The sequence below is a fragment of the Paenibacillus sanguinis 2301083 = DSM 16941 genome (assembly GCF_000374825.1).
GTDB classification, from domain to species: Bacteria; Bacillota; Bacilli; order Paenibacillales; family Paenibacillaceae; genus Fontibacillus; species Fontibacillus sanguinis.
In genome coordinates this window covers 1-115343 of sequence record NZ_KB895387.1, presented here as the reverse complement: position 1 = coordinate 115343, position 115343 = coordinate 1, and the positions used below count along the sequence as shown (strand labels likewise).

99 protein-coding genes (1 of these 99 running past the window's edge) are annotated in these 115343 nt (G+C 50.1%); 78 read left to right on the top strand and 21 right to left on the bottom strand.

The features are described from left to right. From C557_RS0117540 to C557_RS0117500, 8 genes are all read left to right on the top strand, one after another. Positions 1-702: the end of a RelA/SpoT family protein gene (locus tag C557_RS0117540; protein ID WP_026263548.1), read on the top strand. The gene continues 1476 nt to the left of window position 1, outside the view; 702 of the gene's 2178 nt are visible here — the last part of the coding sequence; its start codon lies off the left edge, out of view; its stop codon occupies positions 700-702. A 25-nt stretch (positions 703-727) separates the two neighbouring features. Next, positions 728-1186 (top strand): D-aminoacyl-tRNA deacylase, encoded by a 459-nt coding sequence (gene dtd, locus C557_RS0117535; protein WP_018753195.1) that lies wholly within the window; start codon positions 728-730, stop codon positions 1184-1186. A 164-nt stretch (positions 1187-1350) separates the two neighbouring features. Continuing rightward, positions 1351-1518, top strand: coding sequence for a hypothetical protein (locus C557_RS25210; RefSeq protein ID WP_018753194.1), 168 nt, complete (start codon positions 1351-1353; stop codon positions 1516-1518). A gap of 243 nt (positions 1519-1761) precedes the next feature. Further along, positions 1762-2220: a hypothetical protein gene (locus C557_RS0117520; RefSeq protein ID WP_018753192.1), complete on the top strand. Its 459-nt coding sequence runs from the start codon at positions 1762-1764 to the stop codon at positions 2218-2220. Positions 2221-2819: 599 nt separating this feature from the next. After that, positions 2820-4064 (top strand): histidine--tRNA ligase, encoded by a 1245-nt coding sequence (gene hisS / locus C557_RS0117515; protein ID WP_018753191.1) that lies wholly within the window; start codon positions 2820-2822, stop codon positions 4062-4064. A gap of 25 nt (positions 4065-4089) precedes the next feature. Then, a complete protein-coding gene (gene aspS / locus C557_RS0117510) occupies positions 4090-5868 on the top strand; it encodes an aspartate--tRNA ligase (protein ID WP_018753190.1) in 1779 nt (592 codons plus the stop codon). Between the two features lie 26 nt (positions 5869-5894). Further along, positions 5895-6647 carry a tRNA threonylcarbamoyladenosine dehydratase gene (locus tag C557_RS0117505; protein WP_018753189.1) on the top strand — a complete coding sequence of 251 codons (753 nt, stop codon included), beginning with the start codon at positions 5895-5897 and terminating at the stop codon, positions 6645-6647. 251 nt (positions 6648-6898) lie between these two features. Beyond that, on the top strand, positions 6899-9013 hold the full coding sequence (locus C557_RS0117500; protein WP_018753188.1) for a HelD family protein: 2115 nt from the start codon (positions 6899-6901) through the stop codon (positions 9011-9013). On the opposite strand, the gene C557_RS25505 is transcribed toward C557_RS0117500, so the two are convergent. Next, positions 8998-9939: an HNH endonuclease gene (locus tag C557_RS25505; RefSeq protein ID WP_018753187.1), complete on the bottom strand. Its 942-nt coding sequence runs from the start codon at positions 9937-9939 to the stop codon at positions 8998-9000. The genes C557_RS0117500 and C557_RS25505 overlap by 16 nt on opposite strands. A 220-nt stretch (positions 9940-10159) precedes the next feature. Further along, positions 10160-10498, bottom strand: a complete 339-nt coding sequence (locus C557_RS0117485) for a CD3324 family protein (RefSeq protein WP_276202659.1) — start codon at positions 10496-10498, stop codon at positions 10160-10162. A gap of 400 nt (positions 10499-10898) precedes the next feature. On the opposite strand from C557_RS0117485, the gene C557_RS0117480 reads away from it, so the two are divergent. Beyond that, positions 10899-12209 (top strand): replication-associated recombination protein A, encoded by a 1311-nt coding sequence (locus C557_RS0117480; protein WP_018753185.1) that lies wholly within the window; start codon positions 10899-10901, stop codon positions 12207-12209. Positions 12210-12288: 79 nt separating this feature from the next. Here C557_RS0117480 and C557_RS0117475 read toward each other — a convergent pair whose 3' ends face one another. Both C557_RS0117475 and mnmA read right to left on the bottom strand, forming a co-directional pair. Beyond that, positions 12289-12615 carry a hypothetical protein gene (locus tag C557_RS0117475; protein ID WP_018753184.1) on the bottom strand — a complete coding sequence of 109 codons (327 nt, stop codon included), beginning with the start codon at positions 12613-12615 and terminating at the stop codon, positions 12289-12291. A gap of 67 nt (positions 12616-12682) precedes the next feature. Further along, positions 12683-13795: a tRNA 2-thiouridine(34) synthase MnmA gene (mnmA, locus tag C557_RS0117470; protein ID WP_018753183.1), complete on the bottom strand. Its 1113-nt coding sequence runs from the start codon at positions 13793-13795 to the stop codon at positions 12683-12685. Positions 13796-14034: 239 nt separating this feature from the next. On the opposite strand from mnmA, the gene cymR reads away from it, so the two are divergent. The 23 genes from cymR to C557_RS0117350 all read left to right on the top strand — a co-directional run bounded on the left by cymR (position 14035) and on the right by C557_RS0117350 (position 41441). Beyond that, entirely contained in the window at positions 14035-14454 is a 420-nt protein-coding gene (gene cymR, locus C557_RS0117465) for a cysteine metabolism transcriptional regulator CymR (RefSeq protein ID WP_018753182.1), read from the top strand. Between the two features lie 701 nt (positions 14455-15155). Next, positions 15156-16031, top strand: a complete 876-nt coding sequence (locus tag C557_RS0117455) for a cation diffusion facilitator family transporter (RefSeq protein WP_018753180.1) — start codon at positions 15156-15158, stop codon at positions 16029-16031. A gap of 92 nt (positions 16032-16123) precedes the next feature. Then, positions 16124-16711 (top strand): TetR/AcrR family transcriptional regulator, encoded by a 588-nt coding sequence (locus C557_RS0117450; protein WP_018753179.1) that lies wholly within the window; start codon positions 16124-16126, stop codon positions 16709-16711. A 125-nt stretch (positions 16712-16836) separates the two neighbouring features. Next, positions 16837-18066, top strand: a complete 1230-nt coding sequence (locus C557_RS0117445) for an MFS transporter (protein ID WP_018753178.1) — start codon at positions 16837-16839, stop codon at positions 18064-18066. Positions 18067-18420: 354 nt separating this feature from the next. Then, on the top strand, positions 18421-19572 hold the full coding sequence (locus C557_RS0117440) for a cysteine desulfurase family protein (protein ID WP_018753177.1): 1152 nt from the start codon (positions 18421-18423) through the stop codon (positions 19570-19572). 99 nt (positions 19573-19671) lie between these two features. Continuing rightward, positions 19672-20175 carry a PRC-barrel domain-containing protein gene (locus C557_RS0117435; protein ID WP_018753176.1) on the top strand — a complete coding sequence of 168 codons (504 nt, stop codon included), beginning with the start codon at positions 19672-19674 and terminating at the stop codon, positions 20173-20175. A gap of 31 nt (positions 20176-20206) precedes the next feature. Then, positions 20207-20416, top strand: coding sequence for a hypothetical protein (locus C557_RS0117430; RefSeq protein ID WP_026263546.1), 210 nt, complete (start codon positions 20207-20209; stop codon positions 20414-20416). A gap of 252 nt (positions 20417-20668) precedes the next feature. Beyond that, the gene (locus C557_RS0117425) at positions 20669-22105 is read left to right on the top strand and encodes a PTS mannitol transporter subunit IIBC (protein WP_018753175.1); all 1437 of its coding nucleotides are present in this window, start codon (positions 20669-20671) and stop codon (positions 22103-22105) included. Positions 22106-22186: 81 nt separating this feature from the next. Then, positions 22187-24295, top strand: a complete 2109-nt coding sequence (locus C557_RS0117420; protein WP_018753174.1) for a BglG family transcription antiterminator — start codon at positions 22187-22189, stop codon at positions 24293-24295. 102 nt (positions 24296-24397) lie between these two features. Further along, positions 24398-24835 (top strand): PTS mannitol transporter subunit IIA, encoded by a 438-nt coding sequence (locus C557_RS0117415; RefSeq protein ID WP_018753173.1) that lies wholly within the window; start codon positions 24398-24400, stop codon positions 24833-24835. Beyond that, positions 24832-26004 (top strand): mannitol-1-phosphate 5-dehydrogenase, encoded by a 1173-nt coding sequence (locus tag C557_RS0117410; protein ID WP_018753172.1) that lies wholly within the window; start codon positions 24832-24834, stop codon positions 26002-26004. Before C557_RS0117415 ends, C557_RS0117410 begins: the two co-directional genes overlap by 4 nt. Positions 26005-26402: 398 nt before the next feature. Beyond that, positions 26403-27479, top strand: coding sequence for an AI-2E family transporter (locus C557_RS0117405; RefSeq protein ID WP_018753171.1), 1077 nt, complete (start codon positions 26403-26405; stop codon positions 27477-27479). Between the two features lie 405 nt (positions 27480-27884). After that, positions 27885-30509 (top strand): alanine--tRNA ligase, encoded by a 2625-nt coding sequence (alaS, locus tag C557_RS0117400; RefSeq protein WP_026263545.1) that lies wholly within the window; start codon positions 27885-27887, stop codon positions 30507-30509. 131 nt (positions 30510-30640) lie between these two features. Continuing rightward, the gene (locus tag C557_RS0117395; protein WP_018753169.1) at positions 30641-30901 is read left to right on the top strand and encodes an IreB family regulatory phosphoprotein; all 261 of its coding nucleotides are present in this window, start codon (positions 30641-30643) and stop codon (positions 30899-30901) included. Positions 30902-30910: 9 nt separating this feature from the next. After that, positions 30911-31327, top strand: coding sequence for a Holliday junction resolvase RuvX (gene ruvX, locus C557_RS0117390; RefSeq protein ID WP_018753168.1), 417 nt, complete (start codon positions 30911-30913; stop codon positions 31325-31327). A 12-nt stretch (positions 31328-31339) separates the two neighbouring features. Continuing rightward, positions 31340-31663, top strand: a complete 324-nt coding sequence (locus tag C557_RS0117385; protein ID WP_018753167.1) for a DUF1292 domain-containing protein — start codon at positions 31340-31342, stop codon at positions 31661-31663. After that, positions 31656-31955 (top strand): DUF1292 domain-containing protein, encoded by a 300-nt coding sequence (locus tag C557_RS0117380; protein ID WP_018753166.1) that lies wholly within the window; start codon positions 31656-31658, stop codon positions 31953-31955. Before C557_RS0117385 ends, C557_RS0117380 begins: the two co-directional genes overlap by 8 nt. An 88-nt stretch (positions 31956-32043) precedes the next feature. Then, complete coding sequence (gene mltG, locus C557_RS0117375) at positions 32044-33099, top strand: endolytic transglycosylase MltG (RefSeq protein WP_018753165.1); 1056 nt, start codon at positions 32044-32046, stop codon at positions 33097-33099. A 15-nt stretch (positions 33100-33114) separates the two neighbouring features. Beyond that, positions 33115-34050: a peptidase U32 family protein gene (locus tag C557_RS0117370; RefSeq protein ID WP_018753164.1), complete on the top strand. Its 936-nt coding sequence runs from the start codon at positions 33115-33117 to the stop codon at positions 34048-34050. Positions 34051-34151: 101 nt separating this feature from the next. Next, positions 34152-35486 (top strand): peptidase U32 family protein, encoded by a 1335-nt coding sequence (locus tag C557_RS0117365; RefSeq protein ID WP_018753163.1) that lies wholly within the window; start codon positions 34152-34154, stop codon positions 35484-35486. Positions 35487-35726: 240 nt separating this feature from the next. After that, on the top strand, positions 35727-37904 hold the full coding sequence (locus tag C557_RS0117360) for a methyl-accepting chemotaxis protein (protein WP_018753162.1): 2178 nt from the start codon (positions 35727-35729) through the stop codon (positions 37902-37904). 152 nt (positions 37905-38056) lie between these two features. Next, positions 38057-39844 (top strand): peptidoglycan D,D-transpeptidase FtsI family protein, encoded by a 1788-nt coding sequence (locus tag C557_RS0117355; protein WP_018753161.1) that lies wholly within the window; start codon positions 38057-38059, stop codon positions 39842-39844. A 127-nt stretch (positions 39845-39971) separates the two neighbouring features. Beyond that, positions 39972-41441, top strand: coding sequence for a polysaccharide deacetylase family protein (locus C557_RS0117350; protein WP_018753160.1), 1470 nt, complete (start codon positions 39972-39974; stop codon positions 41439-41441). Between the two features lie 89 nt (positions 41442-41530). On the opposite strand, the gene ilvD is transcribed toward C557_RS0117350, so the two are convergent. Then, positions 41531-43216 (bottom strand): dihydroxy-acid dehydratase, encoded by a 1686-nt coding sequence (gene ilvD / locus C557_RS0117345; protein ID WP_018753159.1) that lies wholly within the window; start codon positions 43214-43216, stop codon positions 41531-41533. A gap of 193 nt (positions 43217-43409) precedes the next feature. Then, complete coding sequence (locus C557_RS0117340) at positions 43410-43664, bottom strand: KGG domain-containing protein (RefSeq protein ID WP_018753158.1); 255 nt, start codon at positions 43662-43664, stop codon at positions 43410-43412. A gap of 228 nt (positions 43665-43892) precedes the next feature. On the opposite strand from C557_RS0117340, the gene C557_RS0117335 reads away from it, so the two are divergent. After that, positions 43893-44669 (top strand): HAD family hydrolase, encoded by a 777-nt coding sequence (locus tag C557_RS0117335; protein ID WP_018753157.1) that lies wholly within the window; start codon positions 43893-43895, stop codon positions 44667-44669. 15 nt (positions 44670-44684) lie between these two features. Beyond that, positions 44685-45458 (top strand): NAD-dependent protein deacylase, encoded by a 774-nt coding sequence (locus tag C557_RS0117330; protein WP_018753156.1) that lies wholly within the window; start codon positions 44685-44687, stop codon positions 45456-45458. Positions 45459-45469: 11 nt separating this feature from the next. Here C557_RS0117330 and C557_RS0117325 read toward each other — a convergent pair whose 3' ends face one another. Then, the gene (locus C557_RS0117325) at positions 45470-46336 is read right to left on the bottom strand and encodes an AraC family transcriptional regulator (RefSeq protein WP_018753155.1); all 867 of its coding nucleotides are present in this window, start codon (positions 46334-46336) and stop codon (positions 45470-45472) included. Positions 46337-46514: 178 nt separating this feature from the next. Between C557_RS0117325 and C557_RS0117320 the strand changes: the two genes are divergently transcribed. The 10 genes from C557_RS0117320 (at position 46515) to C557_RS0117275 (ending at position 59116) form a co-directional block, all read left to right on the top strand. Further along, positions 46515-47693, top strand: coding sequence for a galactokinase (locus C557_RS0117320; RefSeq protein ID WP_018753154.1), 1179 nt, complete (start codon positions 46515-46517; stop codon positions 47691-47693). A 1-nt stretch (position 47694) separates the two neighbouring features. Further along, on the top strand, positions 47695-48681 hold the full coding sequence (gene galE / locus C557_RS0117315; RefSeq protein ID WP_018753153.1) for a UDP-glucose 4-epimerase GalE: 987 nt from the start codon (positions 47695-47697) through the stop codon (positions 48679-48681). A gap of 15 nt (positions 48682-48696) precedes the next feature. Then, positions 48697-50274, top strand: coding sequence for a UDP-glucose--hexose-1-phosphate uridylyltransferase (locus C557_RS0117310; protein WP_018753152.1), 1578 nt, complete (start codon positions 48697-48699; stop codon positions 50272-50274). Between the two features lie 190 nt (positions 50275-50464). After that, a complete protein-coding gene (locus C557_RS0117305) occupies positions 50465-51628 on the top strand; it encodes an iron-containing alcohol dehydrogenase (RefSeq protein WP_018753151.1) in 1164 nt (387 codons plus the stop codon). Between the two features lie 194 nt (positions 51629-51822). Continuing rightward, entirely contained in the window at positions 51823-52353 is a 531-nt protein-coding gene (locus tag C557_RS0117300; protein ID WP_018753150.1) for an NfeD family membrane protein, read from the top strand. A 47-nt stretch (positions 52354-52400) separates the two neighbouring features. After that, positions 52401-53987: a flotillin family protein gene (locus tag C557_RS0117295; protein ID WP_018753149.1), complete on the top strand. Its 1587-nt coding sequence runs from the start codon at positions 52401-52403 to the stop codon at positions 53985-53987. 248 nt (positions 53988-54235) lie between these two features. After that, the gene (gene glcT / locus C557_RS0117290; RefSeq protein ID WP_018753148.1) at positions 54236-55081 is read left to right on the top strand and encodes a glucose PTS transporter transcription antiterminator GlcT; all 846 of its coding nucleotides are present in this window, start codon (positions 54236-54238) and stop codon (positions 55079-55081) included. Positions 55082-55383: 302 nt separating this feature from the next. Next, a complete protein-coding gene (locus tag C557_RS0117285; protein WP_018753147.1) occupies positions 55384-55659 on the top strand; it encodes an HPr family phosphocarrier protein in 276 nt (91 codons plus the stop codon). Beyond that, a complete protein-coding gene (gene ptsP, locus C557_RS0117280) occupies positions 55652-57364 on the top strand; it encodes a phosphoenolpyruvate--protein phosphotransferase (protein WP_018753146.1) in 1713 nt (570 codons plus the stop codon). Before C557_RS0117285 ends, ptsP begins: the two co-directional genes overlap by 8 nt. 213 nt (positions 57365-57577) lie before the next feature. Next, positions 57578-59116: a Ppx/GppA phosphatase family protein gene (locus C557_RS0117275; protein ID WP_018753145.1), complete on the top strand. Its 1539-nt coding sequence runs from the start codon at positions 57578-57580 to the stop codon at positions 59114-59116. Here the strand turns inward: C557_RS0117275 and ppk1 are convergent. Further along, a complete protein-coding gene (gene ppk1 / locus C557_RS0117270) occupies positions 59082-61187 on the bottom strand; it encodes a polyphosphate kinase 1 (protein ID WP_018753144.1) in 2106 nt (701 codons plus the stop codon). The two genes, C557_RS0117275 and ppk1, sit on opposite strands and share 35 nt — an antisense overlap. Positions 61188-61441: 254 nt before the next feature. On the opposite strand from ppk1, the gene C557_RS0117265 reads away from it, so the two are divergent. From C557_RS0117265 to C557_RS0117245, 5 genes are all read left to right on the top strand, one after another. Then, positions 61442-62080: a 50S ribosomal protein L25 gene (locus tag C557_RS0117265; RefSeq protein WP_018753143.1), complete on the top strand. Its 639-nt coding sequence runs from the start codon at positions 61442-61444 to the stop codon at positions 62078-62080. 184 nt (positions 62081-62264) lie between these two features. Continuing rightward, a complete protein-coding gene (locus C557_RS0117260; RefSeq protein ID WP_018753142.1) occupies positions 62265-62972 on the top strand; it encodes a DsbA family protein in 708 nt (235 codons plus the stop codon). Positions 62973-62990: 18 nt separating this feature from the next. Then, positions 62991-63434, top strand: coding sequence for a disulfide oxidoreductase (locus C557_RS0117255; protein WP_018753141.1), 444 nt, complete (start codon positions 62991-62993; stop codon positions 63432-63434). 352 nt (positions 63435-63786) lie between these two features. Continuing rightward, positions 63787-65763: a glycoside hydrolase family 127 protein gene (locus C557_RS0117250; protein ID WP_018753140.1), complete on the top strand. Its 1977-nt coding sequence runs from the start codon at positions 63787-63789 to the stop codon at positions 65761-65763. Between the two features lie 69 nt (positions 65764-65832). Beyond that, positions 65833-68556: a WIAG-tail domain gene (locus C557_RS0117245; RefSeq protein ID WP_018753139.1), complete on the top strand. Its 2724-nt coding sequence runs from the start codon at positions 65833-65835 to the stop codon at positions 68554-68556. A 237-nt stretch (positions 68557-68793) separates the two neighbouring features. Here the strand turns inward: C557_RS0117245 and C557_RS0117240 are convergent, their stop codons facing one another. After that, on the bottom strand, positions 68794-70869 hold the full coding sequence (locus C557_RS0117240) for a methyl-accepting chemotaxis protein (protein ID WP_018753138.1): 2076 nt from the start codon (positions 70867-70869) through the stop codon (positions 68794-68796). Between the two features lie 153 nt (positions 70870-71022). Continuing rightward, complete coding sequence (locus tag C557_RS0117230; RefSeq protein WP_018753136.1) at positions 71023-71889, bottom strand: AraC family transcriptional regulator; 867 nt, start codon at positions 71887-71889, stop codon at positions 71023-71025. 176 nt (positions 71890-72065) lie between these two features. Between C557_RS0117230 and melA the strand changes: the two genes are divergently transcribed. The 8 genes from melA (at position 72066) to C557_RS0117190 (ending at position 81335) form a co-directional block, all read left to right on the top strand. Then, positions 72066-73364, top strand: a complete 1299-nt coding sequence (gene melA, locus C557_RS0117225; RefSeq protein ID WP_018753135.1) for an alpha-glucosidase/alpha-galactosidase — start codon at positions 72066-72068, stop codon at positions 73362-73364. Between the two features lie 119 nt (positions 73365-73483). Further along, positions 73484-73990: an SRPBCC domain-containing protein gene (locus C557_RS0117220; protein ID WP_018753134.1), complete on the top strand. Its 507-nt coding sequence runs from the start codon at positions 73484-73486 to the stop codon at positions 73988-73990. A gap of 254 nt (positions 73991-74244) precedes the next feature. Beyond that, positions 74245-75225, top strand: a complete 981-nt coding sequence (locus C557_RS0117215) for a BMP family lipoprotein (RefSeq protein WP_018753133.1) — start codon at positions 74245-74247, stop codon at positions 75223-75225. Between the two features lie 24 nt (positions 75226-75249). Then, positions 75250-77019, top strand: coding sequence for a methyl-accepting chemotaxis protein (locus C557_RS0117210; protein ID WP_018753132.1), 1770 nt, complete (start codon positions 75250-75252; stop codon positions 77017-77019). A gap of 220 nt (positions 77020-77239) precedes the next feature. Beyond that, positions 77240-78340, top strand: a complete 1101-nt coding sequence (locus C557_RS0117205; protein WP_018753131.1) for an ABC transporter permease — start codon at positions 77240-77242, stop codon at positions 78338-78340. Between the two features lie 5 nt (positions 78341-78345). Then, entirely contained in the window at positions 78346-79602 is a 1257-nt protein-coding gene (locus C557_RS0117200; protein ID WP_018753130.1) for an ABC transporter permease, read from the top strand. Beyond that, positions 79603-80277, top strand: a complete 675-nt coding sequence (locus tag C557_RS0117195) for an ABC transporter ATP-binding protein (protein ID WP_018753129.1) — start codon at positions 79603-79605, stop codon at positions 80275-80277. A 101-nt stretch (positions 80278-80378) separates the two neighbouring features. Further along, entirely contained in the window at positions 80379-81335 is a 957-nt protein-coding gene (locus tag C557_RS0117190; protein ID WP_018753128.1) for a 3'-5' exoribonuclease YhaM family protein, read from the top strand. A gap of 162 nt (positions 81336-81497) precedes the next feature. Here C557_RS0117190 and C557_RS0117185 read toward each other — a convergent pair whose 3' ends face one another. The 5 genes from C557_RS0117185 to C557_RS0117165 all read right to left on the bottom strand — a co-directional run bounded on the left by C557_RS0117185 (position 81498) and on the right by C557_RS0117165 (position 86905). Continuing rightward, positions 81498-81839: a cupin domain-containing protein gene (locus tag C557_RS0117185; RefSeq protein ID WP_018753127.1), complete on the bottom strand. Its 342-nt coding sequence runs from the start codon at positions 81837-81839 to the stop codon at positions 81498-81500. Between the two features lie 165 nt (positions 81840-82004). Then, positions 82005-82715 carry a rhamnogalacturonan acetylesterase gene (locus C557_RS23715; RefSeq protein WP_018753126.1) on the bottom strand — a complete coding sequence of 237 codons (711 nt, stop codon included), beginning with the start codon at positions 82713-82715 and terminating at the stop codon, positions 82005-82007. A gap of 54 nt (positions 82716-82769) precedes the next feature. Beyond that, positions 82770-84257 carry a UxaA family hydrolase gene (locus C557_RS0117175; RefSeq protein ID WP_026263544.1) on the bottom strand — a complete coding sequence of 496 codons (1488 nt, stop codon included), beginning with the start codon at positions 84255-84257 and terminating at the stop codon, positions 82770-82772. Continuing rightward, the gene (locus tag C557_RS0117170; RefSeq protein ID WP_018753124.1) at positions 84245-85675 is read right to left on the bottom strand and encodes a tagaturonate reductase; all 1431 of its coding nucleotides are present in this window, start codon (positions 85673-85675) and stop codon (positions 84245-84247) included. The genes C557_RS0117175 and C557_RS0117170 overlap by 13 nt, the downstream gene beginning before the upstream one ends. Before the next feature lie 213 nt (positions 85676-85888). Continuing rightward, positions 85889-86905, bottom strand: a complete 1017-nt coding sequence (locus C557_RS0117165) for a LacI family DNA-binding transcriptional regulator (protein WP_018753123.1) — start codon at positions 86903-86905, stop codon at positions 85889-85891. Between the two features lie 172 nt (positions 86906-87077). Between C557_RS0117165 and C557_RS0117160 the strand changes: the two genes are divergently transcribed. Further along, positions 87078-89330: an AraC family transcriptional regulator gene (locus C557_RS0117160; RefSeq protein WP_026263542.1), complete on the top strand. Its 2253-nt coding sequence runs from the start codon at positions 87078-87080 to the stop codon at positions 89328-89330. Between the two features lie 61 nt (positions 89331-89391). Here the strand turns inward: C557_RS0117160 and C557_RS0117155 are convergent, their stop codons facing one another. Next, on the bottom strand, positions 89392-90276 hold the full coding sequence (locus C557_RS0117155) for a carbohydrate ABC transporter permease (protein WP_018753121.1): 885 nt from the start codon (positions 90274-90276) through the stop codon (positions 89392-89394). 411 nt (positions 90277-90687) lie between these two features. Between C557_RS0117155 and C557_RS0117150 the strand changes: the two genes are divergently transcribed. The 11 genes from C557_RS0117150 (at position 90688) to C557_RS25030 (ending at position 103173) form a co-directional block, all read left to right on the top strand. Next, positions 90688-91545, top strand: a complete 858-nt coding sequence (locus C557_RS0117150; protein ID WP_240472979.1) for an ABC transporter permease — start codon at positions 90688-90690, stop codon at positions 91543-91545. A 274-nt stretch (positions 91546-91819) separates the two neighbouring features. Continuing rightward, complete coding sequence (locus tag C557_RS0117140) at positions 91820-93373, top strand: extracellular solute-binding protein (RefSeq protein ID WP_018753119.1); 1554 nt, start codon at positions 91820-91822, stop codon at positions 93371-93373. 2 nt (positions 93374-93375) lie between these two features. Then, positions 93376-94521, top strand: a complete 1146-nt coding sequence (locus C557_RS0117135; RefSeq protein ID WP_018753118.1) for a glycoside hydrolase family 88/105 protein — start codon at positions 93376-93378, stop codon at positions 94519-94521. Beyond that, positions 94514-95872: a glycoside hydrolase family 28 protein gene (locus tag C557_RS0117130; RefSeq protein ID WP_018753117.1), complete on the top strand. Its 1359-nt coding sequence runs from the start codon at positions 94514-94516 to the stop codon at positions 95870-95872. The genes C557_RS0117135 and C557_RS0117130 overlap by 8 nt, the downstream gene beginning before the upstream one ends. 12 nt (positions 95873-95884) lie before the next feature. Beyond that, on the top strand, positions 95885-96871 hold the full coding sequence (locus tag C557_RS0117125; protein ID WP_018753116.1) for a dienelactone hydrolase family protein: 987 nt from the start codon (positions 95885-95887) through the stop codon (positions 96869-96871). Positions 96872-96916: 45 nt separating this feature from the next. Further along, positions 96917-97963, top strand: coding sequence for a pectinesterase family protein (locus tag C557_RS0117120; protein WP_018753115.1), 1047 nt, complete (start codon positions 96917-96919; stop codon positions 97961-97963). Further along, entirely contained in the window at positions 97932-99572 is a 1641-nt protein-coding gene (locus tag C557_RS0117115) for a glycoside hydrolase family 43 protein (RefSeq protein ID WP_018753114.1), read from the top strand. The genes C557_RS0117120 and C557_RS0117115 overlap by 32 nt, the downstream gene beginning before the upstream one ends. A gap of 195 nt (positions 99573-99767) precedes the next feature. Then, positions 99768-100205 (top strand): MarR family winged helix-turn-helix transcriptional regulator, encoded by a 438-nt coding sequence (locus C557_RS0117110; RefSeq protein ID WP_018753113.1) that lies wholly within the window; start codon positions 99768-99770, stop codon positions 100203-100205. 17 nt (positions 100206-100222) lie between these two features. Then, positions 100223-101857, top strand: a complete 1635-nt coding sequence (locus tag C557_RS0117105; protein WP_040677227.1) for an MDR family MFS transporter — start codon at positions 100223-100225, stop codon at positions 101855-101857. A gap of 223 nt (positions 101858-102080) precedes the next feature. Further along, a complete protein-coding gene (gene sigK / locus C557_RS0117100; RefSeq protein WP_018753111.1) occupies positions 102081-102779 on the top strand; it encodes an RNA polymerase sporulation sigma factor SigK in 699 nt (232 codons plus the stop codon). Between the two features lie 280 nt (positions 102780-103059). Continuing rightward, positions 103060-103173, top strand: a complete 114-nt coding sequence (locus C557_RS25030; RefSeq protein ID WP_018753110.1) for a putative holin-like toxin — start codon at positions 103060-103062, stop codon at positions 103171-103173. A 711-nt stretch (positions 103174-103884) separates the two neighbouring features. On the opposite strand, the gene C557_RS0117090 is transcribed toward C557_RS25030, so the two are convergent. Continuing rightward, the gene (locus C557_RS0117090; RefSeq protein ID WP_018753109.1) at positions 103885-105912 is read right to left on the bottom strand and encodes a DUF4832 domain-containing protein; all 2028 of its coding nucleotides are present in this window, start codon (positions 105910-105912) and stop codon (positions 103885-103887) included. A 390-nt stretch (positions 105913-106302) separates the two neighbouring features. On the opposite strand from C557_RS0117090, the gene C557_RS0117085 reads away from it, so the two are divergent. Further along, complete coding sequence (locus C557_RS0117085) at positions 106303-107526, top strand: oxalate decarboxylase family bicupin (RefSeq protein ID WP_018753108.1); 1224 nt, start codon at positions 106303-106305, stop codon at positions 107524-107526. Here C557_RS0117085 and C557_RS0117080 read toward each other — a convergent pair. The 3 genes from C557_RS0117080 to C557_RS0117070 form a co-directional block, all read right to left on the bottom strand. Continuing rightward, a complete protein-coding gene (locus tag C557_RS0117080) occupies positions 107477-107863 on the bottom strand; it encodes a hypothetical protein (RefSeq protein ID WP_018753107.1) in 387 nt (128 codons plus the stop codon). The two genes, C557_RS0117085 and C557_RS0117080, sit on opposite strands and share 50 nt — an antisense overlap. A gap of 2 nt (positions 107864-107865) precedes the next feature. Next, complete coding sequence (locus C557_RS0117075; RefSeq protein ID WP_018753106.1) at positions 107866-108456, bottom strand: ImmA/IrrE family metallo-endopeptidase; 591 nt, start codon at positions 108454-108456, stop codon at positions 107866-107868. A gap of 88 nt (positions 108457-108544) precedes the next feature. After that, positions 108545-108898 carry a helix-turn-helix domain-containing protein gene (locus C557_RS0117070; protein ID WP_018753105.1) on the bottom strand — a complete coding sequence of 118 codons (354 nt, stop codon included), beginning with the start codon at positions 108896-108898 and terminating at the stop codon, positions 108545-108547. 373 nt (positions 108899-109271) lie between these two features. On the opposite strand from C557_RS0117070, the gene C557_RS0117065 reads away from it, so the two are divergent. The 8 genes from C557_RS0117065 to C557_RS0117030 all read left to right on the top strand — a co-directional run bounded on the left by C557_RS0117065 (position 109272) and on the right by C557_RS0117030 (position 114839). Next, on the top strand, positions 109272-109775 hold the full coding sequence (locus tag C557_RS0117065) for an ArpU family phage packaging/lysis transcriptional regulator (RefSeq protein ID WP_018753104.1): 504 nt from the start codon (positions 109272-109274) through the stop codon (positions 109773-109775). Positions 109776-110025: 250 nt separating this feature from the next. Beyond that, on the top strand, positions 110026-110571 hold the full coding sequence (locus C557_RS0117060) for a DNA topology modulation protein (RefSeq protein ID WP_018753103.1): 546 nt from the start codon (positions 110026-110028) through the stop codon (positions 110569-110571). 651 nt (positions 110572-111222) lie between these two features. Beyond that, on the top strand, positions 111223-111381 hold the full coding sequence (locus C557_RS25025; RefSeq protein ID WP_018753102.1) for a hypothetical protein: 159 nt from the start codon (positions 111223-111225) through the stop codon (positions 111379-111381). Further along, entirely contained in the window at positions 111378-111878 is a 501-nt protein-coding gene (locus tag C557_RS0117050) for a hypothetical protein (protein ID WP_018753101.1), read from the top strand. Before C557_RS25025 ends, C557_RS0117050 begins: the two co-directional genes overlap by 4 nt. Positions 111879-111884: 6 nt before the next feature. Further along, positions 111885-112139, top strand: coding sequence for a YqzN/YkzM domain-containing protein (locus tag C557_RS23710; RefSeq protein WP_018753100.1), 255 nt, complete (start codon positions 111885-111887; stop codon positions 112137-112139). A 2-nt stretch (positions 112140-112141) separates the two neighbouring features. Beyond that, the gene (locus tag C557_RS0117040; protein WP_018753099.1) at positions 112142-113599 is read left to right on the top strand and encodes a phage tail sheath family protein; all 1458 of its coding nucleotides are present in this window, start codon (positions 112142-112144) and stop codon (positions 113597-113599) included. A gap of 22 nt (positions 113600-113621) precedes the next feature. After that, on the top strand, positions 113622-114038 hold the full coding sequence (locus C557_RS0117035) for a phage tail tube protein (protein ID WP_018753098.1): 417 nt from the start codon (positions 113622-113624) through the stop codon (positions 114036-114038). Between the two features lie 327 nt (positions 114039-114365). Further along, positions 114366-114839: a phage tail assembly chaperone gene (locus C557_RS0117030; protein ID WP_018753097.1), complete on the top strand. Its 474-nt coding sequence runs from the start codon at positions 114366-114368 to the stop codon at positions 114837-114839. 265 nt (positions 114840-115104) lie between these two features. Here C557_RS0117030 and C557_RS23705 read toward each other — a convergent pair. Continuing rightward, positions 115105-115343: integrase core domain-containing protein (locus C557_RS23705; RefSeq protein WP_018749752.1), on the bottom strand; the 239-nt coding region annotated here is incomplete at its 5' end.

The window sequence follows — 115343 nt, the reverse complement described above, 5'->3', positions numbered from 1 at the left end:
AAGCGAGCCGGCATTGAGCCTTCGCAATGGATGTCAGAGGATAAGCTGCTGGACGCAGCCAAGAAGTTCACTTTTAACGATGTGGATGATATGTTGTCTGCGATTGGTTTCGGTGGTATTACGGCTGCTCAGATCGTCACCAAGCTGACAGAGAAGCTGCGTAAGGAGCAGGAGGAAGCAGCAGGGCATATTGAGCTTACTTCAGAGGTGAAGGAGGTCAAGAGCCAGCAGGAGGCACGGCGGCGCCCAACTAATGGCGTTGTGGTGAAGGGAATCGATAATCTGCTTGTGCGTTTTGCTAGATGCTGCAACCCGGTTCCAGGGGATGAGATCGTTGGCTACATTACTCGGGGGCGCGGGGTATCGGTCCATCGCAGTGACTGTACGAACATTCCGGGAATCCATGATGGCGAGGAAGCCGCACGGATTATAGATGTGGAATGGGAGAATGCGATTGAGGCGAATTACAGTGTGGATATCGAGATCACCGGTCATGAACGCCGCAACTTTTTGAATGAGGTGCTGCAAGCTGTAGCGGAGAGCAAGACCAATATTTCAGCCGTTTCCGGTCGACTGGACAAAAATAAAATGGCGTTGGTGCATATGACGATCCTGATCCGCAATACAGATCATTTGCAATCCGTCGTGGAGAAGATCAAGCGGGTGAAGGACGTGTACACAGTGCACCGGATTATGCAATAAGGTACGCGGAAAGGATTCAGGAACGATGAGAGTAATTGTGCAGCGTTGCCGGGAGGCCCGGGTGAACGTTTCGGGGCAAACTGTGGGCTCGATTGGCAAAGGACTGATGTTGCTTGTTGGCATTACTCATGAGGATACGGAACAGGACGCCGCTTATTTAGCCGATAAGGTGGCTAGCTTAAGGATTTTTGAGGATGAGAGTGGCAAGCTTAATTTCGGTGTGACTGAGATCGGTGGGGCTATCTTGTCTGTATCGCAGTTTACTTTGTACGCCGATAGCCGTAAGGGAAGAAGGCCTAACTTCATGGCTGCTGCCCGTCCGGAGCTTGCTGAGCCGCTGTACGAACGGTTTAACGATCTGCTTCGAGATAAGGGCTTAACCGTAGAAACGGGGATATTCGGTGCCGAAATGGATGTAGAGCTGACAAATTGGGGGCCAGTAACACTGATTATAGACAGCCCTTCATCCACTTTGCTGGTATGAGCAGAAGCAAGAATAGAAGATAGCATGTCGCATCTTTCATGGTGCAGCATGCTTTTTTGTATTGGGCAAGCATGGGAAGTTTTCCGAGACGAATAACCAAGCCTCTTTGGGGGCATGCTTAAGGCGAAGAAAAATCCAGAAGAAGCTGCGAAGGAGCTGGAGCTATGCACCAATCCGCCAAGTCCCAAGATTGGCAGGTTATTCCGCTTGTTCCTGCAGGAGGTTTGACCGAAGCACGGAGCCTGGCCCGCCTGGCTGCTCCGGAACAATTCGAGATGGTCCCGCGTGAGGTAAAGCCTTCCACGGAGTGGCTTCCACGTCCGGGAAGCTAATGCCTCGGTGCGTAGGGGCTCTTTATTTTGGACTGAAACATAAAAATTATCTTCAATCTGACATAAACTTCATCGTTTACAAGCGTGGTGATTGCCGGAAGGCCGATATGGAGCTGAAACAGCGAGTGTAAGCCCATATCGGCCATAGGCCCTTTATTGTTCACCTCATTTTTAGGGTAATAACAATTTAAGAGACCTAGGGTTTCTTTAGCGATGAATCTCAAATATAAAGGAGTGATTGGTATGACGAGGCATATTCAGGCATATTTCAGTACAGAAGATAAGGTGGAAGGTGCGCGTTTAAGCTTGCTCCCCTATGAGGTTGAGCAGGTGGAGACGGGGCATATCGAGGACGGTCTGACCGAGCGCGACAGAATTCGCTTTCCTTTTCTTCCAGTGAACACGGGAGGAGCTTCCGGGGCTACGGGCGCAAATATTGGCAATCAGGGTGCTGTTGCACTTCCGGGAACCATCCGCGATGGACAAGGTGCATTACCCGGTTTGGCTGTGGCGGGCTTAACCGTACATGAAACGGAGAATGAAGAACTCTCGGACAGGGACAACCGGGAAGCAGAGGAACCTCATGGAGATGTGGATCCCGATGATTTAAAATATGTGCTGAGTGCCAAGGTCAAGGAATATGAGTACGAGGAGATCGTGACAAAGCTGCGTGAGCAGGGAGCTTATATATCTGACCTGTAATATAACTGTAATATTAGATTCATGATCCTTTAACATTGCCTGTATATAATAACAGCATGACCCCCTTTTAAAATAGTATTTTTTGGACCTACACCCCGTTGGTGTGAGGTCTTTTTTCTGTAAGGGGGTGTTTTCGCCATATTTCGTCATACTATAGGCTTGACTTTAACGCGGTGGTTTCATACAATCATAAAATAACAGTTCATGTAACAGTAATAAGATGATTCGATGACGGGACAAAGTAATTCAACCCCACATCCACAGAGAGGAATCCCAGACCTTGGCAGATAGCTGCATAAGCAACGACACGATGCAAGCTGCAGGCATAAGGCAGGCTGGAAGGATTCCGGTGATGATTGAACGAAGGACCTCCCTGAGAACCGGCGGCGAAATAAGCAATTAGAGTAGACGCGCGGCGTAGGCGGGCGATAACCGCTTAAAGCGAATTTGTTTCCCCTAGGATTAGGGACAAATTCGGAATGTGGGTGGCACCACGGGTGAATCGTATAATCGGTCTCCCGTCCCTGTTTGGTTGAAACAAACAGGGACGGGAGTTTTTTTATTTTGCTAAGCTGATTAATGGATGGAGGATGAGGGAGATGGCTTTTCAAAAACCGACGGGTACCCAGGATCTACTCCCGGGTTTTGTGGAGAAATGGCAGTTTGCTGAGGAAAGGGCCAGAGATTTATGCCGCCGGTTTAATTACCGCGAGATTCGTACCCCGATCTTTGAGCAAACCTCGCTATTTGAACGCGGCGTAGGAGAAACGACGGATATTGTCGAGAAGGAAATGTATACCTTCCTGGATAAAGGTGAACGCAGTATGACGCTGCGTCCTGAAGGAACTGCGGGTGTGGTTCGTTCCTACGTGGAGAATAAGCTGTATGGGGAGCCAGACGTGAGCAAGCTGTATTATATCGGTCCTATGTTCCGGTATGAGCGGCCGCAAGCGGGACGACAACGGCAGTTCCATCAGTTCGGGGTTGAAGCCTTCGGAGCAACGGATCCCGCGATAGATGCAGAAGTGGTGGCGTTAGGCTACCAATATTGCCGTGAGTTGGGACTACAGGGCGTGAAGGTAGAGATCAACTCTGTTGGTAATCCGGAGAGCCGGGCGGCTTATCGGGAGAAGCTCTTGTCCTTCCTGCTGCCGATGAAGGACAGCTTGTGCAAGGACTGCCAGGCCCGGATGGAGCGCAATCCGCTGCGGGTGCTGGACTGCAAGGTTGATCAGGACAAGTTCGCGGATGCTCCTTCGATACTGGAAAGTCTGGACGAGGAGTGTACAGCTCATTTTGCCAGAGTACAGGAATTGCTGAGCGCTATGGAAGTGGATTATGTCATAAATCCTAGGCTGGTGCGCGGCTTGGACTATTACACGCACACTGCGTTTGAATACAAAGCCCAGGGTATCGGTGCTATCGATACGATAGGTGGTGGTGGCCGCTACAATGGACTGGTGGCTGAGGTAGGCGGTCCCGATCAGCCAGGTATCGGGATGGCGCTTGGCTTGGAGCGGATCGCCCTCATTCTGGAGAAGCAGGAAATTGCGCTTGGCGAAGCGAAGCCGCTGGATGTGTACCTGATCGCTTTGGGTGAAGCGGCGGACAAAGAGATTACGACATGGCTCTTCCGATTGCGGCAAGCGGGTATCTCCGCCGAGCGGGATTACTTGGGACGTAAGATGAAGGCGCAAATGAAATCTGCTGATCGGATGCAAGCTCGCTATACAGCGATTCTTGGTGACGATGAATTAGCTCGTGGAGAAATTGCCCTTAAGTCGATGGAAAGCGGCGAACAGCGCACTGTGAAGCTGGCTGACCTGGTTAATGAATTGAACTAAACTATTCACATAAAGGAGAATTTACATGAAAAGAACGCATCAATGCGGCGTGCTCAGCACCGCGAACATCGGAGAAACGGTTACATTAAACGGCTGGGTGCAGACAAGACGCGATTTGGGCGGCGTATTGTTTATCGATTTGCGCGATCGCAGCGGTATTGTACAAATCGTCTTCAACCCGGCGTACTCGGGCGAAGCGCTGCAGGTTGCTGACAAAGTACGGAGCGAGTATGTGCTGGCTGTAACGGGCAAAGTGGTTGAACGGGATGCAGAAACCGTGAACCCGAATTTGCCGACAGGACAAATTGAAGTACAAATTACGGAGATTGAAGTGCTGAATGCAGCCAAGACTCCGCCGTTCTTCATTGAAGACGGTGTGGAAGTCGATGAATCATTGCGTCTGAAATACCGTTACCTGGACTTGCGCCGGCCGGAAATGCAACAAACGTTGCGGCTCCGTTCCAAGGCAGCCAAGGTGTTCCGTGATTTCCTTGATGAAGAAGGATTTGTCGAGGTAGAGACTCCGATTCTGACGAAGAGCTCGCCGGAAGGAGCGCGTGACTACTTGGTGCCAAGCCGCGTGCATCCGGGAGAATTCTTCGCGCTTCCGCAATCTCCGCAATTGTACAAGCAATTGCTGATGGTCAGCGGAGTGGAGCGTTATTATCAGATCGCTCGTTGCTTCCGGGATGAGGATTTGCGGGCAGACCGCCAGCCGGAGTTCACCCAGGTTGACATTGAAACTTCATTCCTATCACGTGATGAGTTGCTGGATATGATGGAGAAATTGGTTGTCCGTCTCTTCAAAGAAACCAAGGGGATTGAGATCGAGACACCGTTCCAACGGTTGAGCTACGCTGATGCGATTGGCAAATACGGCTCCGACAAGCCGGACCTGCGTTTTGGCCTGGAACTGGTGAATGTCAGTGATCTGGTTGCCGGAAGCGGAGTTAAGGTGTTTGCTTCTGTCGTTGAAAAAGGCGGAGAGGTTAAAGTGCTTAATGCCAAAGGCTGTGGTACATGGAGCCGGAAGGACATCGATGATCTTGGCCCTTATGCCGCTCGTTATGGGGCCAAGGGACTGGCCTGGATTCAAGTGAAGGAAGGCGAATTCCGCGGTCCGATCGTGAAGTTCTTCACGGAAGAAGAAATAGCGGCTATCAAGGAACGTACCGGAGCGGCAGAAGGCGACTTGCTGTTGTTCTCCGCCGATAACAAAAAGGTCGTTGCCGATGTGCTGGGAGCCTTGCGCCTGAAAATCGGCCGTCAGCTTGGCTTGATCGATGACAATGTGTATAAATTCGCCTGGGTGGTGGACTTCCCGCTACTGGGCTGGGATGAAGAGCAAAAGCGTTATGTGGCAGAGCATCATCCGTTTACCCGCCCGCGTGAGGAAGATCTGGCGTTGTTTGACACCGATCCGGGGAAAATTCTTGCTCAAGCCTATGACCTCGTACTGAACGGCTACGAAGTAGGCGGCGGTTCGATGCGGATTTACAAACGTGAGGTACAGGAGCAAATGTTCAAGGCTATTGGCCTTTCACCTGAAGAAGCCCAGGATAAATTTGGCTATTTGCTGGATGCCTTTGAATACGGCACGCCGCCGCACGGGGGGATTGCCTTCGGCTTTGACCGTCTTGTGATGCTGCTTACCGGCCGCTCCAACCTGCGTGAAACGATTGCGTTCCCGAAAACAGCCAGCGCTACGGACTTGCTTATGAACGCTCCTTCCGAGGTGGATACGCGGCAGCTGGAGCAATTGCATATCAAGCTTGCGGCTATACCGGCTGAAGCCACGAAATAACGATTTCTCAGGAGGTGCGATAGAATATGCTTCATCAATTTTCACGGACCGAACTTGCCATTGGCGTTGAGGGCTTGGAGGTTTTGAAGAAGAGCACGGTAGCTGTCCTGGGGATCGGCGGCGTAGGTGCGATGGCCGTCGAAGGCTTGGCCCGTACCGGAATCGGCCGCATCATCCTGATTGACAAGGATGTTGTGGATATTACGAACATTAACCGGCAAATTCATGCATTGACCACGACGGTGGGCCAGAAGAAAGCCGATTTGATGTGCGAACGAATCAAGCTGATCAATCCTGAATGCGAAACGATCGCCCTGAACATGTTCTATACGGAGGAGACTTACGAGGAACTGTTCAAGTACGATATCGATTATGTTCTGGATGCTTCCGACACAATTATTTACAAGGTTCATCTGATCAAGGAATGTCTGAGACGCAAGATTCCGATCTTGTCGAGCATGGGTGCGGCCAATAAGATGGACCCTACCAAGTTCGAGGTGACGGACATTTCCAAGACTCATATGGACCCCATGGCACGGGTCATCCGGCATAAGCTGCGGGAGCAGGGGATCAAGAAAGGAGTCAAGGTCGTCTTCTCGACCGAGACTCCAGTGAAACCTCGTGCGGACGTGACGGAGAAGATTGCCCCGGCAGGAGCCAAGATTCGTAAAGCGAAGCAGCCTCCAGCCAGCAACTCTTTTGTTCCCCCGGTGGTGGGACTTATCATGGTCAGTGTAGCTGTGCGTGAACTATTGGAACGTGGCGGGGTGCACGTGTAAGCATACCGCGTTAATTCCTGGGAAGAAGTGCAGAATCGATGAATGCCATCGGCTCTGCACTTTTTTGCGTGGCAGCGTATGGGTCGTAAGAGCATTTTCTCGACTGTTTTTTTGTGTTAATCATAAGTTCAGCTTATATAGCCAGAAAATAATGTGCGGTGTACGTTCGTTAGTGGTATAATGGAATTCCTTTTGCGCCGAATCCAGACAAAAGCGGAGCATCATACGAAACCTTAGGAGGTAACTGAAAAATGGAACATTTTCAAAGTGCCTATCAAGAAGAGGTAGCGCGGCTTGACCGCACCCTAGAGGAGATAGACAAGCAGCTGCAACGGCTGCGGGGAATTCCGGTGTATACGGGGCAGGACTTTACGGAACAATTGCTGGAGGAGAACCGGGAGAATCAAAGGAAGCAACTGGAGCAATCGGTCCGTGAACCGTATTTTGGCCGACTGGATTTTGAGGAAAAGGGAAAAAGCAAAACTCCGCTATATATCGGCAAGGTCGGTGTGGGCGACCCTGAGGGCAAGGAGCCGATTGTCATCGATTGGCGGGCTCCGGCGGCCAGTCTGTTCTATTCTTTCACCGGTGGGGATAATGCGGCATATACGGCACCCGAGGGCGTAATTGAAGGGCTTGTGTATTTGAAGCGGAACATAGTTATTCGCAAAGGGATCCTGGATCGGGTAGCCGATACGTATAATCGGGAAAGCGATGGTCCAGCGGTATCGGATGAATTCCTCGTTTATCGGTTAGGGGAGAACAAGGATAACCGACTGCGCGATATCGTCTCAACCATTCAGGCGGAGCAGGACAAAATTATACGGGCGGCTAAAAACACGGCGTTGATCATTCAGGGCGTGGCCGGTAGTGGAAAGACGACGGTGGCGCTGCATCGGCTAGCCTTTTTATTGTATCAGTATAAGGAGCAGATTCGTGCGGAGCGGATGGTTATTTTTGCGCCAAATCATATGTTCATTGACTATATCTCCGAAGTGCTGCCCGAGCTTGGAGTTGGCGATATCCAGCAGAGCACATTCAGTGATTGGGCAGGCAAGGTGCTGGAACTAGGTGAAATAGATTTGGATGGATCCAGCGTATTGTCCGAGTGGTTCGATACTGCTGATCATGAAGGCGCTCCCTGGAAGGAAGGGGAGTTGCAGGGCCGCTTTAAGGGCTCAATGGTTTTTAAGGAGATGATTGATGACGCCGTGGTAAGCCTGGAGTCTAGCTGTGTGCCAGAGGGAGACTTTGAGCCTTGGGACGGGGCCAGGTTGTCACGCGAGGAAATTATCGGCTGGTTCGAGGGCGAGTATCGCCATTATCCGGTAGCACTCCGTAAGGAAAGAGTACTGGCGCGCATTCATCGCTGGATTGAGATGCGTCTCAAGCATTCGCCTTCGGCGGCTGTGCTGAAGGAACGTAAGAAGAAAGCCCAGCAAAGAGAGAAGAGCTATGCCAAGAAATGGCCTGAGTTAACGCCCCTTAGCCTATATAAGGAAATTTTTAGTGTTGGCAAGGGGACGGGGGGGCTGGTTGAGGTACAGCATCGCATTCCGGCAGGAATGCTGAAAGAAACGCAGGCTCGGCTGAAGAAAAATGTGGTGAAGGAAGAGGATTTGGCCGCCTTATTGTATCTATATACATTGATTTATGAGATAGATGGCAAGGTTACCTTCGACCATGTGGTCATTGATGAAGCACAGGATTTTTCTCCTTTCCAGGTTTACGTGCTGGATCGCTTTGTGAAGGGACATTCCTTCACCATTCTCGGTGATTTGTCGCAAGGCATCCACTATTATAAAGGGGTGCGTCGCTGGGAGGAGATGAGCAGCTTGTTTGGGCCAGAGGATACGGCCTATTTTGCACTGACCCGGAGCTACCGTTCGACCATGGAAATTATTCAGTTCGCAAATGAAATTTTGCAGCGCGGGGTTGGAGCCGATTTGCTGGCAGTGCCCGTGTTCCGCAGCGGAGAGCCGGTACGGCTCTTGAAGACCGATGGTGAAGGCCGCCTAGATGTACTTCGGGAGATACTGAATGAAGCCCTTGCGGGCAACATTCGTACGGTGGCGGTGCTGACCCGGACAATGCGCGATGCCAAAAGCCTGCATGCTGAGCTGGTTGCAGACGGAATGGATGCCAACTTGATCGACGGTGAGCTCAGAGAATATGCCGGCGGGGTGTCCGTGCTGCCGGTTTATCTGTCCAAGGGTCTGGAATTTGATGCGGTTATCGTGACTGACGTAGATACAAGCCATTACGGGGCTAATGACGCCAAGTTGTTGTATGTGGGCTGTACCCGGGCGTTACATGCGCTCTGGCTGCTGCATGGCGAGGAATTGCCGCCTTACGTGGCCGGATAAACGTCGTCTTCGATGAAGTCCTCCAGCCACCGGTCTGCTTTACTCTGATTACACAGGTTGCAGGCGCAGACACAGTTGACGGGGGTGGTATGACCACCCTTGGCTTTGGGCAGCAAGTGATCGATGGTATCGCCATATTCACCACAGAAGAAACAGGTATGGTTGTCCCGATTCAGGATGTACCGGCGAAATGACTTGTTGGTGTAAAGGCGGCGAATCGTAAACGGGTTAACGATGACGGCCATATGCTCCCGGACGAGCGTCACAGCGAGCTCAAGGTCGACTTCCTGCTGCCAACGTCTGCCCTTGTCGGTCCGCCCACGCATGCGGATCATCCCGTTCTTGTTCGGACGCAGGGTCCGAACATCAGGTCCCTCAACTCTCGGTGGGGGCGCGGGCAGGGCTCGCTTGATGCGGCGCTTGGGCCCGGCATATACTCCTGCCGCGCAGCGTGCAGCAAGCTGAGCCTGATCCACCTTGTCCTTGCCTTCATGCAGGAGGGCAGTGACTGTGTTGCGGGCGAGGGTTGCTGCTTCAGCCCCGGCCTTGCTTCTGCGGCGTTTCCGCTTGCGCTTGCGCGCCTGCTGCATTGCCGGTGGAGCCGCCTCTGTATCTACGGCCTCAACGCCAGTTACGGCCGCTTGCGGCAACCGGTTGGCCGCGCTTGCGGTGTGCGGCTTGTGGACGCTTTGCTCACGATTTTGCAGCTCTGCATTATAAATCGGCTGGGAGCTGTGCTTGTCCTGCGCCATGGCTTGCCGCTTGCGTTCCGCACGGCAGGCGCGACAGGCTCCGCGGCGTTCTCCCTTGCCGGAGCGCTTGCCTGTGCGGCGAAGGAACTCGCTTACGGGTTTCGTTTCGCCGCAATAGGCACATATTTTAACGGCTTTTGCCGGAGTGCTTGCACGTTCTGGTTGCTGAGTCAAAAAGGTCACCTCTATTCAAGCGGACTGTACAGATATACTTCTATTATACCCTTCGCCAGGCCTGCACTCTACATTTGCTTCCCTGCAACCTGGCTTGGACTTTATATATGCAAAAGAAGCCCCCCACTAAAAAATGACTGTTACAGGGATATTTCCCTATGAGTCAGTTTTGATCCGGGCAGGGCTTCTTCTAATTTTTCTATACATGTATGTGTATATGCTATTCAGTCATGGTGGCCGGCTGTTGAAGCGAGCGCACCTTGGTTACAATTTTGCGTATGCTCTCTTCAGATAGGTGGTATCTGACAGCTAAATCCCGTACGGTGCTTCCATCGCGGTATTGCTGAAAGATCTCTTTGTTACGGTTGGCAATGGAATCCCTGGAGCCGCTGAGCTCGCCCCATAAGGCTCTTGAGCGGTTTGGCTTGGGGATGTAGAGCAGTTCTCCCTGAATATAGTTTTGTAGCTCTTGCAGCAACCTAGGGGGAAGAATATCCTTCCCATTTTTGTAGTTCACGATCATGTACCTCCTTATTTCGTGGTCCGTGTTCTGTTGCAGCAATTACGATATAAGTCAACATGGCCGTAAATCCCCCTTTCGGTTTGAAGTAGCGATATTTTTTATTAAAGGAAAAATTTTGCTTGCCTGTATCTTAACATAAGCTCAGGAAAAACGAAAATAAGGGGAGCTGCTCCCAGCCCCCCGCTTGTATCGGGTTTCCGCTTACGCGGAAACCACCTCACTCACTGAAATCACTTCGATCAGCCCCCTTTCACGTGATTCGTCGGCCCGACAACTATATTAACTCATATTTTCCATAAAGAAGAAAGCGAAAGAACGACTATAAGTATTTTTTACTCCGAATGGTATGGCTTTAGCCCAATTGATGCAGATATGCTAGAATAAATAGGGTTATGATTGAAAGATTGAATATGCAGAAGTCAAGGAAGTGACTAGCGTGGATTTATTTTCTTATCAACAGGATCAAGGTACAGCGGGGCGGCTGCTAGCTGATCGAATGCGTCCAACCTCGCTGGATGAATATATCGGGCAAGAGCATATCATAGGGCCAGGGAAGCTGCTGCGCCGGGCTATTGAGGCGGATCAGGTATCCTCGATATTGCTATACGGCCCTCCGGGTTGTGGCAAGACGACATTGGCTCATATTATTTCAGCCCATACTCAGGCGGAATTTGTACGTCTGAATGCTGTTGATGCCTCGGTTAAGGATGTTCGGGAGGTCATTCAGAAGGCGCATAATGATAAGGCTTTTTACGGGACAAAAACAATTCTGTTCCTAGATGAGGTGCATCGCTTCAACAGTTCGAGACAGGATGCGTTGCTACCTGCGGTAGAGAAGGGGACGATCATATTTATCGGGGCAACGACCGAGAATCCGTTCCATTACGTGAATGGCGCTCTTATGAGCCGTTCTACCTTATTTCAGCTGGAACCACTCACCAAGGAGCATTCCTTGATCGCTATGCGTCGGGCGTTGGCGGATAAGGAGAAGGGGCTTGGTTTCATGTCGCTTACCGTGGACGAGGATGCCCTGCTGCATATTGCAGCGATGGCCAACGGAGATATCCGCCGGGCATTAAATGCGCTGGAACTGGCTGCGATGACGACCCCGCCACAATCTGACGGCACGGTTCATGTTACACTGGAGGTGGCGGAGGAATCCATCCGCCGGCCGTTGGTCAAGGCAGACGAGTCCACGCAATATGATGTGTTGTCGGCGTTTCACAAAAGTATTCGCGGCTCGAGCGATGCTGCCGTATTCTGGTTCTTGTATGCGGTAGAGAAGCTGGGGATGGACCCGATGACATTTATTCGCCGCTTGATTGCGGCCAGCAGCGAGGATATCGGACTAGCGAACCCGCAAGCCTTGGTGCAGGCGGTCAGTGCCCTGGATGCTTACCGGAATAATGGCTGGCCTGAAGCCCGCCTTAATGTGGTGCAGGCGATTCTGTTCGCTGTGGAGAGTCCTAAATCGGATGGGGTGGTAACGACCATCGGCAAGGTCTTGGCTGCTATCGAGGAGGTCACTTCTGCCGAGGTGCCGCTGCATTTGCGGGACACGCACTATAAAGGAGCAACGAAGCTGGGGCATGAAGGTTATAAATACCCGCATGACTACCCGGGGCATTATGTACAGCAGGAGTATCTGCCGGAGCGGCTTGCTGGCCGCACCTTCTATCAAGCCACGGAACAGGGAAATGAAGCGAAGATTAAACATAATCAGGAGCTGCGGCGCAAATCGAAGTAGGATGATCAAATAAGGCCTCTTCCCGGTATGGTTTTGGCTAGACCATGCCAGAAAGGGGCCGTTAATATTTTCTTGCAATTTAATTTTCGTCTAAAGATTTTAGCTTCTCAAAAGGCAGCCACCCAATCGTCCCTGCCTCATCCTCCACTAAGGCCCATTCATAAACAACTTGAAGCAGGTTTACGGTACTATCTTGGAATACAATCAACTCGGTAGGATTATAGTTACAGATTAATTTGCCCTGCTTAATGTAATCTGTCGGAAAATACGTAGTGTACTCTTCTACAGTGCCTTCCACCCAATTTTTGAACCTTTTGCAGGGTGCAATGTTTGTGATTGTTGACCCAGCAGGAAATGTGGGAAAGTTCCCCTCGCCCTTGTGATCTTCTGTTACAGTTAACCTCATTATTGTCTACCTCCACTCTCTTAACCTCAGAAATTCCAAAAATCATGCATACGTTCAACTCAGAGAGTTACACTTGTACCTTTGCCGGAGCTTCGATGGTGCCCCCGCCCAAACATTCTTCGCCTTGATAGAACACGACGGCTTGTCCGGGTGTAATAGCCTTTTGGGGCCGATCAAATTGCACATGCAAGGTCCCGTCTGCTTGAGGAATTAAAGTAACACCTTGATCAGGCTGACGGTAACGGAATTTTGCACTGCAACGGAATGGGCCAGCCGGCAGTTTGTCTCCACCCGCAATCCAGTTGATCCCCGAAGCGATGAGCGAGGTGGAGTATAGGCTTGGGTGCTGATCGCCTTGCACAACATAAAGAATATTTTTGTCCAAATCCTTATCCGCGACAAACCACGGCTCTCCCGTACCCGAGCCACCGATGCCAAGTCCTTGGCGTTGGCCCAAGGTATAATACATCAGACCATCATGACGGCCCTTCACTTCCCCTGTAGCAATATCGACCATGTCCCCTGATTTGGCTGGCAGGTAGTTGCTCAGAAATTCCTTGAAATTACGCTCCCCGATGAAGCAAACCCCTGTACTGTCCTTCTTCTTGGCCGTATATAGTCCGGCTTCCTCGGCCAAGCGGCGAACCTCCGGTTTAGGCAGGTGGCCGATAGGGAACATCGCTTTGGATAGCTGCTCCTGGCTTAGGGCGTTCAGAAAATAGGTTTGATCCTTATTGCTATCGACACCGCGCAGCAGCTTGTACACGCCGTCTTCTTCAATAACGCGCGCGTAATGTCCTGTAGCGACGTAATCAGCGCCAAGATCCAGCGCCTTGTTCAGGAACTCGCCGAACTTGATCTCCCGGTTGCACATCACATCCGGGTTTGGCGTGCGGCCCCGTTTATATTCTTCGAGGAAATAAGCAAATACTTTATCAAAGTATTGCTTCTCAAAGTTCACCGTATAATAGGGGATATCCAGCTGCTCGCAGACGCGTCTTACGTCTTCTGCATCCTCTTCGGCAGTGCAATGGCCGAACTCATCGGTATCGTCCCAGTTCTTCATAAATATGCCGATGACATCATACCCTTGCTGCTTAAGCAGCAGGGCCGTCACCGAAGAATCGACCCCGCCGGACATGCCGACGACGACGCGTGTTTCGTGCTTTGGCTTTGCCATATGATCACTCCTTTGAGCGCCGTGCGCTCTGCTGTTTATTTTATCATAACCGGGACTTTATTTTCCAAAAGGCCTGTGATATGGTACGATAAGCATAGGTTAAAGATAGGAATAGAAAGATTTTTCAGGGAAAGACTGGAATATCTGACGATTATGGCGACTTGTTGCCCCATACTGTCTTTAATTGATCAAATCCTAATTATATAAAGATTACTTGAAAATTGAAAGAGGTGCCTTGTTTGAAAATTTCGACAAAAGGACGCTACGGGCTAACCATCATGATGGAGCTTGCCGCAAAGTTTGGCGAGGGACCTACCTCGCTGAAAAGCATAGCAGAGAAAAACCAATTATCCGAGCATTATCTGGAGCAATTGATTGCACCGCTGCGCAACGCCGGACTCGTGAAGAGTGTGCGTGGAGCGTATGGCGGATATATTTTGGCCCGTGAAGCCACCGAGATTACCGCAGGGGATATCATCCGTGTGCTGGAAGGACCGATCTCTCCGGTAGACTTTACTGAAGAGGACGACCCGGCCAAGCGTGATCTGTGGTTACGCATTCGCGATAGCATTGCTGAAGTGCTGGATTCGACGACACTGGACAGTCTCGTCAATTATGAAGAGCATGGCATGAAGCAAAACTATATGTTCTATATTTAGTTTTTTTGTTTCTGAAAAGGCGAGGAAAACCTTGATTTATAAGGGGTTCCTCGCTTTTTTATTGAATTATCATTCTAAAAATCACAAAAAAATCGTGGAACTTGCAAAGTGTTGAGTTTTAGAATGTCTGAGTCGTGATTCTTAATCTTGAGATCAGTGCTTGCTGCATCTTTTTAGTGACATGGGGGGCGCTACGCAAGTAATTGTAAGACCATATGTCTTACAAAGTGTCTTACATGTGTTTCATTATTATGCTATGACAACAATAGAAACAAGGACGGTTGGCCCAACCGTCCTTTGTACAAACAACTTGAGTGGGATTATTCCTCGAAGAAAGTTTAAATCGTGAAGAAGTGACCTCACAGGCCCTAACCTTAGAAAAGTGCAACGATAAAAGTTTTTAAATTATACCACGAGTCTGCCAATGCTGCAGGCTCTTTTCTTTATTCTGAACGGAAATGATCCCTGTGGCGATAATCAGGATGCTCTGACGACCATACTCAGCTTTGGGCGCCTGGGATGTGATGCTGACGTTGGTGCTGGTCATCATCATAAGCTGTCTACAAACATTTTGGCTTTATGCAATCTTCTTTGCTAAGGGACATTTTTCGTCTTCTGTATAAAAACGTTTCTCTAGACCCACTCGAATTGCGTCTGGTAGTATTTAAAAGCGAGTTCAGGGCGATAGGGGAGATTAAAGGATGGAGCAGCATCAGCGCTATGAGAATCTGAAACTGGGTGAACGCGGAGCTATCATAAGCATCATTGCTTATGTTTGTTTGTCTATGTTGAAGCTAATCATCGGGGGAGTGTCAAATTCGGAAGCCCTGAAAGCGGACGGTTTAAATAATGCAACTGATATTGTTGCCTCCATTGCAGTGCTGATTGGTCTCAAGCTAGCGCAAAGACCGGCGGATGAGGATCATCCGTATGGACACTGGAAATCGGAGACCATTGCTTCATTGATTGCCTCTTTTATTATGATGGCTGTAGGGATACAGGTTCTGATCACAGCTATTGCTTCTGTATTCCAACGTACTCATCCGGTACCGGACCTGATATCGGTATGGACGGGTCTTTTTTGTGCGGTTGTGATGTACCTGGTATATCGTTATAACAAAAATCTTGCTACTAAAATTAAAAGTCAGGCAGTTATGGCAGCTGCTAAAGATAATATATCCGACGCCTTGGTTAGTATCGGAGCGGTTATAGGAATTATAGGATCTCAATTTGGCTATCCCTGGTTAGATTCGATAACGGCTGTCGTTGTAGGCGTTATTATATGTAAAACCGCATGGGATATCTTTCGTGAGGCTTCCCTTCATTTATCGGATGGCTTTGACGAAACAGTTGTCCAGTCCTTTAAGGAGGCTGTAAGGCAGGTGGAGGGCGTCGAAGAGGTCAAAGAGCTGCGGGCAAGAAATTATGGAAGCAATGCGATTGTTGACGTTGTTTTATCTATTAAGGGTGGATTGGGTTTTCAAGAGGCGCATAATGTGGCTACCAATGTTGAGAATGAACTGAAGAAATCGACAGAAGTGCTGGAAGTCCATGTGCATTACGAACCTTCCAAGTAACGCGATGGAGCTTCACGATCTTCCAGTTGACCATACGGTCTTTTGTTTGTTAATATACAGAACGAACGTTCAGTATAAAGTGAGGTGTTCCAATGAATAAGAAGCTGCAGCAAAGCTTGGAAACGAGAAAACGAATCACTGAGGCGGCCAAGGAATTGATTTCAAAGAAGGGCTATAAGGCGACCTCGATCGAGGATATCGTAAAGGCGACAGGCAGCAGCAAGGGGAATATCTATTACCATTTCAAGAGCAAGGAGGGTCTGTTCCTGCATCTGATTGAGGAATGGGATGCGGATTGGGAATACCGCTGGAAGGAGAAGGAGCAATTATATCCAACGGCGACCGAAAAATTGTATGCGATGGCAGATCAAATGGCATTGGAAGACGTGGATCACCCGATGACCAAAGCTATGGACGAGTTCGTAGGTGGCGATAATTTGTCCGAGGAGGTTCGTGCCAGGCTGGCCGATATCTTTGCCAATCATTTTGCCTTTAACAAGAATTTGCTGGAACAAGGCATTGCTTCCGGGGAGTTTCAGGGAGATGCCGCCACGTTGTCCGTGCTGCTCGAAAGTCTGATGGTGGGACTAAGCCAGATGACTCGTCTTGTCAAATTGGGGGAAGTACGGCGGCTATACCATGCCTCCATTACGGTATTTCTGAAAGGGATATGCTCTTAAAGAGGTAGCACTGATAAATGTAACACAACTAATTTTTTCTTTTTTATTACAGACCGAACGTTCAGTATATATGTTATAGATATATTATAGATACAATTATTTTAAAATAGCTGGAGGAAATCATCATGTCTTTACTGTTACGCAATAACGGTGCTATTTTGCTGTTGATGCTCAATATTTTTCTTGTTTTTGTGGGGATCGGACTAGTCATCCCTATCATGCCTACCTACATGACGGAACTGCATATTAGTGGCAGTATGGTGGGTATGCTGGTGGCGGCGTTTTCGCTGACTCAGCTATTACTCTCACCGTTTGCCGGACGATTGTCGGATTCGCTGGGTCGAAAGAAAATTATCGTTGCCGGGATGCTGGTGTTTGGCTTGTCGGAGTGGGTTTTTGGCGTGGCTAGCACACCATTGTTTCTGTTCGCAGCCAGAATGCTCGGGGGGGTTGGCGCTGCCTTCATCATGCCAGCTGTGATGGCCTATGCAGCAGATATGACCACGGGAGCAGAGCGGGCTAAAGGCATGGGGCTGATTAATGCCGCTATCACAACCGGTTTTATTATTGGCCCCGGCATCGGCGGTTATATCGCTGAGTTCGGAATACGGGTCCCCTTCTATGCGGCAGCGGTTGCCGGGCTGGTAGCAGCAATCGTTACCAGCTTTATGCTGCCAGAATCTCTTGGTGAGCAAAGTAATCAACAAGATAACAAACAAGGGGCGAAACGAGTGGAAGAGAACTTGTTTGTACAACTCGCTCGTTCTTATCGCCAGCCTTATTTTATCAGCTTGATTATCGTTTTCGTGCTTTCGTTTGGTCTGGCGAATTATGAGACGGTCTTTGGTCTCTTTGTAGATCATAAGTTTGGCTTCACGCCGCGGGATATCGCCATGATTATGACCTTTGGCTCAATCTCGGGCGCAGTGGTGCAAGCAACCGTCTTTGGCGCTATTCTCAACCGATTTGGGGAGAAGCTGGTTATCTCCGTCACTTTGCTTTCGGCGGGCTTGTGTATTTTGTTAACCCTGTTCGTGCATCGTTACTGGTTGATTTTTCTGGTCACGTTCCTGGTATTCCTGTCCATCGATATTTTGCGCCCCGCGGTGGGGACCCAGCTATCGAAGATGGCAGGGGATCAGCAGGGCTATGTGGCAGGTCTAAACTCCGCATATACGAGCTTGGGAAATATTGCCGGACCGTTAGTGGCGGGAGCCCTGTTTGATATGGATATTAACTATCCATATATTTCGGCGGCTATCGTGCTGATCTTATGCTTTGTGCTGGCACTAAGACCTAACAAGGCAGCACTTCAAGCCAGTTCGGCAGCTCAGCAGGCTGAGACTCAATCGTAAGAACAAGATCATACGTGCAAAAAGTGAGAACAAAGCCCCAAAACCTAACCTGGTCATGCTATACTGGATAGGAAGGAATAACCAGGGAACGCCCTTCAAAGGCTCCAAGCGAGCTTTTGAAGGGCGTTGTTTGCAATTAAACCAGGTCCTTGTCCATGGCCTTGCAATTCAGGGCAGCGAACAAGCTGTTGGACCAGGCGAAATATCCCGTGAGAAATCACAAGGAAGAAACACACTAAAAAAGTGTGTCTATGAGAGACATGTACAAGGTATAAGTAGTTTTTTTGTTCAAAATAATATAGAATTGAAATCACTCAAAATTTGTCAGCAACTTGACTAAGGTGGTTAATGGCTATGAAACATATATATTTGGATCATGCGGCTTCTACGCCGATTCACCCGGATGTGGCGACAACGATGATGCAGGTGATGGGCAAGCAATATGGCAATGCTTCAAGTGTTCATTATTTTGGGCGGGAAGCCAAGCGTCTCGTCAACGGGGCACGCGATGCTATCGCAACAAGGATCGGTTGTCGCGCGGATGAACTGGTATTTACCAGCGGCGGAACGGAGAGCGACAATCTCGCGCTATTTGGGGCAGCCGAGGCTCGCAAGGCTCAAGGACGGCATATTATCACATCGGCTGTAGAACATCATGCGGTGCTTCATACTTGTGAGCATTTGGAACAGAAGGGCTTCGAGGTGACCTACCTGCCGGTGGACTCTACGGGAAGAGTTGACCCTGAGCAGATGGCCGAGGCCATACGTCCCGATACCATTCTGGTCAGCGTCATGTATGGAAATAATGAAGTGGGTACGCTGCAACCGATTGCCGAAATCGGGAAAATAACCCGGGAACGGGGAATTTTATTGCATGTAGATGCCGTTCAGGTGCTTGGTTCCATTCCGATAGCCTGTCACGATCTTCCGGTAGACCTCATGAGCTTCTCGTCGCACAAAATAAATGGCCCTCAAGGCGTAGGAGCTCTTTATGTACGCAAGGACGTACTGCTGGAACCGATTCAGTATGGAGGGCTTCAGGAGAGAAAGCGGCGTGCAGGAACCGAGAACATGGCGGGGGTTGCCGGGTTTGCCAAGGCAGTGGAACTGGCAGTGGAGGAACGGGCAGCCCGCAACAACCATGAGAGTATGTTGATAGCGGCATTGCTGGAGGGATTGAAGGACCAATTGCCAAGTGAGGCCTTTCATGTGAACGGTCATCCGGCCGAGCGGTTGCCGCATATTGTTAATATCAGCTTTCCGGAAGTGGATTCGGAGACAATGCTAATGAATTTGGACATGGAGGGAATTGCTGCATCCAGCGGCTCGGCATGCACGTCGGGATCGCTTGAGCCTTCACATGTACTGGAGGCTATGGAGCTTCCGACAATTTTTTTGCGTTCGGCGATTCGATTTAGTGTAGGAATGGGTAATACTAGGAAAGAAATTGATGAGGTTGCTAAAAAAATTGGAACCATCCTGGAACGTCTCCGTAGAAGGAAATAATGGGCAACTCTTTTCGGAATGCTGACGATTTTGAGGAAGGAGGGTATGCAAGTTGCCTGCGCGTCAACCATTTGCCCAGCAGGGAGTGTCCTTATCGCCATGAGAATGCAGGAAATGATCGGCCTGGCTGTCTTTGATATAGATCAGGGCAAACAGGTGGGGAAAGTCATCGACATGATGCTGAATAATGATTGGTCGATTGCAGGCATTCAACTAGAGAATCGCCTGCGGTGGAGTTCCTCCGTCAAGGTGGTGCTCTGGGAAGAAATTGTCGCGTATGGGGAAGATGCGGTTATGATTCGTAATCAACAGGCCATCCGTAGATGGAAGGCTGAGAATATACAGAACACCTTCTTGACAGGAAACATCAAGTTGAAGGAATTACCCGTTCTGACCGAGGACGGAATCCAGCTAGGTTATATGACGGATGTTTATTTTGAGCATGAATTGGGAAACACAATTACTGGGATTGAAATTAGTGACGGGTTTTTCACCGATTTGCTGGAAGGGCGCAAGCTATTGCCTTTCACACCGGAAATGACTCGTGGGGAAAGTGTAATCATGGTCCCCGCCAGCAGCGAAGAGCTGCTTGAAAAACCATGAATTCTGTTGATGGATAGGTGATAAATGGATGATGAAATGTCCAAATTGCAACTCCAAGGATATTGGGAAGATTGGTTCCCATCAATTTTACTGCTGGGGTTGCTTTATTGAATTGACGGTAAACGGAGACAAAATGTCCGTCTACCAGGTGGAAGAGGACGGTACGCTCAGTTCCCTGGACGACCTGTTCTTCGGTGAGGAAATGGTACAGGATTTTCCGCAAATGCATGCATCCTCGTAATATAGTTATTCATTGTGATCGGCAGAAATGCCAGAAGCTGTCCCCTATTTTATTACATAAATAGAGAGGACAGCTTTTTTATTACATGGGGGAGCTGCTTCTCAAATGTTGTCAACAATGATCATGACGAAACCGTATTTTGATTTGATTGAGAAAGAAAGCGCTTTGAATTAGGATGAGTATAGAAACACGGTAGTCATACAAATCAAGATTGTTGATGGTCCGTACATCATTCTAAGGAGGCTTCTCTTTATGGCTATAGCACAAACGAAAGAGAGAACAGGTTCTGGCGGAGTCCGGGTCAGAGTACAGCAGTTTGGACGTGCGCTTAGCGGCATGGTAATGCCGAACATAGGTGCATTTATCGCCTGGGGGTTAATCACCGCCCTCTTCATTCCAACCGGCTGGATTCCAAGTGAATATTTGGCTAAGCTGGTTGATCCGATGATCAAATACCTACTGCCACTGTTGATCGGTTATACAGGTGGGCAAATGATTCACGGCAAGCGGGGTGCGGTTACCGGTGCCATCGTCACGATGGGGGTTATTGTCGGGGCAGACATTCCGATGTTCCTTGGAGCAATGATTGTGGGCCCACTTTCGGCATGGGTAATGAAGCAGTTTGACAGAGCCATTGATGGTAAAATTCGTTCAGGCTTTGAAATGCTGGTCAATAACTTCTCGATCGGGATCTTCGGCGGGATTATGGCGCTGGGTGCCTATGCCGGTGTAGGACCGTTTGTTCAAGGCATCAGTCAAGTGTTGTCTTCCGGCGTTAACTTCCTGATGCAGGCCAAACTGATTCCATTGGTCAACCTGCTGATTGAGCCAGGGAAGGTATTGTTCCTGAATAATGCGATTAACCATGGTGTACTTACGCCAATCGCAGCAGAAGAAGTTGCTCGCGTAGGCAAATCGATGTTGTTCATGCTTGAATCCAACCCGGGTCCTGGCCTTGGCATCCTGCTTGCTTACTGGCTGGTAGGTCGCGGTTCAGCAAAACAATCTGCACCTGGTGCAGTCATTATCCACTTCCTGGGCGGCATTCACGAAATCTACTTCCCGTACATTTTGATGAAACCTGTATTGATCCTGGCAGCTATTGCTGGTGGTGTGGTGGGTACGTTTACGTTCCAACTGACTGGTGCAGCCCTGTCCGGTTCACCTTCGCCAGGCAGTATCTTCGCTTATATCGCCATGACACCAAGAGGCGGGTTCCTGCCAATGTTCAGCGGTGTGCTCACTGCGACAATTGCTTCCTTCGTTGTAGCCGCTCTGTTGCTCAAGACGGGCAAGCAAAATGACGAAGAAATGGATTTGGATGAAGCATCGGCCAAAATGAAGGAAATGAAAGCGGCAGGAGTGAAAAGTGAAGCTGCTGCATCCGCAGCAACGACAGGTGTTCAGAAACAGAACGTGAACAAAATCGTATTTTCTTGTGATGCCGGGATGGGCTCGAGTGCCATGGGAGCTTCGGTCCTGAGAAAGAAACTGCAGGATGCCGGCATTAACATCACGGTCGTCAATTCCGCAGTTAGCGAAATCCCTGCGGATGCCGACATCGTCATTACGCAAAAAACATTAACGGAACGTGCGATAGCCAACAAACCGGACGCAGAGCATATTTCCATCGATAACTTCTTGAAGAGTCCCAAATATGATGAACTGGTTGAACGACTGAAAGGTTAATTGCGCCAGTTACAATTGAGGGGCAGAACACTGGCGAACTATTTCGCCGGTGTTTTGCGTCTATTTTAGGAGGGACAGATAATGAGGAAGGTGACCGCACGGCAAAAGCAAATCCTCATTCTCCTCCTCGGACGCAAGAACGGAATGACTGCGGCGGAAATTGCTGCGGAAATCAACGTTAGCGTCAGAACCGTCCATCGGGAGCTGGACGAAATTGAGAAAATTCTTGCCTTCTTTGGCCTGGTGCTTCACCGTAAATCCGGTACCGGCATCTCGGTGTGGAGTGACTCCGGCGGCAATGATGAGGGAGAGCGGCTGCAAGAGGCCAGAAGGCTGCTGCTGGTGGATAACCCCAGCGATTATTCCGGAGAAGATCGAAAGATTTGGCTTATTTGCCGTCTGCTGGAAGAGCGCGAGCCGTGCAAGCTGTTTGCATTAGCCCATAGCTTGAAGGTAACGGTAGCGACCGTGAGCAATGATTTGGACGAGGTAGAGCCTTGGGTTAGGCGGTTCCATCTGGATTTGGTGCGCCGCAGAGGGTATGGGGTTGAGCTTTCGGGTAAGGAATACGACAAGCGCGATGCCCTATGCCAACTGGCGGTTGACCATTTGGATTACTCCGATCTGATCGGAGGATCGTTGGAGAGCCAGGGCTCATCCGCCATCTCCAAGCTGTTAGCTATCATCGGAACCCACAATCTGATGACGGTAGAGAATACATTGTGGGAAATGAATTGGGAATGGACGGAGCATTTGTCCGAGAATGCCTATACGGAGCTATTGATCCATCTCTCGGTATGCATTAATCGGATGAAGGCGGGAATTTTTGTGGAAGATCAGGGTGAATCTGCTTCTGCAACGGGGAATGAACGGGATGACAGTGAGACGGTCCGCTTTGCCCGGAGCTTGGGGGAGAAGCTGTCACTTCGTTTTCCCCCTGAAGAGATAGGCTATATTATTCATTTGTTTAATCGAGCGAGGGATGCCTCTCCGGATCTTGTGCAAGCGGACTTGGAGCTGGTGGACACCGTCTACCGTTTGACCGAGAATGTTGTCAAGCGAACGGGAATTCCGTTCCAGGAGGATCGTTTGCTTGGCAGTGGGCTATTGGAGCATATGGGTTCGGCCTTCAAACGAATCCGCGAAGGCTCGCGAATCCGCAACCCGCTGCTTGGAGCGATTCGCAAGGATTATGAAGAGTTGTTCAACATCGTGCGCGAGGCGATGAACGAGAGCATTGCCGATCTGGAAGTGCCGGATGAGGAGATTGGCTTTCTGGTCATGCACTTTGGAGCCTCCATTGAGCGGTTGAATCAGTTAGGGCGCAATGTTCGGGCCATTTTGGTCTGCTCCAGCGGTCTAAGCTCTTCCAAATTGCTAGCCACCCGTTTAGCCAAAGAGATGCCGCAGATTGAAGTTATGGGTAATGTATCATGGTACGAGGCCAAGCGGCTGCCGGAGGAAGATTATGATTTGATCATCTCTACCATCGATCTGCCATTGCCCGCGGATCGTTACGTCAAGCTGAGTCCCTTGTTGACGGAGGAGGACCGCACACATCTGCTGCAATATGTTCAAGACACGACGTTGAAATCCCGAAAGCCTGTGCCTGAACCAGAGCAGCCGGTTCAATCCCGGGCGTTTGAAAAGCTGCAAGGGTTAACGGCCTCTTTAAATGAAGTGGTCAGTCTACTTCGGCAATTTGTAGTCATTGAGCTGGAGAATGCAAGCCATTCGCTGCGTGAGACGATAACGGCGGCTCTGGAAGAAATGAGCCGGGTTGCCGCTATATCTCTGTCCACTAGCCTGCCTGAATCGGAGAAAATAACTCTTTTGGCGGATGTGCAGGCGGTGACGGACCGTCTGCTTGAACGGGAGAAGATGGCAAGTCAGGTTATTCCGGGTACATCCCTCGCACTATTTCATACTCGTACCCGCTTCGTTAATTGCCGTTCGCTGGCATTGTGCCGTTTAAGCGAGCCTGTACTGCTGGATGGAGATACTGAGGTTGGTGCGATTCTGTTCATGCTCGCCCCGCGCCAATTGCCTCATGAAAGCCTGGAGGTGCTTAGCGAGATTAGTGCGATGCTATTAAATCCGGAGCTAATCGAACTGCTGGAGACGGGGAGATGTGAGGATATTCGCAATTTTCTGGCTTCAGAGCTGCTAGACTATTTTGAGCACATCTGAACAACTCCGTCCTGGGAAAGACGACTTTTTGAACAACCCCTTTAACTGCTTCACCAAGGATTTGCCTTGATAGGAACTGACATAACAAAGGAGAGAGCTGCAATGAAACTACTGTCTAAAGAGAAAATTATCCTGAATGGTCAAGCCAAAGATAAATATGAAGCGATTCGCATGGCAGGCAATCTGCTTGTTCAAGCAGGTCATGTCACAGCAGAATACGTTGATAAGATGCTTGAACGTGAAGAAATCGTTTCTACCTATATGGGCGGAGGGCTAGCCATCCCTCACGGCACCAAGGAAGCGAAATCGCTAATTTCGTCCACAGGGCTGTCTGTAGTACGCTTCCCGGAAGGAGTCGATTTTGGCGGAGATGAGCCGGCGTTCATCGTCATCGGCATCGCTGCTGCGGGTGGAGATCATATGGAAGTATTAACGAATGTCGCTATGGTATTTACGGATGAATCCAATCTGGAGCACATTATGAATGCTACAACGGAAGAGCAGATTGCGGACATCCTTGAAGGAGGAATGGAAGCATGAAGGCAGTTCATTTCGGTGCAGGAAATATTGGGAGAGGGTTTATCGGTCTCTTGCTATCACGCTCGGGATATGAGGTGTGCTTCGTAGATGTGAACGATACACTTGTCTCGGAGCTGGCCCGGCGCAAGGAATATCCGGTTACATTGGCCAGTGATCAGAAAGAGACAGTTATCGTTACCGGTGTAACGGCAATCAATAGCAAGAGGGCTGCTGCTGAAGCGGCGCAAGTGATTGCCGAAGCTGATCTGGTGACCACGGCTGTGGGTGTATCGATTCTGAAGCATATCGCCGGAACCATCGCTGAAGGGCTTGTTCTGCGCAAGGCAGATGGGGCAAAGGGGAAGCTGCACATCATTGCGTGCGAGAATGCCATCGGAGGCAGTTCCCAGCTTAAGGAGCATGTCTATGCCGGGCTGGACGAGGATACTCAGCGTTGGGCCGAGGAGAATGTAGCCTTTCCGGATGCAGCTGTGGACCGGATCGTTCCCCTCCAGCAGCATGAAGACCCCCTACAGGTGGTAGTCGAACCCTTCTATGAGTGGGCGGTAGACGAATCCCAGATGTTCCCCGGGTTTCATCGCGTAGAGGGCGTGCATTACGTTGAACGTCTGGAGCCTTATATTGAACGCAAGCTGTTTACGGTAAATACCGGCCATTGCTCGGCTGCTTATAAGGGATATTTGCAGGGCCATGCCACCATTCAAGAGGCGATGAACGACGAGCAGGTTGTTCAGCATGTACGCTCGGTGCTGTCGGAGACCGGAGCGGTATTGGTGGCCAAGCATGGCTTCTCGAAGACCGAGCATCAGGCCTACATTGAAACGATTCTGGAGCGTTTCGCAAATCCGGCACTGACGGATGAGGTTTCGCGGGTTGGCCGTTCACCGATCCGCAAGCTGTCCGCCGGAGATCGCCTGGTATCCCCGGCGAAGCAGGCATATGAGCATGAGCTTGGATACGATCATTTGGCCAAAACAATGGGCATGGCCCTGTTGTTTGTCTCTGCTGATGATCCGGAAGCTGTAGAATTGCAGGCTTCATTGCAGGAAGCGGGTGCCTCGGCAACTCTGAGCCGCTACACGGGGCTGGAAGCCGATCATCCCATTCATCAAGCAGCGCTTGCGCATTATGAACAATTAAAGTTCGAGTTCAAAAAGTCGGGTTTATAGGACCGAAGCTTATGCTTTCGATGTGCGTTTTTTCAAAATGCTTTAGGTTGAATGAAACCAGGGGCTGAGTAGCGGAGCTACACGTTTTCGTAGAAGACGACTTCGGAAGCATGGGTACGTGAGCAACTAAAATGTTTCTGTAGAAACATACTACGGAAGCCTACGCTTGACCCGGCTGAATTCAAGATTCGATGTCGAATATACTCCTCGAACAACTCCGTCCTGGGAAGACGACTTTTTGAATAACCTCTTATAAGCAAAATCGTTAATCTATAGATGGGATAACTGCCTGCCTTAGGCCGCCGTGTGGCTTGGGGCAGGTTTTCCTTTTTTCTTTCATATTTTTCCCCGTCTAGGCCAATAATGAACTGTACGAAAGCCGAAAGAGAGGGATAAGTATGGAGCCGAGGGATGAACTGCATAAGAATAGGCTGTTTGGCTATGGCGTCTGGGTGCTGCTTGGGCTGATTATTCTCTATTTTGTTTGGCAGCTTCGGCCTATGTTTGCGCTGGTATATCACTTTTTCAAAGCCGTATTTGCTCCATTTGTTATAGCCGTGATTATCTCCTATGTGCTTAATCCCGTTGTTCGTATGCTGGGCGCTCGCAAGGTGCCAAGGACCATGGCTGTATTGCTTATCTATGCCGTGTTCCTGACGGTACTATCGGTTATCCTGATCAACGTCATACCGATGTTTGTGGAGCAGGTAGAGGAACTGGGCGAGCATTTGCCCGAATTGACCATTCACACCCAGCAGATGATGAACCGTTTTGACAACGGCATCTTGCCAGGAAGCGTTCGTATGGGAATGAACCATTGGTTCTATCAATTCGAGAACAGGCTGGCGCAAGGGATTACCCGGTTTCTGGACAATATTGGCGCGACGATTGAGATGGTGTTCAACGCATTTATCATTCCGTTTCTGATCTTCTATATTCTGAAGGATATTGAGCTGATTGAGCGGCTGATGCTGCAATATTTGCCCCGCTCCCGGCGCAAATCCATGATTACCTTACTCAAAGAAATCGATCAGGCTTTAGGCAACTATGTGCGAGGTCAATTTCTGGTCTGTCTCATTATCGGCGTGCTGGCTTATATCGGTTATATATCCATAGGAATGCCCTTTGCCTTACTGCTCGCCGGCATTGTGGCGCTCTGCAACATCATCCCTTACCTGGGGCCATTTCTGGGGGCTGCTCCGGCAATCGTGATGGCCACCACCATTTCATGGAAGATGGTTCTGCTCGTTCTGCTCGTCAATATGCTCTGCCAAACGATTGAAAGCAATGTGATATCTCCACAGGTGGTGGGCCGCAGCTTGCGTCTGCATCCACTGCTGATTATTTTGGCTCTCTTGATTGGCGGAGAAATTGCCGGCATTCCCGGCTTGATTTTGGCGGTTCCCTTTTTTGCCGTCATTAAGGTCATTCTGCAGCATTTTCACGCTTATTTCGTGAGGCGCAAAGCGATGTAAAAGGCTCATTGACAGCGGGATATCTGCCCTTTATACTTAAAACGATATGTTTGTTGCATGAATCCAAAACGTTGATGAAATGAAGTACGTTCAATCGGCAAATTTGTCAGAGAAGGGCCCCTTCGCTCCTTTATGCCTTACGGCTGCTTGGGAGAGATGGCTGAGAGGACCCGCAATGTGCCTGAACGGAAAGCTGATTTCGGAGTGTGGACTTAAACTCCACCGGCAGGTCCCCGTTACCGGACTAACGAGGCGATTGCATGTAACTCTTGCGCTTATAGCGGCAGAGGCTTGTGATAACCAGGGTGGTACCGCGATTAAGAGTGAATCGTCCCTGATGTTCAGGGGCGTTTTTTGTATTTTCAGAAGACGAATCAGATTGATATTATTCGGGGGGTCAAATTCATGAAAGCAAGTGAAATTCGTTCCAAATGGCTGGAGTTCTTCGCCAGCAAGGGCCATAAAATCGAGCCGAGCGCCTCGCTCGTGCCCCATAACGATCCATCTCTGCTATGGATCAATGCCGGGATGGCCCCGCTGAAGCCTTATTTCGACGGTCGTGTCAAGCCGGATAATCCACGTCTAGCCAATTCGCAGAAATGCATTCGTACCAATGACATTGAGAATGTAGGAAAGACACGCCGGCATCACACCTTTTTTGAAATGCTGGGCAACTTCTCGATTGGTGATTATTTTAAGGAAGAAGCTATTACATGGGCATGGGAGTTCCTTACAGGCAAGGAGTGGATCGGCTTTGACGGGGAGCGGCTATCCGTTACGGTATATCCTGAGGATGAAGAGGCTTATAAGCTGTGGAACGAGAAGGTAGGTATTCCTCCTGAACGGATCGTGAAGCTGCAGGATAACTTCTGGGATATCGGGGAAGGGCCATGTGGACCTTGTACTGAAATATTTTATGACCGTGGAGAGGCTTATGGCGATCTGTCCGATCCTGAATGTTATGCTGGCGGAGAGAACGAACGTTTTCTTGAAGTGTGGAACCTCGTCTTCTCGCAGTTTAACCATAACAAGGATGGCAGCTATACGCCGCTTCCCAACAAAAATATTGATACCGGGGCTGGACTGGAGCGCTTTGCATCCATTCTGCAAAACGTGAACTCCAACTTCGATACCGACCTGTTCCAGCCGATTATCCAAAAGACGGCAGGCTTGGCTAAAGTAGTCTACGGTACGGCTGAGGAGACTGATGTTGCGCTGAAGGTTATCGCCGACCATATTCGTACGGTAGCCTTTGCCGTGGCTGACGGTGTTCTGCCATCCAACGAAGGCCGTGGGTATGTCATCCGTCGTTTGCTGCGCCGGGCTGTCCGTTATGGCAAGCTCATCGGGATGGACAGGCCGTTCATGTTCCATTTGGTAGATACTGTAGGGGAAATTATGGGCACGTATTACACTGACATTGTGGCAAAACGCGAATTCATCGAGAAGGTCATTCGCGCGGAGGAGGAACGCTTCCACGAGACGCTCAGCGACGGCCTGGCTATCTTGGCAGATATCAGTGCGAAAGCCAAGGAAGAGGGGCGCGCCTTGATCGCGGGTGCCGATGCCTTCAAATTGTATGATACTTACGGATTTCCGCTCGATTTGACTGAGGACTTTGCGGCAGAGCATGGTCTGGGTGTGGATCGTGAAGGGTTTGAAGCAGCTATGGGAGAGCAGCGGGAGCGCGCTCGGGCGGCACGTCATGACAATGGTGGTATGAAGGTGCAAGGCGGCGTACTTGCCGACTTTACGACTAAAACAGAATTCACTGGATATAATGAGCTTGAAGTCAATACTCGCGTTGTAGCTATAATCGTGGACGATGCTTTTGTCGATGTATTGGGTGAGGGACAATCCGGTCAGGTCATTTTGGCATCCACGCCGTTTTATGCGGAAAGCGGCGGCCAAGTAAGCGACCAGGGAGTGCTTCGCAGCGAATCCGGCAACGCAGAAGTGACAGGCCTGTTCAAGGCTCCACATGGACAGCATGTGCATCAAGTTACGGTGAGCTCCGGCGAATTGCATGTAGGTGCAGACATTACGGCATCGGTAAACAAAGAGCAGCGCGGGCATACCGTAAAAAATCACACTGCAACGCATTTGCTGCATCAGGCCTTGAAGGATACCTTGGGCGAGCATGTTAACCAGGCGGGATCTTTAGTTGAGCCGCAGCGCCTGCGTTTTGACTTCTCTCATCTTGGCAGTATTTCCGCCGAGGAATTGGGCGAAATAGAGCGTTTGGTTAATGAGCAAATCTGGAATGCTCTGCCGGTCAACATTGACTTGAAGCCGATTGATGAGGCCAAGGCCATGGGAGCAATGGCTTTGTTCGGCGAGAAATACGGCGATATCGTTCGTGTTGTGCAAATCGGCGACTACAGCCTGGAGCTATGCGGGGGTTGTCACGTGAACAACACTTCGGAAATCGGGTTGTTCAAAATTGTGAGCGAAAGCGGCATAGGCTCGGGAGTTCGGCGGATTGAGGCGGTGACAGGACGTGGAGCTTATCTGTTCCTGGACGGTCAGCTTGAGCTGCTCAAGCAAGCCGCAGGTCAACTCAAAACGAATGTCAACGATGTGCCGAAGCGGATTGAAGGCTTGTTCCAGCAATTAAAGGAACTGGCTCGTGAGAATGAATCGTTGCAAAGCAAGCTCAGCGTCATTGAAGCCGGGGAATTGACCAGTCAGGTGGTCAGCGTAGGACCAACCAAGCTGCTGGCTGCTCAGGTTCAAGCAGGCAGTATGGATGCGCTCCGCACGCTGGCTGATGAACTGAAGACCAAACTGCCGAATGCCGTGCTGGTACTGGGTTCTCCAATGGAGGACAAGGTAAGCTTTGTCGTCGTTGTCCCGCAAGAAGAAATCAAGCGAGGCCTTCATGCCGGGAAGCTAGTGAAAGAAGTAGCGGCAGTTTGCGGCGGCGGCGGCGGCGGACGTCCAGATATGGCTCAAGCCGGAGGCAAGGATGCCAGCAAGTTAAGCGAAGCCTTGAAGGCAGCTGCTGATTGGATCGCGGCACAGGCTTAGCAGCATCCATAAATAGGCAGTGTACCGGTGAAAATTTCCTTATGGAACCCATGATATGATATAGTAGGAATAGACTAAGGGTAACACTATTACGGTCATCAGGACGTATGTCGAAGAAGCGAGGTGTCATCATGGACTCCATGGATAAAACCGTCAAATTTAATGTTAAGGGCGACGAACAGGAAGCGTCCGCTGAAGAAATCCTTCTTACGGTTTACGGAGCATTGCAAGAGAAGGAATACAATCCGGTTAATCAGATCGTCGGTTATCTGCTGTCGGGTGACCCGGCCTATATACCGCGCCATAACAATGCAAGGAGCTTGGTGCGCAAGAAGGAGCGCGACGAGCTGATTGAAGAACTGGTGCGCTATTACATGGCGGGCCATCGTTAGGAGCAAGGCATGAAGATAATGGGCTTGGATTACGGGGACCGGCGGATCGGAGTTGCCATCAGCGATGCATTTGGATGGACCGCCCAAGGGGTGGAGACCATCGAGCGACGCAAGGAAGGCGAGGAGTTCCATCGCATAGGCGAACTGGCGAGAGAGCATGAGATTGAAGCGATCGTCGTAGGATTGCCGAAAAATATGAATGGCTCGATCGGTCCCCGTGGAGAAATATGCATGGCTTTTGCCGAGGATTTGCGCAGTAAGCTGAAGCTGCCGGTTCATCTGTGGGATGAGCGGCTAACGACTGTATCCGCGCATCGCACGCTGCTGGAAGCGGATGTGAGCAGGAAGAAACGCAAGGATGTCGTCGACAAAATGGCAGCAGGTTTGATTCTGCAAAACTATTTGGATTCTATGAGTAAAAGGTGAGGGTGATCGCGTATGGCTAAGGATCGTATCGGAAATGAAGAAGAACCGGAAATTATTTATATCCCCAACGAAGAGGGCAATGAAGAAGAGTTCGAAGTTATCATGAAATTCGAAGTCGACGGTTCGGATGCCAAGTATATGATGGTCGTTCCTCTGGATTCTGATGAGAATGAGGATGAAGACGAGGAGAGCGAAGAGGTATACGCATTCCGTTACGAGGAAGACGGAGACGATCTTAAGCTGTACACGATCGAAAGCGACGAGGAATGGGAAATTGTTGAAGAAACGTTCAACACATTGATCGATGAATTCGACGGGGAAGACCAACATGACTGAGTATTCAGCAAGTGATGTTGTAATTACCTCGCGCGTTCGCGATACCTTTGGTCCCATTGTGGAGCTTGAGGATGAATCGGGAGGCGCCTCCTATTATCAGGTCGTACAGGAATTTGATGTAGCGGGGGCTGCTTATGCCGTGCTGCGCCTTGAGACTGCATCCGAAGGCGAAGAACCCGAAATTTTCAAAATCATAATGTCCGGTGATGAGCTAGAGCTAACCACCATTGACGATGATGATGAATGGGAGAACGTATCCGAGCTTTACGACGAATTAACTTTCCCTGAATAATCATATGATTGACGGGAGAGCAGGATAGATCGGTCTGGAAAGAGCGGGATTTTTAACCGCTCTTTTTGGCTGTAAAGGGGTTGAGCTGTTGAAAAAGGTACTGAAGTGGATAATGATATTGGTTCTGCTTGCTGTGATTGCTGTGGCAGCGGCGGGAACCTATGTGTATACGCAAATGCAGCCTGTTCCGGCATCGGAGGAAGCCATCCGCATTACGATTGAGTCAGGGACAGGAACATCGGGGATTGCGGATATCCTGGAAAAGCAGGGAATCATTAAAAATTCATTTTTATTCGTATCATATTTAAAATGGAAGTCGGAGGGCAGTCGATTTCAAGCAGGCATCTATGACCTGCATCCCGGGGTGACGTATGACGAAATCATCGCTAAGCTGAATACCGGTGAAGTGGTCAAGGAAGAGATGATTCGATTTACTATTCCGGAAGGCTTGACTGTCAAGCAGATGGCTGAGAAGCTGGCGGAGGAAGGTCTTGCGGACCCGGAGACCTTCTTGGAGATTGTAGACAAGGCCACCGGGTTAAGCGGAGAACTGCTTAACGATATTCCCGAGGATGATCGGCTGACGCATCGCTTGGAGGGCTATTTGTTCCCCGAGACCTATGAGCTGGAAAAGGGCAGCACCGAGCAGGACATCGTAGCACGGATGTTTGAAGAGACCGGCAAGCGATTGCGATCCATTGAGGACTTCGATCAGAAGCTGACCTCCAGCGGGCTTACGCTTAATGAGCTGATGACGATGGCTTCGTTGGTGGAGCGGGAAGTGGTGGTAGATTCGGAGCGGAGTATGGTAGCAGGTGTCATCTACAATCGACTGAAGGCAGACATGAAGCTGGAGATTGATGCGACAGTGCAGTATGTCCTGGATAAGCCGAAGGAACGGTTGCTTCATTCAGACTTGCGCAGCGTGGACAGCCCTTATAATACTTACTTGTATGCGGGTTTGCCGCCGGGGCCAATTGCGGCGCCAAGCTTGAAGTCCGTAGAGGCAGCGTTGGCGCCTGCAGCATCGGAGTATCTGTTTTATGTGACGAAGAAGGATGGCAGTGGAGAGCATCTCTTTGCCAAGACGTATAAAGAGCATTTGAACAATATCGAGAAGAGCAAGGCTATGGCCAATAATTAAAGGTGGTATACAGGGATGACAAAAAAACCGGAACTGTTGGTTCCCGCCGGCTCACTGAAGGAGTTGGAGCGTTATTTGCAAGCGGGGGCGGATGCTGTATTGATTGGCGAGGCCAAATACGGTATGAGGCTCCCCGGTGACATGAAGTTGCCGGACATCAGCGAAGCTGTGCGCAGCGCTCATCAGCGCGAAGCCCAGGTCTACGTTCGGGTGAACAATCTGATGAGCAACCACATGCTGGAGGATGTGCGGGAATATGTGAAGCGCATTGCAGAGCTTGGTGTGGATGCTGTAGAATTCGGCGATCCGGCGGTGCTGCAGATCGTACGGGAGGAAGCGCCGCAATTGAAGCTGCATTGGAACTCCGAGATGACGACGACCAACTTTGCAACGGCCAATTACTGGGGGAGCAAGGGGGCTACCCGCGTTGTTTTGGCTCGGGAGCTGAATATGGATGAGTTGACGGGCATGCACCCTGCGCTGAAGATAGAGTCTGAGGTTCAAGTGCATGGAATGACGAATATCTACCATTCCAAACGTCGCCTGGTGCAGAGCTACATGACGCATCAGGGGCGTCCGGTGGACCCGCAGAGTGATCTGGGGCTTGCACGGGGACTTTTCCTTATTGAAGCGGAGCGGCGGGATGAGAAATTCCCTATTTACGAAGATGTCAACGGAACACATATTATGAGTTCCGATGATATTTGCATATTGGAGGATCTTCATTTGCTGATGGCGGCTGGTGTGGACAGCTTTAAGATTGAGACGATATTAAAGCCGGTTGGATACAATGAGACAGTTATCGCTTCCTATCGTCAAGCGATTGATACGTATGTTCAGGACCCTGAGCAGTACGAGCTGGATGAGGCCTGGATCAATGCTATTCGCGAGATACAGGACCCGGAGCGTGAACTATCCTTTGGCTTCTTCTACAAGGAGCAGGTGTATTAAAAATAATTCCAAGCGCGGTAAACCAAAAATACCGGCCGTAGACCAGTTGTTTACTAAGGTAAGAATCACAAAATTGAATGAAAAGCAAGAGGTGAACGAAGATGCAAACTGTACAAGCACATGTCCGGAAATATGTGGGGCAACGCAACCGACTGGCTAAACCGGAATTGCTCGCACCTGCGGGTAATCTGGAAAAGCTGAAATTTGCCGTTCATTATGGTGCGGATGCCGTATATATCGGAGGGCAAAAATATGGCCTTCGTTCTAATGCGGATAATTTCAGCTTTGAGGAAATGCGGGAAGGCGTTGAATTTGCCAAGAAATACGGCGCCAAAGTGTTCGTGGCTACGAATATTTACGCGCATAATGAAGATGTGGAAGGCATTGAGGAATACCTGAGGAATTTGTATGAGGCAGGCATCGCTGCCATTATTGTGGCTGATCCGGTTATTATTGAAACCGCTCAGCGGGTGGTCCCTGAACTGGAGGTGCACCTGAGCACCCAGCAATCCACGGTAAACTGGCAGACGGTCAAGTTCTGGAAGGACCAGGGGCTTCCACGAGTCGTGTTGGGCCGTGAGACCAGCTTTGAGGAAATTGAAGAAATTAAACGTCATGTTGATGTTGAAATAGAGGCCTTTATTCATGGAGCCATGTGTTCCTCCTTCTCAGGCCGTTGTGTATTGTCCAATCATTTTACGGATCGGGACTCCAATCGGGGAGGTTGCTGTCAATCCTGCCGTTGGAAATACGACCTGTTTGAAGATGCACGGGAAGCGGAAACCTGGGTGTCCGAGGAAGAGGCTATGCAAAGCGAGGCACCGGAGCCCTTCCGCCTGGGCGTAACGCAATTGCCATTGTTTGAGCAACAGGATAATTCATTTACCATGGGCTCCAAGGATTTATGCATGATTCATCATGTGCCTGATTTGGTGGATGTGGGTGTAGATAGCTTCAAAATTGAAGGCCGTATGAAATCCATCCATTACGTAGCTACGGTGGTGAATGTCTATCGCCAGGCTATTGATGCCTATATGGAGGACCCGGACAATTATGTGCTGAAGCCGGAATGGGTTGAGGAAATTAACAAGGCTGCTAATCGGCCGCTGAATACCGGATTCTTCTATGACACTCCTGACCACGAGGATCATATTTATGAGCCTGAGGAGAAAGCGGCTCCCTATGATTTTGCCGGGTTGGTGATGGATTATGATCAGGCTACCGGCATGGCGACCATACAGCAACGAAATCATTTTAAACCAGGACAGGAAGTGGAATTTTTCGGCCCGGGAGGCACCTTTTTCAAGCAAGTGGTAGAAGCGATCTATGATGAAGAAGGTAATCCTCTTGATGCTGCAAGACATCCCCTGCAACGAATTAAGATGAAGGTGGATCACCCCGTTTCCTATTTCGATATGATGCGGAAAAAGAAATAGTAAAAAATGCAATAGGCTAGTAGGTCTTTCTTCCGTTGGGACGAAAGGCCTATTTTTTATTATTTAGGACTTTTTTGTCAAGATTGTTTAAAATCTAGGCAGTACATAGCCGATATTAAGAAGAGAACGTTAAAAATGTCATCTGACAGTTAACGATGAATGTTGAAAAATGGCAGTATTTACGCATGACCTCAAGCCCAGTCTTGGGGGTGCGACTATTATGAGTGGTGGGTGATCAACATGAGTCTGGTTCCAAAGAACGAGAACCAAACAACGGCGAGTGAGAAGAAGCAGAAGAAAAAGAAGGGGGAAGGAGTAAAGGTTAACAAAAAATTGAAGTTTGTGGAAAATTTCGACTTTAAATCTACGGTTGCATCCTTGAAAGACAAGCTGCCTAAGCAAATTAATCCTTCCAAATCAGTGGGCATTCGATTGTTTTTAGTTTTCTTTGTCGCTATTATGTTTTTTGTTTTAACGATTGGCATTCTGTCCTCACAAATGGCCAAAAACACCATTCAGGATAATGCAGAAAATGCCAACCTGCAGACCATTGTTCAAACCTCTCAGAAACTGGACATTGTGATGCAGAAGTATGAAGAAAACTTACAACAAATGTTCTTGGACGATGAGATGCAAAGCGCCATCATGGATGCTACTTTGTCCGACATTACAGACTACGACCGATTTACCGCAACAAATAAAATGAGAACACGCTTGAACACCCTGACATTCTCTACAAAAGGAATTTCTGCGGTGTACATGCTGTCCGCCGACAAATCGGTTGAGGATGTAACCTCAGGAAGTGCGAACACGGCCTTCTTGGACAGTGTTCGGGATGAAGCCTGGTTCAAAGAGATGAGCGAAGCAACGAAGACTTTATGGCTTCAGGTTCCTTCCGACTCCTCCAGTGCAGAAGTATTTCGACTGGCTCGTTCAGTACAGAGCGTAAATAGTATGAAACGGTTTGTGTTGGTAGCTGATATCAACCTGGAGATACTGACCAGCTATCTGCAAGAGGTCAACCTGGGGAACAACTCTAAGTTGCAAATGCTAACTAAGGATAATATTGTTGTTGCTTCCTCGGTAGCTGGCGATGAAGGCCAAGCCACTGAATTTGACTTGAGCGCTGCTGGAGACAGCGCTTCAAATAGCCTTCGGACCGAGGATGCTAACGGCAGTGCGGTACTGGCTGTATTTAACGAGCAGGCCTCCGGCTGGAAATTGTTAGGGACAGTGGATGCTGACGAGCTTACTAAAAGTGCAAATGAAATTATGCTGGTAACAGTCTTTTCCTTGATCGCAGTAGCTATCATTGCTATATTGATCGGGATTTGGATGGTTCGTATGATTGCCCATCCGCTTGGCAAGTTGAGAAATCTCATGGAAGAGGGCTCGCAGGGCAACCTGAACGTTCGTATGGCGACCAAGGCCCAGGATGAGATTGGACAACTGACAGAAAGCTTCAATGTGATGATGGAGAAAATCACGGAATTGGTTAAGCAAAGCAATAACTCGGCACAGGATGTGTTGGATACGGCTGCTGAACTGGCCCAGGCTTCCAACAAAACAGCTCTGTCTGCTAAAGAGATTGCAGTAGCTACCGAGGAAATCGCAAATGGAGCAACGAGCTTGGCGAATGAAGCTGAACGAGGTAATGAACTGACAGAAAATATTTCCCGTCAAATGGAACATGTTATTCAGAGCAACAAAGAGATGGAATCGGCGGCCCGTCAAGTAGAAAGCTCCAGCCAGCAAGGTACGGAGTATTTGAATGGACTGTTGGAGAAGACCAATGTTACGGTTGAGATGATTAATGCCTTAACGGAGAAAGTCGATTCGCTGAAAGCAAGCACGAGCTCCGTCATGAAGGTGCTGGACGTGATGCAAAATATTACACAGCAAACCAATATCTTGTCTCTGAACGCTACGATTGAAGCAGCCCGTGCTGGTGCGGCAGGCCGTGGATTCATGGTAGTGGCCGATGAGATTCGTCAATTGGCCGATCAATCCCGTCAATCCATCACGATGGTCGGGGAGATTACGGATACGATTCAGAAAGAAATGAATGAGACCGTTAAGGCGCTCTCCGAGGCTAGTCCGCTCTTCCAGGAGCAAATTACTTCGGTACAGGAAACCAGCCAAATTTTTGTTTCCGTGCAGGAGCAAATGGAAGGCTTTGTGCGCCAACTGGATTCGGTAACGACATCCATCGACGAGCTTAGTAATTCCCAATCTGTACTGTCTGAAGCAATGAGTAATGTCAGTGCGGTTGCCCAGCAATCGTCGGCTACCTCGGAGGAGGTTGCTTCGCTAAGTAATGAGCAGGAAACGGTTGGCGAGCATCTGGTGAAGCTGTCGAGCAAGCTCGAAAATGTGTCGAGCGGCTTGAAGGAATCCTTATCTAAATTTACTGTTTGATTCCTATACACTCCTATACAAATACTTTTTTTCGCAGCCCGTTTGATCCTTTAAGGATCAAACGGGCTGTTCTTTATTTACTATGATTGCTCAAGGGATTGGTTTATGGTCAGTTTTCCCGGGAAATAATGGGGACAGAAGGAGGGTGCTTCATGTTGCTGCTGCAAAAAAAACGAATTTTTTATCTTCTTTTGTCTTTTTCTGTCATCCTAGGGTGTTTTGCATTAAGGCTAGCCTGGATTCAGATGAACTCCGCTTTCCGTGCGATTACGGTTGGCGGCAAGACCATAAATGAATTGGCCGTCCGGCAGCGAGAGGAGAGCGTGGAATTGGATTCGGGTCGGGGACATTTTCTGGACCGCAATGGCCAAGCGCTGACAGGCAAAATACACTGGGTTCCGACGTTATTCCCCATTTACAAATTACCGGAGCAACACAAGCTGGCTGAACTGGCTACGGCGTTGGGAGCATCGGTTGCCGAACTGCAACTCAAGTGGCAGACACTGGAGCGGCCTTATGCCTGGTCTGTCCATAAGAATGGGAGAGATGAACCTCTCAGGTTAAATCAGGAGGCGGCATTAGCGCTTCCAGTGATGGAAGGGCTAGAAGTGCTCCCCTATGTATCCCGCTATGAGACAGGGCAACGGGGCAATCAATGGTTAGGCTATGTGGGACAGCGTCCGGATGTCATTCGCCAGTTGCGGGAGAAGCAGCATCGTCCTGACCTGTCCTTGTCGTTGCAAGTAGGAGCAGCGGGACTGGAAAAAACCTTTGATCGCTTTTTGCGGGGAGTTGGCGGAGTCCGGGCAGCCTATATGGTAGATGGAAGGCGAGAGCCGCTGGGGGGGATAGATACCCGCGTAAATGCTGCTTCCAGCAGATATTATCCGTTACAAGTGCGGACCACCGTGGATGGAAACTTGCAGCGGGAGCTGGAGAAGCTGGCTGCTGATATGAATGTTCGCGAAGGAGCGATCGTGGTGCTGGATGCCCAGTCAGGAGATATTATCTCTATGGTATCCTTGCCTTATTTCACCCCTTACCAGATCAATCTGGCTCAAGAAACCTGGGGGAACAAGGCTGTTAAAGCAGTACCGCCCGGCTCGATCTTCAAGACCGTTATTGCCGCTGCCGCGTTGGAGGAAGGGATAAGTTATCCTGGCGAGAAATTTCATTGTGACGGACATTACGGGAAGTACGGGCTGTCTTGCTGGAAGAAGGGCGGGCATGGAAATTTGACACTGGAGCAAGGTTTTGCCCAATCTTGCAACATCGTATTTGCTACCTTGGGAGAACGTTTGAGTGCAGAGGCTATTCGCAGAACTGCTGATCAGCTTGGCTTGGGACGCAGGATTGGCTGGAGGGTTTCACATTTCCTTGATGGTGAACAGCTAGTACAGCTTGACCAGGAGGAAGCCGGAAGGGTATTTAATCAGGCTGGCAAAGTGGACGGCGGAATCCGGGCTCAGTCTGCTATCGGTCAGCGTGATGTACTCGTATCTCCGCTTCAGGCAGCCAATCTGGTAGTTACTTTGCTGCACGGAGGTCAGGTGACGGCTCCCCGTCTTGTCAGTGAGATTCGCTATAAGGACGGCTCGCTGATGAAGGAGCTTCCTATCCAGCGGGTGGCCTCGACAGCAGGGCAAATCACCCCAAGAACAGCAAGTCATTTATTGTCGTGGATGAGACTTGTGGTGACAGACGGGACAGGTCGCAGCTTACAGCAAGCCAAGTGGCGGCTGGCCGGAAAGTCAGGCACGGCTGAGATAATCAAGCCAGACGGCCATAAGCTTAATCATCAGTGGTTCATCGGATACGGTCCGGTGAGCCAACCTAAATATGCTGTGGCTGTATTGGTTCAAAATCGGCCGCGTGGTTCCTTACATCAAGCTACCGAATTATTTCGGCGTGCAATGGACCTGATGGCTTCCCGGGAATGAACCATTTCCATCGCTTTCCCAAAATAATGAGCCTAATCTACCGGTGTCTGTGATAAAATAGTGTAGATACCATGCTTTTTAAAAGCATGCCAAGGTCATTGATCATAGAAAAGTGGGGAAGCAGAATATGGAGACTTTGCTGCTATGGCTATTTTACATCTCGACGCTCTATGCGTTTGTACCTGGATTAATTACTCGAATTTTTGGCTTTCGTGTGTTTAAGCAGGGAACCACAGCTGATAAATTTGCCCTGACCTTCGATGATGGTCCCGACCCGGAATATACGCCGCGATTGCTTGATCTGCTTAAGCGTCATGATGCCAAGGCGACCTTCTTCGTCGTTGGCTCCCATGCAGAGAAGTATCCCGAGATCCTGCAACGCATTCATGAGGAGGGACACTTGATCGGTTCGCATAACTATGTACATAAGACCAACTGGCTTATGGGACCGGCAGAGGTGAAGAAGCAAATCCAGAAGACCAATGCGATTATTCGTCAGGTTACTGGCATTGATTCCCACTACTACCGTCCTCCATGGGGAATTGTCAATTTATTCGACTTCACCAACCGTAACAATACGCAAATTGTGTTATGGTCAGCGATGTTTGGGGACTGGAGGCAGAGGGTTGGAGCTAACCGTTTGTACAAACGCATGGTGAAGAAGCTGCGGGGCGGAGAGGTATTTCTGCTTCATGACTGCGGTTCAACTCTCGGGGCCAATAGCAAGGCTCCCGGAGAAATGCTGACAGCGTTGGAACGGGTATTAAAGGTGGCGGATGATCGTGGTCTGCAAAGCATCCGAATTGACGATATGATCATTCAGGATGGAGAGAAGGCCCGGCTAAAGCCCAAGGAGCCTGCGGCTGCCGTCACTAAGCGTAAGGGGGCTGTGAAAATCTCTGGGTTCAAGCGAATTGTGGTATTCTTGTGGTTGTTGTGGGAGAAGCTGTTCCACATTTTATTTCAGATCAAAACGCCAAATCAACCGGAGCCGTTGTTGCATTTCCGAATTCGCCCATATCACGGCCAGACGATTCCCTTAAACCAAGGAAAATCACTGAGCAATGGTGATAGGGTGATGGAGCTTCACTTTGACAACCGGAAGCTGTATGAGTTCGGGATACGTTCGAGAACATCGGTACAACTGGCTATTCAGATGATTCGAGGCGTAGAGAAAAGCTTGCCAAAGCTGGCCCAATATATCCTCGAGCATCCTGAGTTAAAGGATGTGAAAGCTCTGTATGGCGTCAGCATGATCAACAGGGGGCCGGAGCAGTTTGGTTTTATCGTTACGGATTTGCCCAAGGGCTGGTTCGCTTGGTCCTCCCAAATTTATTTGAAATTGTTAATGAGTGTGATTCATCCGGCAGGAACCTCAAGGGTGAAGGGCTCCCTGGAGCTTGTGCCCAAAATGATCGTGATGCCGATCGATCACTTGCTGGGGACTTTCACGGAGGATGGTTCTCATCGTCAGCATACGGTGGGTAAGGAAACTGTCAAGAAAGAATTGCCTGCGGTTGAGGCCCAGCCGGAGTCTGAAGAGCTTGAAGAGGAAGCATTATTGGGGGCAGCAGCAACTGTACCCACTCGGTCTTAAATATGTTGAACGCGTAATATTTATGAAAGAAGCCGTTCCCCGCATGTATCAGCGGGGAACGGCTTCTTAAGTTGAAATCCATACAGTGGTTAAATTCTCATGACACCGCCGGAGCTGGCGTTTGTAACAAGCTTGGAGTAGCGAGCCAGGTAGCCTGTTTTGACCTTTGGCTCAAAGCCCTGCCAATTTGCTCTGCGGCTGTTCAGTTCCTCATCGCTGACATGCAATTCAATTTTGCGGTTGTTAAGGTCCAGTTCAATGATATCACCGTCTTCGACGAAGGCAATCGGTCCCCCCTCCGCAGCTTCCGGAGAGATATGGCCGATACTGATGCCGCGGGAGGCTCCAGAGAACCGACCATCGGTTATCAAGCCGACCTTGGCGCCCAGTCCCATCCCGACGATTTGCGAGGTTGGGGCCAGCATTTCCGGCATTCCCGGACCACCTTTAGGGCCTTCATAACGAATGACCACAACGCTGCCTTCCTTGACTTTCCCCGAAGCGATACCCTCCAGGGCTTCTTCTTGAGAGTCGAAGCAGATAGCCGGTCCTTTGTGATAGCCTCCTACGGATGGATCGACGGCACCTACCTTGATAACGGAGCCTTCTGGCGCCAGGTTACCGTATAAAATCGCAAGCCCGCCTTTTTCAGAGTGAGGGTTGTCGATCGGACGAATTACACTGTGATCGGTGATTTCGCAGCCGGCTACATTCTCTGCAAGTGTCTTGCCGGTGACGGTCATTTGATCGCCGAACACGGCTCCCGGCTTCTTCAACAGCTCGTTAATGACGGCGCTGACGCCTCCGGCGCGGTGTACATCTTCGATGAACAGGTCGGAAGCGGGTGCAAGCTTGGCAATGTGAGGCACACGGTTGGCCACTTCGTTAATCCGCTCCAGGGAATAATCGATGCCGGCTTCCTGAGCCAAAGCGAGGGTATGCAGCACCGTATTGGTGGACCCGCCCATCGCCATGTCCAGTGCAAACGCATTGTCGATAGATTCCTTGGTTACGATATCCCGCGGCTTCAGATCCAGCTTGATCAATTCCATCAATTGTTTAGCCGACTGACGTACGAAGTCACGGCGCTCATCAGCAATGGCAAGGATTGTTCCGTTGCCAGGCAACGCCAGGCCCAAGGCCTCAGCCAGACAGTTCATGGAGTTGGCTGTGAACATCCCGGAGCAGGAGCCGCAGGTAGGACAGCCATATTGTTCAAGTTCAAGCAGTTCTTTATCGTCAATTTGTCCAGCTTGGTGTGCGCCAACGCCTTCAAAGACGGAGGTAAGCGAAAGCTTGCGTCCCTTGCTATCCACGCCCGCCTTCATTGGCCCGCCGCTAACGAAGACCGTCGGAATATTAACGCGCAGGGCGCCCATCATCATACCGGGCGTAATTTTATCACAGTTGGGAATGCAGACCATACCGTCGAACCAGTGAGCGGAAACGACAGTCTCCAGCGAATCCGCAATAATCTCCCGGCTGGGCAAGGAGTAACGCATGCCGATGTGTCCCATGGCAATGCCGTCATCTACCCCGATGGTGTTGAATTCGAAAGGGACGCCCCCGGCTTCGCGGATGGCTTCTTTAACGATCTTGCCGAACTCTTGCAGATGTACATGTCCAGGCACGATATCAATATAAGAGTTACAAACCGCAATGAACGGTTTGCCGAAATCTTCTTCCTTGACGCCGGCTGCTCGCAGCAAACTGCGGTGAGGCGCACGGTCGAAGCCTTTTTTGATCATATCTGAACGCATTTTCTTGGCTGTCATGTTTCCTTCTCCCCCCAGGTATAGAGTGTATTTTGAAGCTTTACACCGCTAAAGGTTTTCTCTAAAGTCTATCACAAGTAGATAGGTTTTTCTACAGCATATCTATGGGAGAGCCCGCATGGGGTGGCGATTTCTTCTACGCAAATAAAAAAATCCCCGGATTTCCGGAGATTTAGACGCTACAATCAATTGGTTAAGCTTTATTGCGGGATTCCCCGCCTTTACGGCCAATTTTTCGATAAAAGTCCTTATCATGTTTTTGGGAGGTTGCTTCGCCGCCTTTTTGGCCGATTTCCTGATAAAAATCCCGATCATGAGTTCGGGAAGTTGCTTCGCCGCCTTTTTGCCCAATTTCTTGGTAAAATTGCTTTCCGTGATTTTTGGCAGTGGCCAGTCCGCCCAGACGTCCGGCCTCTTCCCGGGTCATTTTGTTGTGATTTCGTGCCATCCTATCCCTCCTTGCGCCATTTTTGGACTGCGTATGTTCTATTTACCACGTATATCCATTTTGAAACGAGCCTGGGCAGAGAAAGTTGAAATAACGCCCAAAGTCCCCCTTTGGGTGACCTTAATGTGGCGAGGCCTTAAATGTCATTAGGCGTCACAGGCTGATGGAAATGTTATAATCAGGAAAGCAGGTTTAACGGTATGCGATCTATGAAGGGGCAGGTGAATCATGGCGATCATTCAGGTACAAGGTCGGGAAATAGAGTGTCAGGCTATATTATTTGATAAGGATGGAACAATCCTGCATTTTATGGGACTTTGGGGCAGTTGGGCAGAAATGCTGATTCGTTTGGTTCGGCAGGAGCTTACCGCACTGGGGTTCGCTGAGGCGCTCCAGGCAGCCATTTTGCCGGGGGTGCAGATGGATGAGACAGGGCGGGTTGTAGCTTATGATAAAAAGGGTCCTCTCGCTATGGGAACAGAAGAAGAGGTCACGGCCTTATTAGCCGCTTCCCTGTACGCCGCCGGACTTCCGTGGAACGAAGCGATTATGGCGGTGCGTAGGCTTAACGCCTTGGCCATGGCTGAGCTGAGAGAAAGGCGGGAGGCCAGGCCACTTCCGGGACTATATGAGTTCGTACAGATGTGCCGAGCTGCCGGGTTGAAGCTGGCCGTTGTTACCTCTGACGGTACTGCCGAAGCCATAGAGCATTTGACATGGATGGGAATCCAGGATGAATTCGGCAGCATTGTGGGGCGGGATCGGGTCAAGCGAGGCAAGCCGGAGCCGGATATGGCGCTGCTGGCCTGTCAGGAGCTTGGGGTTGAGCCCGGGGAAGCCATAGTCATCGGGGATAGTAATGCGGACATGCAGATGGGACGTTATGCCGGAGTTCGCCTGACGATAGGGCTGGCCGAGGTCAATGAGGAATTAGATACAGCTATTTCGTATCTCAGAGATGCCGATGTCCTGATTCAAGGATACGCTGAGTTGGCGATTGAATAGAAGGGAGAGGATCATATGACAGCTATAGAGCAATTGACCGCCTGGGTGAAGGAGAGCGGAAGAATCGTATTTTTTGGTGGTGCAGGGGTATCTACAGAGAGCGGGATTCCCGATTTTCGCTCCGCTGCGGGCATTTATCAGATGGAGAACGATACGCCCTATGCCCCGGAAGAGATTTTAAGCCGTCGGTTTTTTGATCAACATCCGGAGGTGTTTTATGATTTTTACAAGACCAAGATGATCCATCCTGAAGCGAAGCCCAATGCAGCTCATATATTTCTGGCTGAATTAGAGCGGGCGGGGAAGCTGGATGCGGTCATTACGCAAAATATAGACGGATTACATCAGCAGGCTGGAAGCCGGAAGGTGCTTGAGCTTCATGGATCGATCCATCGCAATACCTGCCTGGGTTGCGGACGGACGTATACTTTGGATGAGGTAATGAGGAGCGAGCATACTGTGGCCTATTGCAGTTGCGGAGGTGTGATCAAACCGGATGTAGTGCTGTATGGAGAAAGCCTGGATGATGGAGTTATCGAGCGCACTGTGGCGGCTATCGCCGGAGCGGATATGCTGTTGATTGGGGGGACTTCGCTAACGGTACAGCCTGCGGCGCATCTGGTCACTTATTTTCGCGGAGAACGGGCCGTATTGCTCAACGCTTCGGCTACAGCCTATGACCACCGGGCAAATCTGCTCATCACCGAACCGATTGGTGCGGTATTGGGTGAAGTTGGGAGACGTCTGGGCTTTGGCTCTGCCGATGCTTCAGGGGTTCAAGAGCGATAAGGATAAGGAGGCTAGAGGGCTGGCTTACCAGTACCGCTGACAGACCGGCGGTATTCACTGGGTGATTCATGATGGAAGCGCCGGAATTGCCGCGAGAAATACAGCGGATCAGTCAGCCCGACGGAGGCGGCAATTTGCTCGATGGATAGTTCCGGGCGCTCGCGAAGAAGCTGCCTGGATTTATCAATTCTCAGCTTCAGCAGGTATGTAACTGGAGCCAGTCCGGTAGCCCGCTTAAAGATGCGGGACAGATAAGCGCGATTGTATCCTAATGAAGCGCACATTTGTTCGATGGATACCGGATGGGCGTACTGGCTGGCCATATAGTGAATCATCTGCTTGACGATGCGTTGTACGCCCGCTTCACCGGCGGGTAGGGCCGATTCCTTGACCAACGTCTCTTGAGCAGCGCCCATCAGTTGATAGAGAAGACCTAGCGATAATAAATGAGCGCTGGTCTTTTTGCTTTGGAAGGCGCGCAGGATGTGGTCCAGCATAGCCGGGATTGGACTGCCCGGACCATGACGGAACACCGGTTGCTCCGGTGCAAACCCCGCCTGTTGAACCAGCTCAGCGGCTCTTGTTCCGGCAAAGGCGATCCAGCGGTAACGCCAGGGCTCAGTCAAGTCCGACGCATAGCTGACTAGCTGCTCGGGGAGAATCAGAAAGCAATCTCCCTCATGTAAATCATAAGCAGCGGATTCGGTATAGAAACTACCCTTACCCTGCTCTACAAAGTGCAGCAGGAAATAATCGTACACCTTGGGTCCCAGTCGATGCTCCGGCAGGGTCTGGCTTTCCCCTGCAAACAGCACGTGCAGTTCCTGAGCCTCTTCTAGTTCGGGATTAGCTGCTGCGCTGTAGGTTTCTCGATTCATGCCAGCTCGACTCCTTTAGCTTGTTCTTCTTCTATCCTAACGTCTGTCCAGCTTATATTCTACCTCTGGAAGTCACATTTATCTATATACAACTCGCAATCCTTCATTATCAATCCGGCCTGTCTTTATTATACTGGATACATAAAGTAATGATTCCATGACGATGGGGTGTTAACCAATGAACAAACAGGAAATGGAACAATTGTTTATGTCTAAATATGAGCCTAGCGGGGCCGAGCTGCGCGTGTTCAATGCGCCAGGACGCGTTAACCTGATCGGCGAACATATCGATTATAACGGGGGTTACGTATTTCCGGCAGCTTTAGAGTTTGGCACGTCACTGGCTATTCGCAAGCGTCAGGACGGCAAGGTATTTTTTGCTTCAACAAATCTTCCTTTTACTACAGAAATGGCCTTGGAGGAACTGGGAAGAGAAAAAACAGGTGAATGGACCGATTATCCGATCGGGGTTGCTGTGGAGTTGAAGAAGATGGGCATCCCGCTAACGAGTGGGTATGACCTGTTGTTCCACGGAGAAATTCCTAATGGATCCGGCCTGTCGTCCTCCGCCTCGCTCGAAGTGGTTACTGCCTTTGCCTTGTTAAGTATGGAGGGCAAGGAGATGGACAAGGTGGAGATCGCCAGGCTGTCTCAACGGGTGGAGAACCAGTATGTAGGTGTGAACAGCGGGATTATGGATCAGTTCGCAGTGGCTAACGGAGCGCAGAACCATGCGATTCTCCTGATGTGTGACACGCTGGAGTACAAGTTGGTTCCGTTCCGCACCGGCGAGTATAAGCTGGTCATCAGCAACACGAAGAAACGGCGCGGGCTGGTTGATTCCAAGTATAATGAGCGTCGCTCAGAGTGTGATGCCGCGCTGGAAATGTTGCAAAAACGCGTGCCTGAATTAAATTACCTGGCCCATCTGAAGCCGGAACAGCTAGAGCAGTGGAAGGGAGATTTTGATAACGAGGTATTATACAAGCGAGCCAGGCATGTCGTAGAGGAGAATGCTCGGGTACTGCAATCGGTGGAGGCGCTCAGCGGCGACGATTTGAAGGCCTTTGGCGAACTGATGAATGCTTCGCATGATTCACTCCGTGATTTATATGAGGTGAGCTGTCTGGAACTCGATGTCATGGTTGAGGAAGCTCGCAAGATCGAAGGCACGCTTGGCGCACGGATGACCGGAGCCGGCTTTGGAGGCTGCACGGTATCCTTGGTGCATGAGGCATCTGTAGATCGCTTTGTGGCCGAGGTAGGCAAGGCTTATCAGGAGCGGACCAGGCTGGAAGGCGAGTTCTATGTATGTGGCGTAGGCGATGGGGTACATGAAATGAAAGGGGAGAAGTAGAATGGCAATTCTGGTGACTGGTGGAGCGGGCTATATCGGCTCGCATACGGTAGCGGCGCTACTCACTCAAGGCAAAGAGGTTGTCGTCATTGACAATTTGCAGTCCGGACATCGCGAGGCAGTGCTGGGCGGGAAATTCTACGAAGGCGATCTGCGTGATAAGGCGTTGTTGGCCAAATTATTCTCGGAGAATTCTATCGAGGCCGTCATTCATTTTGCGGCCAATTCCTTGGTAGGCGAGAGTATGAAGGATCCGGTCAAATACTATGATAATAACGTGTACGGCACGTTATGCCTGCTGGAAGCAATGGATCAGGCAGATGTGCGCAAGATCGTTTTCTCTTCGACAGCAGCCACCTATGGCGAACCTGAAAAAGTGCCGATTGAAGAGAGCGACCCAACCCGCCCAACCAATGTTTATGGCGAAACGAAGCTGACTATGGAGCGGATGATGGCCTGGTTCGATCAGGTGCTCGGTATTAAGTATGTATCCTTGCGTTACTTCAACGCTGCTGGCGCCCATGAGGGCGGCAGAATTGGCGAGGATCATCGTCCGGAAAGCCACTTGATTCCGTTGATTATTGAAGCGGCTTTGGGCAAGCGCCCATCGATTCAAGTGTTCGGTGATGACTATAACACCCTGGACGGTACCTGTGTCCGTGATTATATTCATGTGAGCGACTTGGCTGATGCTCATCTGCGTGCGGTTGCTCATTTGCTGAATGGCGGAGCAAGCGATGTGTTTAACTTGGGCAACGGGCAGGGCTTTTCGGTAAAACAAGTCATCGAGGCGGTAAAAAATGTGACCGGCCGTGAATTTCCAGTTGTCATTAGTCCACGTCGCTCCGGAGACCCGGCCGTATTGATTGCTTCGTCGGATAAAGCGCGGTCTGTTCTGGGCTGGCAGCCTTCCCGCGACAAGCTGGAGGATATTATCCAGAGTGCATGGCGATGGCATGAGAGCCATCCGAGCGGCTACAATGATTAAGGGGTGAGAGAAGCGATGGGAGCAGGAGAGAACAAGGGCCCGGAAGCCCGATATGCCATTGAACGCTTGGTCCATTACGCGCTTGAGCAAGGGATGATCGATGGATGGGATGTAGACTATTCGCGGAACCGCTTGCTGGAGCTGTTTGCTTTCGATGAACCCTATGATGGTGATATAGCTGCGGAGGTATTGCAGGGACCTCAGGAGCCACTTGAAGTTTTGATTGATTACGGTCTCGATATTGGACTCATTCCAGAGAATACGGCAACTTATCGGGACCTTCTGGATGCCAAAATTATGGGCTTGCTGATGCCACGTCCGTCCGAGACGATTGCTGTCTTCCGCAAAACGGAAGGCGAGCAGGGCATCGAAGCGGCTACCCAAGCTTTCTACAAGCTATCGGTGGATAGCAACTATATTCGCATGGATCGGGTACAGCAAAATGTAGCCTGGAATCAGCCCACGACATACGGGGAGATGCAAATTACGATCAACTTGTCGAAGCCCGAGAAAAATCCGAAAGAAATCGCCATGGCTAAGCTATTGCCTCCGCCGATTTATCCCAAATGCCAGCTTTGCCGGGAAAATGTCGGTTATGCCGGACGGCTGAATCATCCGGCCAGACAAAATCTGAGAGTTATTCCGCTAACGTTAAATGAGGAGCCCTGGTTCTTCCAATATTCGCCGTATGTCTATTACAACGAGCACTGCATCGTGTTCCACCGCGACCATGTCCCCATGAAGCTGACGCGGAATACGTTTAGACGGTTGCTGGATTTCACGACAGCATTTCCTCATTACTTTATTGGTTCCAACGCTGACTTGCCAATTGTGGGCGGCTCGATCTTGACGCATGATCATTTTCAAGGGGGAAGACATACCTTCCCTCTGGAACAGGCGCCTGTGGAAATTTCCTATGCTCATCCCCGCTTCGCCGGGGTCACCGCAGGCATTGTTCATTGGCCGATGTCGGTGCTTCGGCTGAACGGGAAGGATCCTGCAACTGTGCTGGAAGCGGCGAATGATATCTATGAAAAGTGGAAGGTTTACAGTGATCCGGCTGTAGACGTGCTGGCTTTTAGCCAGGAAAACGGTGAATCGGTGCCGCATAATACAGTGACTCCTATCGTAAGGCGTAGCAGGGACGGGGGATATGAAGCGGACATTGTGCTGCGGAACAACCGCACGAGCATGGAGCATCCGGAAGGTATTTTCCATCCCCATCGCGAGATGCATCACATCAAGAAGGAGAACATCGGACTGATTGAGGTGATGGGCCTTGCTATTCTCCCAGGCCGCTTGAAGGAAGAATTGGCAGGCATCGCGGATATCCTGGCGGGTAACACCGCTCTGTATGAGCAGACTGTGTCCGATCCTGACGCCCGTTTGGCTGTACATGCTGAATGGGTCAAGGAACTAATGGCAAATGCCGGCGGAACGTTAACCCTGGAGGCAGCAGATGCCTTGCTCCGGGATCAGGTCGGGCGTAAATTTGCCGAGATTCTTGAGCATGCGGGCGTGTTCAAGAACAACGCCGAAGGACGAGCGGCATTTGTGCGTTTTGTCGTATCGGCGGGTTATGGCAAGCTATAATTGTGAACAAAAATCAAGGCCGTCTCGGATGATTTAGACCGGGACGGCCTCTTTGCTTGGGGGCTGGAGCCGAAGTCGTGTTTTTGGTTTGTGATTGGCTTGTCTTTGGCGGTATAATTAGAGGTGGAAGGCCTTTACGTTGATGTAAATATTATTCAAGTGATACATAACAAGCGGGGAGGAATAAGGATTGGACAATTTTGTGTTTCATAATCCAACGAAGCTTATTTTTGGAAAAGGTCAATTGGAAGCATTAAGAGCTGAAATACCCGCATATGGGCACAAGGTGTTGCTCGTTTATGGCGGAGGCAGTATTAAACGCAGTGGTTTGTACGACGAGATCATTGCTATTTTGCAAGAGATTGGGGCCATATGCACGGAGCTGCCCGGTGTTGAACCCAATCCGCGTCTGTCGACCGTTCATCGTGGTGTTGAGCTGTGCAAGTCGGAGGGAATTGAATTGATCCTGGCTGTTGGGGGAGGAAGTGTGCTCGACTGCGCCAAGGCGATTGCCGTAGGGGCCAAATATGAAGGTGATATGTGGGATTTTGCCGAGCGTAAGGCGCTGCCGAAGGAGTCTCTTCCCCTAGGTATGGTGCTGACGATGGCTGCTACGGGCTCAGAGATGAACGGGAACTCCGTCATAACCAACGAAGCTACGCAGGAGAAGCTGGGCTGGGGCAGCCAACTCGCCTATCCCGCATTTTCCATTCTTGATCCGCATTATACGGCTACATTACCCAAGGAACAAACCGTATATGGCATGGTTGATATTATGTCGCATGTGTTCGAGCATTATTTCCATCATACGAGCAATACTTCGCTGCAGGACGAATTTTCCGAAGCCTTATTGCGTACTGTTATTGAAACGGCTCCCAAGCTGGCCCGGGATTTACAGAATAAGGAGCATCGGGCAACCATATTGCTTTGCGGCACGATGGCCTTGAACGGAATACTCGACATGGGTTATGCCGGTGACTGGGCTACACATAATATCGAGCATGCCGTGTCCGCAGTGTACGATATTCCCCATGGCGGCGGGTTGGCTATTTTATTTCCGAACTGGATGAAATATAACCTGCAGCATGACGTCGCCCGGTTTAAGCGTCTGGCAGAGAAGGTATTCCATATCGATCCTGCTGGCAAGGACGATGAGACGGTTGCTCTTGAGGGCATTGCAGCGCTGCGGTCCTTCTGGTCTTCCATCGGGGCCCCAAGCCGTCTGGCCGATTATGGCATTGATGACAGCCAACTTGAGGCAATGGCTGACAAAGCGGTCCGCTTTGGTCCCTTCGGCAATTTTGCGGTGCTGGACAAAGCCGATGTACTGGAGATTTATCGCATGTCCTTGTAAAAGGAAGACGCACTTTACCAAGCCGGTCTAGGGGTCTTGGCCCTGTAGTCCGGCTGTTTTTTGAAACAAAACGGCTGGTAGAACGTATGAACCATTAGAGTGCGTGGTTTAAAAAGCCGGATTTTCTGCGCGATCAAAAATGGTTTTTTGAACTAGCTCTTAAAGTTACATTTTGGGCAGAGGGGGGGAGAAAGGTGGAAGCGCTGTTTTGGGGTTGCTTTGTCGGCGGTGCTCTGTTCGCGGTTATCAGCGCGGTGCTGGGTGATTTGGTTGGAAGCTGGCTGGACGGTCTGCTCGATTTTATGTCTGTTGATTTCCTGAATCCGGTCATCTCGGCCTCGGCGGTTACATGCTTTGGTGGAGCTGGTATCTTGCTAAGCCGGTATACTGAGCTTGGCCCGGCAGGCATCGTGATTTCCGCTATTTTGATCGCAGGGATATTATCGGTGTTAGTCTATTTTGCCTACGTGAAGCCCATGGAAAATAGCGAAAATTCGACCGGCTTCTCAAGCTCCGAGCTGCCCGGAAAAATGGGTGAGGTCACCGTTCCGATTCCGGCACAGGGCTATGGGGAAATTATGATCCGTCTGGTCGCCGGCAACACGATTCATATCGCTTCGAGCTGGGACCGCAAGGACATTCCCGCCGGGACATCCGTCGTGGTGGTCGATACGACAAAGGAAGGAATTGTGCAGGTGTCGGAACTGGATACTGGCTCATTGTAGCAACGAAACGAGGTATGTAATCAAGAAGAAGAGGGAGCTGGTGTGAGTTGTTTGAAAGCATTCCGGATTTTTTGTTTATTCCTTTGATCATTATTGGGGTAATTCTGATTCTGGGGCTGGCCTTTTGGGCCAGATACAAAACGGTCAGCCCGGATGAGGCGATGATCGTTACCGGTTCATTCCTGGGCAACAAAAATATTTCCGATGACCAGTCCGGCCGTAAAATCAAAATTGTGCGCGGCGGCGGTGCATTCATCTGGCCTATCTTCCAAAAGGCCGAATTCATGTCATTGCTGTCTCACAAGCTTGATGTTATGACCCCTGAGGTATATACGGAGCAGGGCGTTCCGGTATCGGCTGATGGCGTGGCAATTATTAAGGTGGGGAGCTCCATCGAGGATGTGGCGACAGCGGCCGAGCAATTCATGGGTAAGCCCATCGAATCGCTGAAGGGCGAGGCGCAGGAAGTGCTGGAAGGCCATCTGCGTTCCATCCTGGGCTCTATGACGGTTGAGGAAGTATACCGCAACCGCGACAAGTTTGCTCAGGAAGTGCAAGGTGTTGCGGCGCGCGACCTGAAGAAGATGGGGCTGCAAATTGTCTCATTCACCATTAAGGACGTAAGAGACAAGCACGGATATCTGGAAGCGCTGGGTAAACCACGGATCGCTGCGGTTAAGCGCGATGCGGATATCGCCGAGGCGGAAGCGCTGCGGGATGCGCGGGTTCAGAAGGCGCTTGCTGAGGAATCCGGGCAGAAGGCCGAACTGCTGCGTGATACCAACATTGCGGAAGCCGAGAAGGATAAGGAGCTTAAGGTAGCCTCCTTTAAGAAGGATCAGGATACGGCGAAAGCAGAAGCGGATCAGGCTTACCATATTCAGGAGGCCAAGGCCAAGCAAACGATGGTCGAGGAACAAATGAAGGTTGAGCTCGTGCGTAAGGAACGGGAAATTGATCTGCAAGAAAAGGAAATTACGGTTCGCGAGAAACAATATGATGCTGAGGTGAAGAAGAAAGCGGACGCGGATCGTTATGCGGTCGAACAAGCGGCAGAAGCCGACAAAGCCCGTAAAATGCGTGAAGCGGATGCCCTGCAATATTCGATCGAAACTCAAGCGAAGGCTTCTGCTGAACAGAAGCGTCTGGAAGGTCTGGCTATTGCGGATGCCGAACGTGCCAAAGGTACTGCCGATGCGGAAATTATCCGCTTGCGTGGTCTGGCTGAAGCCGAAGCAAAGGAGAAATTGGCCGAGGCGTTCCAGAAATTTGGCGAAGCCGCCGTGTTGGATATTGTGGTCAAAATGCTGCCTGACCTGGCTCGTCAAATTGCCGAGCCGTTGTCTAGCATCGATAAGTTGACTGTAGTGGATACGGGGAAAGGCGAAGGCGCCGCACGGGTTAGCAATTATGTGACTGAACTGATGGCCACGGCACCGGATATGCTTAAGAGTGTATCGGGGATTGAACTGGATAAGCTGATTCAGGGCTTGACCAAGGGCAAGGTGGCTTCTACGCCAAATCCGGTCGCGACTCCGGTTGAGAGCAAACCGGCTGCTGTTCTTCCACCACGGCCACAAGCTGAAAATCCGGCTCCAAAGAGCGTAGAGCCTCCTCAGGACCCTCAAATCTAAAAAGAGCGGTGAACTACCAGCCGAAAGTCCTCAATTGTTCATAAAATTTCGCTGGTTGCTGCTTGACAATGTCTATGGAGAGAGGTAATTTGACATAGAGATAAATACATGAAGTAGATTCAGCGTCCCGCCCGTTTGGGCGAGGACGCTTTCAAATGCTGTCAAATCGGCTGACAGAAGCGAATTAGATCGATTATAATGGATGTCAGCGATTTACTAGAATCAGACAAGAAGAGGTGCAACCGATTGTGAACAGCCTAAGCGTAGCCAAAGTGTTGAACAACAACGTCATTATTGCAAGACACCCGGAGCATGGCGAGGTCGTTGTGATCGGCAAAGGCATCGGATTTAATCGCAAGACAGGAGACTCTATCCCGCTGGACGCTGTTGAGAAGCTGTTTATTCTCACAAGTCAGCAGGAGCAGGAGCAATATAAGCAACTCGTGCCCCAGGTGGATGAGCAGTTGATCGAGACGATTGGCGAGATCATTATGTATATTTCCGGAAAGACGGATGTACAGCTTAATGAGCATATCCATATCGCCCTGACCGATCATCTGGCGTTCGCCATCAAGCGCGCAGAGCAGGATATCGCTTTTCATAATCCCTTCTTGTTTGAAACAAAGGAAATATATCCGTTGGAGTTTGAACTGGCGGAATATGCCATTGATTTGATTCATCGCAAGATGGGGGTTGACCTGGGCGAAGACGAGGTGGGGTTCGTGGCCTTGCACATCAACAGTGCCATGACTAATCGCCATATTAGCGAGGTTCGTGGACACGCCCAATTGATAGCCGATCTGGTCAAGGTGATTGAGGAGGAGCTCCACTTCTCGATTTTGAGGGATTCCCTGGATTACTCCCGGTTGTTAACGCATTTGCGTTTTGCTATTGAGCGGGTACGCCGGGGCGAGCAGGTCAGTGAAGTGGATAAGCTGGCTAGCTTGTTGAAGAAGGAGTATCCTTCGCTTTATCTGTTGGCCGAGAAGCTAACTCTGATCATGGAGCAACGTTTGAATATGCCGGTGTATCAAGCGGAAGTCAGTTACTTGACGATGCATTTGCACCGGGTTGCTCCGGAAAATGTTCAGTAGACTACGCTTGCATGTAAAAAAAAGCTCTGTTATACTTTTGAGTTGTAACCAATTAACTTCATAATCACAATGTGTGACTGATTCGATCAGGCATGAGTTGATTATAGTTTTTTTGATTGTATCGCGTTAATCCGGGGTAACATATCCCTAGATAAGCTTTGATACATGAGAGGAAACTTTATTAGCTCATGCTTTTATTTTTTGCTCACACATTTGGCTTTGGTTATCGCAATCCCTTACAATAAAGGGAGCGTATCATAAACATTTACTTAAATTATAAACAGAAAGCGAGAGGATTGAATATGGAAAGAACGTTCAGAATTACCGATGAGGATGGAATCCACGCACGCCCGGCTACGGCACTGGTTAATACAGCAAATAAATTTAAAGGGGCCGAATCCTTTGCAGAGGCTAACGGCAAAAAAGTAACATTGAAGTCTATTCTTGGCGTATTGTCCCTGGGCTTGGAGCAAGGGGACTCGTTCAAGCTGATCGTTGAAGGAGAAGAAGCAGCAGATGCTCTTCAAGCGCTCACAGATGTGATGGTCAATGAAGGGTTGGGAGAAGTGAATGCTTAAGATTGCCGGTATTGCCGCTTCCGCCGGCGTGGCTATTGCCAAGGCATTCAAGCTGGAGCATCCCGACTACACGGTAACTCGCCGGGAGGCTGCTGATCCGGCCGCAGAGCTTGCGCGGCTGGATGATGCGTTGGCAAAATCTCAGCAGGAGCTTGAGGCGATTAAAGAGCGCACCCTTAAAGAGCTTGGTGAGAAAAAGGCGGAAATTTTTGAATCTCACTTACTGATCTTAAACGATCCGGAGCTGCTGACACCGGTTCGCGATAGAATTGGATCGACCAAGGTTAGTGCAGAATTTGCGCTGGATGAAACAGCATCAGAATTCATCACCATGTTCGAGAACATGAAAAGCGCTTATCTCAAAGAGCGTGCAGCGGATATGCGAGACGTTACCAAGCGTGTCCTGACTCATCTGCTTGGGTTGACCTATGTCAACCCGGCCGATATCAGCGAAGAGGTTATTGTCATCGCTGAGGATTTGACGCCATCGGATACAGCGCAATTAAACCGCAATTATGTCAAAGGCTTCACCACAAATATCGGTGGACGCACCTCGCACTCTGCGATTATGGCTCGTTCCCTGGAGATTCCGGCTGTCGTGGGAACCAAGGATGTGCTGGAGCAAGTGAATAGCGGTGATCTTGTAATTGTGGATGGTCTGGATGGTCATGTTATTGTGAATCCTAGCGAAGAAGTTATCCGGGAATATACGGACAAACGCGACAAGCATCTTCGTCAAATCGAGGAATGGAAGAAGCTTCGCGGGGTGAAAACAGAGTCCAAAGACGGCGTACATGTGGAGCTTGCGGCTAATATCGGGACTCCTAATGATGTAGTGGGCGTGCTTGAGAATGGCGGAGAGGGCGTAGGCCTGTACCGGACCGAATTCCTCTACATGGGACGTACAGAGCTGCCTTCCGAGGATATCCAGTTCAACGCCTACAAGACTGTATTGGAGAAGATGGAGGGCAAGCCAGTCGTAGTCAGAACGCTTGATATCGGTGGCGACAAGGAGCTTCCTTATCTGAACCTGCCGAAGGAAATGAATCCGTTCCTGGGCTTCCGGGCTATTCGCCTGTGTCTGGAGCAGAAGGACATCTTCCGTACCCAGCTTCGCGCATTGCTGCGGGCTAGTGTATACGGATCATTGCGGATTATGTTCCCGATGATCGCTACCTTGGATGAATTCCGGGCAGCCAAGGCGCTGCTGCTGGAAGAGAAGGACAAGTTGAAGGCTGAAGGCGTTCAAGTATCTGAAGAAATCCAACTGGGCATTATGGTGGAAATTCCTTCAACTGCCGTTCTGGCGGATCAGTTCGCGAAGGAAGTTGACTTTTTTAGTATCGGAACCAATGACCTTATTCAATACACGATGGCCGCAGACCGCATGAATGAACGTGTCTCCTACCTGTATCAGCCATACAACCCGGCGATTCTGCGCCTGGTGAGCATGGTGATTGAGGCAGCGCACAAGGAGGGCAAATGGGCTGGCATGTGTGGCGAAATGGCGGGCGACGCAACGGCGATTCCGCTGCTGCTTGGCTTGGGCCTTGATGAATTCAGCATGAGCGCCACTTCGATTTTGCCGGCACGTTCGCAAATTTCCCGGTTGTCCAGAGCAGAGATGCAGTCACTGGCAGCCAAAGCATTGCAAATGCAGACCGCTGAGCAAGTGGTCGAATTGGTTCGCAGCATCAAAGAATAGCAGGGTTAGCTTTTCCAACCGTTTTACGGGTTTCCTATAGGCCGGCGCCGTTGTGCGCCGGTTTTTTTTGCGATATGGTTTATTTTTGCCCGCTTTTGGGATAAAGTGAGATAAAATCGATTATTAGTGCGAGTTCAAAATCTCGAACTCTCTTTGTGATCCAAGGATGATTTTTTGAACAACCTCTATTAATGAACACAGGAGTAACTTTATATGCAGACTAACCACACTAATATAGGTATTATTGACATTGGTTCCAACTCTATTCGACTGGCAATTTATGAGACCGCGCCACAAGGGGCTTACCGTCTGATTAACGAAAAAAAAGAATCGGCACGGTTGAGTGAAAAGATGAATCGAGAGGGAGCGATGGAGCAGGCAGAAATTCTGTCCATTGTCCCTATTTTGCGCCAGTTTCGCGAAGTGTGCCAAGCTTACTCTTGCGGGCATATCCGGGTTGCAGCTACGGCAGCTATCCGAAATGCGGCGAATGCCGAAGACATCAAAGTTTTGCTGGAAGCTGAGACAGGCCTCGATATTGAAATTCTCTCCGGGGAGCAGGAAGCTTATTATGGTTTCGTAGCCGTAGCAGGGGGGATGACCAACGAGGACGGCTTTATTATTGATATCGGCGGAGGGAGTACGGAGATTGCGTTGTTTCTGGGGCGCCGCATGCTAAGCAGCGTATCGCTGCCCATTGGAGCGGTGAATGCCCAGGTCAGATTCGGACCGGCTTCAGAGCCTTGGGCGGCTGAGCAGATCGAGCGGCTGCAAGACGAGGTGGAGCGCTTGCTGAGCGACTTACCTTGGATTGAGGCGCATCCCGGCTTGCCGCTTATCGGCCTGGGAGGGACCATCCGGACGCTTGGCAAGCTGGATCAGCGGCGGCGAAAATATCCACTTCGTCTGGCCCATAACTATCGCTTGGAGACGGATAGCCTCCAGCATTATGCCAAAACGCTGCCCGACCTGCCGCTGGAGAAGCGTAAGCGCCTGGATGGCTTATCCAAATCGCGGGCGGATATTATTGTGCCGGGTACGCTCATCCTGCACACGGTTCTCCGGCGTATCGGGGCCATTTGCTGCCAGGTCAGCGGCGCTGGATTGCGTGAGGGCCTGCTTCAAAATACGCTGGGGCTGGAGCTGCCTGCTGCGGACGAGGTGCTGGATCGTCAGGCAGAGACTTTGCTAACCTTCCATACCCAAGCTCCACGTGAGCATTTCCGGCAAGTCAGCCGTCATGCTGAGCAGCTTTATCATTTACTGGCGGCGGGGGAGGAAGACCCCCAAATCAGCCGACTCTTACAGACCGCCTCGCGCCTGTATAAGATCGGTGGGGATATTCGCTACCATCAATACGATAAGCATACCTTGTACTGGATGACTCAGGCGCCTCTCGGGGCCTTAACGCATCGGGAAGCGGTCATATGCAGCTTGATTGTCGATTATCCCGCAAACCACGGCAAGAAGATCAACTTTGGTATATACCGCGGTTTGCTTAAGGATAAGGATGATGAATTAATTGAAAGATTGGGCGCTTTGGTGGAGGTTGCCCTTGCTATGGATGCTAGCGAGACACAGTCATTGCAAATTTGGGAAATAGCGTTAAAAGGGGAAACCTTGCGGCTGAAACTATTAAGCCGCAGTCAGACTTACCTGGAGATCAGGCAGCTTACGACTGCGGCCAAAAGCTTCAAGCGGGCTTGGGGAATTACACTCAATTGGTCGGTTCATCCGTCTTCCACAGATTAATCTGGTGAGCGGAGAATTGACTGCGGCAATCTGGCTGAGTATTGCGGATCGGTTCATACTTTCCACTGGATACCAGCCTTTTTGCTTTGACATTATCAGCAAGGGATAGCTGCAAAATCTGCACTAAGGTCTCCCGGGTGTCTTCCTTGGTGACCGGACACATCAACTCAATCCGGCGAGTCAGGTTGCGCGTCATCCAGTCCGCACTTGAGATGAATACCTCCGGTTGCCCTCCGTTCTCGAAATAATAGATGCGGGAGTGCTCCAGGAAGCGGTCTACAATACTGCGTACGGTAATCTGCTCACTAAGTCCTTCAACGCCAGGGCGGAGACAGCAAACCCCACGGACAATCAGATCGATTGGGACACCGGCCGAGGAGGCCTCATATAACTGATCGATCATTTCCTGATTGGATAAGGAGTTCATCTTGGCTATGATTCGCGCCGGTTTTCCGGCAGCGGCATGTTCGGCTTCACGCTGGATCAGCTCGAACAGCTTGTCCTTCATGCTTGTAGGGGCTACAGTTAATGCTTTCCAATGTCCGGCTTCCGAATAGCCCGTAATCAGGTTGAACAACTGGGAAGCATCTTCTCCGATGAGCGGATCGGTCGTAAATAAGCCGATATCAGTATACAGCCGGGCTGTGGTATCGTTGTAGTTGCCGGTTCCCACATGGATGTAGCGTTTGAGGTCGCGGCCTTCCTGACGAACAACAAGCAAAATCTTCGCGTGGGTCTTCAATCCGACCAAGCCATAAACGACATGGCAGCCGGCCTTCTCCAGCGTGCGCGCCCAGGCAATGTTGCGTTCCTCGTCAAAGCGCGCTTTCAGTTCCACGACGACTGTGACCTGTTTGCCTGATTCGGCGGCATGGGCTAGCGCCTGGATTAGCGGAGAGTTGCCACTGACCCGGTAGAGGGTCATCTTGATGGCCATAACCGCTGGGTCCTCTGCGGCCTGGTCAATAAAATCGGTAACTGCGTCAAAGCTCTCGTAAGGATGGTACATCAGCACATCGCGCTCCTGCAACACCTCAAAGAAATCAGTGTTGTGCCCGAATTCCCGAGGGTATACAGGATCGATCTGAGGATAACGGAGCTTGGGATATCCCTTCACTGCGCCGGGCAGACGGCTGAGAAATCCGAGATCCAGCGGTCCGTCAATCTCGAAGATCGCTTCCCCCACCTCAAACTCCTCCTCCAGCAATTCAAGCGTGTAAGGGTGAGTTCCCTTCTGAATTTCCAATCTGACGGGTGAGCCCCACCGCCGCTTCCGCAGTTCCTTCTCGATCTCCTCCAGCAAATCCTCGGCCCCTTCTTCATCGAAGGCCAGGTCCGCATTGCGGGTCAGTCTGAATTCATGCACGGCCAGCGGTTCGTAACCGCTGAACAACGTTTGGATATGATGGCGGATCAGTTCTTCAATAAGAATGAATGATTGCTTCTTGCTGTTGGAGTGATTTGGCAACGGAATGATTCTCGACAAGTTTGAAGGAATTTGCACAATGGCAAAATAAGGGGATTTCTCTTCCCCGTTTTCATCGATTTGTGCCTCATTTTCTCTCTTGAGCACAACGGCTAAATAGACGAATCCTGTATGTACCAGTGGAAAAGGGCGGCTCTGATCGACGGCCATCGGGGTGAGGACCGGAAAGACGATATCATGGTAGTAGGCCTCCATCGATTTGCGCTGCGCCATATTCAAATCATCGTATTTGAGGAACATGATATTTTCCCGAACAAGCTGTCTGGATATTTCCCGATAGGTACGGTATTGTTCAGTAACCATGCTGGAGATGCGTGTAATCAGACGCTTGTACAATCCGGCAGGGGTATAGCCGGTAAAGTCTTTCTTGATATATCCGGCGCGGATTTGATCCTGTATGCCGGCAACGCGTACACTCATGAATTCATCCAGGTTGCTGGAGACGATGGATAGAAATTTGGCCCTCTCCAGCAATGGAGTGCTTGAATCCTTGGCTTCCATTAGCACACGCCGATTAAATTCCACCCAACTGAGATCGCGGTTCAAATACCGTGGTCCTTGTTTTTTGATTTCCGTAAGCGCCATTTGTATGACCTCCGCTTTAAGTGACGATTCTGACTGAGGAACAACCAAGATAGCTGTCCTCCTCCTCATTTTACTATGCCGAAAAGAAGCAAATTGCATACTTTTGTAAACTATATGTAAAAATTATAACTCTATGTAAAGTTTATTCGCAAAAAAGAGAGTTTCTTGGTAGGTTGTTGTTAAAGATGGGTAATATATGAGTATGGCGTTGATATGCGTCAGACAGGGAACTATTCTGAGGAGGTTGTTGCAAGATGAGTACGAACCATCACACGTTCCAACTAAGCGTTACGCCCAGAACGGAATTCCATCGCTCTTCGCTGCGCAAGTTGAGAGAAAATGGTCGTGTTCCGGCTGTTGTTTACGGAGGCGAGTCCGAGAGCCTTGCGGTTCATGTGGATGTCAAGCAGCTTGTGAAGGCAGCACGTACGGGAAGATCGGAATTCTTCGATCTGAAGGTTGAAGGAGGGCAAACCTTGCCTGTGTTGATCAAGGATCTTCAACAGCGCAAGGGAGAAATTATTCATGCCGACTTTCAGCAGGTATCCAAAAACAAGCCAATTCGCGTAAAGGTACCTTTGAGCTTCACGGGTATAGCGAAAGGCACCAAGGTTGGAGGAATCCTGCAATTTCAGGCTACGGAACTAGAGGTAGAAGGGCTGCCGGGCGTATTGCCCGCAAGCCTGGAGATAGATATTACTCCGCTTGAGGTCGGTGACAAGCTGACAGCCAGCGAGGTCAAGCTGCCAGAAGGCATTATTCTGCACGCTCATCCGGATGAGGTGCTTGCGGTTGTTCTGCAGCAAGCAGTGGATACGGCGGCGGAGGACGTGGATTCGACGGATAATGAATCAGCGGCTGAGGCTAAAGGCACGGATACGGACGAGGGCTAAGCCTGATCGCGGAGCTGTTTGTCAGGAATAAGAAATGCGTTTAAGGTTCGTGGAAGGCAGGTTATCCCGGGCAATATTTCAGGGATGGCCTGCTTTTTTCGTTCAGCTTGACGAATCCAGCTTTTGTAACTAGAATGGTTGCAGGATTGTATAAAATTTAAATAAAAAGGAAAGAAGGGGTCGCATGCCGCCAAAAACCAAAACGAATGCCTTGGCCCGGCGCAAAGCCGAGCAATTGAAAGAACAGCAAAAAATGAAAATGAGACGTTTGATCTGGTTCACGACGGTAGGACTGCTGATGGTCCTGATCATTGCCGTATTGGCGTTCCAGCCCGCTCCGAAAGCTGCTGAATTTGATTATGCCAATCTGCCTGCATTGGGACAAGCTGATGCGCCGGTCAAAGTGGTGGAGTTCGGGGATTATCAATGCCCGGCTTGCAAGAGCGTTAATGAACTGGTTAAGCCAAACCTGGTTAAAGATTATATAGATGAAGGCAAGGTCGCCTTTTACTTCATGAATCTGCCGTTTCTCGGCACGGATTCCTTCACGGCGGCATTGGCTGCGCAAGCTGTGTATCATCAGGATCAGGAAGCCTTCTGGACTTATTTTGATGCAATTTACGAACGTCAGGGAGAGGAAAATGCCGGTTGGGCCTCTCAGGATTTCCTGGTAGAACTGGCCAAGCAATTGGAATTGCCGATTGATTACGATCTGCTGCAACAAGATATTGCCGAAGCGACTTATCAGAGTGAGGTTGAGGCGCACCTGGCTCAAGGGAACGAGTTGAGGGTGGACACTACGCCAACCTTCTTCATCAACGGTATTAAATATGCAGGTTCCGCGGATTATGAGTCATTGAAGAAGGCTATTGATCTGGAATTGGCACGATAGACGGAGGGATAACAAGGTATGCGTGCTTTTTTGAGGAATTACGGCATTTATCTGGCCTGGCTGGTGGCGCTGGTGGCAACGGCGGGCAGCCTGTACCTGAGTGAAGTGCTTCATTATGAGCCTTGCCGTTTGTGCTGGTTCCAACGTATTTTCATGTATCCTCAGGTTCTGCTGCTTGGAGTGGCAGCGTATCGTCAGGATCGACATATCATTCCGTATTCAGTGTTGCTTAGCAGTGTAGGTGGTGTAATTTCTGTATATCATTATGCTGAGCAAAAAATTCCTGCGTTGTCACGGTGGCTCCCCTGTAAGGTAGGGATTCCGTGCAATGTGGATTATCTGGGGAGCGGCTGGCTCGGTTTCATTACCATTCCCTTCATGGCGCTGATGGCGGCCGTATTGATTGTGCTGTTCCTGTTAGCGGCTCGGCAGAAGCCCGATGAGGAACAGATTGAGGACTAGAAGAATGTTGAAAATTGGCCTGATTTTTATTTATTATGATGTAACGTCCATGCAGCTTTTGGCTGTGCGGGCGTTTTTTTTAAGATTATAGAATTTATAAGTTTTCAGCGGAGCTGAACGATTCAATAATCGCAAGAAAAACTACCGCTTAACGTGGTCTGGCTTCAAAGATAGTACATCAATAGATGTTTTTCTTATGCCAGGAGACAAGGTGGCGCGACAAGGATTTCTCTCTGAAATGAAGTGTGAAATATTGTAATTTTCGGTTGAGGGGATGAATGGGCTGCTTGGATTAGATGAGCTAGAATGAAGGAGGTTAGCAACTTATTTTCCCAAAGGAGGATATTTCGTGATGCAAGCTAGTCATACGGAATCATGGTCCGGAAGAGTGCCGCTTCATCAGGTGCGAATTCAGGACGATTTCTGGAGTTATTATATCGGTCTGGTCAAGGATGTGGTGGTACCTTATCAGTGGGAGGCCCTGAACGATCGGGTGGAGGCAGCCGAGCCTAGTGGCGCGGTACGGAATTTTCGCATTGCCGCCGGATTGGAGCCAGGTGAATTTTATGGGATGGTGTTTCAGGATAGCGATGTCGCCAAATGGCTGGAAGCCGTGGCTTATCTTTTGGAAACGGATGCAAATCCGCAGTTGGAGCAAATTGCGGATGAAATGATTAATATTATTGCTCTGGCTCAGCAGGAGGATGGGTATCTAAATACGTACTTCCAGTTGAAGGAGCCGGATAAACGCTGGACGAACCTGACAGAGTGCCATGAGCTTTATTGTGCCGGACATATGATCGAGGCAGGGGTTGCCTACTACCGGGCTACGGGGAAAAACAAGCTGCTTCAGGTGGTGTGCAAGTTGGCGGACTACATTGACCAAGTATTCGGCAACGAGCCTGGCAAGCTGGCTGGTTATGATGGACACCAGGAAATTGAACTGGCTTTGGTCAAGCTTTATGAGGTGACTGGCGAAAAACGTTATTTGCAGCTAAGCCAATATTTTCTTGATCAGCGTGGGCAGCAGCCGTCGTTTTTCGAGGAAGAGCTCAAGCAACGGGAAGGCAAGACGTTCTGGAGCGGGACGTGGGTAGACCGGGTAGACTTGGAATATCATCAGGCTCATCTGCCCGTCAGGGAGCAGGAGACAGCAACCGGGCATGCCGTCCGGCTGATGTATATGCTGGCAGGGATGGCTGACGTAGCGGGAATGACCGGGGACGATACTATGCTGGCAGCTTGCCGGAAGCTCTGGGACAACGTGACCGGGAAGCAGATGTATATTACCGGCGGAGTAGGCTCCATGCCCCAGGGCGAGGCCTTTTCGTTTGACTATAATCTGCCTAATGATACGGTATACGCTGAAACCTGCGCCTCGATCGGTCTGATCTTTTTCGCCCATCGGATGCTGCGTATTTCTCCCGAATCGAGATATGCTGATGTGCTGGAGCGGGCGCTATACAATACAGTAGTTGGCGGCATGGCCCGGGATGGCAAGCACTTCTTTTATGTCAATCCGCTGGAGGTAGACCCCAAAGCTTGCGGAGGCGGCAATCATAACGTGGATCATGTCAAGCCGGTACGTCAAGGCTGGTTCGGATGTGCCTGCTGTCCGCCTAATGTGGCTCGATTGCTGGCTTCTCTGGGTGAATATATCTATTCGGTGCAGGGGGATACCCTCTATACTCACCTGTATATCGGCGGGGAAGCGGAGCTGAAGATAGGGGATGGAGCCGTCAAGGTGGTGCAAACCACAAATTACCCTTGGGACGGGAACGTGCAATTTGCCATAGAGCCAACAGGCATAGAGCGCTTCACGTTAGCACTTCGCCTTCCGGATTGGTGCCCTGAAGCGAAGGTAATGGTGAACGGCGAGGTTCAGCAAGCGGATGAAGCTCTGGTTCAAAATGGGTATTATTTGCTGCAGCGCGACTGGCATGCCGGAGACAAGGTGGAATTGGTTCTACAGATGCCTGTGACCCGGATGTACAGTCATCCGCTCGTAAGAGCCAATGCGGGCAAGGTGGCACTGCAACGCGGGCCGCTGGTGTATTGTCTCGAAGAAGCGGATCATGGGCCTCATTTACATGAGATTATCCTGCCCAAGTCGTCTGAATTACGAGATATCTGGGCCAACGAATTGCTTGGTGGAGTGGTCACCGTGGAAGCAGAGGGAATCCGGTTGTCCGAGCAAGGCTGGCAAGGCGGCTTGTACAGCTCTGCTGCGCGTCCTTCCGAACAGCAGGTATCGCTTAAATTTATCCCTTATTATGCCTGGGCCAACCGGGGGGAGGGAGAAATGACGGTGTGGCTAAGGGAACATTGATGGCTCTTCTCGGGTGACGTTGTGACAAGTGCCTAAAGATCCGCATATGATACCGGAGATAATTATCTTTTGACAAAGGAGAGGGCGGCTCTGAAAAAGATCAAGCCTGTGAAATCCGGCGGAGCAAAGAAATCGCTCTACTATGTGGATAATCCCGAGATTAACGAATTAAAGCTGTTGGAAGAACGGAAAGGGTTGCAGCAGTCCAAGACGAAGGAGCTTCATATTCATCAGACATCAACGTTGTCACCGTCACCCCCCAAGAACGATCAGGCTGATTTGGCATCCAGCCTGCCGGGGAAGGAGAATGCTCCGGGCCGGAATCACCAACAAATATTGCATGAGCAGTTGCTGGAGAAGGCGGCACCCCATCAGGAAACAGGCATTATTTATACGGACGATCTCATCGATGCGGCTGTTACCGGAGAGAAGATTGCTCCATTTACCATTGATGCGTCCCGAATTAAGCGCGGCTCCATCGGTACGGCCTGGATTGCGGACTACGCGGTGGAGAATGCCAAGCTGGCCGACCAGGCCGTAACTTCTCAGAAGCTGGCTCCTTCCTCGGTGAACGGCAATCATCTGGCGGAAGGCTCCATCGAAGGCCGGGCTATCCGTGACCATTCTATTCGCGGAGAAAAGCTGGCGGACGGCAGCATTACACCGGAGAAGCTGGCTGACCGGGCCATTACGGGCGAAAAGCTGGCGGAAGGAACCATTCAAAGCCGTCATCTCGGTGACTGGATGATTACGTCGGAGTTGGTGCAGGATCAGGCCATCACGGGTGAGAAAATTCGCAGTGGGGCGATCCAGACAGCCCAGTTGGGCAATGGTGCGGTGGACACTTCCAAGCTGGGTGAGCAATCCGTCACGACATCCAAGCTGCGCGATAGTTCTGTAACTTCGGGCAAGCTGGCAGAGGGAGCCGTTGAAAGCCGTCATCTGGCGGATCATGCCATTTCTCCAAGACATTTGGCTCCCGGGCAAATCGGTCAGGAGCATTTGGCCTGGTCTAGTGTAGGAGCGAACCAGTTGCAGGAAGGAAGCATCACGGGCGAACATGTGGGTGAAGGGGTGATTGAATCCCATCATATCAGGGCTGGGGCCATAACCGGTGGGCATGTGCAGCCGGGAAGCATCGGGCAAAATCATATTGGAGACGGGGAGATCAAAAGCCGGCATGTCGCTGACAAGTCGATCCTTTTTACCAAGCTGGGCGACCAGTCCGTCGGCACCTCGCATATTATCGAGCAGTCCATCACTTCCTCGAAAATAGCGGACCAAAGCATTCTCTCCGGGAAAATCTCCGATGAAGCTGTGCTGGCCCGCCATCTGGCTCCAGGCGTTGTGCAGTCGGGTCATCTCGCACCGGAAGCCGTTACGGGTGTGCATCTGGCAGCTGCGTCAGTGCAGGCCGGGCAATTAGCGCCGTCGGCGGTAGAGGAATGGCATTTGGCTGATGGTGCGGTAACTGGCGAGAAGTTGGGGGCTGCCGAGGTAACGGCAGAGCATCTTGCTGCGGAAGCTGTTGGAACCCATCATTTGCAAGCTGGCAGCGTAACAGCGGAGAAGCTGGGAACGGGCAGTGTGACCATGAGGGCTATCGGCTTTGGCGCAATTACCGAAGCGGCGATTGGAGGGCGGCAAATTACGTCGGGACATCTGGCGTTGGGGTCCGTTCACGGAATTCATCTTGCTCCCGGATGTGTGGATGGCAGACTGCTGCAAGAGGGGGCGGTTCGAGAGGAACATCTGGGTGAGGGTTCCGTCTTCTCCCAGCATCTGCAAAACCACGCAGTCACCAGCCTAAAGCTTTCTCCTGAAAGTGTGACCACAGACAAACTGGGGGATTTGTCCGTAACTTCCTCCAAGCTGGCCGAGGGCAGCATAACCGCCAGCAAGCTTGGGCCTCAAGCGGTAGAGTCCAGACATCTTGCTCCAGGCGCTGTTGATGAAGCAGCATTGGCTGCCGGATGTATCCATACGTCGCATCTGGCCCTAGGTTCAGTCACTTCGGAACAATTGGGCGCATTAGCGGTGGAAGCCGGGCATTTGGCGGCCGATTCGGTGTCGGAGCGGGCTTTGCAGCGGGGCGTAGTGACAGCGGATAAATTGGGTGAAGGGGCGGTGCATTCCTCCCATCTGGCTGCGGATAGCATAGCTGGCCAGCATTTATCAGCCGGCTCGGTGAATGCTTGCCACCTTGTGGCAGAGGCTGTTGGATTGGAGCATTTGGCTGCAGAATTGCTGCAACAGGGACTGCTGCCGGAGGAAGGCATCAACGGCAAGGATATACAGCCCGCTTCAATTGGACGCGCGCACTTGCAGCCTGGGGCAGTGGATGCTGAGGCGTTGAAGCAAGCTGCCGTCGGTTCCGTCCATTTGCAGTCGGAGGCGGTGCAGCAGGAGCATCTGGCGGCAGGAGCCGTTGGCGCAGAGCAGCTTGGGGTACAATCGGTGGGGAGTCGCCATGTGCAATCCGGAGCTTTTGGCCCCGAGCATCTTACCTTTGCTCCGGTGCAGTCGGCAAGTGGAGGGGGCGCACAACAGCAGTTTGGCATGGCGGCATTCTTGCTGCAGCAGCATGAATCGGAGACGGAAATCGTCATTACGTTTGAGGCCCCGTTTGCTTCTTCCGAGTTCGTGCTCGTAGCGATGACGAACCATTCGGCTTATTATGCGACGCTCAAGGAACAAGCCGCGGATTCGGCGGTATTAACGGTCTCCAGGCTCAAGGACAGTCCGGTCAATTACGGCTGCGTCACCTGGATTGCGGTTGGCAGCATCGGATAATTCAAGCTATATTGGTAAGCAAGAAACTGCTGCAAAACAGATGAATAAATGAGCAAAACACCAAAAAAGAAAAGGTCGTCCGGCGCGACCTTTTCTTTTTGGCAGTACGCCCAGCATGAGCGTCATCTATACGGTGAAAGTCCGGAATAGGGGCTGGCAAGCACCTACCATTAGCCAAGAGCAAGGGTGCCTGCCATGAGCCGGAATCTGATAGACAGCTTGTTGGTTAACCATTCGTTATTTTACTTTAAAACGGGAGGTCTGGGCTTGCAGACCGTCCATCAAGCTGGACAGGTCGGCGGATGAAGACGCAACCTGTTCCATCGAGGCGAGCTGCTCTTCGGATGCGGCCGCCACGGTCTGGGCATGACCGGCGGTCTCGCGGGCAATATGCGCCAACTGGTCAACACTGGAGTTGATTTGCTCTGTGCCGGCCATAAGCTCTTGGGAGGAAGCGGAAATCTCATGACTTTGCGTTGTGATACTGGCCAAGCCCTGTAAAATCTGATCAAAGGTCTGTTCCGCTTCTGCCGCCAACGTTGCCCCCGCGCCTACCTGGCTGCTGTTCTTGGTCATGGCTTTGGCCGCTTCGGCGTTTCCTTGCTGGATGGCTTTAATCAAATCGTCAATGCTCTCTGTGGATTTGGCTGAATTCTCCGCCAGCTTCTTCACTTCCTGGGCCACCACAGCAAAGCCTTTGCCATGCTCGCCCGCCCGGGCCGCTTCGATCGAAGCGTTCAGTGCGAGCAGGTTAGTCTGGCGGCTGATTTCCGAAATCAAATGCGCAATGTTTCCGATTTCGGCGGAATGTTGATCCAGGGAGGCAATCAGTTCAACCGTTCCGGCGGACTCTCGCTCCATCTCGCTCAAAAAGCGGGCCGCTTCCTGCATTTGCCGGCTGCCCCGTTCTGCCTGTTCACTCAATTGCTCTGTCGTTTGGGAGGCCGCCAGCGAATGGTTAACGATACGCTGAACTCCCTTTGCCATCTCTTCCATCGCCCTAGCCGCTTCCTGCGTGGACACCATCTGCGCTTCGGAACCGGAGGCAACCTCCTGAATGGACATAACCACATTTTCCGTCACCTTGCTGCATTCTTCCGAGCTCATGCTCAGCTCTTCCGAGGATGCGGCGACATGCAGCGTGGTATCGCCGATATTCTCCAGCAACTCGCGCATATTGCCGGTCATTTGATTGAGGTGCCCGGCCATGGCTGCAAATTCATCCCTTCCCCCGATGGACACATGGGAGGTGAAATCCCCTTCCGCCAGACTTTTGGCCAGGCTGTTGACCTTGCCCAGATTGCGGGTGATCACCCGGCTGTAGAGCAGGAGGGAAGCGGTGACGATTGCAATCCCTGCGATACTAATGGCGGAGATCCACAGCAATAAGGAGTGCAGCGGGCTGAACAATTCGCTTTCAGGAACCGTTATAGCAAGCACCCAGCCAACTTCCGCTATTTTTTGATGATAAACCTGATATGTATCGCCATCTGCATGGTAGACGATTTTCCCGTCATTGGTGCCCAGCAGCGTCTTGGCTGAGGCGGCCAGCTCTTTGTTGTCGTCTTCCGCAAGCTTCACTTTCAGAACCTTCGCGGCATCCGGGCCGGCCAGATAGGTTCCGCTGTCATCATAGAGTGTCGCCCAGCCGCCTGAACCAACCTGTGCGTTCTCCACATACTGCTGAATGGTCTTCAAATTCAGGTCTCCGGTTACAACGCCAAGCGGGGTCTTGTCAGCTGCAAAAAAAGGCACAGACACCGTGGCCACGGTCATGTCAATTGTTGAATCATAGTATGGCGGGGTTATCTCTATTTGGTTCAAGCCGTTTTTATACCAGGGCTGCTCAACGTAATTGTAGGAGGGATTGCTGTATTCTTCTGTGGTGGCTATCTTGTCCCCGCTGCGGTAAGCATAGGTGGAGAAAAATTTCGTCTTTGCATCATAGCGGTTTGGTTCAAAATAGATGCCCATTCCGGACGTATCCGGATTGGTATCCAGGGTTTTGCCCATAATCGTCCGATATTGCTCCAGCGTGTACGAAGTCCACTGATCTTCCACGGTTCGCGCTACAATCTCCGGCAGCTTACTGTGTTTGCCCAGATTGGCTGAAATTTGACCTGATACCTCGTCTAATTGAACATTCATCCGATCCTGGATCTGCTCTTGAATGATCCCTTTGGCATGCTCATAAGAAATTCCCGAGACCAGCAGCAAAGTAACCAAAAAAGCAGGCAGCAAGCTGGCCAAGGTTTTGCCTCGTACCGTTCGGAGTTGAAGTCCCTTTCCTTTGATCCAACGTTCATTTGTCATAGTAATCCCCCTGTCTCTTTTGATGGCTTCCCCCGGAATTGGGACTTAAGCTTGAGTTATTTTCCAAGCAGATTATACCATGTAATTGCAGAATTTTGTCGTTTTCATCGACAGGTCTGACGAAATCAACAATCTCTTGGACTTGCTGGTGGGTTAATCGGAACAATCGGGGTCTTTCCTATCGGAAACGAGAGGGCTTTTTTCCCGGAACAAGGCCGGTGCCTGGCCGATAGTCTTTTTGAACATTTTCGAGAAAAGGAACGGGTCGGTATAGCCGACAGAGCGGGAGACATCGCTAACTGAGAGCTCCGGATTTTGGAGCAGCTCGACGGCCCGGTTCATGCGGTACTCAAGGAGAAAAGCTTGCAGAGACACACCGAAGCGTTCCTTGAACAGCCCGGACAAGTAGGTGCGATCCAGGCCAACAAAGCGGGCAATCTCCAGAACGGATATTTTTTGGCTATAGCTGCTCTCTATAAATTCAATAGTTTTGCGAATGTACCCCTCGCGGGATGCAGCAGCAGGTTTTCGCTCATCTCGGGTCTCAGGAGAGAAGCGGATCAGTTCGGCCAGCACGCGATAGAGGACGCTTTGGCTATGCACATCACTGCCTCGGGTCTCGTAAGTCGCTTTTAATTCCTCGCAGAAATTTTCCAGATAACTTCCGGCAGGCACTTCAAAAATAGGCCGCTCCGCATCGATTTGGGCCCGTTGCAGCAGTGAACGAGCATTCATCCCGGTGAACCCGAGCCAGGAGTAGCACCATGGCTCGGTCTCGTGGGCGCTGTAGTGGACCAGCGTCTCCGGCATGATCACGAAGCCTTGACCTGCTCCAAGCTCGAAGGTCGATTCTTTGGTCCGGAGCAGGCCGCGTCCGGCATGGATATAGTGAAGAATATAGGCATCCCGCAGCCCTGGCCCCCATGTATGCCTTGGCTTGCATTTTTCCAGTCCGAAGAAGAGTAAATTCAGATCGATTTTTCTCTGCAACGAAGAGACAGTGTAATTATAAAGCTCCATGAAATGGGAGATCTCCTTTATAGTTTTCTAGTATCCATCTTAGCATAGCAGCATCGAAAAAATGGGATTATGACATGTAAAACATGCTTTTTTCCATGTTATGGCAGTGGAAGCAAGGGTATAGTTAGGGGGAAGCTCAAGCCATTCCATCACTAGGAGAAGAGAGGGATTATGTCATGCCCAAAATAACGTTTATTGGTGCGGGAAGCACGGTTTTTGTAAAAAATGTGCTTGGCGATGTGATGACGACACCGGCCTTGCAGGGATTCGAGCTGGCTTTGTTCGATATTGATCCGGAGCGGCTCCGCGATTCCGAGCGGCTCTTGAACAGTATAAAGGCCATGCTGGGCAGTACATGTGTCGTGAAAGTCTATACCGATCGCAAGGAAGCGCTGAGAGGGGCCAAGTACGTCATCAACGCCATTCAGGTAGGAGGCTATGATCCTTGTACGATTACGGACTTTGAAGTTCCGAAGAAGTACGGACTGCGGCAAACCATTGCCGATACGCTGGGAATTGGCGGCATTTTCCGCAACCTGCGCACGATACCTGTCATGCTGGATTTTGCCAAGGATATGCAAGAGGTGTGTCCCGATGCCCTCTTCCTCAACTACACGAACCCGATGGCTGTTCTGACCAATGTCATGAATACGGTGGGCGGCATCAAGACGGTAGGGCTATGCCACAGTGTGCAGGTTTGCGTGGCCGACCTGTTCAAGTCACTGGCTATGGATGCTGCCGGCGTCGAAGCAAAAATCGCGGGCATTAACCATATGGCCTGGCTGCTTGAGGTGAAGAAAGACGGGATCGACCTGTATCCGGAGATCAAGCGTCGCGCCGCAAAGAAGCAAAAGGAGAAGCATCATGATATGGTGCGTTTTGAACTGATGCTGCGGTTTGGGTATTACGTGACGGAGTCGTCCGAGCATAATGCGGAATACCACCCTTATTTTATCAAGAAGAGCTATCCGGAACTGATCGAGAAATATAACATTCCGCTGGACGAATATCCGCGGCGCTGCATTAACCAGATTAACAGGTGGAAGGAAATGCGTGAAAAGCTTTTTGCCAGCGAGAGCATCGAGCATCAACGCTCCAAGGAGTATGCCTCGTACATTCTGGAAGCGATGGAGACGAACATCCCTTACAAAATCGGTGGCAATGTCATGAATACCGGTCTTATTACGAATCTTCCGAAGGAAGCCTGTGTCGAGGTTCCTTGCCTGGTCGATCGCTCCGGGATTACGCCAACCTATGTCGGGGACCTGCCGCCGCAGCTGGCCGCCCTGAACCGGACCAACATCAATACCCAACTGCTCACGATCGAAGCGGCGATAACGGGCAAGAAGGAGCATATTTATCATGCGGCCATGCTTGATCCGCACACCTCGGCAGAGCTGTCGCTGGACGATATTGCGGCGCTCTGCGACGACCTGATCGAAGCGCACGGTGACTGGCTTCCGAAGTTCAAATAAAATCAACAACGTTAAGATATTAAAATTTTTATAAAAGCAGGAATATAATCGGTCATACTAGAAAAAGTAAGTTTGCCGGGAAATCATCCTTACCAAACCAATGACCAGGAGGAATTTCAATGAGCAGCAAGCCAATTGTCAATGTAGAGGGCCAAGAATTTGTGATGGAGCAAATCTTTGATGCACCGAAGGAGCTGGTATTTCAGGCGTTTACGGAGGCGGAGCGGCTGAAGCATTGGTGGGGCCCGCGAGGGTGGAACCTTAGCGCATGTAAAGTCGATCTGCGTGAAGGCGGGATTTGGCATTACTGTATGACGTGCGAGGATCAGACACAAGGCGAATTTTATGGCATGGAATCCTGGGGCAAGGGAGTTTACCGCGAAATTATTCCGGGTGAACGTCTGGTATACACTGACTATTTCTCTGATGCTGAAGGAAATGAGACGGAAGGGATGCCGGCAACGGAGGTTATTCTGGAGTTTGCAGAGCAGGATGGAAAGACCAAAGTGACCAGCCGCTCCGTATTTGAATCTGAGGAGGCTCTGAATTCTACGCTGCAGATGGGGATGGAGCAGGGTATTGTCGAAACCTGGGAGCGTCTCGGGGAATATGTGGAGCAACAGTAATAGTATCGTATCAGAGCCTGATTCCGAGTTATTCGGACGGGCTCTTTTTGATTTCCTGGTAGGAGCCTGATTTCAAGAATTTTGCCAGTGTAGCTTCAGCGCACTAATTTATTCAAGGGAAATCTGCGGATTTTACGAAACGGATCTTTACAAAACATTCGACAAAATTCACTGATATCGTTAACTTTTGGAAAACAATCGATAAGTATATTGAAGAGAGCAACCTACTATAAACATAGGAGGTCTTCTCGAAAATGAAACGGATACAAGCAATTTGGATGCTTCTGTCGGGAATAATACTGCTCATTGGCGGATGCTCCGGACAGGACGAAGCTTCCTTAAAGGAAAAGCAGCGGCTGAAGATCGGCGTTATGCTGTCCGACGTGGGTCTCGGGGATCAATCCTTCAGTGATGCCGCATTTATGGGATTGATGCAAGCCCAGGAGGACCTGAATATTTTCTTCGATTATCGTGAGCTTACCGAGACCGAAACCTATGAACAAGGATTGACTGAGCTCGTGGAGGAAGGCAGCGACTTGGTTATCGGACTAGGGTTTATGGTCAAGGAAAGTCTGGAGAAGGTAGCTCTCCAATATCCGGACACTACGTTTATGCTCATTGATGAAACATCCGAACAGCCGAATGTCGTCTCGCTTACCTTCAAGGAAGATGAGGGGAGCTATCTGGCCGGAATCGTGGCGGGAATGAAAACGAACTCAAACGTGGTTGGCTTTATTGGCGGCGTGGACAGTCCGATTATTCGCAAGTTCGAAACGGGATATATCGCTGGGGTCAAAGCTTCTAATCCGCAAGCGAAGGTCGTATCTCAATTTGCCGGAGATTTTGGAAAGGTCGAGCTCGGCAAGCAGATTGCCGCCCGCATGTTCGAGCAGGAACAGGTCGATATTGTCTATACCGCCGCAGGGTTTACCGGGACAGGCGCGTTGGAAGAGGCAGAGAAGCAAGACAAGCTTGCGATCGGCGTCGATTCTGACCAGTTCTATTTGGCGGAAAAAGCCGTCCTCACCTCCATGCTTAAAAATGTGGATGCCGCCATTTATACTGCAATTGAAGGCTATCAGGAACAGCATCAATTTTCTGCGCAGCATCTTGAATTTGGTTTGAAGGAAAATGGTGTCGGGCTGGCCCCTATCCGCGTTGTGCCGATGACGGATCAGGAGGAACAAACCTTCGAGTCGCTGAAGCAGAAAATGTTGGCCGAGGGCATTCAATAATCGATCTGCGGGAGGGGGCAAGCTATGAAACTGCAACTCAAGCTTACAATAAACACGATCATTTCGCTTTTAGTACTGCTTGCGGTATTAATCTATGTCACGATAAAAGTGTCGGGGATTCAGGACTCAAGTGGGCAGATGATCCAGACAATGACGGAGAGCCAGCAACTGAAGACGGAGCTGATCCTTGCTCAGCTTTCGTTATCCAACGCCTCCGGCAACTTGTCTGAGGCGAACAAGACGGAGGCACTTGATCGGCTTGAAAAAGCGGGCGCCAGGCTGGAGCGCATGCTGCAGACTGTGTCAAATCCGGAATATCTCGCTCTATTGGAGCAGGCCAAGGCGAGGTTTGACCAGGTCCTGCAAGAGGGAACGACAGCATTGGAGGACCGCCAAATTTCCGAAATCAAACGTCAATCTACACGAATTCTCGGCGTACTTAACGGGATTACAACTATGAATATTATGGCCTCCGAGCTCCAGCAAAGCACAACTGAGAAGACTGATGCTCAAATTCGGAATATATACTTGTTTTCCCTGATCGGTGGAATTCTGCTGTTCGGGGCTGCTGTATTGCTAAACTACATAACAACGGGTCGTATTGTCCGTCCGATCAAGCGGCTGAGTCAGCTTACACAAGAGGTTGCAGCAGGGAAGCTATTCGTCGATATGGGGGATTATCGGCAAAAGGATGAGGTCGGCGAGTTAACGCAGACCTTTTCAACGATGGTGCTTAATTTGCGTGGCATTGTTGGCACCGCTCAGTTCGTCAGTGAGCAGATAGAGCAGCTGACACAGGAGCTGGAGCGGGATAATACGATAATGTCCGATATTTCCAAGCAAATTGCAGTGTCCACGAACGAACTGGCTTCAGGCAATCAAGCGATTACAGAAGACGTGCAACGCACCGTCTCAAGCATGGAGGAGATGAAGCGAGGGTTTCAATCCAACCTGCAATCCTCGCTGCGGTCTGCCGAATACGGCGAGGAGGCCGTGCTGGCCATCGAGAAGGGGACGGAGGCTGTGGACAGGCAGCGCGGCCTGATGGAACAGAATATGGAGGCTATCCGGCAGATGGAGACGGCTGTGCGCCGGCTGTCTGACTCAATTGGCGATATCCGCGAAATGACGGGACATGTCTCGGAAGTCGCGTCCCAAACGAATCTGCTGTCCTTAAATGCTTCAATCGAGGCAGCCCGTGCGGGCGAAGCGGGCAGAGGCTTCGCCGTTGTGGCGGGGGAGGTAAAGAAGCTGTCCGGACAGAGTGCCGAGACAGCTAAGCAGATGTTGACCGTGCTGGAGAATATCTCCAAAGGAATTGACGATGTGAATTCCACAATGCACGGAGCAATGGTGAAGACGGGGCAGCAGGAGCAAGCCGTTGGCACGACCCGTGATTCCTTTGACAGCATTCGCGCCAAGGTATTGCAAATTGCCGAGCATCTGCATAGCCTGAAGGAGGGGATGAATGCTTCCGAGGCGAAGAGCAGCGAGGTGCTGAGCTCGTTCGAGAGCATTAGCGCGATCACGGAGCAATCGGCGGCAGGAAGCGAGGAGATATCGGCCTCTACTGCGGAGCAGTTGACGGCTTATCTTTCAATCAGCGAAAAGGTCCAATTGCTGCGCAGTGTATCGGATCAACTGCTTGTGACCCTGGAGCAATTCGTGCTGGAGGGGCCAAAGGAGCTTCCTCCCAAGAGTGGTCCGGCTGCACCGGTAGCTGACGTGCTCGTAACTCAGTGGAAGAACCGGGTGGCCGGATTCAAGAAGTGGATCGGACAACGGGCTCAATAGCCCCGATGCATGGAGTCATATTTGATTCTCTGAGATATAGCAGAAAAGATATGTGATGGTATAATTTGTATGTGACCACGAAGGTAATTGGAAGGGAGTAAAATTTGTCTATAAAAATGGTGGGAGATAACGCATATGCAAGGAAAAGCATTGTAAAGTATTACAAAACGTGAATAAGGCGGCATGCCTTATTCACGTTTTAGTGCTATTGGAGGAAAATATGCGACAGATTGTAAAGGGCATATTAGCAAGTAAAAAAATATTCGTCATGCTGTTTATCGGATTTTTATTAACGATTTTCCCCATACTCATTGCTCTCTCAACTCAAAACTATTACGATGAACATTTTTACCATTCCAAAAATGGATTTTTTAATTACTATTATTCGATCATTCTAACAAATATAAAAGAATTGGATCTAAATCGGCTTCAAGAAATTGCAGAAACCAATTTTGAAAACTCAAGCGTTATAACCAGTGATATTACGACGATGATTCCGGAAGTAGGCCGAGCCAAGGTCATCGGGTTGCTAAATCATAAAATATGGTCCCCGCCTTTAATTCAGGGAACGAAAATACAATCGGATGAATCTAACGATATCGTAGCAGGAAAACTAATTTCCGAACATCCCGGAACGATCAAATTGTTTGGTCAAGAATACGATGTCAAAGGAATAACCGGGAAAGACGCCGGGCGAGATTTGATCAATGTGTATAATTATAAAATTTATATTTCTCTTAATAAGTTGCCTGATTCAATTCAACAGAGCATAAAAAAGCAAAATGCTTTTCAAATTGTAGTTCGGTCGAATATGAATCCGGAAAAAGAAATCGATCGATTTATTTTGCAAACGAAACAAATTTATCGGAAAGTGGAAACCAAGGTCGTTAATGAAGCGAAAAATTATGAAAATGAAAAAAATTCAAGAGAAGGTGTAAAAGAAGTCCTAAGTTACCCGTATAAACTTTTTCTTATTGCTTTAATTAATTGCATTAACGTGAGCTATTTATGGATATTTCTGAAAAGGAAAGAAATATCTTTGAGAAAGGCTTTAGGCGCAAGCAATCTAAATCTGTTTACTTTTATCATTGGCCAGTTGCTCGTATGTGCAATTTTGACGGCAATCTGCGCCATCTTGATCCAGTGGCTTCTCAGTAAGCTGAGCTTCATGATTCTCAATTTTACAAGTTATTTTATTAGCTTAAGCTTTAGCCATATTGTCATAAGTATTTTGATTACACTCGTAATTTCTTTAATTACTTCGATCATACCGCTTGTTCATATTATGAAAATTGAACCTGCCAAAGCCTTAAAGGAGTAGCCATGATGTTTAAAATATATAGTGCCTTTAAAGCATTAAAAAAGAGATGGGTTATCTCCATACTCCTTCTTATTCAATTCACTTATGGATTATCAACCATAACCGGTTCGGTGAATATTTTTTATAATTTGCTTTATTTAAAGAATAGCTCATTTTTGGATTTAAACAGTACGTATCTCGTTACACCTGACGGGAGTTTGCAGGGCGTTGATGAAAAGAAGTTCAGTAAAGAGCAAATTGATGAAGTTTATCAAAAGATGAAAAATAATCAATACGTCATTTCCTATGGCACTTACTATGAAGATAACATCATACTCGATACAAGCAATAGACCACTTAACCGTAAAATGCTTGCCGAATTGACAAAAACAAACTATAACATGAAAGAGCCTTCGATTAATGCAATTGTGATTGATGAAAATTATAACCGTCTCTTAAATATGCAAGCTGGTCAAGGTACAGAATTCACCAGTCAGGATTTCAAAAAAAGTAGAAGCCAGCAAACGAATGTATTGGTGGGTTCCTATTTTAAAAAATATTTTCGTATAGGTGATGTCCTTAATCATCAGTACAAAATTATTGGCTTCTTGCCTAAAAAGTACATTGTAAATAACAACACATCTAATTTATATCTTAAATTGGATAAGGCCATGTTGATCCCTATGCCTGAAGATACATATAATCATTATGGTTCGATGTTTATAAGGCTGCATCTCGGTACGATTGTGCAATTGCGCCAAGGTGCGGAGCTGGATCAATTAAATCAAACCATTCAGCTTCAAGGAAGCGATGTTAAATTATATTTGAAAAGCTTAGGCGAAGAGGTGAACCAAAATATTATCAGTAATGCCTACACAGAAATTCCACAAATTGTATTGGGATTATCTTTTATCCTGTTTTCAGTTATAGGAATCGTGGTAACAACGATGGTATCGATAATGATCAGGAAAAGAGAATTCGGTATAAGAATGGTTCTGGGCGAAAGCAAGTATGGAATATTCAGTCAAATTACGCTGGAGAATTTGCTTATTGGGATGGTTGGCATGGGCCTATCGCTGGGGCATTTTGCATGGAAATATAATGGGCTGTTACGCTATTCAAGCGAGCTCAATTTGGCAAGTCCATTAGATTACAAATTGAATATACCTGTTCTTCTATCGGTGTTTTTGATTTTATTTCTTATTACTCTGATCTCGAATTTTTTTGTATTTTTGTTTATTAAAAACATGGAGCCAAAATCATTGATCGGAGGAATGGAATAGATGGAGCTCATCCAATTAAAAGACGTGAAAAAGATATATCGTAATAGAAGCTATGTCACTTTTGCCTTGGATAGTGTGAATTTGAATATCGATAAAGGGGAACTGATTGCCATTATGGGACCATCAGGCTCCGGCAAGAGCACCCTATTGAATATTTTAGGACTAATTGATTCCCCGACGGAAGGCGAATACTTGCTAAACGGCCGGTCGCTTGGAGAAATCAAAAAGCATAAAATTCATTGGACAAGGAATCAAATGATCGGGTTTGTGTTTCAATATTTTGCTTTACTCAAAGACTACACGATCCTTGATAATGTAGCATTACCATTAACCTATCGAAAATCAAGCCATAAAGAAAGAATAGCCAAGGCAAAGCTATATATCGAGAAGGTTGGTTTACAGGAGCATCTGCATAAAACACCCGATGAACTATCGGGAGGTCAACAACAAAGGATTGCTATAGCCAGAGCTTTAGTAGGGGAGCCTGAATTGATCCTGGCGGATGAACCAACGGGAAACTTGGATCGAAACACCGGAGAAGAAATTATGAATCTTTTGCAACAATTCAATAAGGAAGGTAAAACTATCATTATCGTAACTCATGATTTAGAAATTGCTAAAAAATGCAATAGGATTATCGAATTGGTGGATGGGAAAGTCAAGCGAATTCGTTGATGGCATAGGGCAGGCCCTAGTTAAACTTAAACCTCAGTTAAGCTCCTATCCGATTTTGACTGTAGTATAATAGGTCTATCATGGAGCGGGAGGAATTATTGTTGACCCAAATTAATCAATTAAAAAGTCAGGACGAATTCGTAGGCTACTATTTGCTAAAGGCGTTGGAAATAAAGCAAACCAATGCGAATCCGCCCAAGGATTATCTCGATATGGTGCTGTGTGATGCGACTGGAGAGCTTCCGGCCAAGTTCTGGGACGCTTCATCTACAGATAAAGAGACGTTTTTTGCCATGGGACTGGTTAAGGTGCGCGGACTTGTGCAGACGTATCGTGAGAAGCTGCAAATTAAGGTGATGCAAATTCGCCCGGTCAAGCCGGAGGATGGGGTCAAGCTGACAGACTTTATTCGTTCGGCCCCCATTACACCGGAGACGCTGCTACAGACCATCCAGGGGGTTATTACTGAAATTCAGGATGACGAGATACGTTCTATTGTTAGCTTCTGCGTGAATAAAGTCGAGGAGAAGCTCGCTGTGTATCCGGCAGCAAAAACACATCATCATGCTTATTTTGCCGGACTGGCTTATCATACGGTACGGATGCTGGAAATCGGTGAGTTCCTGTGCGGACAACGTCCTTTCCTGAATCGTGATTTGTTAAAGGCGGGCATTATTTTGCATGATATCGCCAAAACTGAGGAACTGGTTGCTGAGCTTGGCATTGTGTCCGAATACAGCACTCAAGGCAAGCTGCTTGGACATATCTCCATGGCCTCGCAATGGATTACCGAAGCGGCGATCCGCCTTGGTATTGCGCTTGATTCACCCAAGGTAGTCGGATTACAGCACCTGGTCTTGTCGCATCATAATTTGGGGGAATGGGGCAGCCCGGTACAACCTCAGATTGCCGAAGCGGTAGCCTTGCATCATATCGATGCACTGGATGCCAAATTGCAAATGGCGGAGGATGCCTTGTCCACCACACCGGAATCGGAGGAATGGACACCGTACATCCGCGGCCTGGAGAACAAGGGGATCTACCGTTTGAAATGGTAGGAAATTGACCCGCCTGATGGAAGCAGCTTATCGTTCTATTCGAGAGAAGTCGATTATTTCGCTGGAAGCAGCGTAAGTCATAATTTAGAAAGAAGTAATCAACAAAGGATAGGCGCACGGCTGTTATGGTTACCTGGCCGTTGTGCCTATCCTTTGCTGTCATTAAATATTTTGTGCGTATTCCGGCGAGGGTACTTTGGTCAAGATCACGTACAGGCTGGCAGGTTGAAGTCCGGAATTGTTGTAGGCGAAGGCTTCGCTTCCCTCCACATGGATGATGTCCCCCTTGTTCAGCGAAGAGGCTTGTTCGTTGACCGTTACGGTGCCGCTGCCTTCCAGAGCCAAGATAAAGACATCTGTACCGGGATGAGTGTGGGTAGGCAAGCCCTGTCCAGGCATAAAATTCAGTACAAATACCACACTTTCGCCTTTCTTGAAGGCAATGCGCTTCGTGAACTTGTCCGTTTGGTAATCCTGCAATGCTTCTAATGTTTGTTTTTCCATGAGTAACATCCTCCTTTGTCCGGTTGCTTGGAACCGGAGCTGCTTCTTTGTTACTTCTACAGGTTAACACTACCCGTTAGTTAGATTCTTGATGCAGATCAAGATATGAAAAAAAAGCCAAGGACCTGGGCAGAGATTATGCCCGAGGTCCTTGGCCTGCTGAATTTATACGTTGACGCTCACCCCACCGCCCAGCAGATGTTGCTTCAGTGTATCCAGGCCTTCCGCACGGCGGATGGCCTGGGCGACCAGCCTGGCGATGTGGCGGGCGCCCGTATCGGAGAAATGAGTATTATCCTGAATGCCATCAGGATAATTCGGATGGACTCCCGGCGGCAAATGCATGAACAGATGCCGTGAGCCTTTCTCGCCCAGTGCGCCGTAAAGGCGCTGGGAGGCAGTGAAGATATCGAGCAGGGCCGTACCAGATTCGGCGGCCACCTGCTTCATCACCTCCGGATAGGCGCCTACGGCCAGCGGGTCCGGCGCTCCTTCCGCTGTGAACTTCAGGCGGCTGACGGAGGTGAGCAATACCGGGGTGCCGCCAAGCTCCCGGGCAGCGCTAATGAAGCGGAGCAAATTGTCCGGGTACGCCCCCTCGGCATCGGCATAACGTGCTGGATCCTCCTGCTTGCCATCATTGTGGCCAAACTGGATCAGCAAAACGTCGCCCGGTTGAAAGGCCTGTTTAATAGCTTTCAGTCTGCCTTCAGCCAGAAAAGATTTTGTGCTGCGCCCGTTCACGGCCCGGTTATCAATTCGTACAGAGTTGTCAAAGTGATCCTGAAGGTATTCCCCCCAGCCAGTCATCGGCTTCTCATGGGCTCCCTTGTGCGCTGCGGTGGAATCACCCGCGATAAATATAGTAAATGACATGCTTGCTCCTCCTGACAAGTGGAGAATGATTATAAGAAAGAGGTAGTTCACGTGCTATAAAGTAACACCTGTTTTAAAAATGGCCAGCTCGCGAACTTCGTTTTGCTCATTTTGCGTCTTGCGGCCGCTGGCGATGTCGATGATGTCAGCGATAAACTGTTCCAATACCTCTTGCATCGGTGTCTCCAGCACTGTTCCGGCGTTGAAGTCCATCCAGTGCTGCTTGCGCTTGAACAATTGTTCATTGGTTGCCACCTTGACCGTAGGTACAAAGCTGCCGAACGGTGTACCGCGGCCAGTAGTGAACAGCACAAGCTGACAATCCGCTGCAGCCAGAGCGGAGGATGCGACCAAATCATTACCGGGCGCTTGCAGCAGGCTCAGACCTTTCTTGCGCAGCTTTTCCCCATATTGCAGAACGTCGACCACCGGAGCGGTGCCGGCCTTCTGGGTACAGCCAAGCGATTTATCCTCCAGGGTGCTGATGCCGCCAGCCTTGTTGCCTGGAGATGGGTTTTCGTATACGGGCTCGCCATAGGACAGGAAATATTGCTTGAAATCATTAATCAGGGAAACGATCTGCTCAAATACTTCCTGGTTCTCGGCGCGAGCCATCAGCATTTTCTCGGCGCCGAACATTTCAGGGACCTCGGTCAGAATGGTGGAGCCTCCTTGCGAGATAAGAAAGTCGGAAAAAGCACCAAGCAGCGGGTTGGCGGTAATTCCCGAAAATCCGTCGGAGCCGCCGCATTTCAAACCGACATTCAGCTCGCTAAGCGGCACAGGCTCGCGCCGGTCGTATTTCGCTGCTTCGTAAAGTTCCTCCAGCAGCTTCAGCCCGGCCTCCAATTCGTCTTCTACCTCTTGGGCGACGAGGAACTTGACGCGCTTCTCATCGTAATCGCCCAGCCGCTCGCGGAACTCGGCTACAATGTTGTTCTCGCACCCCAGCCCCATGACGAGCACACCACCGGCATTGGGATGCTTGACGATGTCAAGCAGAATGCTGCGGGTCATTTGGTGGTCGTCGCCAAGCTGCGAGCAGCCGTAGGGGTGCTTCAGTACCGTGATATTGTCGAACGCCCCCAGATCAGGATGCTCTGCCTTGAAGGCGCTGATCAACAGCTCGGAGATACCGTTGACGCAACCCACCGTTGGCACAATATAAAGGTCATTGCGAATGCCAGCCTTTCCATTGGCCCGAACATAGCCCTCAAAGGTCAGATTACGCTTCGGATAAGTTACGGGTTGCAGATCTGGCACGTATTCATATTGCTCGGTTCCGGCAAGATTGGTCTTGACGTTGTGCGTATGCACCCAATCGCCGGCAGCAATATCCAGGGTAGCATGACTAATAGGATAACCGTATTTGATAATATCCTGATCTGCTGCAATCGGCTGCAAAGCCATCTTATGGCCTTGAGGCACCGCTTGATTGGCTAGAAGCTGTAAGCCTTGAAATTCAAGGCTCTCACCCGCTTCAATCGGCTGCAAGGCTACGGCGACATTGTCGCGGGCGTTCATTTTCATTAATCGTTGCACGAAATTTCGCCTCCCATTTGTTGTAATACGGCCCGGGCACCCAGAGCCTCCAACTGCTGAATGTCTACTTTGAGCCTGTCAGAAAGGCCCGGAACAGTAGAAAGATCCTCGCCCCACAATTCCTTCTTTTGCAAAATAGATGGAACCAGATGCGCGGGCTGCTTCCAGGCTTCATCGAACAGGGCCAGTACCTCGGGGTTATCCTTGCGTTCCAGGCGATCGCCGCGATAAGCGAGCAGCAGGGCGGCCAGAGCCAGGGTGATCAGCTTCGGCAGGTCTCCGCGCTCCTGCTGGTAGCGCAATAATATCGGCAGCAATCGAGCCTTGAATTTCGATACGCTGTTTAAGGAGATCGAAGCCAGCTCATGCCGGATAAAAGGGTTCAGAAAGCGCTCTCTAACCGTGCGAGCATATTCCTCCAGCTCCGGCCTTGGCAAGTCAAGCATCGGAATCAGTTCATCTTCCATCAGCCGCTTGACGTAAACAGAGAAATCCGGGTCGGTCATCGTTGCTTCAACGGTAGAGATTCCGGCCAACAGCCCCAGGGCAGCCATGGCGGTATGCGGGGCATTCAGCAGATGCACCTTCCGCTCGCGATATAAAGTCATGTCCCGGGTGAAGACGGCATTAACTCCCGCTTGTCGCAAGGGAAGCCGCTTGGCTGCCTCTTCGGGGCCTTCAATGACCCAAAGCAGGTAAGGCTCAGCCGTCACCATCAGATGATCACTGTAGCCTAGTTCTTGCTCCCACTCGGCGGCGGTGTCATGAGGGAATCCGGGAACAATCCGGTCCACCAGGCTGCAACAGAAGGTATTTTCTTGCTGGGTCCAGTGGATAAAGTCGTTGCCCAGGTTCCAGTCTGCCGCGTAACGAAGCACGATGTCCCGCAATTGTTCTCCGTTCCGGTCGATTAACTCGCAAGGGATGATGGTAAAGCCCTGCTTGCCGAGCTGAAAACGGCGATAGAGCAAAGCTGTCAGCTTGCCGGGAAAGCTGTTCTGAGGTGCATCGTCCAGACGGTCCTTCGGATCGTAGGCAATGCCCGCTTCCGTAGTATTTGAAGTAATGAATTCCAGCGAATCCTGCTCGGCCAAGGCTAGGAAGCGTTCATATTCGCTGTAAGGGTCCACGATGCGGCTTACACAGCTCATGATCTCCGGTTTGCGTACCGTTTGCTCATCCATAATTCCGTTCAGTAGCACGGTATAAAGGTGATTCTGATTGTCAAAATGCTCGTTCCGGGGACTGGCCAACGTCTTGACCATGACAATGCTGCCTTCAAACAGGCCCTGGTTGTTCATCTGCTGAACTTGCCAAACGGTAAAGGCACGTAGAAAGTTGCCGTCACCGAATTGGATGACACGCTCAGGATAAGTGGGCAAATTAGGATAAAGAGTGCGGGATAGAGTAGTGGACATAGAAATGATCGTCTCCTTTTATAATAGATTGAGAATACAAGAATGGTGAATGCACACGTGAACATTTTTAAGTAAAAAAACACAGCATTAAAAGTGAAAAAATTCTCAAGAAGTCGAGTGAACTCCAAATTGCAAAATGACGGGTTAAGATTTATATGAAGGCAGCCTTACTAGGAGAGGGGGAACTCACACTTTAAATGTATGTTCGTCCTCTTAAAGCTTAGCTACCGAATGACGGGCCATCAGCCTTGTCGGTACGAAAACTTGCCCATCTGATGCTGTGCCCTGTGTATAATCTTCATTCTTCCGCTGCATTAATTCAATTAGCTTGCGGGTGCCCAGCTCCCCAATATCGGCAACAGGCTTGCGAATCGTTGTGAGAGCAGGATTGGTATATCGCGCGAATACGATGTCGTCAAAGCCGATGAGGGAGATTTGCTGCGGTATGGCGATACCATGCGCGAAGCAGGCATTCATGGCTCCAATAGCCATGTCGTCATTGGCACAGAAGACCAGGGTTGGCGGTTCAGGAAGAGATAGCAGCCTTTCCATGACCCGGTATCCGCTATCGATGCTATAATCTCCGGCCATCTGATAGGCGGCAGGTAGTGACAGGCCGTGGGACAGCAAGCTTTCCAGGAAGCCTTGCTTGCGTTCAACCGCTGATTTGAAGCCGGGTTTGCCCTCCATGATCGCTAATCGGCGATGTCCTTGTGCGATGGCATAATCCAAAGCTTCGCGCACGCCCTCGCGATCATTAGCCACCACGTTGGCGATTCCCGGATCATCCAACTGGCGGTTAAGCACAACCAGCGGGATGCCCGCACTTTTGACGTGATAGATGAAGGCATTGTCGGCATCGCTTTGACTCATGACCAGAATACCGTCGAAGCGTTGCGGGGAGATGCCCTCCAGATGGATAATGTCGTCGATGCCGTGCACCGTAAGGCTGTAGTTCTCGTCCAACGCATGATGAATTCCTTTGATGGCCTCGACCAGAAAGCTGTCCGAGGTTCCTTCATCGATGCTGGAGAAGAAGAGACCGATCGTATAGGATTTTTTCATCACAAGGCTTTTGGCGCTAAAATTAGGCACGTAGTTCATTTCGGCGGCAATTTTCTCGATTTTGTCCCGAGTCTCTTTCTTGATCAGCGGGTTCCCGTTCAGGGCCCGGGATACGGTGGTATGGGAGACGCCGGCTACGCGGGCAATGTCTTTAATCGTAATCATAGGCTCGTATTTTCTCCAAATCAACAGAATAGGTTTCACGTTTTCATTTTAATGCTCAAATTGTAAAAAAGTCAATAAAAATAAAGTGTGCACACGTGAAAATTAGTTTGTAATTATTTTACTGTAAGCGCTATAATGTAGGTGGTATCTATTGGAAAAAGGGGCAATGGTTATGAACAAAGGTAGGATGTTTTACAAAATCTTTATCCCTATTCTGATTCTTGGCGTGGGCCTCGTCGCTGCATTTGGCATTTATATTTATTTCAGTACGGTAGGTTCGGTGATCGAGCGGGTGGCCGGAAGCAAGCAGAGTCTGATCACGCAAACAAAAAACAACTTCGAACACAAAATCCAGAGCATCGAATACGCCTTTGATACTTACAGCACAACCACCTCCTTTCGCGAAGTCGTAAACAATCCGCTTACTGCACAAGACTTCATCGCTTACCGCAATGTGAATTCGCAATTGAACTATATCGCCACCATGGGGATGGAGGGAACGGAGTATGCCCTGATCAGTCTGGTACATAACTGGCAGGTAGCCGGTGGGCGCCTGACCTTGCTAACCAACGAGGAACGCGAGCAACTCGTGGATAGGTATATTAAGCCTGGATCACAAAGCTTGTTCTGGCTTCGCACCGATACCGGTATCCGGTTCGTGAACACGCTGCCCGTATTTTCTACTCAGAAGCAGGCGATTGCCCTATCCGACATTTCCCTCGAAACATTAGACCAGATGATCCAGACGGAGGAAGCTACCCCGGTCTTTATCCTGAATAAGCAGGGAGACCTGATGTATGAAACGCATCCAGACCAAGGCATTCTTAGCGCAGGGGATCTGAAACGGATCGCGGAGCTCGCCGCTGCTGGTGATTCGACGGGAATGCTGACTCCCGAGAAGTCTGAGGGCGTTCATTTGCCCGCCAAGCTCATTTATGCCAAATCCGGTTACAACAATTGGACTTATGTGACGGTGCTGGACCAAGCAGAGATTGCGGGAGCACTGAAAATGACCCGCTTTGGGCTTGTTACGTTAAGCTTGGTATTGACCTTGCTCATTGTCGTCGTCGCTTATGTCATCGCTTCCCGGTATACCAAGCCTATTCAGCAAATCAAGCATCGGCTGCCAGGCGATCTGCTTCCCGCCGCCGCCAAGAATGAAATTGAGTGGATCATCTCGTCCATTGACACCATCGTTTCCGAGAAGCAAAGCCTGGAGAGTCTGATGGAGGCCGAGCGTCCGCAGCTTGAGACGCAGTTGATATTGAACCTGTTCCGCAGCCGGGTCTCGGCCGAGGAATTAGCTCAGAAGCTGAACCGAATTGGATACCATGATCTGGACGGCTGGCGGTTTGTCACCATGCTCGTACAACTGGATCATTTGGGCGACCGCCAGGCCTCTGACCGGGATTTGCTGCTGCTCGCTATCAATAAGCTGGTGGAGGAGAACATTTCAGCAGACCAGCGGATGCTGCCTATTTTGCTCAATGACAAGACCCAGGCAACCATTCTGATGTTCAAGGAGCAAACCGAGCAGGAAATCCGCAAGCAAGTGCTGGAGAAAGCCACCCTGTTGATGAAGAGTGTTCGCGAATATTTGAAGGCGTCGATCAGCGTTGGAATCAGTGAGATCTATGATAGCTTGCTGGATAGCAAGCTGGCATGCGAAATGGGCAAGCAAGCGTTGCACCATCGCTTGAACCTTGGCAAGGAGTCTATTATTTTCTATGAGGATATCTCCATGGTGGTGTCCGGCTCTGTGCTGCTGCATTATCCGGTAGAGCTGGAATCCCAGCTATTTGATGCCATTCGCCTGGGCGATGAGGAGCAGGTAAGCCAAAGTCTATATCTGTTGCTCGCTGAAATGATGAAGAAGAATAAGAATTCCATGAATTTTGAGGTTGCGCTCGTGAGGTTCGTGAACAATCTGATACAACTGGAGCAGCTCCTTGGGATTGAAGTGCTATTGACCCAAAACAATTACGCGCTTTACCACGTGCTGCTGGATACCCGCAATCCTGAGGAAATCGAACGTATGCTGGTTAACGAGGTCATTTTCCCCATGGTAAGGAGCATCAAGGACAAGACAAATCAGCAGTTCCGCAGCTTATCCGAGGAGATCGCAGCGATTGTACGGGCGGAATATGATCAGGAGTTGTCACTGGACTACATCGCCGACCGACTGCATTACAATCCCAATTATTTAAGCAGCATATTTCGCAAGGAATACGGAATGACGTTCAGTGAATACTTGATGGGCTATCGCCTGGAAATGGCCAAAAAATGGCTGGTGGAGACTAGTATGACCGTCAAGGAAATCGGCGAGCGGCTGCAATATCATAACTCCCAAAACTTTATCCGTTCCTTCCGCAAAAAAGAGCATATCACACCAGGCGAATTCCGCCGGATGAAGCAGGCGAACTAAGAGGTTCAGTTGAGCCTACGGGCGCTTTTCATTTTGAGGAAAGCCTCAACACCCTGGCAGGCTACCCTTTGACTGAGCCAAGCAAAGCCCCTTTGACGAAATGCCGCTGTACGAAGGGATAAGCTAACAGCATCGGCACTGTGGCGATGACGATGACGGCCATCTTGATGGTTTGCGCTGGCGGGATGACATCTACAGAGGTATTATCCGCCTGCATTCCGCTAGAGACGATGACGATTTGCCGGAGCAATACTTGAATGGGCCATTTTAGCGAGTCGTTAATATAGAGAATGGCATTCATATAGGTGTTCCAGTAGGCCACGCCGTAAAATAAGGAAATCGTGGCGATGGAGGGTAAGGCCAAGGGCAACATAATTTTGAAAAATACACCGAAATCCGTACATCCATCCATCTTTGCTGATTCCTCCAGACTACCCGGAAGCGCCTGGAAGAAATTGCGCATTATGATCAGATTGAAGGCATTGATGGCCACAGGAATAATCATGGACCAATAGGAATCGATCAAGTGAACGCTCTTGACGACGAGAAAGGTCGGAATCATCCCGCCGCTGAACAGCATAGAGAATACAACCACGAAGTTGATAAAGTTCCTACCATATAAATAGGTTCGCGATAAGCCGTATGCCATCAGAGAGGTCAATATCATACTGACCACCGTGCCTGCCAGGGTAACGCCAATGGAAACTCCCAAGGCCTTGAAGATCGTAGGCGTAGAAAGAATATATTTGTAAGCATCCAGTGAGAAGGTAGTCGGGAACAGAATAAAGCGCTTGGCCACCATCTCCTGGGTGGAAGCGAAGGAACTGGCGATGACGTTAATAAAGGGAAGTAAACAGATGAGAGCAATGATGATCAGAAGAGTGCTGTTGACGATGGTAAAAATGCGGCTGCCGATAGTTGTTTTATTGCGTAAGGTGTGCGCCATGAAGTAATCCTCCTCCTAATCGGTTAACGTATCCAGCTTCACCATAGCAGGGGGCTGGAATTCCGTATATAATCCGTTTTTGAGGTGTTCCATAGGGGGACAATATGAAGGGGCGGAAGCCGATGCTCATTAGCTTAGCTCATAATCATAGATTAAGGTCTACAAGCTGCAAAACTGCGATAGAAGCCCAACTGAAATCGCTATCATTTAATGATTATATACGGAATAGGGACGGTGCCTTACGCTAGAGGTGCGAGTTACCCCACCACCTTTGAAGATGAAGGAGGTTACCCCGTGAAAGCATCAGGCACTGTCGTCATTGATCCAGAGCAACTACCCGTGAGGCCGGACCAGAAGCATAAAACATCGTCATTTCTGGCCGGAATACGGCGCAATAAACTGCTGTACCTTATGATTTTTCCGGGCGTCTTGTATTTCCTGGTCTTTAAGTATTTGCCTATGGGCGGCTTGATCATTGCCTTTCAGGATTATCAGCCTTTTCTCGGTATTACCGGCAGTCCGTGGGTAGGCTTCAAGCACTTTATTCGGCTGTTCACCGAGCCTACCTTCTTTATGCTCCTGCGCAACACACTGATCTTGTTCGCGCTTAACCTCATCTTTTTCTTTCCATTGCCGATTCTACTGGCTTTGATGCTAAATGAGGTGAGCCGCAAATGGTTCAAAAACATCATTCAGACGGTGATCTATATTCCCCACTTCATGTCCTGGGTCATCATCGTGTCCATTACTTATGTCTTTCTGACCTTGGACGGCGGCGTGCTAAATGAACTGATGGCCGCGGCAGGCTTGCCCAAGATCAGCTTTCTGACTTCGACGGAATGGCTGCGCACGGTGTACATCGGCCAAATTATTTGGAAAGAGCTCGGCTGGTCAACGATCATCTATTTGGCAGCGATTACCGTTGTAGACACGCAGCTTTATGAAGCTGCCGAGATGGATGGGGCAGGACGAGTCCGCAAGACCTGGCACGTTACACTGCCAGCGATTCGCCCGGTTATTATTACGCTCCTTATTCTGAAAATTGGCAGCACGCTGGACCTTGGCTTTGAGCATATGTACCTGCTGCTGAACTCGTTAAACCGCGAGGTGGCCGAGATTTTCGACACCTATATTTATACCGCCGGCTTGAAGAACGGACAGCTCAGCTTCAGTACAACTGTAGGCTTGTTCAAGGGCTTGGTAGGATTGCTTCTCGTCGTTGGCTCTAACAAGCTGGCAAAGAAGTTTGGCGAAGATGGAGTATATTGACCGGTTCGCTGCCAATTGAATTCTTGCTTCTGCCGGCCCTGGTTAGTGCAGGAGAGGAAGATATAGAAGAGTTGTGAATAAGTAGCCGGAGAGCCGATGTGGAGCTGAAACAGCGGAAGAGGTCACCTTTAAAGCCGGATTTTCACCTTGTCAGGTTCAGGTGTTTCCCAAAAATCCGGGTTTAACAGCGAGTGTAAGCCCACATCGGTCGCAGGCTCCTAATATTCACCACTTTTAAGAAGCTTGCCATAACAACGAAAAGGGGAGTTGAAACATGTCTGCTAGATGGTTGAGAACGGCTGTTGTTTTGCTCTGCGGTGCGCTGCTGTTATCCGCTTGCGGAGGAGGGACAGGAAGCAGGAGTTCCGCAGCCGGAGGGGGCAATGGGCAACCCGGGGGAGATGGCACTGCGGCAATTGACCTGAATCAGAAGGCTACGATTACCTGGCTAAATGTTCTGCATACGGCTTCTCCGCCATCAGGGCCGGTGCTGGAGCGAATTCAAGAATTGACCAATACGGAGATAAAATTCTCCTGGGTGCCGGATGCCTCTAAGGAAGAACGCATTAATACAGCGCTGGCTTCGGATTCATTATCAGACATTGTGACATTAACGATTCTCGACAATTCTTCTGTCCGCAATGCCCTGAAATCAGGCATGTTCTGGGAGGTGGAGCCTTACCTGGATGAATTTCCGAATTTGCAGGAGATTTCTGAGGACACGCGTCGTTCGGCTTCCATTGGAGGCAAGCTGTATGGAGTTCCGCTGCAAAAGGATTTGGCTCGCAACGGCGTAGTCATTCGCAAGGACTGGCTGGATCAGGTAGGGCTTGAGGTTCCGAAAACGATGGACGATCTGATGCAGGTAGCCAGGGCGTTTACGGAGCAGGACCCGGATGGGAACGGGGTTAAAGACACGACCGGGTTTGTGGACCGCAATGATCTCATTTATGGCGCATTCAAGACCTTGGGCTCCTACTTTGGCACACCAAATATTTGGCAGGTAAGTGAGGACGGCAAGATGACACCTGAATTCGAGACAGAGGGTTATCTCCAAACGCTGCACTTTATGAAGGAGTTGTATGATAACGGTTACATCAATCAAGATTTTGCCGTGACGGCGAAGATGGATCAGCAGGAGAAGTTTGCTCAAGGGAAGGCTGGCATTTATGTCGGAGCTTTGTTCGATAGCAAAAATCTGAGGAATTTGTCCAAAGGCATTCAGGATGATATGGAGCTGGTGCTGGTGAACGATATCACGGTGACGGGCGATGTCAGCGAGCGCGCCATCTGGGCGGCGAATAACGGAATTGGCGGCCTGCTGACCTTTCCCAAATCCGAGGTGAAGAACGAATCCGAACTCAAGCGAATCTTGAAATTCGTCAATGATTTGATGAATGAGGAAGTCTTTGCACTTATGACTTACGGTATTCAGGATGTGCACTATACGGTGGATGACGCTCAAGCGGTCACGATCATCGATACCGATGTATGGAAGCAGGAGGTGCAGCCGTTTGCGGCTTCCCGGCCAAAGGAGTTCGGCTTCCAGATTCATGATGCCGATCCGCTTAAGGTGGAGGCGGACAAACTTATCGCTGAGAATGCCAACTACGCCGTGCTCAATCCTGCCTATTCGCTGGAATCGGAGACCTTCAATACGCAGGGGTCAGAGCTGCAGAAGATCATTAACGATGCGACTTATCAATACATTCTTGGCAAGATTGATGAGGGTGGCTTTAAGGCTGCAGTAGAGAATTGGAAGAAGTCGGGTGGCAGCAAAATCATTAGTGAGTATGAAGCGCAATATCAGCAAATAGGGAGGGACTAAAGTTGACACAACAGACAGTTTATACAGCATGGGCCCATAAAATGGCCGAATCGGTAATGGAGCGTACACCGAAATTGTATGAGGATAAGGGGTACGGCGGGAAATGGTCTTATGATTACGGCGTTGTGCTTAAGGGCTTCGCGAGCTTGTGGCAGCAAACGGGGGATCCGCGCTATTTTCGCTATATTCAGGAGAATATGGATCACTTCATCGGGGAAAATGGCCGTATTCGGGGCTACCGCAAGGATGAATACAACATTGATCATATCAATAACGGCAAGCTGTTATTTTTGCTTCATCGAGAGACTGGAGAACAGAAATATCGGTTGGCTGCCGATCAACTGCGGGACCAATTACGAACGCATCCACGGACCTCGGAGGGAGCCTTCTGGCATAAGCAGATTTATCCCTATCAAATTTGGCTCGATGGACTTTATATGGGAGCGCCGTTTTATCTGGAGTATTTGCTAGAGTACGAGAAGGAGCAGGGACTGGAGGACGTAACCAAGCAGTTTCTGTTATGTGAGCGGCATACGCGCGATGATAAAAGCGGTCTATTTTACCATGCATGGGATGAGAAGCGTGTACAGCCTTGGTGTGATCCGCAGACGGGTCTGTCTCAGAATTTCTGGGGCAGATCGCTGGGCTGGCTGGTGATGGCTCTGGCCGATGTGCTGGAACTGCTGCCAGAGACACAGCCCGACTACGGAGAACTGAAGCGGATGTTCAATGAGCTGTTGGTTGCCCTGCGAAAAGTGCAGGATCCGGACAGCGGAGTGTGGTATCAGGTTTTGAATATGGGTGAACGCAAGGGGAATTATCTGGAGGCCTCGGCTTCGTCGATGATTGTCTATGCCCTGGCCAAGGGACAACGGTTGGGCTTGCTGGAAGGAAGCTGGGGCAATGTGTTGGATCATGCGTTCAGCGGTCTGATTGCTGAATTTGTACTGGAAACAAAAAAAGGTTGGCTGAATCTGAACAAAAATTGCCAGGTAGCCGGGTTGGGAGGCGCCGATCAGCGGGATGGCACGTACGCCTACTACCTTAGCGAGCCGATTATCGTTAATGATCAGAAAGGCCTCGGTGCATTTTTATTGGCCTGTGCGGAGGTTGAGGCTTTGAGGAAAGGGGAGACCGCCGATGCGTAACATTGTCGATTATGGGGCAAGAGCTGACGGGAGCAAGCTGTCCACCGCAGCGATTCAACAAGCGATCGATGAGACGGCTCAGGCAGGGGGTGGGACGGTATATGTCCCTTCCGGTACGTTCCTGACCGGCTCGCTGCGGTTGGCAAGTCATGTCGAGCTGCGGCTAAGCCCGGGAGCCGTGTTGTCCTTCAGCACCAATCCAGCGGACTATCCGGTTGTCTCTTCCCGCTGGGAGGGGGTAGACCGGCAGGTTTATGCTTCTTGTCTATACGGTGAGGACCTGGAGCAAGTCGCGATTACAGGCGGGGGGACGATTCGCGGGAATGGTCAGCCTTGGTGGGATAAGCATCGGAACGCTCCGGAGACGCTAGCTTTCCCCCGTCCCAAGCTGATCAGCTTCGACGGTTGCCGGAGGATTACGATTCGGGATGTTAATCTGGCCGATTCGCCGAGTTGGACGGTCAATCCGATTCGCTGCTCCGATGTGACCATCGACAACGTCTCCATCCTGAATCCCACCGATTCCCCGAATACGGACGGAATTAACCCGGAGTCCTGTCGCAATGTGCGCATCAGCAATTGCCATATTGACGTGGGCGATGACTGCATTGCCATAAAGGCGGGTACGGAGGATGCTTCGGAACGGGTAGCCTGCGAAAATATTTCGATTGTGAACTGTACGATGGTCCATGGACACGGTGGGGTAGTCATTGGGAGTGAGATGAGCGGCAGTATTCGGAACGTCACGATTAGCAACTGTGTGTTCCAGCACACGGACCGCGGCATTCGCTTGAAGTCAAGACGCGGTCGGGGGGGCGTAGTCGAGGATATTCGCATCAGCAACATTGTGATGGATAACGTCATTTGTCCGTTTATTCTAAAGCTGTATTATTTCTGCGGGCCGCGTGGCAAGGAGCGTTATGTATGGGATAAAAACCCGTATCCCATCACGGAGGAGACACCTTGCTTCCGGCGGGTTCACTTCAGCAATATCACGGCCCGGCGAGTGCAGGCCGCCGCCGGATTTATGTACGGATTGGCGGAACGCTATATTTCGGATATCACCTTCACGGATGTGGATATATCCATGGCGGAGCATCCCACTCCAGGAGTACCGGCCATGATGGCGGGGATTGAGGAAATGGCGGGACGGGGATTTTTTCTGGGCAATGTACGCGATGTCTCGTTTAACCGTGTCACGGTGGAGAATCATGTAGGCCCTGCTTTCTATGTCGAAAATGGGGAAGATGTGGAATTCCGCGACTGCGCATCGAAGCATACGAAGCAGCCGGAGAAATTGGTGGAGCAGGTTGAGGTTGCTCCTTCCGATGAGCGGGTTAGTCCAAATTAAGGGTGTGCGTCCATGAATTTGAGGGAGTCCTGTTCAAGAGAACGTAGGGAAGGAAGGGGCAGCGGATTTTCTTCCGATGGGGAGAGTCGGGACACAGCAGGCAAGCAACGTGAGCAGCTATGGCATCTGCTAGGCGATTTGCCGGAGGAAGGGGCACTTGCATCCCGCCTGCTGAAAAAAGAGCGACGAGACGGCTATGTGCTGGAGACCCTGTTGCTTGACTTGAACGGATTGGAGCCGGTTCCGGCTTATTTCGCCAAGCCGTTGAAGGGGAATGGTCCATTCCCGCTTGTGGTGGTCAACCATTCCCATGGGGGCAACTATACGCATGGTCGCAAGGAGTTATTGGAGGGAAGCTCTTATTTGCAGCAACCTCCCTATGTCGAGGTGTTGACGGAATTGGGTTGTGCCGTCTGCTGCATCGATATGTGGGGATTTCATGAGCGAGGCGGCAAGAGCGAGCATGAACTCGTCAAGGAGATGCTGTGGCAGGGACGTGTCCTGTGGGGGATGATGCTGTACGATAGCCGCCGGCTTATTGACTATGTTTGTACACGCGAGGATGTAGACCCGGCTCGCCTGGCGACGGTGGGGATGTCCATGGGCGGACTGATGGCCTGGTGGCTGGCTGCGCTTGATGAACGCATCGGAGTTGTGGTGGATCTATGCGGTCAGGTGGATGCGGCTACACTGGTGGCCAAGCGGGGACTGGATCACCACGGATTTTATTACTACGTTCCGGGGCTGCTGAAGCATTTTACGACACTGGAGATTCAGAATCTGATCACGCCGCGGCCCCGCATGAGCCTGACAGGCCTTCATGACCGTTTATGTCCGCCAGAAGGTGTAAGGCTGCTTGATCAAGGCTTGCGAGAGGCGTATGCGGCTGCGGGACATCCAGAGCGCTGGCAATCCATAATGACCGGCGGCGGTCATATGGAAACGGCCGAGATGCGAGCGGATTGGCTGGCGTTCTTGCGGCAACATCTGCTGGGCTAGCTAATTATGTTCGGGATTCTATCACCTGGGGGAGAAGGCGAAGAAATGAAGCTTTGGGTAGGGAAGCAAGCAGGCTGTGATACCTCGACCATTCAAGCGGCGGTGGATTTGGCGGAACGGCAGCCGATGGATAAGACGGCAATCATTTATATCCATCCTGGTGTGTATGAGGAGATGGTGCGAATTGATCGCTCAAATCTGGCTCTGATGGGTCTGGGTGAGGTTGTGATTCGCATGAATCGCCATGCGCTGGAGCTTAATGAAGCGGGGGAGGAAATCGGGACCTTCGCAACGCCCACTCTGTTTCTGGGAGGAAGTCGTTTAGTGCTGGATCATCTGACCGTTGAAAATACAGCCGGACCAGGGGAACGGGTGGGTCAAGCACTGGCGGTATATGCCCACTGCGATCTGGCAGTCTTTCGTCATTGCTGCTTCAAAGGGCAGCAGGACACCTTGTTCACCGGCCCACTGCCACCTTATCCACTGACCCGGGCCGCGTTCGGGGGGATGCCGCTAAGGGAGCATCATCAGCAGTACCGCCAGCTCTACGAGCAGTGTCGAATCGAGGGGAATGTCGATTTTATCTTTGGCGGGGCGACCGCTTATTTTGAGGGGTGCGAGATTCATAGCGTGGCCCGCATGAATCCGCTTAGTCCCGGTTATATTGCGGCGGCATCGACCTCGCCGGAGCAAGCGGCGGGATATGTGTTCTCCAGATGCCGCTTGAGCGCAGAGCCTGAAGTGGGCAAGGGCTCGGTGTTCCTGGGCCGGCCATGGCGGGAGCATGCGGCTACTGCATTTGTAAATTGCGAAATCGGGGAGCATATTCATCCGCAGGGCTGGGACCCTTGGGATGACTCAGGCCGGGAGAAGACGGTCCGCTATGGAGAGTACGGATTGGGGGCAAGGGCTGGCGGACTGCGGGTTAGTCGGGTAGCGTGGGCTGCTTGCTGCGAGCACGGGGAGGAGGCTTGGAGCAGGCAGCGCATTTTCGGGGAGGCAGAGCCGTTTTTCCAACATATCATCAGACTGGCTGAAAGGGGGTGGGAGTTTGAGGACCATGATTCAGAACCCGATTTTGCGGGGCTTTAATCCGGACCCGTGTGTTGTACGGGCTGGGGAAGTTTACTATATCGTGGTGTCTTCGTTTCAATGGCTGCCGGGAGTGCGTGTGTATCGCTCGGATAATTTAAGGGATTGGGAGCATTGCGCCGATGTATTGACTGACCAGGTTGATTTGAGAGGCAACCCCAAGGATTGCAGTGTATGGGCCCCTCAGCTTAGCTGGCATGACGGATTGTTTTATCTGGTCTATAGCGATGTCAAGAGTACCCGGCGGCCCTTCAAGGATGTATATAATTATCTGATTACAGCCCCTTCCATAAACGGGCCATGGTCAAAGCCGGTCTATTTGAATGGCAGTGGCTTTGATCCCTCTCTGTTCCATGATGATGACGGCCGCAAGTGGCTGCTTAACGAGATTTGGGATTATCGCATTCCGGAGAGCAACAAATCCAGTGGTATTGTGATGCAGGAGTATGATCCTCGCCAGGGGCGTTTGATTGGCACGCCTGTCAAAATATTCGATGGGACGGCATTGAAGAAGACGGAAGCCCCGCATATCTATAAGCGGAACGGATATTATTATTTGGTGACGGCCGAGGGGGGAACCGGCAGCGGACATGCGGTCACGGTTGCCCGTTCCCGGCAATTGGAAGGCCCCTACGAAGTGGACCCGCGCAATCCGATGCTGACTTCAAGGGATGACCCGGGGTTGCCGCTTCAATGTGCCGGTCACGGCAGCTTGGTGGAAACGCCCGGTGGAGAGTGGTATATGGCCCATCTATGCACACGTCCGGTGGCGGGCAAGTATGCCATTCTCGGCCGGGAGACGGCGTTGCAGCAGGTGGATTGGGATGATGAGGGCTGGCTGCGTCTGACCGCCGGGGGCAACAGCCCGCAGATGCTGGTTCCTCCACCTCGAGAGACTCTACTGACTGCTTGCTATGATGAGTCAGCCAGTGAGAGAGATGCCGCATTCGAGTTAGAGCGTCCTGCGCTGTCTTCTCGATTTGAGGAGAGGTTTGACGGCGAAGGCTTGCAGGCCGAATGGAACACGCTGCGAATTGTGCCAGACGAAAGCTGGTGTTCCTTGAAGAAGCGGCCTGGATATTTGCGGCTAACCGCCGGGGAATCTCCTCAGAGCTTGTTCCGGCATCATTTGCTGGCAATTCGCCAGCGGGATATGTATTTCCGCGCGGAGACTTGTCTGGAATATGAGCCAGATATTTATTTGCAAATGGCCGGGCTGCTGCTATATTTGAACGAAGATAATTACCTGTATGCGTATATCAGTCATGAGGAATCGCATGGCAAGGTGCTGCGTCTGCTGCGGTGCGCTGGAGATGAGGTCGTCCTGGAGCCGGATAAGCTAATGCTTCCGGATAAAGGTGCAGTGCATCTGGCTGTAGAGGTGCAGGGCACGGAAGCCCGGTTTTACTACCGGGCAGAAGAATCACAGAAGACGATGGCCCATTCCGCGGAAGCAAGCTGGCTGTCAGCCTTTGCTGCTCAGCCCATCAGCTTTCTGTCCGGGGGCTTTACGGGGAACTTTGTGGGCATAGCCGTCCATGACATGCAGACCCACCGAGGGAGCTATGCGGACTTCAACTATTTTCGTTATGAGGGATATGATCGATAAATGCTGATAGCTGTTGTATTCCATCGCTGTCCTTGGCTCAAACCGGGGACGGTTTTTTTGTTGCATTTTTTGAGTTGACGAGGCAATCATTAAGAGGTATATTGTTAAATGCTAAAATATTTAAGCATTAAACTAATTCAAGGTTTAACTAAGCAGGACAGCGACCGGCACGAAATGAGAAGGAGGGCTAGCTCATTGGCAAGAAGAGACGAGTTGTTTGAGGTGACCTCGACCTTCAGAACCTTGATCAAAACCATTACCCAGGAATGGAAGAAGCGTGGGGGGGAATACAATCTCAGCTTCCCGCAGTTCAAGATGCTGTACATGTTGGATACGATGGGTAAGCAAAAGGTATCGCAATTGGCGGAGGCGTTATGTTTGACATCAGCGGCCATTACTGGCATTACGGATCGTATGATCACGGATGGATACGTGCGGCGTGAGCGTTCGGAGCATGATCGGCGGGTGGTTCATATTTCTATTACCGAGAAGGGGAGGGAAGTGAATCGACAGGTCGGCGAGAAGCAGAATGAGATGTACGAGAAGGTATTTGATCAATTGCAGGAAGAGGATTTGCAGCATTTGCGCCGGATTTTCGACGTTATGCTCTCAAATATAGAAAACCAATCATAACGGAGATGAGAAACATTATGGAACACTTAACAATGAAACGTAAAGTTTCAATCATGATCGCGGTTATGGCTGCCATGTTTTTTGCGGCGATTAACCAGACGATTGTGAGCACGGCCATGCCGCGAATTATTTCAATTCTGGATGGCATGGATTATTACACTTGGACGATCAATATTTATTTGCTGACATCAACGATTGCCACGGTGCTGGTAGGGAAGCTGTCCGATATGTACGGACGGAAGCCATTCCTGCTCATCGGTATTTTGCTGTTTATGGCAGGGGCTTTCATGACCGGGACGTCCTCCAACGTATTTCAATTTATCGCGTATCGCGGGATTCAAGGGATTGGCGCCGGGATTATCCAGTCGAGCGCCTTCACCTCGGTAGGAGACCTATTCCCGCCGCGGGAGCGTGGTAAATGGATGGGCTTCATGACAGCGATCTTCGGCTTCTCCAGCGTGCTTGGTCCTACGCTCGGCGGTTATCTGGTTGACCATCTGGATTGGCATTGGTTGTTCTGGATTTTCCTGCCGTTGGGTATCGTAGCTTTTGTCATGATTATGATGTTATTTCCGAAGGTGGAGCGGGGCGGCTCCCAAAGCGTCGATTATTGGGGCTCTTTGCTTATGACCACCACGATTGTGCCATTATTGCTCGCCTTCTCGTGGGGGGGAACGACATATGCCTGGGGGTCGGTGCAGATCCTTGGCTTGCTGGCCGCTTCCGTACTATCCGGGCTTCTATTTATTTTTGCCGAATCCAAGGTAGACAATCCGATTTTGCCATTGCATTTGTTTAAAAACAGTGTAGTAACGATTTCCAATATTATCGGGTTTATTATGAACTTCGGGATGATGGGGGCACTGATCTACTTGTCATTCTTCGTCCAAGGTGTCTTGGGGATATCGCCGACTTATGCCGGATATGTCACAATGCCAATGTCTATTGTCATGGTTATTTCCAGTGCTGTGACGGGGCAATTGATTGCCAGGAAGGGTAAATACAAGCAATTCGCGCTGATCGGTGTGCCTATTATGGTAGCTGGTGTAGCAATTATGGTCTTTATGCACAATGTACCTATGGCTGTCCTTAGCATGATTGTATTTGGCTTTGGACTTGGCGTTGGTATGCCGGTCTTCTCATTGGCCACACAAAATGCGGTGCCGCATCAGGAGCTTGGCGTTGTGACGGCGTCCATGCAGTTATTCCGTAACCTGGGGGGGACAATTGGGATTGCTGTGATGGGGACGGTCATGTCCAATAACCTGGCGAAAAATTTGCAGGCTACGATGCAATCACCGTCGGCGCCGGATTTAAGCACCTTAGACCCGCAGGTATCCCAGCAGTTGGTGGCTTTTGCCAATCCGCAAACATTGATGAACAAGCCGTTAATTGAACAAACCCAGGCGAGTCTGCCAGCGGATGCGCAAGCGTTGTTCGCCCAGATGATTCAAGGGATTCGCGATGCCTTGGGCACCACGTTGTCCACCGTCTTCTTAACGGGAGCCTTGGTCCTGGTTGTTGCGTTCATCTTGGTCTTTTTCCTGAAGGAGTTGCCGCTGCGCTCTACTAATCAGGAGCCTACACCTCTTGTATCTAAAGAGCATAGCCAGGAAGGCACACAGGCAGAGCCGGTTACGCAACGCATGTAAACTTAAATGCGGAATATAATGAAGCGATTCGCGAGACGCTGGAATGGTATAAGCAGCCAGGCTAACGTTAAAGGACCGTTTTACTCCATGCTGGGTCAGGCATCGCCACCTTATTTCAGGGGGCGGTGCTTTTTCTTTTTCCCGTACAGGCACGACTGGGCCTCTGCCTACATAAAATGAACAGACCGCAGACAAATGCACATTTCTTCAGGAGGTGTCATCCTTGCCCGGACTGATCAGTACGATTGCTTTATTTATCAAACAGCTTACCTTGCTTGTCTCCTATGTCAAAAACAACGCTTTTCCCCAACCCCTCACTGAAGCTGAAGAAGCGCTTCATTTGCAGCGCATGGCTGAAGGCGACCCGGTTAGTCGCAACCTGTTGATCGAACATAATTTGAGATTAGTAGCTCATATTGTCAAGAAATTCGACAACACCGGCGAGGATCTGGAGGACTTGATCTCAATCGGTACGATTGGCCTGATTAAGGCGATCGAGAGTTTCCGACCGAACAAAGGTACGAAGCTGGCTACGTTTGCGGCGCGGTGTATCGAGAATGAAATCCTTATGCATTTAAGATCGTTGAAGAAGACTCGCAAGGACGTGTCCTTGCACGATCCCATCGGAACTGACAAAGAAGGTAATGAAATTACATTAATTGATATATTGGGTACGGAGGCCGATGAGGTTGTAGACCGGGTTCAGCTCAAGATGGAGAAGAGCAAGATTTATCGGAACCTGGACATTTTGGACGCGCGTGAGCAGGAAGTGATCAAGGGGCGTTTCGGGCTGGAGCATGGGGGAGAAGAACGGACCCAGCGCGAAATCGCCAAGGAGCTTGGCATCAGCCGCAGCTATGTGTCGCGTATAGAGAAAAGGGCGCTCATGAAGCTGTATCATGAGTTTTATAAGAAGAAGTAAATACAAGGATAGTTGTATACAAAACTTGTTCGTAATGATTAGTAGACTAGATTGACGGTGGTAATGATGTGTTTACCAAAGGTGATAAAATTTTGTCACCTTTGGTTTATAAGTGACCGTCCGTTGGAAGGTATAACTATGATTGAGATTGCCATAATATATTATAAATACAGCGCCTTTGTAGGCGTTATTTATTTTACCAATTGCTATAATATAGCATGTACATGAAACTGGCTTAAAAGGGACGGTCGGCTAATCTCCCGGAAGGGAGGTGATGCCTGTGGCGATTAAGGATGCTTTGACGATCATGATCAGCTTTGGGGCGCTTATAATTGCGCTGCTGACGCTGGTGGTGGCCATCGTCGTAGCGATTAGTCAACACACAAAGAAGTAGACCGCCCTCCGAGCTAAGGATGCGGTCTACTGATCCACCTTTGCACAGCCGACCGCTCTTTAAAAGCGGCAAGTGTACAGGGGAGTCGTGTGTTCAGCACGGCTCCATTTCTATTGTTATCATAGCACAGGCAAGGTTATACCTCAATGCGGAGCAAATTAATCTACGCATTATCCTAATCCTTCTTCGATTATTTAAAAGACAGTGGAGTATTCGGGGCCAAGATGGACTACAGAAAGGAGACGCACGGCTGAAAAATATGGTTATTGTGTTGTGGAAATGAGTCCTCAGATAGGAGGGGGGGTTCCTTGTGAATGACAGCCTTGTCTACAATTTAGGTAGAATATATATTGCTCCAAGTCAGCAAAACCAAGGGATTGGCTACCAGGTTATGACACTTATTTATAGAAAACAACTACCCTGAAGTGCAAAAATGGTGGTTGGATACTCCGAGCTGGAGCATAAGTAATCATTATTTTTATGAGAAATTGGGTTATGTCAAAGTTAAAGAAGAGCTTGGAATGTTTATTTACGAGAAAAGATCAGAATGAGAATGATAACTATAAGACAAAATATCAACGCAAAACACCTTCAAGGTTGTCGCCTATCTTGCGATAGGATGGCAACTCTTGAAGGTGTTTTAATTTGTTTCACGCTATGGGAGCAGTCGCTTTCTGAAATCTGGCCAGATAAACGGTTGGTTTGTTTTGGCTACAGTTCAAGCGTTGGCAAGGTGCCGTTCTCTGCGGGAAGCCGCTCTGTCGTTGAGCCGGCGAGAATGTAGCCAACCCGGATGGTCTGACCGGAGCTTACGCCAATGAGTGATAGCGGGAGGCCAATCTCAACTACCGAAGCGTTCTTGGCATACTGATCGGTTCCAAGTGTCGCTACCTGGTTCCAGGACCAGCTATTTCCTGTGCCGGTGTACGCATATAGCGTATTGTTTTCCAGCAAATAGTCTGCGCTGCTGTTGGGCCAGCCTGTGGCATTGTAGCCGGTTGCGTTGTTGTTGTCTGCATTAATATAAAACGCGCCGGAATCGGTCAAACCGCTGCCTTGCACCAGTAGGTGAAGGGTGGAATCAACCCGTGTTCCCTTTAGTGCGGAGATCAACGAGCTACCCGAAGCAAGGGCAGGGATGTCGTTCCAATCAGAGGCAGATCCGTCCACAACGATAGAAGTGTCACCTCCGCCGCCATCTCCGCCCCCATCGTTACCGCCATCGGATTCAGATGTGACGTTAATGGTACTCACAGGAAAGGCGCCATCGGCTGTACGGCCGGTATTGGCAAAATCTACGGCCGGGGTATTTGTTGCCGGGTCGAGAATGGCCAGTGCAACAGTGTAAGTACCTGCTGGCAGATTTGAAGGGATGGTGATAGAGTCTGTGTGTGAGTAAGCCCCTGTTTTCCAATCCTTGAGCTGAATGTCAGTGACAGCCCGGGCAACGACAGTAGAGCCGCTGCGTATCTGCAACTCAACCGGCCAGTTGAACGGGAAGTGCTGGAGGCCTTTGTTCTCTATGCTGAGCGATACCGACAATGGGGAGTCGCTGGCGGCTGAAGCATTATGCGTCACTTGCTTGACGACGAGATGATAGCCCATGCGTTTCTTGAGCGTATCTATATTGGCCTGATAGGGTCCGCCTACGGTGTAGGAGGCAGGAGAATTGGGGCCCAGCCAGCTTGGCTTGCTAAGCTCGGCTTGCCGCATCGTCTCTGTGAATCCGGCGCCACTCGTCAGACTCGCCTGAAGGCCGCCTGCACCCCCGTAAAATTCTCCAGCAGAGATGGCATGGTCCCAGAAGTTTGGATAAGCGGGCTGCAGCTGGCCAATGTCGTCCCAGTAACCATTTTGTGTGCCAGTATACCAGCCCCAGGAAGAATCGAAGCTGGGTTTGTCGCCAAATACATCATTGAACATGCCTAGTCTATGTGTGGAGGCTAGCTGTACACTTCGACGAATCATAACCTGGATGCGGTCGGATTTATTGGAAAAGGCATCGATATAGTGCTGAATAAATTGATCCGAAATGGCATTGGGTGGAAATACACCGGTGTAGTTCTGTTCATTATTGGGGCCGACATAGGGCCAGGTATGGAATTCACCCCAATGGCCTAGCGAGCCAATTTGGACAAAAGCAATGGGTGCATCTTGGGTATAATAACGGGCTGCAATGGCATCAAGCAGCACTTTATGGCGGGCGATCAAGATTGGCGAGCTGTAGTTAGGGGAAAAGCCGGTATTGTTGCCGGTTCCCATCCCCCCGGTATTGTCCTGATAAGCCGTGCCGGCTGTTCCTTCCTGCGTGAGCATTTCGTTATACAGCCAGTCGGGGATGTCGCGATGTGGCGCGCCGGTCGGATTGTCCAGCAACAGCCGGAAGACCACTCTCACCCCTTGACTCCGCCAATAATCAAACTTGAATTTGGCTTCAATGCCGTCCCAGTCGAAGACGCCTTTGGTGGGTTCGAGTTCTTTCCAGGTGACACCGGCATAGACCAGCTTGTGAGGTTGTGCGTACGGTCCGCCAGCAGCAGGAGGCGCCCAGCCCTTGAAGGGATTGTTAAGTGGGCTGTCCAGTTCGGCAGGGGTAAATGTTGCGGCCGAAGCTGCAGGGGCCAGACTGACCAGACTGCTTACGACCAGCACAAAAGCCAGCAGTAATCGTAGTCTGACTGATCTCTTGCCAGGCGATAAGTGAGGCGAGTCTTTCTGAATAATGGTGTTGATATTCATTAAGCACCTCCAGATAATTTGGCGCAAATTATTATTTTATTTTGCGCTCTTAACTAGAGATTATAGAGTAAAATTTAGATAATTCAAGCAGTATTTTTAATAAAATGGAATAAAATATATGGTTTGGCGCAATTTTTGTGAAATAATATGAAATATTTTGTTTTAATATTGCGCCAAAAAATATTATATATATCTCCAATATGCCTTGTTTATCATTCATAAAATGGATGATGAAGCTTTGATGTGATCAAGGCAAGAGGCTAAGCGCTCAAACACATCGCAGGCAAGCGGCTTGGTCAGAAGATGGCCTGTGGAACATATTTTGTGCATATAGGGAATACACTCTTCATGGAATGATCAGGATGGATCAGGAAAGAGGAGTGGTCAAGAATGCCGGAAAATCACAAATTCTCGATTCCCGAGCCGATTCGGGAGGATGGCAGCGGGGCTACAGACCCTGGGCCGCGAGATATTTGGCGTGACCTGGAGAATCCCGATATGCTGGTTCCCCCGGTAACGGATAACGGATTAGTGCCGAATTTAAAATTCTCCTTCTCCGATACTCATATGCAGCTTAATCATGGAGGTTGGTCCCGGGAAATCACGGCCAGGGAGCTGCCCATTGCAACTACGCTGGCTGGGGTAAACATGCGCCTGACTCCTGGAGGGGTTCGGGAGTTGCATTGGCATCAGCAGGCAGAATGGTCGTTTATGATCCAGGGGAAGGCGCGAATTACGGCGGTGGATCAGCTAGGACGGAATTTTATTGCTGATGTGGGTGTAGGAGATTTATGGTATTTCCCGCCCGGGCTTCCTCACTCCATACAGGGATTAGAGGAAGGCTGTGAATTCCTGCTGGTATTTGATGATGGGAACTTCTCCGACTTGAACACACTATCTATCTCAGATTGGTTTGCCCATACCCCAAAAGAGGTCTTATCCGCCAATTTTGGAGTTCCGGAGCGGGCGTTTGAGCATATTCCCTCCAAGCAGGTCTATATTTACCAGGATGCCATTCCCGGATCACTGGACAGCCAGAGGGTGACCTCTCCTTATGGAGAAATTCCTCTCAGCTTCAAGCATAGTCTGCTGGCGCAGAAGCCGATCATTACACCTGGCGGGAGTGTCCGCATTGCCGATTCGTCCAATTTTCCCATCTCGCGAACGATTGCGGCTGCTCTGGTGGAAATCAAGCCCGGTGCAATACGTGAGCTGCACTGGCATCCGAACAACGATGAATGGCAATATTATTTGTCGGGTCAGGGCCGCATGACCGCATTTGCCGGGGGAGGCACGGCGCGAACCTTCAATGTTCGGGCCGGGGATGTAGGGTATGTACCGTTTGCTTATGGACATTACATCCAGAATACCGGAGAGCAGAGCATCTGGTTCCTGGAAATATTCAAGAGCGACCGCTTTGCTGATGTCTCCCTCAACCAATGGATGGCGTTAACCCCACGTGAACTGGTTCAGGACAATTTGCATGTGGGACCGCTGCTGATGGATGCCTTGCGCAAGGAAAAATGGCCCGTAGTAAAATATGATATACCTGATGCTGCTCAGGTTAACGCCGGCGGTAATGAAGCACCTCCTCAACATCGTCCATCTGAATAGCCAGGAACCGGATGTCTTCCGGATTGGCACAGCGTGCTGCGATCTGCGGCAAATCAATGCCGATATAGACCGGGGTGCTATTTTGACTCATACTCAGTTCCTCTGGACCGTCGACGTAATTCGGCGGTTCTTCGTCTTCGCAGATAAGCAAATCCTCCAGCAAGACCGAGACTCCATACAAATCACCAAAGTCTTCGGCAGTGAAAGGCTCAAAAGGTCCAGCAACCGGAATATATACGGGCCTTGACCAATCCAATTCTCCCGCACTCCCCCGAATGATTAATTGCAACGGATGTGAGGCCTCTCCGTAAAAATCGCAAAATGCCGCTATACGCATGCTTAATGTCTCCTTTTCCCACCTAACTGGCGTTCCAATTGGGACAGCACCCGCTGGGTCTCCGGAGACCACTGGTGTTCGAGTTCCCTTCGCTTCGTATCCTGTGCGGCCGCCAACAGAGTGCCATGCAGCACTCGGCGCTGAATTTGATCGAGTCGCTGCTCAGCCAAACCTTCAGGAACATGGAACTGCTCCGCAATATAGGCGACGGCTTCATTACGGTAATCTGGCACCGGCAGCTTGGCGAACATGTAAAAGGGAATGGCAGCGTAAAGCACAAACTGTTCGGCTTCCGTTTCCTGAGCGTTTTTGAACAGAGCATGCATGCGCCGCTGGTCTCCCGCATGCCGCAGCACATGACATAACTCATGGAAGAAGATGACTCTGGCCTCAGCAGGATCGATGTGCTTGTTCAGGAAAATGACATTCTCCTCGTTGTCGGAGAATGAGGGATAATCCCCGGTGAGCACTTCAACACCAAAGGCTTCAGCAATACGTGAAATATCCAGATCCGCTGGCTTCAGGATGCCATGGCTCAGACATTTCGTATTGATCCACTGTTCCAGAAAGGTTTCTTGATAGTAGGTATACAACAATTCAACCACCTCATATAAGAATGTATGTTCGGTTCAATGGCCGAAATAAAAGCCCCTGGCCGGGGCCGTAATCACGACTTGCCGATTAGTTGGAACCATCCTCGTTCAGCAGCTTTTTTTTCTGCTCCCGATAGGCTTTAAGCGCGGCTTCCATCATGGCGATTTCATCTGCGGTGTAGGCTTCAGGCCCGCCAAAAAAGGATAAGCTCATCGCCTTGTCCGCGGCAGAGGCAGGATCGCTGGTACGTCCAAGCAAATAGTCGGCGCTTGTATCCAGAGCATCTACAATTTTACGCAGCACTTCGGGATCAGGCTTGCGGTCATTGGTCTCGTATCTGGACAATTGTACAATCGAAATATCCGCTTTGGCGGCCAAATCCTTTTGCGTAAGGTTATTTTGTTCTCGTAGGTGTTTGATCCGATCGCCTAACGTATGCATAGCTACTCCTCTTCTCTTCCGATATCTGAAAGCCTCATTAATAAATAAGGAGCTATCAATATCACCCGAACGATGACCACAAAAATATGGCCTCTCTTGCTAAAGTCTACATCACTTTATGTTCAAATATACTCTTTAAATCATTTTATCACATGTTGCCAAATTGGTAAAGGTGTTAGATGCAGTTGGATAATGCATTGTCGAATTGGTAATAAAATGGGTTGACATTACCGAAATGGCAATATATAATGAGATTATAGTTACCGAATCGGTAATATAAAAGATGTTTGATCCAGACAAGCTTTATTTTTAGGAACCAACAGAAAAGTGATTGTTGCCAAATTGACAATAGTATATATGAGGAGGGGTACAGTTGGGAAGAAGACGTGTACATGTATATCATGCCTTATTCAGTCCACTGCCAGTTGACGAGACAGCTACCCGGGCGGCCGTGGAGCTTCGTTTGGAGGAGGTGCGGCAATACCGGCAAATCGGGTTGATTCGTCAGGAGGCTTTTGTTACGGCCCAATACGAGCCGCGATATCATGGAGGAGGGGGAGTTAGCAACCCTACGGAACGATTGGCTATTATGAATGCGGACAAGGAAGCGGAATTGATTCGAAAGTCGGAACTACTTGAGCTGGCGATGGAGCGGCTCTCGGAGGATCAGCAGGAGGTGATTCAACGGAGCTATCTCAGCCGGGAAGGCGAATATGATTTTATCAGTTGTGGTGAGATGGGCATTAGCGATCGTACCTACCGCCGGATCAAAGCCAGTGCTATCCGTCTTTTGGCGGCAGCTATGGGTCTTGAGGTCTACGAGAAAGAAGATCGATCACGCACTGAGCAGAGGAAAGCAAAGCATGAAGTCGGCTGAGGCCGGCTTCGTCTTCTGTTTGGGTAGTGTTTGCTCTTCACTCTCACATTACCAATTTGCAAATCCTGTATTATGTTCAGATCTTGTGCAGAAACATCCGGAAATTGAGCGTTCTATAGCAGATTCCATAGTATGCGGGAGCGTTGGTCAAAAGTAATTCAACACTACAGCAAAAGGTGATCTTTTCATAACAGTCGAATTGTATAAGAATCGCTTATTCAAGCCATGTGGGGATGGAGAGGATCATGAAATGAGAATCATAATTATTGGTTCAAGTGGCTCCGGGAAGTCCACATACTCACGAAAACTCGGAGAAGAACTGAGATTGCCTGTTTATCATCTGGATGCTTATTATTGGAAGCCCGGATGGGTGGAGACTCCCAAAGAAGAGTGGATTAAATTTAATAAGCAATTAGTTATGAAAGAAGAATGGATCATAGACGGACATTATGGCAGCACCATGGATATTAGAGCTCACGCTGCCGATGCTATTATTTACTTTGATATGTCACCATGGATTACTACATATAGAGTATTAAAGCGCAGAATACAATATCATGGGAAGACTAGGCCTGATCTTAATGAGGGTTGCCCGGAGTCGATTGATTGGCCATTTATAAAATATGTTTGGAATTTTAGAAGAGATCATAGTTTGAATATCATGAACAGACTGGCGACATACTCAAAAGACACAAAAGTAATCATCATCAAGCGACCCAAGGAAGCAAAGAGATTGTTGAATGAAATAAGGAGTCAAGGGTTGCAGTATTTTGAAGAACTTGAAAGTGTTTTATAACACTATACGAGAGAGGTATCTTAGTAAAAAAAAGGCTCTCGCTCAAAACCAGTACTTGACAAAAAACATCTAAAGATCGGAGGGTCGTAGGATTCTGGAGAAACGAAGTGGTCGCCTTTGAGAATGGATTTCTACCTTATAAGGATTTATTGAATCAGAAAAATCTATGAACAACAGCGATTGGAAGAATTCTACGAACCCGCAGGGCCTCATCGTCCCATGTCAAGCACTGATTCCGGTGTTTAGCCGATAAATTTAAGTCATATATGTATTTCGCATTAGAGGGGATTGACCATTTAACCATTTTTGAATGATGGTCGCACATATCTTTTTTTACAAATAGAGGTGTTCCTTGCATGGATGGTTATAACGTCCATGACTTAAGGAGCGCCTCTTATTAGTTTTAAATTTATTTCAAGCTTTGTTAATCTGCAAAATCAAGCCTGTCCGGTTGCTGTCCGTTTGCTGTCCGCTGGATGGCCCTTCGCTCGGTTTCCAGGGTGTTAAATTGGTAGTGTAGGAAGCGAAGGCACGAGGGCTTGGTAACCTAAAGCAATTACGTTCTACGCTCCTATCATCAGTTCATTTCAAAAAAGCCGCTGTCATTCTTTAAAAGAATCGGCGGCTTTTGTCGTGGGAGGTCTTATTGGAATGCGAAATAAAAATAAAACGCCGCCGCTGGAATCCTTGGATGAATGGGTTCAGCCCTTGAAGTGCCAAGGCTGCATTTGGGGGCGGTTGGAGGGGACCAAGCAGTTTTGCGGCTTGCCGCGCTGTGTGCTTGATTTGGATGCAATGGAAAGGAGGTGATCATCATTGGCGAAGCGATAGATGGAGCCGCTCCATTAACTGTGGGGGATTCCTGGCTGGCGGCCCTTGCGGGCTGGTCAACACGTGTGCTTGGTCCGGAATGGAAGGTACATACCGTTCTATGGCCTGAAAACCTGGATGGGCCAGCGATGCTATGGAAGCTCATGGGGATGGAGGTCAGGCCCCTTGGTCCGGTATCCTTTGAGGTTCGCTGCCAAATGTCGGCATGGGTGCGGGGGCAGGATGCTCAGCAGGAGCAATCGGCCTTGGCCGGATTGCTTGAGGCGCTGGGCCTAGCAGTCAAAGTTCCGCTGGATGAAGCGAAACGTACTTATATGCGGATTGTGGAGCCAAAGCTGGCATGGCCAGTGGACCAGGCCGCGGAAGAGGCGGCCGCTTCCGGCCGGCTTAACGTTACGCTGGTGCGGCGGATGTCCGGGCCTGTGCAGGAAGCACCACTCATGCAATATGTACATTATCAATCGAAGATGAGGTGAAGAGAGTTGGCAACTCAGAAGGTAAAATTGCCGGCATCCCGGAATAAGGCGCCGGTGAATTCCGCAGCAACAGGCAAGCGCAAAAGCGCAAGCCCGCTGCCAAGTTATACGTATAGCGAGTTGTTAAATGCATCGGAAATGCTGCTTGGCGTCAAGCCGGAGGTGTTTGCTGGTGCAGCGGCAGGTTTGGAAGAGGAAAAGCTGCAGGTGGATGTAGCCAAGCGTTTAGTCAAACAATTTTTGGGAAGGAAGGTGCGTTAAGTATGGCAGGAGGAAGTTGGAGTTTAACGGATCAGCCGGTGTTGCCGGGGCTGTATATGAATTTTGTGAGTGCGGCAGGAAATGCGATTCAAGCGGGAGCGCGCGGGGTTGTGGTCGCTCCGGTCAAGGCCCATTGGGGGCCAGTGGGACAATTCGTGGAGGTGCCTAGTGAGGCGGCGATTCGCGAGCTGTTCTCGAATGATGCTTCGGAAGGGGCAACGGCGTTCACTACATTATATTTGACCTTGCTTAGTGGGCCAAAGAAGCTGCTGGCTTATCGATTGGCTGACAGTACAGCCGCCGCTGCGTCCTTGACGCTGGAGGATGAGGATGCTGCGGGTGCATTGGTGTTGAAGGCCAAGTATCCCGGCAAACGGGGGAACGCCTTCCGCGTGACGTTGCAGCCAAGCCTGACGGTTCCGGGCAGCAAGGAATTGAAGCTGTATGAAGGAACAGCGTTGCTGCGTACGTTTGCAGCAGGAGATGGCTCGACCGTCGCGGTGGCTGCGGCTATTAACGGAGATCCGGCCAATCAGTGGATTACGGCTGACGTGCTCGGCGCCGGGGTGCTGACGGATGTATCCGGAGCGGCTTTAACCGGCGGTGAAAGTGGCATTTCGGGAATTACTCATGCGGATTACACATCTGCTTTATCGGCTTTTGAGACTCAAGATTTTCATGTCCTGACACTTGATGGAGTTGCGGAGCCTGCATTGCACACTAGTGTTGTAGCATGGCTCAAGCGTGTTCGCGAGGAAGGCAAGGGAATTATTGCCGTGCTTGGCGGCTCAGCTAGCGATGATGTGGCAACGGATGCGGTTAGCAAAGCGGTAACGCGTAGCGCCGTGATCGATTATGAAGGCGTCGTTAATGTGGGGACAGGTGCTGTATTGAACGGAACCGCGTATTCATCTGCCCAGGTGGCTGCTTGGGTAGCAGGTCTCATTGCCGGTCAGCCGCTCAGGGGATCGACGACATATGCGGCTTCTCCCTTTAATGATGTAACCCGGCGCTGGACGCGTTCCGAGCAAGAAGAAGCGGTGAAGGGTGGAGTATTCCTGCTGGTGCATGACGGACGCCGAGTCAAGGTATTGCGCGGTGTGAACAGCTTGATCTCCCCACGCGAGGGACAAAACAAAGGCTGGAAGAAAATTCGCAAAATTCGTGTCATCGACCAGATTAATGCGGACCTGCAACGTACGGCCGAGGATGCCTACATCGGTAAGGTCAACAACACCGAGGAAGGCCGACTTGCGCTGATTGGCGCAGGCAAGCAGTATTTGCAAACACTTGCCGCAGAGAGTGTGATTGAAGGCACGGGCTTTGATGTGACGCTGGACCCGCGTTTTTATGGCACAGCACCACAAATTACGCCGGAAGATGATCAGGTCTTCTTGACCTGGACGGCGGACGACACGGATGTTATGGAACAAATTTTCGGCACGTTCTACGTGCAATAAAGAATAGGGAGGAACGAAAACAATGGCACAATTTCTTGATCCCGGCCGCGTGGTTATGGGGACGTTCGGCCAGATTTTTATTGAAGGGGCATGGCAGTCCAACTTGAACCACCTGGAAGCCAATGTGGAAGCAGAGAAGAAGGAGCTTAATCTGGTGGGCACGGACTACACGGTGTTCAAGCTGGGACGCAAAAAAGGCACCGGCACAATGAGCGGCTATAAGGTGACCTCGGACATGATCGCCCGCGGCTTCCAGAAATTTTCAATTATTCACAAGCTGGATGATCCCGAAGCCTACGGCTTCGAGCGCATTCAGTTGAACAATTGCATGGTGGACCGTATTCAGCTCGCGAATTGGACGGCAGGCGAAGAGATCGTGGAGGAAACGCCGTTTACATTTGAATCCTACGAATTGCTTGACCCGATTGTCGCTTCTTAATGTAGAAGAAGACCTGTTGGCAATGAGCATGGTTTAACAGAATAGGGACGTTATGGAGCAGGGATAGCAGCAGGGGAGCATGTGACTGCGGAGTAGGCATTAGATGAGGATGCCTAAAGAGTGGGTGTGAGGGATGACACGGTCGATGTACCACTCCGTCGAAAACTCTAAGCTCCCTCTGCCGTCTTGCTTCGTCTTTATTTATCGTATTTTCTGTCTGCCTGGAACATACGGGAATAGATGTGTTTAATAGACACTTTCCTTATGGCATAGAAGATGCTTCAATTCCAAAGTTGGAATTTCTGAAGTAAAAAGGAGGAATTGATCTTGAGTGAACATACATCCTACGATCCTGTAAATGAGCAGGAAATTCTGGACGGGCTGTTTGAGACAGCCGCTAATTTACCTGAGGAAACGGTCTTTATTGGCCGACTGGGTCTGCGCGTGACTTTACGGGGACTGACATCGAGCAAGGTGGACGCCATTCGTGAGCGTTGCACGATTCGCAAGACGACGAAAGGCCATATTACTGAAAAAATCGACAGTGAGCTGTTTAATGCGGTGCTGATTAAGGAAGCGACCTCTGCGCTCGAAGTGGTGAAGAAGGATTCCGCAGGGGAGACGGGAAGTGGCGTGAAGCTGAGCGGTTGGGGCGACGATCGTCTGGTCAGCCGCCTGAAGCTGTCCGGTGGTGAAGAGGCCGTACGCCGTTTGCTGCTTGCCGGTGAGTTAGACGCCGTAGGGGACAAGGTGCTGGAAATCTCCGGCTTCGGCGTGGATATTGAAGACGTAAAAAACTAATCGACTCCGGTGGCCAGACCACACTGCTGTTCCATATGTGGACACGGCATCATCTGCGCCCCGGAGCATATTGGTCATTGCCCAAGGGAGAGCGCCTGCTGCTGCGGGCCTTCACGGAGCGGGAGTTGGAACTGATGTGAATGGTGGAGTGCATAATGTGCTTCCGCTTGGTGGCTGGTATTGGGTTGTGGGATGAATTGAAGAGTGAGGCCTGCTGGATGCATTATAGGGAAATCTGGACCTCTGTCAAGAAAGTGGACACTCTTTAACCGACTCTTCTCTTATTGAACTGCGCAGCAAAACGAACCGGTGATAAATAGCCTAGTGAACCGTGGATCCGTTTGCGATTGTAGAAAAACTCAAGATAGCGGTAGATTTCATCGTAGGCTTGTTGCTTGGTCTTAAATCGCTTGCAATAAATCAGCTCTTTCTTCAGAATGCTATGAAAAGACTCTATACAAGCATTATCATAACAGTTGCCTTTGCGGCTCATGCTGGCCTTCA

Coding starts and splice junctions, on each gene's coding strand:
- dtd (WP_018753195.1), top strand. CDS start 728: ATGAGAGTAATTGTGCAGCGTTGCCGGGAGGCCCGGGTGAACGTTTCG.
- C557_RS0117070 (WP_018753105.1), bottom strand. CDS start 108,898: ATGCATACGTTAGGCGATCGGATCAAACACCTACGAGAACAAAATAAC.
- hisS (WP_018753191.1), top strand. CDS start 2,820: ATGGCTTTTCAAAAACCGACGGGTACCCAGGATCTACTCCCGGGTTTT.
- C557_RS0117475 (WP_018753184.1), bottom strand. CDS start 12,615: ATGAGGTTAACTGTAACAGAAGATCACAAGGGCGAGGGGAACTTTCCC.
- C557_RS23715 (WP_018753126.1), bottom strand. CDS start 82,715: ATGTCATTTACTATATTTATCGCGGGTGATTCCACCGCAGCGCACAAG.
- C557_RS0117430 (WP_026263546.1), top strand. CDS start 20,207: ATGAAATGTCCAAATTGCAACTCCAAGGATATTGGGAAGATTGGTTCC.
- C557_RS0117210 (WP_018753132.1), top strand. CDS start 75,250: ATGAAACTGCAACTCAAGCTTACAATAAACACGATCATTTCGCTTTTA.
- C557_RS0117080 (WP_018753107.1), bottom strand. CDS start 107,863: ATGCGTATAGCGGCATTTTGCGATTTTTACGGAGAGGCCTCACATCCG.
- ptsP (WP_018753146.1), top strand. CDS start 55,652: ATGCTTAAGATTGCCGGTATTGCCGCTTCCGCCGGCGTGGCTATTGCC.
- C557_RS0117205 (WP_018753131.1), top strand. CDS start 77,240: ATGCGACAGATTGTAAAGGGCATATTAGCAAGTAAAAAAATATTCGTC.
- C557_RS0117150 (WP_240472979.1), top strand. CDS start 90,688: ATGATTTTTCCGGGCGTCTTGTATTTCCTGGTCTTTAAGTATTTGCCT.
- C557_RS0117060 (WP_018753103.1), top strand. CDS start 110,026: ATGAGAATCATAATTATTGGTTCAAGTGGCTCCGGGAAGTCCACATAC.
- ppk1 (WP_018753144.1), bottom strand. CDS start 61,187: ATGGCGCTTACGGAAATCAAAAAACAAGGACCACGGTATTTGAACCGC.
- C557_RS0117370 (WP_018753164.1), top strand. CDS start 33,115: ATGACAAAAAAACCGGAACTGTTGGTTCCCGCCGGCTCACTGAAGGAG.
- C557_RS0117415 (WP_018753173.1), top strand. CDS start 24,398: ATGAAACTACTGTCTAAAGAGAAAATTATCCTGAATGGTCAAGCCAAA.
- C557_RS0117200 (WP_018753130.1), top strand. CDS start 78,346: ATGTTTAAAATATATAGTGCCTTTAAAGCATTAAAAAAGAGATGGGTT.
- C557_RS0117420 (WP_018753174.1), top strand. CDS start 22,187: ATGAGGAAGGTGACCGCACGGCAAAAGCAAATCCTCATTCTCCTCCTC.
- C557_RS0117350 (WP_018753160.1), top strand. CDS start 39,972: ATGGAGACTTTGCTGCTATGGCTATTTTACATCTCGACGCTCTATGCG.
- C557_RS0117310 (WP_018753152.1), top strand. CDS start 48,697: ATGGGAGCAGGAGAGAACAAGGGCCCGGAAGCCCGATATGCCATTGAA.
- C557_RS0117385 (WP_018753167.1), top strand. CDS start 31,340: ATGGCTAAGGATCGTATCGGAAATGAAGAAGAACCGGAAATTATTTAT.
- C557_RS0117360 (WP_018753162.1), top strand. CDS start 35,727: ATGAGTCTGGTTCCAAAGAACGAGAACCAAACAACGGCGAGTGAGAAG.
- C557_RS0117230 (WP_018753136.1), bottom strand. CDS start 71,889: ATGGAGCTTTATAATTACACTGTCTCTTCGTTGCAGAGAAAAATCGAT.
- C557_RS0117320 (WP_018753154.1), top strand. CDS start 46,515: ATGAACAAACAGGAAATGGAACAATTGTTTATGTCTAAATATGAGCCT.
- C557_RS0117435 (WP_018753176.1), top strand. CDS start 19,672: ATGAGAATGCAGGAAATGATCGGCCTGGCTGTCTTTGATATAGATCAG.
- C557_RS0117335 (WP_018753157.1), top strand. CDS start 43,893: ATGGCGATCATTCAGGTACAAGGTCGGGAAATAGAGTGTCAGGCTATA.
- C557_RS0117450 (WP_018753179.1), top strand. CDS start 16,124: ATGAATAAGAAGCTGCAGCAAAGCTTGGAAACGAGAAAACGAATCACT.
- ruvX (WP_018753168.1), top strand. CDS start 30,911: ATGAAGATAATGGGCTTGGATTACGGGGACCGGCGGATCGGAGTTGCC.
- C557_RS0117035 (WP_018753098.1), top strand. CDS start 113,622: ATGGCACAATTTCTTGATCCCGGCCGCGTGGTTATGGGGACGTTCGGC.
- C557_RS0117240 (WP_018753138.1), bottom strand. CDS start 70,869: ATGACAAATGAACGTTGGATCAAAGGAAAGGGACTTCAACTCCGAACG.
- C557_RS0117120 (WP_018753115.1), top strand. CDS start 96,917: ATGAAGCTTTGGGTAGGGAAGCAAGCAGGCTGTGATACCTCGACCATT.
- C557_RS0117330 (WP_018753156.1), top strand. CDS start 44,685: ATGACAGCTATAGAGCAATTGACCGCCTGGGTGAAGGAGAGCGGAAGA.
- C557_RS0117040 (WP_018753099.1), top strand. CDS start 112,142: ATGGCAGGAGGAAGTTGGAGTTTAACGGATCAGCCGGTGTTGCCGGGG.
- mnmA (WP_018753183.1), bottom strand. CDS start 13,795: ATGGCAAAGCCAAAGCACGAAACACGCGTCGTCGTCGGCATGTCCGGC.
- C557_RS0117425 (WP_018753175.1), top strand. CDS start 20,669: ATGGCTATAGCACAAACGAAAGAGAGAACAGGTTCTGGCGGAGTCCGG.
- C557_RS0117520 (WP_018753192.1), top strand. CDS start 1,762: ATGACGAGGCATATTCAGGCATATTTCAGTACAGAAGATAAGGTGGAA.
- alaS (WP_026263545.1), top strand. CDS start 27,885: ATGAAAGCAAGTGAAATTCGTTCCAAATGGCTGGAGTTCTTCGCCAGC.
- C557_RS0117355 (WP_018753161.1), top strand. CDS start 38,057: ATGTTGCTGCTGCAAAAAAAACGAATTTTTTATCTTCTTTTGTCTTTT.
- C557_RS0117340 (WP_018753158.1), bottom strand. CDS start 43,664: ATGGCACGAAATCACAACAAAATGACCCGGGAAGAGGCCGGACGTCTG.
- C557_RS0117250 (WP_018753140.1), top strand. CDS start 63,787: ATGCAAGCTAGTCATACGGAATCATGGTCCGGAAGAGTGCCGCTTCAT.
- C557_RS0117365 (WP_018753163.1), top strand. CDS start 34,152: ATGCAAACTGTACAAGCACATGTCCGGAAATATGTGGGGCAACGCAAC.
- C557_RS0117215 (WP_018753133.1), top strand. CDS start 74,245: ATGAAACGGATACAAGCAATTTGGATGCTTCTGTCGGGAATAATACTG.
- galE (WP_018753153.1), top strand. CDS start 47,695: ATGGCAATTCTGGTGACTGGTGGAGCGGGCTATATCGGCTCGCATACG.
- ilvD (WP_018753159.1), bottom strand. CDS start 43,216: ATGACAGCCAAGAAAATGCGTTCAGATATGATCAAAAAAGGCTTCGAC.
- C557_RS0117500 (WP_018753188.1), top strand. CDS start 6,899: ATGGAACATTTTCAAAGTGCCTATCAAGAAGAGGTAGCGCGGCTTGAC.
- C557_RS0117170 (WP_018753124.1), bottom strand. CDS start 85,675: ATGTCCACTACTCTATCCCGCACTCTTTATCCTAATTTGCCCACTTAT.
- C557_RS0117185 (WP_018753127.1), bottom strand. CDS start 81,839: ATGGAAAAACAAACATTAGAAGCATTGCAGGATTACCAAACGGACAAG.
- C557_RS0117115 (WP_018753114.1), top strand. CDS start 97,932: ATGATTCAGAACCCGATTTTGCGGGGCTTTAATCCGGACCCGTGTGTT.
- C557_RS0117165 (WP_018753123.1), bottom strand. CDS start 86,905: ATGATTACGATTAAAGACATTGCCCGCGTAGCCGGCGTCTCCCATACC.
- C557_RS0117505 (WP_018753189.1), top strand. CDS start 5,895: ATGCTTCATCAATTTTCACGGACCGAACTTGCCATTGGCGTTGAGGGC.
- C557_RS0117405 (WP_018753171.1), top strand. CDS start 26,403: ATGGAGCCGAGGGATGAACTGCATAAGAATAGGCTGTTTGGCTATGGC.
- C557_RS0117130 (WP_018753117.1), top strand. CDS start 94,514: ATGCGTAACATTGTCGATTATGGGGCAAGAGCTGACGGGAGCAAGCTG.
- melA (WP_018753135.1), top strand. CDS start 72,066: ATGCCCAAAATAACGTTTATTGGTGCGGGAAGCACGGTTTTTGTAAAA.
- C557_RS0117410 (WP_018753172.1), top strand. CDS start 24,832: ATGAAGGCAGTTCATTTCGGTGCAGGAAATATTGGGAGAGGGTTTATC.
- C557_RS0117085 (WP_018753108.1), top strand. CDS start 106,303: ATGCCGGAAAATCACAAATTCTCGATTCCCGAGCCGATTCGGGAGGAT.
- C557_RS0117275 (WP_018753145.1), top strand. CDS start 57,578: ATGCAGACTAACCACACTAATATAGGTATTATTGACATTGGTTCCAAC.
- C557_RS0117220 (WP_018753134.1), top strand. CDS start 73,484: ATGAGCAGCAAGCCAATTGTCAATGTAGAGGGCCAAGAATTTGTGATG.
- C557_RS0117195 (WP_018753129.1), top strand. CDS start 79,603: ATGGAGCTCATCCAATTAAAAGACGTGAAAAAGATATATCGTAATAGA.
- C557_RS0117395 (WP_018753169.1), top strand. CDS start 30,641: ATGGACTCCATGGATAAAACCGTCAAATTTAATGTTAAGGGCGACGAA.
- C557_RS0117090 (WP_018753109.1), bottom strand. CDS start 105,912: ATGAATATCAACACCATTATTCAGAAAGACTCGCCTCACTTATCGCCT.
- C557_RS0117325 (WP_018753155.1), bottom strand. CDS start 46,336: ATGAATCGAGAAACCTACAGCGCAGCAGCTAATCCCGAACTAGAAGAG.
- C557_RS0117265 (WP_018753143.1), top strand. CDS start 61,442: ATGAGTACGAACCATCACACGTTCCAACTAAGCGTTACGCCCAGAACG.
- C557_RS0117140 (WP_018753119.1), top strand. CDS start 91,820: ATGTCTGCTAGATGGTTGAGAACGGCTGTTGTTTTGCTCTGCGGTGCG.
- aspS (WP_018753190.1), top strand. CDS start 4,090: ATGAAAAGAACGCATCAATGCGGCGTGCTCAGCACCGCGAACATCGGA.
- C557_RS0117155 (WP_018753121.1), bottom strand. CDS start 90,276: ATGGCGCACACCTTACGCAATAAAACAACTATCGGCAGCCGCATTTTT.
- C557_RS0117160 (WP_026263542.1), top strand. CDS start 87,078: ATGAACAAAGGTAGGATGTTTTACAAAATCTTTATCCCTATTCTGATT.
- C557_RS0117125 (WP_018753116.1), top strand. CDS start 95,885: ATGAATTTGAGGGAGTCCTGTTCAAGAGAACGTAGGGAAGGAAGGGGC.
- C557_RS0117380 (WP_018753166.1), top strand. CDS start 31,656: ATGACTGAGTATTCAGCAAGTGATGTTGTAATTACCTCGCGCGTTCGC.
- C557_RS0117105 (WP_040677227.1), top strand. CDS start 100,223: ATGGAACACTTAACAATGAAACGTAAAGTTTCAATCATGATCGCGGTT.
- C557_RS0117455 (WP_018753180.1), top strand. CDS start 15,156: ATGGAGCAGCATCAGCGCTATGAGAATCTGAAACTGGGTGAACGCGGA.
- C557_RS0117440 (WP_018753177.1), top strand. CDS start 18,421: ATGAAACATATATATTTGGATCATGCGGCTTCTACGCCGATTCACCCG.
- C557_RS0117285 (WP_018753147.1), top strand. CDS start 55,384: ATGGAAAGAACGTTCAGAATTACCGATGAGGATGGAATCCACGCACGC.
- C557_RS0117445 (WP_018753178.1), top strand. CDS start 16,837: ATGTCTTTACTGTTACGCAATAACGGTGCTATTTTGCTGTTGATGCTC.
- C557_RS25025 (WP_018753102.1), top strand. CDS start 111,223: ATGCGAAATAAAAATAAAACGCCGCCGCTGGAATCCTTGGATGAATGG.
- C557_RS0117260 (WP_018753142.1), top strand. CDS start 62,265: ATGCCGCCAAAAACCAAAACGAATGCCTTGGCCCGGCGCAAAGCCGAG.
- C557_RS25210 (WP_018753194.1), top strand. CDS start 1,351: ATGCACCAATCCGCCAAGTCCCAAGATTGGCAGGTTATTCCGCTTGTT.
- C557_RS0117255 (WP_018753141.1), top strand. CDS start 62,991: ATGCGTGCTTTTTTGAGGAATTACGGCATTTATCTGGCCTGGCTGGTG.